Below are 97,830 nucleotides of genomic sequence, written 5' to 3' on the forward strand. Positions count from 1 at the left end.
TTTAATAAGCACATCATATCTCTCGGTTCGTCGCCCTCGCAATAGATCAACTCATTACGTTTGAAATGCTGGATCGTCGAATTATTACGGAGAACATCCCGCTCCTTTTCGGTCAGGACTCTCCAGACTTCTGCCAAACTGGCCGATAGATCGACCTCTTCTTTTTGTTGTTTAACCACGACTGCTATATAACATACTTGTGAAGCACAAATGTACTACTTTTCTTTTAAAAGCTGAATAAGTTTAATACGATAAATGAATAAAAATTCGATTTTATTCGTTACGTTTGTAAAGAAAGAGACGATAATTTGTTGAAAAAGTATTTTTATATAATCACTCTGCTTTTTACCGCAGTAAATGTCTTAGCTAACCCCGACGGTAGTTATGGAAATCTATTATTGCTGGGCCGGTCTCCCAAAACGGTGTCCTCACAGCAAGGGGATTCCATTATGAAGATGGTGATCGAGCAAGCCGACAAATACAAAACAGTCGTTTCCCGCTACGAGGCCGAAATCTATATCAAAGGCAAGACCGAGATCCTCAAACAAAACCTCCTGATGCGTTTCGCCCATCACCTTTTCCCGGTAGACAGGAAGAACAAGGACATGATCTTCGAGATGGTCAGCCACTCCAAGTTCAACGCCCCCAACAACTACCTGCACAGCTTCGAAGCGATAAACGGGAACAGCATCCCCAACGGCACAAAACAGCAGGAAGTCTTGACGTTCCTGAACCTGAACGTCTATTCGCCGACCATCTACAACGAAGGGATCATCATGCCGGTAGCCAACGAAGCATTCAAATACTACAATTTCAACCTGGAAAGCATCGAAATAAACGAGAACCTGAAAATATACAAGATCCGTTTCATGCCCAAGCTATGGAGCCAGAAGCTCATTTGCGGGGACCTGTACATCACCGACAAAGACTGGCACATCGACAAGATCGACGTAAACGGGCGTTTCTCCTTCGCCGAATTCAATCTGGTCATGACATTCGGACGGGATTACCGCCATTTCATCCTGCCGCAAAAGGCAGACCTCTTCCTCCGGTATCACGTATTGGGAAATGCCATTGCCAGTTATTACCACACCTCATTCAAATACGAAGCAGTCGAATGGGTGGAAGAAGACTATGAGAGCAAAAAATACCGTTCCCTCGACCTGACCGGATATTACCGGCTATCGTCCGATACGATCCCGATCATCAACGACAACAGCTACTGGAAAAACAAACGGGACGTCCCGCTGACTCAGGAAGAAGAGGCCAAGTACGAAAAGACAATTGTCAAGACGACTCAGGCCAACGACACGAGCAACATCCAGAAATACCTGAAAATAACAGAGCGCCTGACCAACACCATCAATCTCGATTATAAAACGACCCGTCTGAAATACTCCGGCATCCTCAACCCCTTCCAGTTGGGCTATTCCGGACGGAACGGCATCACCTACAGGCAACAGCTCCGTTTCAGCAAGACATTCAAGAAGGACCGCCAACTGCGTTTCCGGCCTGAAATCGGTTTCGTGTTCAAACGAAAAGAGCTGTTCTTCAAGTTCGGGGGAGACTGGGAATATCTTCCGGAGAAACGGGGCGCCCTGAGCCTCAGCCTTGGAAACACCAACCAGGGATATTCCTCCAAGATCATGAACGAAATCAACGAACAGTTGAAAGACTCCACTTTCAATTTCGAGAACCTGGACCTCGAATACTTCAAGCACTATTATATAGAGCTTAAGAACCAGATCGAACTGTTCAACGGTTTCCAGATGACCACCGGCATCTCCTACCACCGCCGCATCCCCACCCGGAAAAGCGCAAGAGATCCGGGAGACGACGTGACGGAGATCATCAACGAGAACTATCACGATTTCATTCCCACGATCGGTTTTTCCTACACGCCCAGGCAATACTACTGGATGGACGGCTATCGTAAAGAATACCTCTACTCCTACTACCCGACCGTCTCCATCGAGTTCGGGCGAGCCATACCGGGCGTATGGAACAGCAGCGGCAATTACGGACGCATGGAAGCCGATATCCACCAGAGCATCTACCTGGGGCTGTCCCGCCGGTTCAACTACCATGTCAGCGGAGGACTCTATACGGCCCAGAAGTCGACCTACTTCGCCGACTACCGGTATTTCACACGGCACAACTTCCCCGAATCATGGGGAGGAGACGATTTCGGAGGTGTCTTCCACCAGCTAAGGAGCGTATGGTTCAACGCATCCGACAAGTATGTCCAGGCACATGTCATGTACGAAAGCCCGTTCATGCTCTTCCAGCTATTCAAGCCGGAAGCCACCAAGTACATCATCTCCGAACGTTTTTACCTCAGCCAGTTATGGATGCCGGTCAAACCCAGTTACACGGAGATCGGATACGGTTTCGGTAACCATATCTTCAACGTCGCCGCCTTCGTCGGGTTCGACAAATGGAAATATGACGGGATCGGATTCAAGTTCGCGTTCGAACTCTTCCAGTAAGTTCAGAACTGCGGGCGGACAATCATGATACCGCAGTTGCGCTTGACGCCCTGCACATACTCCTGCAAGGGTTCTTCGTTCACGACCACCCGTTTCCGAGAGGTCGAGGCATGGATAAAAGTAAGTTTATCCCCTTCCCGGCAGATAATGCCCACGTGGGAGATATCCAGCCCTCTCACGGTCGTGACAAAACAGACGATATCGCCATTCCTGATTTGGCCGGCATGCGCATCGATTTCATCCTGCGGAATATAAAAGTGCGGGCGGGCGTTAATCTCCTGTTCCTTCGCCGCCATTACCGCGATCCGCTCCGGATTGCCTTTCAACTGCCGATAGCTATCGGGGTGCGTGGACATGAAGGAGAGGTCGAGCGTAAGCGGCTGCCCCCCGATCTCTTTCGTGACATCCTTCAGATACCCTCTCTTTTCGTTCTCATATATCCAGTCGGTCGTATAATGGAGGCGGTCCGTATAATCGGGCGTCACGTTGCCGGGATTCCGGTAACGCATATCTTTCAAGGCAGAAGCATACCCGTCATAGGCGGGACGATGCTTGACAGACCAGGACAAAGCGACCGTATTCTCCACCAAAGTCATGCAATCCAGGCCATGCAGGTTAATGACCAGTCTTTCGGGCACCTCCTCCAATGTCCCGGCCACATAAGGAGTTCCCAGGAAGAAACGGGCGGTCTCCACCATCAGGTCACCAGCCGGCAAAGCCGCTTTCTCCTTCATTGCCGCACAATAGCGTCCGTAAACATCCTTATCCCCCTGCGCCTTTCCGGACAGGGATAGAAAGGCTAAAAAGAACAAATAAAATAGTTCCCGTTTCATCTCCTGATCTGATTTTAATCATTCTTTGTCACTAACAAATCTTCTAACTTCACCAGTTCGTCACGGAACTGCGCGGCTTCGATAAAGTCCAGCTTCTTGGCCGCCTCCATCATCTGCTTCTTCGTCCGTTCGATCGCTTTCTCAAGCTGTTTACGGTTCATATACTGAACTACCGGGTCTGCAACCAGGCTGGGTTCCGGTTCCACGTAAGCATACGGTTCGCCGGTAACCGGCTGTTGTTTCTCCGCTACCAGAGAAACGCTGTTTTTGATGACCTGCTTAGGCGTAATGCCATGTTTCTCGTTATAGGCAAGCTGTTTCTCACGCCTGCGGGCCGTTTCGTCCATCGTCAGGCGCATACTGTCCGTTATCTTGTCGGCATAGAAGATCACCTTCCCGTTCACGTTTCGGGCGGCCCGTCCGGCTGTCTGCGTCAGCGAACGATGCGAGCGCAGGAACCCTTCCTTGTCGGCATCCAAGATAGCGACCAAAGAGACTTCCGGCAAGTCAAGCCCTTCACGCAGCAGGTTGACGCCGATCAGCACGTCGAACAATCCTTTCCGCAAATCATCCATGATCTGGATGCGTTCCAACGTATCGACATCGCTATGGATATAGTTGCAACGGATTCCCATGCGCGTCAGGTAAGCAGTCAGTTCCTCCGCCATACGCTTCGTCAAGGTCGTCACCAAGACCCGCTCGTCCACAGCGGCACGTTGCGTGATCTCCTCCATCAGGTCGTCGATCTGGTTCAGCGTCGGACGCACCTCGATAACCGGGTCGAGCAAGCCTGTCGGACGGATCACCTGGTCCACCACGATCCCTTCGCTCTTCTCCAGCTCGTAGTCGGCAGGCGTCGCACTCACGTAAATCGCCAGCGGGGTCAGCGACTCGAACTCGTCGAACGTCAACGGGCGGTTATCCATCGCTGCCGGCAGGCGGAACCCATATTCCACCAGGTTCTTCTTGCGGGAATAATCGCCTCCGTACATCGCCCGTATCTGCGGGATCGTCACGTGGCTCTCGTCGACCACCAACAGAAAGTCTTTCGGGAAATAATCGAGCAGACAGAAAGGCCGTTCACCCGCCTGGCGACCGTCGAAATAGCGGGAATAGTTCTCGATACCGGAGCAATGCCCCAGCTCGCGTATCATCTCCAAGTCGAACGTGACACGCTCGTACAGACGTTTCGCCTCGTAAGGCTTGCCGATCTCCCGCAGGAAATTCACCTGCGTCCCCAGGTCGACATCGATCTGCCCGATAGCGGTATTGATACGTTCCTGGGTAGTCACGAAGAGGTTGGTCGGATAGATGTTCAGTTCATCCTGCTCGTCTATCTCCTGCCCGGTCTGCGGGTCGAACGAAGAGATACGGTCCACCTCGTCGTCCCAGAACTCGATACGGTAGGCGGCCCCGTCAAAAGTTTCGATAGCCGGAAAGATATCGACCGTATCGCCGTTCACACGAAAGCACCCCCTGTTGAACTCTATCTTATTATTGACATAAAGAGCATCCACGAAGCGGCGCAACAATCTATCCCGGTCTATCCGCATCCCCTTCTCCAGATGCACCACCTTCTCGGCAAAGGCAGTCGGGTCCGCCATGCCATACAGGCAGGAGACAGACGAAACGACGATGACGTCCTTCCGCCCCGACAACAGCGAAGCCGTTGCACGCAGACGAAGTTTATCGATCTCGTCGTTGATCTGCAAATCCTTTTCTATATAGGTGTCCGTCGTCGGAAGATACGCCTCCGGCTGGTAGTAATCGTAATAAGAGACGAAATACTCGACGGCATTGTTCGGGAAAAAGGCCTTGAACTCGCTGTATAGCTGGGCAGCGAGGGTTTTGTTATGGCTAAGGATCAAGGTCGGTTTCCGCACCTCCTTGATCACATTGGCGATAGTGAAAGTCTTTCCGGACCCTGTCACCCCCAACAAGGTCTGGAAAGGCACACCACTCTTTATACCGTCGGACAGGGCCGCAATCGCTTCCGGCTGGTCGCCCGTCGGACTGAATGGGGAAGATAGTTCAAAGTTCATTCTTTACTTTATAAGTTATACAGTTATGTATTCAGGCAAATCCGGTCCTTCGCAAACCGTCCGCTTTACCGGAGCAACTCATCCAACGGGAGATAACCAAACTGCATCTCGTCGTTCATGCTCAACAGCAAACGTTTATTGCGGTCGTCATAGCAGAGCCTGACCACCGGACGACCGACATCGAGCGTCTTCAGATAATTGCCTTCCAAATCGAATACCAGCAACAGAGAAGCCGTAAATCCGTCTTTCTCCTGACGATGTTTCCCGGAATAAGCCGTCACGATCTTGTCACCGCAAAATACGCCGTCGATATGCCGATAGACATCGTTCCACTCGCCATGCCGCCATTCCGGGCCATAAACATTGTATTTCAGATTTCCATCCAAGTCACAGATCGTCAGCAGGTCGTCCCGCGAATAGACATCCACATAGATGCCATGCTCCTTCGAGACGATGCAATCCGCTCGTTTCTTTTTAATCTCCGGATGTTCGTAGGGCATCAGACGGACCTTCCCCGTCTGCATATTCCAACATCCGACAGCCGTCTTGAAGTCATTTGTCCCGATCGGGACGACCGTCCCACCGATGCAAAGCGTGTCGGAAACATAGACGACATCGCTCGGCACGCGGTCTTCCGGGAAGGTACATTTGACCGTAGGCATATAATCAGGATCGGACAGCAGGCTATCCAAGACATAGGTGTACAACTTCATCCGGGCATTATCCGGGAAGTAGAAACACCCCTTCCGTTCATTCATAATCAACACTCCGGGATTGGCTATCTCTCCCGGCCCCTGCCCTTTGTTTACCGCACTCAAAACAGGCTTATACGTAAACCGGTCGAACAGGTGCACGATCTTATCGACCGCCGTCCAGTTATACTCGACGACTATTAAATAATCGCCCAGCACATACAGCAGGTTATTATTGCCGACCAGCACGTCTCCGGTCCCGATCTCCACCACCTTGTCCTGCACATCGACCACCTTGTCCCGGCTTTTCTGGTATTTTTCCTGCACCGACGGTTGCGTACAAGACAAACCCAGCGCCATCAAGCCCAAAATCACCCCGCTCCATCGACTCATTCCGCTTCACCTTTCACTATTTAGGTTGTTTAGGTATAACCATCCAGAGGATCAGGTAAGCGATCACCCCGGAAAAGACCGTAAAGATACTCAATACTATATAACCGATGCGCACTAATGTCGGGTCCCAGCCGAAATAATCGGCAATACCTGCACAAACGCCTGCTATCATACCGTTATTCGAACGGTAAAGTTTTTTAGATTCTTCCATTGTTCTTCTGTTTTTTTATTGTGAATACGTTATTTTCTACTCCAAGTAGCAAACATGGCAACCGTCGCAAAAGTTGCGACAGTCCAAAAGAGGCACTACAGATAGGCGGCCACCTTCTTGCGGTCCGTCTCGACCGTCTCGAATTCGGAGGAAACGCTGCTGCTGCCCATCGGGACATTCTCGTTCCGGTATTCCATCCTGCTGTAGACGATGCCGCGGGCGGATGTATGGAACTCCTTCGCCCCGGTCTCCGCTTCGATGCGGGCGATGTTGCTCTCCCGGACTCCGCACCCCGGCATGATGATGATCCGTCCTGCCGCACGTTTCACCAGCTCGGCAATGAGGGGAATCCCTTTCACGGCATCGGACTGCTGGCCGGAAGTCAGGATGCGGTCGCAGCCCAATTCGATCAGCTGCTCCAAAGCGGCAAAAGGATCGCGGCAAACATCAAAGGCGCGATGGCAGGTGACGGACAGCGGCTGGGCTGCCTCGATCAGCCGGCGCATCAAAGGGAGGTCGATATCCCCGTCTTTCGTCAGGCAGCCGAAGACGACCCCGTGCACCTTCAACTGCTTGCACAGTTCGATATCCAGCAACATCGACCGGATCTCTGCGGGCGTATAGAGGAAGTCGCCTCCACGCGGACGGATAATCACATTTATATCGATAGACGAAGTGAGTGCCTGCGCCGTCCGGATCTCCCCGTAGCTGGGTGTCGTCCCCCCTTCCGGGATTCCGGCACAAAGTTCCACACGTTTGGCTCCTCCGGCTTCTGCTTCCACACAGCTTTGTGCGGAGTTGGCACAAATTTCGATAATACGAGTCGGTTTCATAAGAATCTTACCATTATTGTTTTTTCTATATACAAAGATAAAACTATTATGCGAAACTTCCCTATATTCCCAGGAGAGAGATGCAGGAATTGCATAGGCATCCATCTCTAATCGGATGCCCATCAAAGCGGAAACGGATGCCTGTCGAGGCGAAAACGGATGCCTGTCGAAACGGAAACGGCTACCTGTCTGCCCAAAATCTTCCGCCTCCCAACTGCACAAAACACAAAAGTCTGCCAAATCTGCCAAAACCGCCCTGGCTCCAATTAAAACAGACATTTTACAAAGGGAGAGCGGCAATAGCACACAAACATCTGTATATAAATATATTACAGTATAAATAAAAGAATATAACAGAATTCAAGGTCATAAAACAAAGTACTTTCACGGACATCTATCCGTTACTTTTGGCTTGATCCAAAAGTAACCAAAAGATCAAGGCTTAACCGTCCGGTCTACTCCGGGCAAAGGTTCCGCTGTCGCCTGCGAAACTCGCTTCGCTCAGACAGCGCAGGCTCCGGACGCTCCACCTTTCCCCTCCGTTTGACGCCCGTCCGCTTAGGCCTTTCCAAGAAAGCTCCGCTTTCTCTTGGGATGGCCGATACCGACACCTATATAACAGGCGGAATCGGCAATCCTTAAAGAGCCGTCAGGCTCTATTTCGGCCTAAGCTGGTGAGCGTTAAGCGCAGTGACCGGAGTGAGCGCCCGGAGCGTCTGCTGTTTGAGCGAAGCGAGTTTCAGACGCGACAGCGAACGAAGGGAACGGAGTAGCGAGGCAGGTTCGGCCTTGATCTTTTGGTTACTTTTGGATCAAGCCAAAAGTAACAGACAAATAGTCCGTGAAACGTCTTTTATTTTATCCGAAAACAGAACGGAAGAACGCCAAAAACAAGTATAATACAATAGCTATCAAAGAATTACCGGAATAACATCCAAATATGTCTCTTAAAAAGAGGCCCCGGCAGTTTCGGCAGATTCGGCAGTTTTCCTACTTTTGTGCCCAACAAAAGCAAACAGGTGAAAGTTGTTTGCCCCTTAACTTTCATCTTTCAATTTTCAACTCCATAAGCGCTTTCCAAAGGGAATCGGCAGGCACGGGAGCGACAATGCTGACCGGTTGTTTCGATACGGGATGGATGAATTCGGCACTGCGGGAATGCAGGCTGATGCCGCCGTCCGGATTGGAACGGGGAAAACCGTATTTCAAGTCGCCTTTGATAGGACATCCCATCTTGGCAAGTTGGCAACGGATTTGATGATGGCGGCCTGTTTTCAGGTCTATAGCCAACAGATAATAGTTGTCCGAGCGGGCAATCACCTTATAATGCAGGATTGCTTTCTTGGCATTCGGCCGTTCCGTGTCATAAGCATAGCTCTTGTTCTGCTTCTCGTTGCGGACCAGCCAGTTCACCAGCTCTCCCTCTTCTGCCGGCGGACAGTTCTTCACGATCGCCCAATAGGTCTTCTTCACCTCGCCGACCCGGAACATCTCGTTGAGGCGGGCGAGCGCCTTGCTCGTTTTGGCAAACAACACGACACCGCTGACCGGGCGGTCCAGACGATGCGTAACGCCGACAAAGACATTTCCGGGTTTACAATACTTCTCTTTCAGCCATGCCTTCAGCATGTCCGAAAGAGGAGTATCACCGGTTTTATCTCCTTGTACAATCTCACGGCAAGTCTTGTTCACCGCAATGATATGATTGTCTTCGTAGATAACTTCCATATATTACATGTTCATGCCGCCATCCACCTGGATCACCTGGCCGGATACATAAGAAGACATGTCGGAAGCCAGGAAAGTAGCGATGTTGGCCACATCTTCAGGCGTACCGCCACGGCGCAGAGGGATCTTCTTTGCCCATTCGGCCTTTACTTCTTCCGGCAGTCCGGCGGTCATATCGGTAATGATGAAGCCCGGAGCGATTGCGTTGGCGCGGATGCCGCGTGAACCCAATTCCTGCGCGATAGACTTGGCCAGACCGATCATACCGGCCTTGGATGCCGAATAGTTGCTCTGGCCGGCATTGCCGTGCACACCTACGACGGAAGCCATATTGATGATGCTGCCCGAACGCTGTTTCATCATCACCGGAGTACAAGCGTGGATGAAGTTGAAAGCCGATTTCAGGTTGACGCCGATGACAGCATCCCACTGGCCTTCGCTCATACGCATCATCAGACCGTCTTTCGTGATACCTGCATTGTTCACGAGGATATCCACACGACCGAAATCCTTTACGATTTCAGCTACGACATTGTGCGTTTCTTCGAAATTGGCGGCGTTGGAAGCATAGCCTTTTGCTTGAACGCCCAATGCTTCGATTTCCTTCTGGGTAGCCAGACCGTTTTCGTCGATCACCAAGTCCGTGAATGCGATGTTTGCACCTTCTGAGGCGAACTTCAATGCGATCGCCTTGCCAATACCACGTGCGGCACCGGTAACGATTGCCACTTTTCCTTCTAATAATTTCATATCAATTCCTTTTTAAATTCAACACTTGATCAAGCAAGCACCCGTAGAATAGCCACCGCCGAACACGGTAATGGCAACCAGGTCGCCGTTCTTGAAACTATGATCATTCTGGGCGTACACCAGCGCAGAGCTTACCGAACCGGTATTTCCCAATTCTTCAATATTGTGCAGGAACTTCTCTTCCGGCAGGTTGAGTTGCTTGGCGATGTTGGACATGATGCGCATATTGGCCTGGTGGCCGATGAAATACGTCAGGTTGTCCAGCGTATAGCCATTCTTTTCCAGCAGATAGAGCACGTTCTTCGGCATGTAGGTGCATGCCTGGATAAACACGTCACGGCCTTCCGGCATCATGATGCCGCCGTCGTACGGACGAAGATGCACCGCACCCGGAGCCTTGCCTAAATAACCGAGCCCTTGTGTATATACTTCAACGATTTCCGGATCTTTTTCCGAAACGCGCTCCTTCGAGATGAAGAAGGCCGTTGCCGCATCGCCCCAGAGGTGGCCGGCTTTCGGGTCCGTCTCGTTATAGTAGGCCGAGTTCTTGTCGGCAGACAGAACCAGGGCTTTTGTCGCTTTTCCCATGGCAAAATATCCTTCCACGACTTCCAGCGCATTCAGGAATGAGGAGCAGGCGGAAGAAAGATAGAGCGCTTTTGCATTTTCGATATTGAATTCATGCTGGGCAAGATGAGCCGCAGTCGCCACCGTATCGTACGGAGAGTAAGAAGCGGAAATAATCAGATCCACATCCGTAATATCATACGGCAATTTAGGTAGGGCGTTACGGACAGCTTCCATACTCATCGTATTGATATTTTCCTCGGCTTTTGCCTTAGACCGGGAACGAATCCCCGTGCGCTGTTCAATCCACTCGCTGGTTAGCCCGTTTAACTCTAAAAAATGTTGGTTATCGACCCGTTCTTCAGGTACATAAAACCCTGTTGCATTAATAAACATTCCTCAGTATTGTGTTACTTTATCTTTATACCATTGAATATCAAATTCATTACATTATCTCTCCGTTTAATCCGCTGGCTGATATTATCCCCCATGATTCCACGTATATACGGAACTTCCAACCCCTTCAGGGCATGATGAAGAACGACCGCCGTGATCTCGGTATCGGGCATCGCGAAGATGCCTTCCTTTACTCCGGCTTCCAGAATTCCTTGTATCAATTCCGTCTCGCGGATATCGAAGTTCTTCCTGATCTTCTCCACCCGCCAGATATCGCGAAAGAAGTTCGCACGCAACGTCCCATTACGAAAAACCAACGATTTAATTGCATCCAGTCTGGCATACAGGAATGTGATCAACTTCTCATCTGCAGGCAAGTCTTTCGCGGCTACATCCTGCAGCATCTTGTACAGCTGGTCCAACTCGGATTCGACGACTGCCAGATAAATCTCGTTCTTGCTTTTAAAGTACGTGTAAAGCGTACGCCTTCCTTTCTTGGATGCCTGTGCAATATCGTTCATTGTCGTATTATCCACCCCCATGCGGGCAAACAATTGTCTGGCCACATCCACCAACATCTCACGTGTTTTAGAAACTGTCATCGGCATTTGTATTGCACATTTTGATTAAAACTGTGCGCAAAAGTACCGGAAAAAATAATAACTACCAAAAACATACTTACATTTTATCCAAACGGACCTTTATAATAGAGATATGGACCAATCGTTATCCTAAAAGAGCGGAGCTTATTCCCGGAAAGCCATTCCGAATATTTCTTTTAGCCGAAAGACAAAGAAAACCGTCGAAAAATTTGTTTTATCGGAAAGAAGCAGTATCTTTGCACTCGCAATCACAAAATGATCGCAACCATATCGCGGAGTGGAGCAGTGGTAGCTCGTTGGGCTCATAACCCAAAGGTCGTAAGTTCGAGTCTTGCCTCCGCAACTCAGTAAGCCTTCGGTTCATCAGGACCGGAGGCTTTTCTTTTTCACTTCCCCTAAAATTTATTAGTTCTATTTAAACCCGGCATGAACTCTCCGGCACATTTGTTGTTATTTTATATATGTATTAAAATCAGAAGAAGAAGTAGACTTAATAACATATATAAATATGGCCTATATAGATTATTACAAAATTTTGGGAGTAGACAAAAGCGCTTCGCAGGACGACGTCAAAAAGGCGTACAAGAAGCTTGCGCGGAAATACCATCCCGACTTGAACCCGAATGATCCGGACGCCCACCGCAGGTTTCAGGAAATAAACGAAGCCAACGAGGTGCTCAGCGACCCGGAGAAACGGAAGAAATATGACCAGTATGGAGAAAACTGGAAACACGCCGACGAATTCGAAGCCCAGCGACAACAATATCGCCAATACCAGAACGGACAAGGCGGAGGAACCTACTGGAGCACCTCCGGCGACGGCAGCGAATTTTCCGACTTCTTCGAACAGATGTTCGGAGGCATGGGCGGCAGAGGCGGACGCGGCGGCAGAAGCAGCCACGGTTTCCGCGGACAGGACTACACGACAGAGTTGCAGGTCTCTTTGGCAGACGCCGCCAAGACACACAAGCAGATCATCACCGTAAACGGCAAGAACCTGCGTATCACCATCCCGGCCGGCATCGCCGACGGACAAACCATCAAACTGAGAGGCCAGGGCGGACCGGGCGTGAACGGCGGGCCGGCGGGCGACCTGTACATCACCTTCCATATCCCGGAAGACAGCCGGTTCAAACGGGTGGGCGACGATTTGTACGTCACCGCTCCTTTAAACCTGTACACGGCCATCCTCGGCGGGGAACAGATTGTCGAGACAATGGACAGCAAAGTCAAGCTCAAGATCAAACCGGGAACCCAAAACAACACGAAGGTGCGGTTAAAAGGAAAAGGATTCCCCGTTTATAAGGAAGAAGGGAAGTTCGGAGACATGATAGTGACCTACTCTATCGACATCCCGACCAACCTGACGGACAAACAAAAAGAATTGTTCCGCGAAATACAAAGTCTTAATTAAAAAACGAGATTGTTATGCAAACAGATTTAATCATAGTCAGTGAATACTGCCGGATATGCCATATCGAACCTTCGTTTCTTTACCTGCTGCAAAAAGGCGGCCTGATAGAGATAGATACGGTAGAAGGGGAAAGCTACCTGCCTGCCTCCCAGTTGTATGACGTAGAACGATATACGCGTATGTATTACGACCTGTCCATCAACGTAGAGGGGATCGATGCCATCCATCATCTGCTGGGACGGGTGAAATCCCTGCAACAGGAGGTGCAACGGTTGAGAAATAAACTGAGGTTATACGAAACAGAAAATCATGATTCGATAGAAGATTTATAAACTGTCAAAATGCTGTTTCTTAAGGCCCGGGAAGCGGGGTACAAGAATATTTCGCAAACTATTTGTAGATATATTTGGATTGTAAGAATATTTTTGTACCTTTGCACTCGCAATCAGGAATGATCGCAACTATATCGCGGAGTGGAGCAGTGGTAGCTCGTTGGGCTCATAACCCAAAGGTCGTAAGTTCGAGTCTTGCCTCCGCAACCGGTAAAAGAGAATCAAGCAATTGGTTCTCTTTTTTTTATTCACCTTTGCCGCCCAATAAAAAAGGGATAGATCACCTGTTATGCAGAGCCGGCTCCCCGGCAACCGGCTTTATATCTGAGGATGGACGACGCAGAAGGTACCCGATGATTTGCTGACAAGCTTGTCATCGCAATAAATCTCGCATTCGCAAAAATGGAGATGGCTTCCCGGCTTCACGACATAGCCTTTAGCGATCAATTCCTTTCCCCATGCCGCCCGCAAGAAGGATATTTTAAGCTCGGCGGTCAGTACGTCGCGGTCCAAAGGCAGCATCGTGTAGGCGGCAAAACCGGCAATCGTGTCGGCAAGGGCCGCCAGGACGCCTCCGTGAATAACGCCGCTATACTGCCGCTGTTCATCATGCAAGGGCATGCGGGCTTCCACCCTTCCCTCTTCCACCACCGTAAAGTCAATACCCAAGTGATTGACATACGGGTTTGTATTCACACGGCTTATCAGCCGTTCCTTTACTTCCTGATCCATATTATCGATTCTTTAAAACAGCAAATGTTGCAAATAGACGAACAAGGCTTCCTTAAAAAGAGGACGTCCGTCTATTATAAATTCAATTCTTTTAATGTTTTCCCTTCCGCATTCAGCACACGAAGAGTCATCTCCTTCCCCTTCTTCTGCAAAACCATCACAGTAGCGCCATCCATCCGATAGCCGCCACCCACTACGACAGGATAATTGTTGCCGTCAGAACCTTCGGGGATATAAGCGAAACGATGAGTGTGGGCATTGATGCTGACGGCGAACGGCGCTTTCTCAAGGATCGTCCCCCACTCGTCGCGGCAAGGATTATACGAATCATAGTCCTCTCCTTTCCCAAAGATGGGAACATGATGGATCAATACCCGCTTGGAGGCTTTCCTGAAGGCTTTGGACGCCAGTTCTTCCCTAAGGAAACCGGCCTGCGCCTTACGCAGATCCGAAAAATCGTTCAACCCGTAATAGACCCAATGCGTATCCGGTTTGTCTTCACCGCAATCCAGCATGACGATACGCGTATCCCCCCAGTTGAAGGCGCCGTAAGTCTTATCGCCCACATAGTCGAAAAGACGGCGCAGGCCGATCGAATAAGCGTTGCGTATCTCATGGTTTCCACGGATATAGAATACAGGCACCCGGTCGGCTCCAACCGTTTCGTTCAGTTCGCCAAGGAAGCGAGTCGCCTCGTCATGGTTGGCCGGATCGTCGATGCAGTCGCCATTGAAAACGACAAAATCATATTTCAAATCCTTCACCTGCTTATACAGCGCCTGCAAAGTCTCGGAATGTTTATGCAGGTCGTTGAATATAATGGCCGTAAAATCGGTATCCGTCGCAGCAGGCAAGGTGAAAGTATGGAAATCGGAAACGGCCGTTTCGCCGAATATTTTCTTATAAGCCTGATAAAGCATGATTTCCCGGGAGCACACCCGGTAATAATAGGTTTTTCCCGGTTCCAGGCCTTCCAGTCTGATTTTATTTTGCAGATCGTTGCAGATCACTTGCCCGTCCACGATCGTACGGGCTTTTTGCAGGTGCTCCTTATCGGTCCCGTATTCCACATAGCTGTAAGCCGGGACGGTGGTCTGCCACATGACCGTAATTCCGTTTCCTACGGGATTTTGCAGATAGGGTTCCGTACGGAATATTTTGGCCGCGGGCTGGTTGAAGATAATATCCGTAAGCACCGGGCGATGGTCGGAAGCGGCCGGCTCGTCCCATACACGGGATGAGACACGGGTGAAGGCAGCCGTGTCTTTTGCATAGGCGGCGATGTAATCAATCGTTTCTCTGGGGGTATCAGCCGGGAAAGTCGGCTTTTTCATATCCGTCAGGATCACAAAATCCTTCTGCAACTGCCGGATAAACTCCGAATCGGGATGCGCATTCATATCGCCGGCAATAAAGAAAGGTTTGTTTGCCGAAGCCGCCACCTGCCTGATGACGGGCAGGGAAAGCATCCGGTCTTCCTCCGTCAGCGAAAGATGCGTACAGCAGTAAATATACTTTTCAAATTCCACGACAAGCAACGCACGTGCCTCCTCCCTTCCCGGCAAGGGAAGGTAACGATAGCCGAGAGGCTTCTCCTTGCTCAACATGCCGATACCGTATTTTCCGCCGTCGTAATCGATTGCCGGGGCATACATATGATGCATCAGGGTAAGTCCGGCTATTTCCCGCAAAACGTCTTTTCCTCCGCTACGGCCTGTCACGCTGTCGATCTCCTGCACGGCCACGACATCGGGACAAACTTTAAGAATCACTTCCGCCGTGCGCCGGAAATCGGACACATCGTCCATTCCTCTCCCGTTACGGATGTTATAACTCATAATACGCAACGTATTATTCTCGCGTTCGCTTCTCTCCTTCGAGTAGACTTTCCCCAGTGGCAACAACAACATCAATGCCGTCACCAGCCAAACCGCCTGTTTCATTTTATCGCCGGATTATAGATTAGGGCACAAATGTAACAACTTTCGATGAGTCCGTCAAGATAAAACCTTGTCGGGCATCCCAACTCCGATATTTTATTTTATGATCGTTCCGAGAGGCAACAAGTGGACCGCAAATCATATATATGATATAAAACCATCCCCTTCACATTATTAAATTTGACAATAACCCCCAATTGTGGTATTTTTCTATTTCATCTGAAATTCCAGCTCATTTAAAACTTACGTTTTGTTCGGATAAGGCGTATTCCGGCTGGCAAGAGAGTTCACGAGGCCGGCACCTCATCCCGATACCGGATTCGTTTTGTCGGTCCGGCCGCAAACAATAGAACAATATGCTAATCCCCAACTCCCGGAGAATCGAATATTTGCAAACCGGGACAAGCCTACATCCGCTTACGTCAAAAGTTTTTTCCTGCCTTTCCGCCATGAGGTGCGCAGAACTTTTCCATGACGACCGTCTTCGTTGCCGTAAGTTGCCGGGACCATAGGCAATGACGACCGTCTTCATGGCGGCGAAGTCAATTTTCACGGCCATGAAGACGGTCGTCATCGCGGAAAGCCGGCAAAGAAACGAAAAAAGAACCGTTCTGCCCTCAAAATGCAAGCAACCGGACCGTTCCTGCATCAGGCTCCCTAAATGCCAAATAAACCGTTTTTTACAATAAGGAGGAGGAAGGGGTTTCTTTAAATACGAAATCCAACGTCCGTATCATATCGTCAATATCCTCATCCGTCGTGTCCCATGAAGTGACAAAACGCGCTTCGTTGGCTTCTTCATTCCACATATAAAAGAAATATTTTTCTTGCAGCTTCTTTAGCGGTTCCGTGGGGATGGTAAAGAAAAGCTGGTTGGATTCTATCTTCTGGGTAAACCGTATCTGCGGATATTTTTTCAAGGCTTCCGCCAGGCGATAAGCGCTATTGTTTGCTTTCCGCGCGTTTTCCAACCACAGGTCATTTTCCAGATAAGGGATAAACTGGCAGGAAAGATAACGCAGTTTGGAAGCCAATTGAGCAGATTGCTTTCTGAAATACTGCAAATTCCCGGTTATCTCCGGACGGAAAGAGACGACAGCCTCTCCCATCATCATCCCGTTCTTGGTCCCCCCGAAACTGAGGATATCCACCCCGGCATCGACGGTCACCTCCCGCATCGAACAATTCAGATACGCACAGGCATTCGCCAGGCGTGCCCCGTCCATATGCAAATACATATCATACGAATGCAACAGGTCGGCAATCGCCTTGACCTCTTCGATCGTATAAATCGTCCCTAACTCGGAAACTTGTGAAATATAAACAGCTTTCGGCTGCGAATGATGGCAGACGCCGAAATTATGCAGACGGGGTTTGATCAATTCCGGTGTCAGTTTTCCGTCCGGAGTCGGAATCGTCACGACCGCGCAGCCGGTCATACGGGCAGGAGCGCCGCACTCGTCCACATTGATATGAGCTGTTTCAGCACACAAAATACTATTGAACGGACGTGTCACGGCCTGCAAAGCCACAGAGTTCGCCCCTGTTCCGTTAAAAACAAAAAAAGGCGATGCCATTTCGCCAAACACTTCTTTTATTTTCGCAGTAGCCGCTACGGTCCAGGGATCGTCGCCATATCCTACTGCATGGTTATCATTCGCCTTTATCACGGCATCCATTACCAAAGGATGTACGCCCGAATTGTTATCACTTGCAAAACTTCTCATTCCCATTTAAAATTTTGCGCCAAAAGTAATAAAAATAAACGGGAGCACCTCTCGGATGCCCCCGTTTATTTTTTTACATATTTATTTTAAACTTCACCTTAACTTCGATGAAAGTCTTTCAAGACTTTTTGCAATTCCTGACGGGCGAAGAAGATACGACTCTTAACCGTACCCAAAGGAACACATAATCTTTCGGCTATCTCATTGTACTTATAGCCACTCAAAAACATGGAGAACGGAACTTTTAGCTCATCGTTCAGGCTGTTTATCGCTTTTGTAATTTCTTTAATTTGATAAGCGCCATCCGGGGAATCAAAACCTGAGTCATTCACAACATCTAAATTATATAAGTCCACCCCCTGATCGACGACGGTCTGGGTACGAACGATTTTATGGTAATTATTTATGAAAATATTGCGCATTACGGTCAAGACCCATCCTTTGAAATTGATATTGTCTACAAACTTTTCCTGATTGTCTAAAACCTTCAGCGTTGTATCCTGCATCAAATCCTGGGCGTCATCACGATTAGCAGTGAGCATTAATGCAAAATTCATCATATTTTCTTGCATACTCAATAATTTTTTTTGAAATTGCAACGCGTTCATATTGCTTACTTTTTTATAAGGTTTAATACCGGTTTAGTATTATCCTTCAGCATTGAAGGACATTACAAATGTAGAAATAATATTTTAATTACAATGCGGTTTGATGATTATTAATATTAAAAATCGTAACTTAATACATTTATAACAAATAGCCCTGTAAATGAGCAGGATTTACAAGTTATGAAACAACAAAAATGCAAAATTTACAACATGTATATTACAAATTCGTATGACATGTAAAAGAGATGGAGAATAGTATAAAATGAAGAAAAAATTAGGACTTTTTTTAGCTGTCATATTGGTCCAGATAGCCCCTTTCATATCGGCGGCAGATGCTTCTCACCCGTTAGTCTATAAAATCGATATAAAAAAAGAGATCAGCAACACCACACGCCTGTATCTTAGCAACGGTTTAGCGGAAGCCAACGCTTTGGGTGCAGATGCCGTCCTGATCCACATGAACACATACGGCGGGCAGGTGGATGCGGCCGACTCGATGCGTACGGCTGTTTTATACAGCCCCATCCCTGTCTATGTCTTCATCGACAACAATGCAGCTTCGGCCGGAGCGCTCATTTCGATCGCATGCAAGAAAATTTATATGCGGAAAGGCGCCAACATCGGGGCAGCCACCGTCGTGAACCAGACAGGGGAGGCAATGCCGGACAAATACCAGTCTTATATGCGCTCCATGATGCGTTCGACGGCCGAGGCGCACGGACAGGATACTATTATACAGAAAAACGACACTCTATACAAATGGAAACGGGATCCGCTGATCGCCGAAGCGATGGTAGACGAACGGGTTGTCATTCCGAACCTGATAGACACCGGAAAAGTCCTTACTTTTACAGCGCAAGAAGCTCAAAAGTGGGGGTATTGCGACGGCATAGCGGAAAATGCGGATGAAGTAATCACACAATATTTAGGATATAAAGAATACGAAATGAAAAGTTATACCCCCAGTTGGCAGGATGACTTAAAAGGATTTTTGATGAACCCTATTTTTCAGTCTATCCTGATCATTATTATCATCGGAGGGATTTACTTTGAAATGCAAACACCGGGACTGGGCTTCCCCTCTGCGGCGGCACTACTGGCGGCCATCCTCTACTTTGCACCGCTCTATATAGACGGGCTGGCGGCAAACTGGGAAATTCTGACCTTCATCATCGGCATTCTATTGCTCGCAGTGGAAATCTTTATCATTCCCGGATTCGGGGTTGCCGGAATAAGCGGTATCGTATTGGTGATCGGCGGTCTGGTCATGGGCTTGCTGAATAATGATCATTTCGATTTCGAAGGGGTCAGCGGAAAAGAGATCGGTGAAGCGACATTGACGGTCCTGGTCGGATTAGTGGCCGGCTTCGGCCTGATGATCTGGCTGTCCAATAAGATAGGACACCGGGGAATGTTCCGGAAAGTCGCGCTGAATACGGATTTGAAAGATGCGATATCCTCCCCTGACTTATCTTCGCTGGTCGGGAAAGAGGGAATAGCCGCTACCGTATTGCGTCCTTCCGGAAAAGTATCGGTCGACGGAGAATATTATGACGGGGTTTCCGAATCCGGCTTTATAGAGAAAGGATGCAAGGTCAAGGTTGTCCGCTTCGAGAATGCGCAGGTGTATGTAGAAAACCTCTGACACACGGCCGACCGCAAAGGCCGGCCCTACGCAGGGACGCGCCGATACAAGATATGCTTGTCGATCACGACATATTGCAGGGCGTTCATGGCCAAGAGATCGCTCAGGATATTCTTCGCGGTGTAATAATTGATCCGCCCGATACGGCAAAACTGGCTGATATTGATATGGGGACGATTATCCAGATACGCAAACAAACGTTCTACGGGTTTACTTATCTTCAATAAAGTCCCGTCCGGTTTATGCTTTTTCTGCCAGGCAAGCACCAGTACTTCGTTTGCCAATATATTTTCATCGGCGACCCTTATATAGGCTTTAAACTTATCATCCTTATCGGGAGCAGTGTGCGGTTTATCCGGACTCGGGGCGATGTAGACCTCCAGAACCGTCTTGCCGTTCACCTCCCAACGTGTCGCTTCAAAAGGGACTTCCGGGCGGGTGTACATCCTGGAGGCTGCCTCAATCATATAATATTCTTCTTCGCTTCTGACACCGGAGATATTCCCGTTATCTTTCACACCGATCAAAAGGCGTCCGCCGTCAGTATTGGCGAAAGCACTCAGCGTACGCGCGATCTTCTTGCTGTCGCTCACTTCGAACTTAAAATCGAGTTGTTGGTGTTCCCCCTGCTCTATCAACGCTTCTATCGGATGTATCTTCTTCATTTTGGCAATTTTTTAGAACGGCAAAATTAAAATAAATACATAACTTTGCCAACGGAAAAACAACGAAAGCATGTCTCAAATACCATCTCTTATATCGGATCTTGCTGTCATACTGATTTCAGCGGGATTGGTTACCTTGCTTTTCAAAAGGTTAAAGCAACCGGTCGTACTCGGATATATCGTAGCCGGAATCCTGGCCGGTCCGTCCATCACACAAATACCGACTGTCACGGATATAGAAAGCATCCGTATCTGGGCGGATATAGGCGTGATCTTCCTTCTGTTCGCTTTAGGGCTCGACTTTAGTTTCAAAAAGCTGATGAAAGTCGGCGGGACAGCTGTGATCGGGGCTATTACCATCGTGATAGGCATGATGACACTCGGCTATACAGCCGGATTGTCTTTAGGTTGGGGACATATGAACAGCCTGTTCCTCGGAGGAATGCTTTCCATGTCGTCTACAACGATTATTTTCAAAGCGTTCGATGACATGGGACTTCGCAACCAGCGATTTGCCGGAGTGGTCTTCGGGATCCTTGTGGTCGAAGACCTGTTTGCCGTTTTACTGATGGTTTTGCTGTCGACATTGGCAGTCAGCAAACACGTGGAGGGAATGGAACTGCTCAACAGCGTGGTCAAACTGGGAATCTTTTTGCTGTTCTGCTTCGTCATAGGCATCTATCTGATCCCCTCTTTTCTGAAAAAAGCCAGGACTTTCCTGAATGACGAGACTTTGTTGATCGTCAGCCTGGGACTATGTCTGGGGATGGTTATCATTGCCACAAAAGCCGGTTTTTCTTCCGCTTTAGGAGCTTTCGTCATGGGATCTATCCTGGCTGAAACCATTGATGCGGAACATATAGAACATATCATCAAACCTGTAAAAGACCTTTTCGGAGCCATATTCTTCGTCTCTGTCGGGATGTTAATCGATCCGGCATTGCTGTGGGAATACAAAATTCCGATCCTGATCCTTACATTGGTCGTAATGGTCGGACAAATATTATTTGCCGGCTTCGGGGTATTGCTTTCCGGTCAGCCGGTCAAGATAGCCATACAATCCGGTTTCTCTCTCGCTCAAATAGGCGAATTCGCCTTTATTATCGCATCGCTGGGGCTGACATTAGGGGTAACCGACAATTTTCTCTATCCTATCGTCGTGGCGGTCTCGGTCGTTACGACTTTCTTTACGCCTTACATGATTCGCATGGCAGAGCCAGCATGCCGGGTTGCCGACCGGGTGATACCGAAGTCATGGATGAAATTTCTCGAACGCTATTCTTCCGGTTCCAATACCATACGCCAGAAAAGCGCCTGGAATAAGTTATTGAAGGCACTGGTTCGTATAGTCGGCACCTATACAGCCGTTACCCTTGTCCTGATCTTTATCTGGCTTCAGTTCGTGGCTCCATTTATAATGAAGGAACTCCCCGGCATACGGGGGGCAGGCATCTCACTCGTTTTGATCCTGCTATTAATAGCTCCCATGTTGCGTGCGATCATGATGAAGAAGAACCATTCGGCCGAATTCCAGCAACTATGGCTGGACAACAAGTACAATCGGGGTCCATTGGTTTCACTGATCATTTTGCGCATTATATTATGTATCGGGCTGGTCATGTTGCCCGTCGCCCGTTTACTGAACGCCGCAGTCGGTATCGTCCTGGCGATTGCTGCAACCGTCATAGTTATTGTCATTTTATCCAAACAGCTGAAAAGACAATCGATCCTGATGGAACGGCACTTTTTCAGCAACCTGTCCGCACGCGAATTGGAAAACGAACGGAAAGCTCCGATCAACCAGCGGTTTGCCAACCACCTGTTGGAACGCGACCTCCACTTAGCTGATTTCGAAGTGAAACAAAACTCTCCCAGCATGGGAAAGACCTTGAAGGAACTCAACTTCCGCCAGAAGTGCAATGTCAACATCGTGACAATTATCCGGGGAGAACGGCGGATTAATATTCCCGGAGGAGAGGAACGCCTCTATCCATTTGACAAATTGGTCGTAGTCGGTGCGGATGATGATCTCGAACATTTCCGCCAATATCTGGTCGAACGATATAAAAAGGCCCAAACCAATAAGGAGCAGACAGTGCATGAAGTCAATATGGAGCAATTCATCATTGCCGAAGGTTCGCACCTGATCGGACGTACAATCCTGGAATCCGGCATACGTGACAAGTCTGCCTGCCTGGTCATCGGCATCGAACGAGGCGCTTCTTCCATCAAAAACCCGTCTCCTTCAACCGTTTTCGAAGAGGGAGATATTGTATGGATTGTCGGAGAGCATGAAAAGGTACTCCGGTTGAGCGAAGGAAAAACAGTGGCAATCGATAACTGACAATACACAATTTCATAAATCATAAATTATAATTCAAAGACATGAAGTTTATAGGAATAATCCCCGCGCGTTATGCCTCTACCCGCTTCCCAGGGAAGCCACTTGCCGATATGGCAGGCAAACCGATGATCCAACGGGTTTACGAGCAAGTCCAAAATGTGCTTGATGCCGTCTGCGTAGCTACGGACGACAGCCGTATAGAAGCGGCAGTCCGGGCTTTCGGCGGCAATGTCGTCATGACCTCCGACCAACACAAAAGCGGTACGGACCGTTGCTATGAAGCATATTGTAAAATAGGAGACGGATATGACGTGGTTGTCAACATACAAGGTGACGAACCTTTCATCCAACCGGAACAGATCGAAATACTAAAAGCATGTTTCATCGATGGCAACACCCAAATCGCCACCCTGGTAAAACCATTTCGACCGGATGACGATTTCGAAACGACCTTATTCAACCCCAATTCACCGAAAGTTGTCTTGAACAAGAATAACGAAGCCTTGTATTTCAGCCGCTCAATCATTCCATACATGAGAGGCAGGAAATATACCGAATGGTTGCCGAACCATACCTATTATAAGCATATCGGACTATATGCTTACCGTGCCGACACACTAAAAGAGATCACCCGTTTACCTCAGTCTCCTCTGGAGCTGGCTGAAAGCCTGGAACAACTGCGCTGGCTGGAAAACGGCTACAAGATTAAAGTCGGAATTACCCGGCAGGAAACAATCGGCATCGACACGCCGGAGGATATGGAAAAAGCATTGGCTTTCCTTAGAAATCAGCAATCAGGAAAATAAAAGATCCCAACAATGCCGACAATATACCAACCATAACAATAACAGATAAGGCGCTAATCGGCATATCCCGGAACTTTTTTATCTGCAAAAACAGAAGACTGAAGCAAAACAGAAGAGGCGGAAAAAAAGAGGGCATACCGTGATGCGGATATAAATAAGCCTGCTCTTGTGTCAGCGAATAAAAATGTCCCAGCCAAATCGGCATAAAAATGCCTGTCACTAAGAGCAGACTCCAATACAGCCAGCGCTTGGGCTCTTTCCCTGTCTCATAAAAAAGGACTAACAGCACAAAGAAATTAAGCCGGTTACCCGCAAGAAAATAGATCACAGGCAATGCCAACAATCCCGCCAATATGCTCAACCATTTATTATTGATGTAAGTATATCCTAAAAAGAGGAGAAGAGAAACGACCGTTGCCAAAATAGAAGGCAACAGATAAGTCGGATAGCAATAACCGCCCCATTCCAACATAATCGGAAGAAAAGCATACAACGATGCCATCTCGCCAACATCAAAACGTTTCAAGACCAAAGTCAGAAGCCACCATTCCAAAATTAAAATCAAAGTGATCAAGAATGGAGCGCCGGATGATCCGCCAAAAGACATCAGCACATTTCCACTGTAACAAACCAACCATGCCGGTTTAGCCAGATAAGAGGCAAAAGCCCCCAACATGAATAGACCATCAGTCTGTTCTTTCAGAAAAAAAGCAACCGGACATACAAATTTGAAAAAAGCAAAGCAGGCCACGCCGAATATAACGACAGCAATACTTTGCAAAAGAACTTCTTTCTTTGCCATACGTGAATAATTTATACCCTATAACAATCTAAACACTTCACAATGAAATGATCTATATATAAGTTCTCATCATCAATTGATTCGTCAACTCGCCGCTTACTTTAGATAAGTGCAAATGTACAAACATTCTGTAATAAATAATCCCGTAAATCTGTTTTTTTAAATCCAAGACGGCTAAAATCAAAATTTGCACAAAAAAACAGGCAAGGAAGTTAAACTTGTTCCTTGCCTATTATATTTATGCCGAACTTCTTCGAAAAGCAATATTATCTGTTCTTTCTCTGTTGTTTCTGCTTTTCCAATTGAGCTTGTTGGGCTTTCTGGGCTTCTTCCAGCCGCTTCATAAAGCCTGACTTCTTCATCGGCTTCTTTTTATTTTCTTCCAACTTGGCCAACAGTTTATCTTCGTTAATCGTATAACGGAAGATGACAGTCTGCAAGATCGTGATCAAAGTGGAGATGAAGTAATAGTAAGTCAGACCGGATGCATACTGGTTAAAGAAAACCAACATCATCAGCGGCATCATGTACATCATCGCCTTCATGCCCGGCATCTGCTGCTGCCCGGTGTTGGTCTGCTCCATATTGAACTTCGTGTATATGATGTTCGTTACGGTCATCAACAGACAGAACAAACTGATATGGTTGCCGAAGTACGGTGTAATAATAGGAATATATGTATTCCAGCTTACAATCGCATCATAAGTAGACAAATCGTGTGCCCAAAGGAAACTCTGGTGACGCAATTCGATTGCCGACGGGAAGAACATGAACAGGGCGACCAGGATCGGCATCTGCAACAACATCGGAACACATCCCGACATCGGGCTCGCTCCGGCACGGCTATACAGTTCCATTGTAGCACGCTGACGCTCTACAGCCTTATCCTGTCCCGGATATTTAGCATTGAGCTCTTCCACCTGCGGACGCAATACACGCATCTTGGCCGATGACATATAAGACTTGTACGTCAACGGGAACAGGATCAATTTTACGATAACCGTCAGCAGGAAGATCAACAAACCGTAGCTATGGATAAACTGCCCAAGGAAGTTAAACAACGGAATGACGAAATACTGGTTCACCCAACGGAAAATACCCCATCCCAGCGGTACGATCTTTTCCAGATCCAGTTGGTCAGCCTTTTCCACATTATCGTCAAATGACTTTAACAGTGAAAACTGGTTCGGACCGAAATAAAAACGCAGATCGGTCGACTCGTTTCCTTTCAAATCAAAAGGAACAGAGGTCGTTGTTTTATATTCCTTCAGGAAAGGGCCACCTTCGGGCAACATCTTCGAATCGATAGTCGTCGACTCGAATCCTTCGTTTCCGGCGATCAGGATAGAAGAAAAATACATATCTTTATAAGCGACCCATTTCAACCGGTTAGACAATTGCTTACTATCGTTCTTGGTTTCGCTCAGGTATTCCACGTCGTCAGCCATAAATTTATAATACACCGTTGCATAGCGGTCTTCAAACTTACGCCCTTTTTCTTGCTGGGTTATTTTTTGCTGCCACAACAGGTCCAATGCGGTCGTACCCGGCGACAGTACACCATTCAAACCGGTTCCCTTAATAGAGAACTGCAACATATAATCGTCAGGTTTCAAGGAATACATAAAATCCAGATGGCTGCCTTCGCCTGTATTCAGACGCATGGTGATACTGTTCGGGTCATTCCCTTTTACAGGAGTAAAATACAAATCGCCGGTATTGACCACACGATTATCAGCCGTTACCAAAGTAAAATCGAACTTCGAATCCTTCTCATCAAAAAGCACCAGAGGTTCGCCTTTATAATTATCGTACTTTTTCAGGCGGACATATCCGATACGTCCTCCCTTATTATCCAAACGGACTTCAATCAGCTCGTTTTCCAAAACAGTGGAACCATCCTCTCCTACCATTGCATCAGCAAAAACGCCAAACGTGTTTTGTAAACGGGCAAGCCGTAGGGAATCGGGCAAGCCGGCCAGTTCTTCGTCCGCTTTAGCTTCCTTATTCAATTCTTTCTGCTGTTCCAGCTGCTTTGCATATTCTATCTGGGCGATCGAATCCTGCATCCGGCGCTGTGCTTCCATCTGCTCCGGCGTAGGTTTGTTCAACCACGTAAATACAATTAAGACAACTCCAATAAGCAGGAAACCTATTATCGTGTTTTTATCCATCTATAATTCTTATTTTTTATTTTCAACTGCAGCTTTCACAAAGCTAACGAAAAGCGGGTTAGGATTAACCACCGTACTGTTATATTCCGGATGGAACTGAACCCCCACAAACCATTTCAAGGCTGGGATCTCAACGACTTCAACCAAGTTCGATTCCGGATTTTCGCCGACGCACATCATACCGGCGGCTTCAAACTTATCGCGATATTCGCTGTTGAATTCAAAACGATGACGATGACGTTCCTGGATATGCGTCTGTCCGTATGCTTCATAAGCCTTGGAGCCTTTCTTCAACACACAGTCGTATGCACCCAGGCGCATAGAGCCACCCATATTGGTCACGTTTTTCTGCTCTTCCATCAGGTCGATCACCTTATACGGAGTATTGGGTTCCATTTCGGTCGAGTTCGCTTCCGTCAGTCCCATTACGTCGCGGGCAAATTCGATCACCATGCACTGCATGCCCAAACAGATCCCCAGGCAAGGAACATCGTTTTCACGAGCATACTTCAATGCGGCAAACTTTCCTTCAATACCACGTTGCCCGAATCCCGGAGCAATCAAGATTCCGTCCATATCCTTCAATAATTCGGCAGCATTGCCGTCATTCAGTTTTTCGGAATGGAACAAATGCAAATCGAGCTTACGATCATTATAAATAGCTGCCTGCAACAGAGATTCGTCGATCGACTTATAAGCGTCCTGCAGCTCAACATATTTACCGACCAAGCCGATCTTTACAGTTTCGGTAGCGTCTACCTTACGTTGTAAGAACTGATGCCAAGGCTTCATCTCCGGTGTCGGTCCGACTTCCAGTCCGACTTTACGCAGGATCACTTCGTCCATTTTCTGACGCTGCAATACCAACGGTACTTCGTAGATCGTCGGAACGTCGATCGACTGTATAACCGCATCCTGTGCAACATTACAGAAAAGAGCGACTTTACTTAAAATATTGGCACTCAACTCATGTTCGGTGCGCAACACCAGGACATCCGGCTGGATACCCAACTCTTGCAGCTGTTTTACGGAATGCTGTGTCGGTTTGGTTTTGTATTCTTTTGCAGCCGCGATATAAGGCACATAGGTAAGATGTACGCATATACAATTCTTTCCCAGTTCCCATTTCAGCTGACGTACGCTTTCGATAAACGGAAGAGATTCGATATCGCCTACCGTACCGCCGATCTCAGTGATCACGAAATCAAATTTGTATTTATTTCCCAGCAATTTCACATTGCGCTTGATCTCGTCCGTGATATGAGGCACCACCTGGACAGTCTTTCCCAGGTAATCCCCTTTACGTTCTTTGCTGATAACGCTCTGATAGATGCGTCCTGTAGTGATGTTATTTGCGCGGGTTGTCTGAACATTCAGGAAACGTTCGTAGTGTCCGAGGTCCAAATCCGCTTCATGTCCGTCTACGGTAACATAGCATTCCCCATGTTCATACGGGTTCAATGTACCCGGATCGATATTAATATAGGGGTCAAATTTCTGAATGGTAACCTTGTAACCTCTTGCCTGAAGTAGTTTACCCAATGATGCGGCAATAATTCCCTTACCTAAAGAAGAGACCACGCCGCCCGTAACGAAGATGTACTTTGTATCTGCCACGATAGTAATATTTTAATTATCTTTTAATTGCACACTCGCATTTCAAAATTGCAAAGTTACATATTTTCATCCATATGGCAAGGGGTAAGAATATATTTGACGGAGCGACCGCATCAAAAGATTGTTTATACGCCTAATGTTTCTTATCGCCGTCGATTACAGAATAGTAGGGCAACCGAGATAGAATAACAGGGAAAGAAAATAGGTTAAGAGAGGCATTGCGTCCTTTTTTCTTTCTTTTTCAATAGAAAATAGCGTATCTTCGTTGTTACATAAGAAATGACATTCTAAAATAGAAGAAAGCATGAAAGGTTTAAATGGTTCAGTCCTGCGTTGCATATTCGCAATCGTGCTGGGACTTGTATTGGTTCTTTGGCCGGAAGCGGCTGTAACTTATCTGGTGATAACGATCGGGATCTGTTTCATCATACCCGGATTATTCTCGCTCTTGAATTACTTCACCCGCGAGAAAGTGGAAGGCGAGCCGAGTCCGATGTTTCCGATCGACGGGGCGGGCAGCATCCTGTTCGGGGCATGGCTGGTGATCATGCCGCAATTTTTCGTCAGTATATTAATGTATATTTTAGGGGCTTTGCTGGTTCTTGCCGGAGCACAACAATTGATATCACTGGTTTCCGCCCGCAAATGGCGCACGGTTCCATACGGATTTTACATCCTGCCGTCCCTCATCCTGATAACAGGGGTCATGATCCTTGCCTACCCGTTCGGAGCGGCAGCCAACACATTCGTGATTTTCGGGGTCGCTTGCCTGGTCTACGGCATATCCGAATTGATCAACTGGTATAAGTTCAGTAAAAGATAAGAGAAACCGGAGTACCGCCCGTTTCAGGACTTACGGTACTCCATCGGGGAAATCCCCATGTGTTTCTTAAAGAATTTCCCGAAAGTCGACTGGTCGGAAAAGTGAAGTATATCCGCCACTTGCTGGACAGTTGCCTGCGGGGCTTTCAAGAGGATTTTCGCCTCGACGATCAAAGCATCGTCTATCCACTTATTTGCGGACTTGCCCGTCAGTTCCTTCAAGATCAACGACAGATATTGCGGCGTGATAAACAACTTTTCGGCATAAAAAGTAACCACATGCTGCTCCTTGCAATGTTCAAACAACAATTGCAGGAACTGTTCGAACAGTTCTTCCTTACGGGAAAGGGTCGGCCGGATCAAACGGTCTTTCTTGCCCAACAATATATTTCCCAGTTCCAACAGGAAGCCTATAAAGGCATTCTGCACCAGTTCCTTCTGATAAAAATGAGTACGCTCCCTCATTTTCTCCCGTATGACCTGCATACAACCGGCCAGTTTTACCGCTTCTTCCGTTTCCAGTTCCGTACAAGGATTCTTGCGGACCTCCATATAGTTCGCAATCGCCTGAGTCCTGTTACCTCCACCCGGATTACAATCGTTCAGAAACTCCTTGGCCGCAATCAGCAAGCGGCCTTTAAAATCTTTACTGATCTTGTCAAGCTGGAGCGCATGCGTAGGCATGATCGTTATAAAACTATTCGGCTTGACAGTGTAAGAAACATAATCCAGATGAATTTCAAGCGTTCCTTCGAAAGTCAACACCATTAAAAGCGCATTCAACCGCATCGGAGCAAAACGTTCGGGCGAGTCGGGATCTCCGATATCCATACTACCGTCCAGATCTGCAATCGAAAAAATATCCTGAAAACTATCACGGAAAATAATGCTTTTATTCAGCTCCGCCAATTCTATTAAAGGAAGTTTTTCCATCTTTACCTATTTACTAATCGTGTACTTGCAAAGGTAAACATTTTTTCAATAAACAGAAAGATGTTTCATTTTTTACCAATGAATAACGGTTTTTTAGGAATAAGGAAGGTTTCATTTATTCGTTTTCGACTAATTCCGTAACAGAATAAACCTTTTTAGTTTTCCAAATTAGACAGATCTTTGCAACGTCAGATGGTATAAAAAGTAATCATTAAAATCGATGATCATAAAAGAACAAACAATGTTAACGGCATTCGACTTATTTTCTGAGCACGGGATTAAGAACGTCAGTATGGATGATATCGCTCATAACGCGAGTATATCCAAACGGACCCTTTACGAGCTTTTTGAGGATAAGGAAACGCTGCTGACAGAATGTATCAACCTGAGTTACAACCAAATGAAGCTATCCATGAAGCGACTTGAATCCGAGCCGATAACAGCACTCGAAATCGCGTTGCTTTTCTATGAAGAGCTCATGAAAAGGCCTCGTTGGTTTAACCCGAAATTCTATGATGATCTGAAACGCTATCCGAAAGCATTACAGAAAATGGAAGAAGAGAAATCCCGTTTTCTGAAAAAATGCATAAAACTACTGTCCCGAGGAGTAAAGGAAGGTGTTTTTCAACCGAATATCAACTTCGAGATTGTAGCTTTGCTGGCCAAAGAGCAGGCGAAGATGGTCCGTCCGCCCAAAGCCCTCTCCAAACATTCCGTAGCTGAAGTGTTCAATACGATTCTTTACACTTTCCTTCGGGGAATCTCTACAGAAAAAGGTATTGCCATTTTAGACCGGTATTTATTGAAATATATACAGAAGCAATTAGATTGAACGAACGATTTTATTAAAAAATCAAATTTACTTATTTTAAATGAGACAAATCTTAATTACAAAAAAGATGATGTGGGTAGTGATGATGTTACTGCCCTCCCTGGCCTTCTCCTCCGCTAAAGCCCAGGACACGCTGATCCTCGACATCGGGAAAGCCCTGGAGATTGCGCTAAGCGAAAACCCCACTGTAAAAGTGGCCAATAAGGAAATCCAGAAGAAAAAATATGCACAGAAAGGTTCCTATGCCGCTCTATTTCCCCAAGTAAGTTTTGCAGCCGACTACAACCGGACCTTGAAAAAACAGGTGATGTATATGGACGGTTTCGACATGGGGAGTTCCGAAATACCCGGTATGGAAGACATGCCGAGTATGGATGAAGGGATCGAAGTGGGGCGTGATAATAACTGGAGCCTCGGCTTCAACGCCTCGATGCCGATTGTCAATGCCGCTCTTTGGAAAAGCCTGAGTATCTCGGCTGTAGATGTGGAACTGGCTATCGAGCAGGCGCGTTCCTCTAAAATCGCGATGGTCAACCAAGTGAAGAAAGGGTATTACGGCGTGCTTCTTGCCAACGATTCATATCGCGTATTCAAGGAAAGCTATGACAACGCAATGGAAAATTACCTGGATATCAAGCGTAAGTTCGAACAGGGAACCGTTGCCGAATACGACCTGATACGCGCCGATGTTACCGTCAAGAACAGCGAACCCAATATGTTGCAAGCCGAAAACGCATTGGTCCTTGCCAAATGGCAACTGAAAGCATTGTTGGGCATGGATCTGGACCTGAATATCGAATGTAAAGGACAATTGACCGATTTTGAAAAGGATCTTTTCGGCGATTTCCTTTCGACAGACACGACGCTGGCCGACAATACAGACCTGAAACAGATGGATTTACAGGCAAAGCAGCTGGAAAAGACTCTGACCATGCAAAAATTCGATTATTTGCCGACACTGTCGCTTACCGGTTTGTATCAATGGACAGCCATGAACAACAACTTCAAGTTCAAGGACTATATGTGGAATCCCTACTCGATGGTCGGCGTCTCGCTTTCCATCCCCATCTTCTCCGGCGGCAGTAAGTTCTATAAGATCAAACAGACAAGAAATTCGATCGAACAGTTGAGCCTGCAAAGAGAGGATACGCAACGGAACCTGCAACTGGCGATCAAGCAATATATAGATAACATGAATACCTGCGTCAAGCGGTTCGACGCTTCACAGAAAGGAGTGGAACAAGCCGAACGGGGGTATATGATCTCACAGAAACGCTATGACACAGGTGCCGGGACTCTGCTCGAAATGAACGATTCGGAATTGGCGCTGACACAAGCCAAACTGAATTTCAACCAGGCGATTTACGATTATATGGTAGCGAAGGCCGACCTGGAAAAGGTGTTAGGCCAGCAAGAGTTTTAAAGAACAGAAAATAGACATAGAATAAAAATATCACAAAATGGAAACAAATAGAAAACAACACTTCATATCACTCCTCATTTTACCTTTATTGCTGTCCTGTTCGTCAGAAAAGAAAGATCCGGCACAAACGGAGACCGCCAGCAATAAAGCCATTGTGAGAGTAGAAACCGTTTCAGCACAAGACGTAGAGCAGATCAGTGAATTTACAGCGACGGTCGAAGCCAACATTTCCAACAACATCGCCCCGCAAACCCCGGTGCGTATAGAGAAGTTGTTCGCGGAAGTCGGCGATCACGTAAAAGCAGGTCAACTCCTGGTCAAGATGGATGAGACAAACCTCAAACAGACCAAAATACAATTGGACAACCAGGAACTGGAGTTCAAACGCATCGATGAACTGTACAAAGTAGGCGGCGCCTCCAAATCAGCCTGGGATGCACAGAAAACGCAGTTGGACGTAAGCCGTGCGGCCTACAAGAATTTACAGGAAAACACACAGTTGCTGAGTCCGATCACCGGCATCGTAACCGCCCGCAATTATGATAGCGGCGATATGTATAGCGGAGGCTCGCCGATCTTCACCGTAGAACAGGTCCGTCCGGTCAAACTGCTGGTAAACGTATCCGAAAGCCTCTTCACGAAAGTAAAAAAGGGAAAAGATGTCGACATCCGGTTGGATGTGTACGGAGACGAAGTATTCAAAGGGAAAGTCAGCCTGGTTTACCCGACCATCGACCCGAATACACGCACATTCCCCGTCGAGATCAAAATCGACAATAGCGACGAACGCGTCCGCCCCGGAATGTTTGCCCGCGTGACGATCGGTTTCGGCACGCAAAACCATGTGGTTGCCCCGGACCTCGCGATCGTAAAACAGTCCGGTGCAGGCGATCGATATATATATGTATATAAAGACGGTAAAGTTTCCTACGAAAAAGTAGAACTGGGACGTCGTATGGGAAACAAATATGAAGTCATTTCGGGTGTGAACAATGGCGACCAGGTCGTAGTATCCGGTCAAAGCCGCCTGAACAACGGAATGGAAGTAGAAATCGAAAAGTAAGAGACAAACACTATGAGTTTATATGCAACAGCAGTAAAAAAGCCGGTTACGACAGCCCTTGTCTTTGTGGCGATCGTGATCTTCGGTCTTTTTTCATTAACAAGATTATCTGTGGACTTGCTGCCGGAGATCGAGACAAACACGATCATGGTTATGACCTCCTATGCCGGCGCCAGCGCTGCGGATATCGAAATGAACGTCTCCAAACCATTGGAGAACGTGCTGAACAGTGTCAGCGACCTAAAGCACATCACGTCACAATCGCGTGAAAACATCTCGATCATCACACTCGAATTCGACTATGGCACGGATATCGACGTGGCGACCAATGACGTGCGCGACAAACTGGACGTTGCCGAGCCGATGCTGCCGGATGATGTGGACAATCCCATTATCTTCAAATTCGGAACGAACGATATTCCGATCATCATCCTGTCGGTTACGGCGGAAGAGAGCACGAACGCCTTGTACAAGATTTTGGACGATAAGGTATCGAACCCGCTTGCACGTATCAGCGGTGTGGGAGCGGTTTCTATTTCCGGCACGCCGACACGCGAAATACAGGTCTATTGCGATCCGTACAAACTGGAAGCATACGGCGTTTCGATCGAAGGAATATCCGCTATCATCGCACAGGAGAACCGGAACACTCCGGGAGGCAGCGTGGATATCGGTTCCAATGCCTATGCGCTCCGCGTACAAGGTGAATTTACGGATGCACACCAGATGGACAATCTTGTGATCGGTCATAAGGACAATAAGACTATCTACCTGCGTGATGTCGCCCGTATCGAAGACAGCATCGAGGAACGCGCCCAGGAGACTTACAATAACGGCAAGAAAGGCGGGATGATCGTTATCCAGAAGCAATCGGGAGCCAACTCGGTGAATATCGCCAAGAAAGTTCACCAGAAACTGCCGGAAATCCAGGAAAGCCTTCCTTCGGATGTCAAGTTAGGAGTAATCCTGGATACCTCCACCAACATTCTGAATACGATCGACAGCCTGAAAGAGACCATCTTCATCACCTTCGTTATCGTTATGCTGGTGGTGTTCGTGTTCCTCGGACGATGGAGAGCGACGTTTATCATTATACTGACCATTCCGATCTCGTTGATAGCCTCGTTCGCTTATTTGCTTGCATCCGGTAACACACTGAATATTATCTCGCTGAGTTCACTCTCCATTGCTATCGGTATGGTTGTGGATGATGCGATCGTAGTGTTGGAAAACATTACAACCCATATCGAAAGAGGCAGTGCGCCGAAACAGGCAGCCGTGCATGCGACAAACGAAGTGGCTATTTCCGTAATCGCCTCGACCCTGACCATGCTGGCCGTGTTCCTGCCTCTGACAATGGTAACGGGTATGGCAGGCATTCTGTTCAAACAGTTGGGGTGGATCGTCAGTATCATCATGATCGTTTCGACGGTCGGAGCTTTGACACTGACTCCGATGTTGAGTTCGCAACTACTCAAGCAGAATCCTAAAAAAGGCCGCTTGTACACCTTGTTCTTCACACCGATCGAAAAGGCATTGGATGCGCTGGACCGTGGCTATTCCCGTTTCCTCTACTGGGCGGTACGTCACCGGAAAACGGTCATATTCGGAGCGACTCTGATCTTTGCGGGAAGTATGTTATTGGTTCCGACCATCAAGACAGAATTCTTCCCGACCCAGGATAATGCGCAGATCAGCGTCCACATCGAATTGCCGGTCGGAACCCGCCAGGATATCACCCGTAAACTGGCATTGGAAATCGACGAACTTTTCCGGCAGAAATATCCGGAAATAAAGACCAGCAACTTCACCGAAGGACAGGCCGACTCCGATAATACTTGGGCTCAATTGAGCAATAACGGGACACATATTATCGACTATTACATCAATATGCTGAGCGTCGGCGATCGTGAACGCGGCATGGTTGAAATCTGCGAAGAGATGCGTAAGGACCTGGCTAAATATCCGGAGATCAAGACCTTCAAGGTTATCGAAGGCGGGCAGGAAGAAGGCATGGGCGGACAGAATGCGGTCGACATCGAGATCTATGGCTTCGACTTCGGCCGGACCGATGCCGTAGCGGCCGAACTGGCCGAAAGGATGCGTAAGGTGAAAGGTTGTTCACAGGTCAACATCAGCCGCGAGGACTACATACCCGAATACCAAGTTGATTTCGACCGGGAAAAGCTGGCGATCAACGGATTGAATATCACAACGGCTGCTATGGCTTTGCGCAATCGCATCAACGGCTCTACCGCTTCCAAATACCGTGAAGACGGTGACGAGTATGATATAAAAGTACGCTACGCTCCCGAATTCCGCCAGTCGGTTGAAGATATCGAAAATATCCTGGTCTATAACAGTTCCGGTCAAGGCATCCGTATCCGCGACCTGGGTAAAGTAGTAGAACGGATGACCCCTCCGACCATTGAACGTAAAGACCGCGAACGTGTCATTACCGTATCGGCGGTAGTCGGAAAAGGAGCCGCCATGAGCGATATCGTAACAGCCGCCCGGAACCAGCTGAAGGAAATGGATATACCTTCGGATGTCAGCTGGCAGTTAGGAGGAACGTACGAAGACCAGATGGACACCTTCTTCGACCTGACAATCCTGATGATCCTGATCATCATTTTGGTATTTATCGTAATGGCCGCTCAGTTCGAATCGCTGACAGACCCGTTCGTAATCATGTTCTCCATCCCCTTCGCCTTCACCGGTATAATCCTGGGGCTGGCAGTGACGCAGACTCCATTGGGCGTCATGGCACTGATCGGTCTGATTATGTTGATGGGTATCGTTGTCAAAAACGGTATCGTGCTGATCGACTACACGATCCTCTGCCGGGAAAGAGGAATGGGAATCCTGACCGCAGTAGTGACTGCCGGAAAATCCCGTCTCCGCCCGGTATTGATGACCACCCTGACCACCGTATTGGGTATGATCCCGATGGCAGTCGGAACAGGCGAAGGCTCTGAAATGTGGCGTTCGATGGGTATGACGGTAGCATGGGGACTTTCGGTATCAACGTTGATCACCCTGGTAATCGTACCGGTCGTTTACAGTGTGTTTGCCGGAAACGGAGTCCGGCGCAGACGCCGCAAGATGGCAAGAAATAGCATATCTTCTAAAAAAGAATAAATAATAATTAGGAATAAGTTAATATGAAAGCTATATTTGTATCATTTAATCAAGCATATTACGAAATGATCCTGAATGCGATGGACCGGAACAACATCCGGGGCTTCACATACTGGGATGAAGTACAGGGACGTGGAAGCAAGACCGGCGAGCCGCATTATGGGAGTCACGCCTGGCCGACACTGAACTCGGCAATCCTGGCAATGGTCGATGACGATAAAGTCGACCATTTCCTGGAGATACTTCATCAGATGGATCAGAAGACAGAAGCGCAAGGATTACGCGCTTTTGTCTGGAACATCGAAAAAACAATTTAATAACATAATGAACGATTTTTTTAACATTCTCATTTTCAGCAAAGACTATAATCATGGAGCGATCATCCAGGACTATATAAAAGCTATCGGATACAGTTCACAAGTATTCGACAAGGAAGAGGAGGCATATAAAAGTTTCCTTTCCAACCATTTCACATTCTGTATTATCGACCACGATATGGACGCGAAAGAAACACGGACATTGGCAGCCATGATCAAAAGTTCAGAGAACATCATTCCTGTCATTTTCCTATGTGAACATCCGACCAGAGAAGAGATAGCATTGCTGTTTTCATTCCATGCGGACGATGTGATACGCAAACCTCTCGACGCTGACATCTTACAGGCCCGGATCAAGGCGATACAAAGTCGTTACCAGCCTCTAAACAAGAAAGAGGTCAGGACCTATTTTTTCGGAAAATTCAAATTCGACGTGCACAAACAGCTCTTGTCCATAGAAGACAAAACGACCAAGCTGACGACCAAAGAAGCCGATTTGCTTACGTTGTTGTGCCAACATGCAAACGAAATTGTAGACAGGATGTACACCCTGAAAGTCATATGGAGAAGCGATAACTACTTCAGTGCCCGAAGCATGGATGTTTATATCACCAAATTGCGCAAATTATTGCGAGATGATTCGACCATCAGAATCATAAACATTCACGGGAAAGGTTATAAATTATCAACACGCGAAGATGACAATTGAACATTTCACCTTATTTCTAATCGTAATGGCAGCGATCGCCGCCATTGTCTTCATAGCCCTTTACTTCGTTGAAGCCGGTTATGGTATGTTGTTCGATAAAAAATGGGGATTTCCGATACCGAACAAGATCGCTTGGGTTTGTATGGAAGCGCCGGTTTTTATCGTCATGTTTTTGTTATGGAACGGATCGGAACGACAGTTCGAGACAGTACCGCTCCTGATATTTCTGTTCTTCGAACTGCACTATTTCCAACGGTCTTTTATTTTTCCTTTGCTGATAAAAGGCAAAAGTAAAATGCCGGCAGGCATCATGCTTATGGGAATCACCTTCAATCTACTGAACGGTTATATGCAGGGAGAATGGATTTTCCACCTGGCGCCGCAGGATATGTACACGGAAAGCTGGTTGTACAGCCCTCAATTTATCATCGGGACGATCTTGTTTTTCTCCGGTATGGCAATCAATATCCAGTCGGACCATATTGTCCGCCATCTGAGAAAGCCTGGCGACACGAACCATTATCTGCCTCAAAAAGGCCTGTTCAAATATGTGACATCGGCCAACTACTTCGGGGAGATCGTGGAATGGTGCGGGTTTGCAATCCTGACCTGGAGCGCAAGCGGAGCTGTTTTCGCGTGGTGGACATTTGCAAACCTCGTACCTCGCGCAAACACCATCTACCATAAATACAAAGCGATGTTTGGCAACGAGCTGGGAAACCGGAAACGGGTGATCCCTTTTATATATTGAATGACTAACTCATATAGATATGGAAAAAGAATCTGTACTGTTCACTCCCGGTAAAATCGGGCCGTTGACCCTGAGAAACCGGACGATACGGGCGGCTGCATTTGAAAGCATGTGCCCCGGAAACGCCCCTTCCGACATGTTGTACGACTACCATAAATCGGTGGCCGCCGGCGGGATCGGCATGACGACTCTGGCCTATGCGGCTGTTACGCAAAGCGGACTTTCCTTCGAACGTCAGCTCTGGATGCGCCCGGAGATCATCCCCGGAATAAAACGCATCACCGACGCCATCCACAAAGAAGGGGCGGCCGCCTCCGTACAACTCGGACATTGCGGAAACATGTCCCATAAAAACATCTGCGGATGCAGGCCCATCTCCGCTTCCGGCGGTTTCAATATCTATTCCCCCACCCTTGTCAGGGGAATGAAACCTTCCGAAATCACGGCTATGGCAAAAGCATTCGGGCAAGCGGTTCATCTGGCTCGCGAAGCCGGAATGGATGCAGTGGAAATACATGCCGGCCACGGTTATCTGATCAGCCAGTTTCTTTCTCCCTATACCAACCACAGGAAAGACGAATATGGCGGCAGCTTGCAAAACCGGATGCGCTTTATGAAAATGTGCATGGACGAAGTGATGAAAGCAGCCGGGCAGGATATGGCAGTGCTGGTAAAGATGAATATGCGCGACGGCTTCAAAGGCGGAATGGAGCTGGATGAGACGCTCGAAGTGGCCCGTACCCTGCAGGACGAATGCGGAGCACATGCCTTGATACTTAGCGGCGGCTTCGTCAGCCGCGCCCCGATGTACGTGATGCGGGGTTCCATGCCGATTCATACGATGACGCATTATATGCCTTTCGGCTGGTTACCGCTCGGAGTCAAAATGGCCGGACGGTTCATGATCCCGTCCGAACCGTTCAAAGAGGCTTACTTCCTGGAAGATGCCCTGAAGTTCAGGGCGGCGTTGAAAATGCCGCTTGTCTATGTCGGCGGTCTGATTTCACGCGAGAAGATAGACGAGGTCTTGAACGACGGTTTCGAATTCGTGAGCATGGCACGCGCCTTGCTGAACGACCCGTCATTCGTAAACAAGATGAAGGAAGACGATCATGCCCGTTGCGACTGCGGACATAGCAACTATTGCATCGCCCGCATGTATTCCATCGAAATGGCATGCCACAAACATATTCAGGACTTGCCCAAAAGCATTGTCAAAGAAATAGAGAAATTAGAATATAAGTAATGGAAAAAGGATTAGCCATCATAACCGGTGCCGACGGAGGCATGGGACAAGTAATCACGGCAGCCCTCGCAAAAGAGGGCTATCCGGTGATTATGGCTTGCCTCGATCCGGAAAAAGCCGCCCCCATATGCGCCCGGATCCGGCAAGAGACCGGAAACACGCAGATTGAAGTCCGGAAAATCAATCTCGCCTCCCTCTCATCCGTCAACAATTTCACCGGCCAATTACTAAAAGAAGGACGTCCCGTCAGCCGCCTGATGAACAATGCCGGCATCCTGACGACTCCGGTACGCAAAACCGAAGACGGGTTGGAGACAATCGTAAGCGTCAATTATGTGGCTCCCTACATGCTCACCCGCCAGTTATTGCCCTTGATGCAACCGGGATGCCGCATTGTAAACACAGTGTCCTGCACGTATGCTATCGGCCGGATCCAACCGGACTTCTTTGAAAAAGGGAAGAACGGACGCTTTTTCCGCATCCCGGTCTATAGCAATACCAAACTGGCGCTGTTATTGTTCACCCAAGAGTTTGCCGAACGGCTGCAAGACAAAGACATCACCATAAATGCCTCGGACCCGGGAATCGTCAGTACGAACATGATCACGATGCAAGCTTGGTTCGACCCGCTAACCGACATCCTGTTCCGCCCCTTTATCAAAACACCGGCCCAAGGCGCGGCGACCGCCATCCATCTGGCTCTTTCGGATGAGGCGAAAGATAGAAACGGTTGTTGCTATGCCAATTGCAAAAAGAGGAATGTGTCGGAACGCATCCGGCATCATGCACAGCAAAAACAACTTTGGGACGATACGGAAACCTTGCTCCGACAAAAAGGAATCCGGTTCTGAACCGGCATGCACTTTTAGTTCCATGCCGATGAAACATCTGTTCCATGCCGATCGAATTATAGTTTCATGCCTATGGAACTAAAAATTCATGCAGACAAGATTTTGCAGATATAAATATAAATCGTACCTTTGCATCGCTTTTAACCCCCGTACGTGTGATGGGAAATTAGAAAGCATAAATATCTAATTTTGAGTAACACAAAAATTAAAACAAAATGAAGACATTTCAATTAGAAGGAAAGTCAAGAGAAGTAGCCGCTACTTCTGCAGACCAGAAGAGAGCTTTGAAGGCTATGCGTAAAAACAACGAAATTCCTGCTGTACTGTACGGCGGTGAAAAAGTATCTCATTTCACTATCACGAAAGACAGTGTCCGTAACTTGGTTTACAGCCCTGAAATCTTTGTCGTAGAACTGGCTATCGACGGCAAGAAGACAATGGCTATCGTTAAAGATATCCAGTTCCAGCCTGTAACCGACGCTATCCTGCACATGGACTTCCTGGAAGTATCAGAAAACAAACCGGTAGTAATGGAAGTTCCGGTTGTTCTGGAAGGTCATGCTGAAGGTGTCAAAGCCGGTGGTAAACTGAACTTACAGATGAGAAAGCTGAAAGTAAAAGCCCTTTACACAGCAATTCCTGAGAAATTACATATCAATGTCGACCACCTGGGATTAGGCAAGACTATGCAGGTTGGCGCATTGCACTTCGAAGGCCTTGAACTGATGAACGCTAAGAACGCTGTCGTTTGCGCCGTTCAGTTGACTCGTGCCGCTCGTGGTGCTCAGGCTAAGGCATAATAAGATTATTATTCCTAAATAATGTAAGGGGAGGATATTCAGCAGAGTATTCTTCCCTTTGTCATATACTAAAAACTACATAACAATGAAATATCTGATAACAGGACTTGGAAACATCGGCTCCGAATATTTAGGGACGCGCCATAACATCGGATTCCGCGTTGTAAACGCATTGGCTGAAGATGCCGGAGTTTCTTTCACGGAAGAACGTTATGGTGCAATCGCCCGGATGCGTGTCAAGAACTGTGAGCTGATCGTACTGAAGCCTAACACGTTCATGAACCTGAGCGGCAATGCCGTCCGCTACTGGTTGCAGAAAGAAAACATTCCGGTAGAGAATCTGTTAGTTATAGTGGACGACCTGGCACTTCCGTTCGGTACACTCCGCCTGAAGCCGAAAGGCAGCGATGCCGGACACAACGGATTGAAAAACATCCAACAGTTGTTAGGCACACAAGAATACAGCCGCCTCCGTTTCGGTATCGGTAGCGATTTCCCGCGCGGAGGGCAAATCAACTATGTGCTCGGCAAGTTTCCGCCGGAAGAACTCCAGGAAATGCCGGAAAAGATGAAACGGGCAGTAGAAATCATCAAAAGTTTCTGCCTGGCCGGCATACAGAACACAATGAACTTATACAACAATAAATAGTTAACAAGCGGCAGCCGGCTGTTTCATGCCACAGTCACCAAGCAGTCCCTGCCAACCCATAATAAGATGAACGAAGTCCGTATAGACAAATGGATGTGGGCTACCCGCATATTCAAAACACGTACGATAGCCGCTGAAGCCTGCAAGAAAGGCAGGATCATGATAAACGGCGTTACGATAAAGCCTTCCCGCATGATCAAAGTCGGGGAAGTGATCCAGGTGCGCAAACCGCCTATCACCTTTTCCTTTAAGGTACTGGATTTGACAGAGCGGCGTATGGGAGCCAAGCTGGTCCCTGGCTATCTGGAAAACGTAACGACACCCGACCAATACGAAATCCTGGAAATGAACCGCATATCCGGATTCGTAGACCGGGCACGCGGAATGGGCCGTCCGACTAAGAAAGACCGTCGAGAGCTGGAACAGTTCACCGATCCCGGCTTATCAGACGACGGTTTCGATTTCGAATTTGACTTCGAAGACCCGGACGACGAGGAATAATAGAGCCTAAAGGATAAAAAAATAGCCTTTAGGCTATCCAACTACAGGATATAGGGTAGCGGCAAAAAAGCTATAGCTTTTACTGAAATAGGTAGGCATCTTTTTGACAAAGGATACCTACCTATTTTAAGAAAGATGCCTGTTGCTTTTTGATGAAATCCGGCTACTTCAGCAAAGGTTTCAATTCCTTCTCAAATATATCTTTGCTGACAATACGATAATGAGGCGAATAGGAATCTTCAAACACTTTGCTGTGATGCCCGACAAACTCTCCCCTATCCAACCGCTCTTCTATCTCTTTGCGGTCAGCCTCATATCCGGGCAAAGCCAAATCCATTAGACGAATGATCGCCTCGATCCGAAGCCACTCTTTTTTCCATTCGTCAACCGTAACAGGCCGGATGCCGTTTACACTGCGGACAAAAGCATCAAAAAAAGTGGCATACGGAATCTGTCCATTCTTGATAACCGATAGATTTACCCGCAGGAAATTACCTTCCCAACCGGTCGGCTCGGCAACATCGCCGGTACATTCCGTATAGGAAGCAAGTTCATGACGCAGATAATTACCGGCTGATGTTGTATCGCCGATGATATGCCCCGGACCGAATTTATCCTGAAAGAAATTCTTATAGAGATCCTTCAATGTCGATTTGGGGTACTTCTGCATCTGCCGGGAAACGGCAACATGCACGGCTTTTTCAAAGTCCTTCTTTTCTGTCGCTGAAAGGCAGAGACAGAAAAGAAAGAATAAAGTCAGAAAACCATATCTCCGCATCGTTTATTTTATTACTTCTTCCAATGTCTTGTGCAAATCCTCACCCGTTATATTCTTGGCAATAATCACCCCGTCCGGTCCCAACAGGACATTGGCCGGAATACCACGAACACCGTAAAGGGCCGGTATTTCCGAATCCCAATACTTCAGGTCGGAAAGATGCGTCCAGGCCAGATTGTCGTCGGCAATCGCTTTCAGCCATTTGCTTTTATCATTGTCCAGGGAAATACCTACAATCGTAAAGTTTTTATCCTTATAGTCATTGAAAGCCTTCACCACATTCGGATTCTCGCGGCGGCAGGGAGGACACCAGGAAGCCCAGAAGTCCAGCAACACATATTTGCCTCTGAAATCCGAAAGCGACACAGATACACCTGCCGTATCAGGCAACGAAAATTCAGGAGCCACCTTACCTATCTGCACATTCTCCAATTGCTTGATAATTCCGTCCAAATCTTTCACATAGGGGCAATCAGCCAGTTCGGGGGAAATCTTGGCACGAGTTGCTTTCAGTTCATCCAGCGGCAACTGGTAAGTGAAGTAACGATACAGATAAAAAGCGGCGGCAGGCGAAGCCGGGTACTTGGTGATCAGGCTGTCAATGTCATACCCTTCTTCGAAAACCTTTCCGGCATTCTCCTGAAAGATCGCATTGACAGGAGAGTTCCGGACCGTAATCGTCTCGCCGTCATTACTTATCCGCACATCCATATTTGTATTTTCGACAAAGAACTGAACCGGATAATTCATGTCTTCTGTTGCCAGACCAAACAATAAAGGCTGATCCACTTCTCCTTTAAAAGTAAACTTCCCATCTTTTACCTCTGCCGTATCGACATCAAAAAACATCTTATTCCGGAAGGACTTGAGATAAACCTTCCCATCCGTCCTGCCGGTCACTTCTCCATTTATCACATAACCTTTCGGTGCTTCCTGGCAACTTGCCAACGTCAGGGCCACTAAGGCTGTCACTACTAATCGTTTCATTTTCTAACTGTTTTGTTTATTATTTAATCTCAGGGTGATGATATCGCCCTTTTTTCAGCGTTCCCTTTCCATATTCGATCGCACGGACCGGACAGCGGTGAATGCAAGCGACACACTGCACACAGGTATCCGTCCAAACAGGCTTCCCTGCCTGCATGCTGATCGTTCCGGTCGGACAAATCCGTTCACATAACCCACAGGAAATACAAGCATCCGTCACCCGGAAAGAATTACTTCCGATGGCCAGATGTGTAAAAAGAGGATAAATCCAGTAGCTTTTCAAACCGGGCATACTTCCTGTCTGATACAAAGTGTCCTGCCGATGCTCCCGGATCGCTTCGATAATCCCGGCCACACGCGCCGGGGCATCCTGCAATTTCCGTTCCTCCACCTCTTTGCCGTCGACATTGAAACCGGGCAGCAAGATATAATTGTTCGGCATGATGACAGAGTATGCAGCCGTAAGCGATATCGCTCTTTTTCCCAATGCTTTCCCGATCAGCCGGTCCGTATGCCCGCATTCATCTCCACAGGTAGAAACGGAATAGACCGGCTGTCCGTCGTATCCGTTTAAAGCCAGACGGGAGATAAAACGGGTCACAGGCACCGCCGGTCCCCAGGAATGCACGGGATAGACGAACAAAATCTTTTCATCCGGACGAACCGGATAAGCTAAGTCTTTCTCTTCCTTACGCAGCTCATCCGCAATTGAAATCAACGGTTCTCCAAACGCCTCACTCAGAGCCTTTGCCACCCAAAGAGAGTTTCCTGTTCCGGTAAAGTAAAATATCATATTCCTATTTCTGTTTGAAGTACAAAAATAGGTATAATTCAAGAATATATCTTACCTTTACCTTATTAAGAAACCTAAATAACAACGTTACGACTACAATTCCACATCCCAGATTCCGGCGCTCTTTTCCAATTCCACCAAAGCCGTGCTGTAATTAAACAAAGTTTCGATGTACCGGGCTTGCACTTCATCGTAGGTTCGTTGTGCGTCGAGAACTTCCAACAAAGAGACTTCTCCCCGGTTATAGCTGTAAATCTTGCCATCTATCACTTCACGCGCCTGGCTGAGCATACCGTTTTCATAACGTTCCACCTGCTTGGAGAAAGATCGATAACTGCGGTATGCCTGCATGACTTCTGTCTGAACCTGTAGCAAAGCCTGCTGATATTGTGTCTCGGCCTGCTGTTCACGGAAACGGGCGGCACGGACAGCGCCCTTGTTGAAGTTGGAGAACTTCAAAGGGACGGCAATGCCGGCTGTCACTCCCGTAAAAGGAGGAGCGGGCGCTTCTTCGTTGTACACGCGTGCATTACGGCTGACTGCAATTGACAAGTCCACATCCGTATTCCTTTCACGCCGAGCCACCTTCAAGGCACGGGAAGCGACTTCCTTATTCTTGAGGGCGGCCACCAGGTCGGCACGATTCTCCACGGCATCAGAAAGCAGATCCGCCATTACGAAATTGCGGGACGACATACGCAAGTCGGCTTGCGGCTGAAAAAGAGTGTCATGCGCAAGCGTACCGGTCAGCAAGTTCAGACGGGAAAAAGCATTCTGCAACTCGGCACCGGCCTGCAACAGTTCGTTATGCAGTATTCCGGCTTCCAGACGACTCTGCGTAGCATCGATCTCCATGATTTTACCTAAAGAATGGCGGACACTGTCGCTTTCCGCCAACTGCCGGATATTTTCGTAAGCATTCTCCTTTACCTTATATAACTCGTACTGCTTCAATGCTTCCAGATAGGAAACGGTAGCTTCCGAACGAAGATTACGGAAATAATCGGCAAGCAATGCTTTCGTCAGCTCGTTTTCACTGCGGGCAAGTGCTATGCCGGCACTGCGCTTACCAAAAGTAAACGTCTTGCTTAACTCGACTTCCACTCCTTCCCCCATTTGAAGGCTGTTATTCTCATTATTAAAATAGGAAACGGACAAATTCGGATCATTGAACACCTTGGCTGCCGTCACTTCAGCCTCCGACACATTCACATTCAGACGCTCTGCAGCGTATTCCAAGTTGCCTTCTACAACCTTTTCCATATATTGACGATAAGAAAGAGGAACGATTTGCTGGGCGGAAAGCGACAAGGCGCCACATAAACCGATTATAGACAAGTATAATTTCATTGCGATTCTATCTTATTTGATTATTCAATTTATAACAACGACTCACCGCTCCCGATACTTTTATCCACTTCCCGAAGCGGCTCTCTGTCGAGGTAACGCTTCTCCACCATATAATATAGGGCAGGAAGCACATACAAGGTGATAACGGTTGCGAACAGCAAGCCATATACGATGACGGTTGCCAGCGGCCGCTGCACATCCGACCCGATGCCGGTACTAAGGGATGCCGGCAGCAAACCGAGAACCGCAACCGTGGCAGTCATGAGGATCGGACGGAAACGGTGCTTGGTCCCGGTAATAACCGATTCCTTGAAATCGCGTCCACGCGTACGGAGGTTGTTGATATGCGAAATCATAATGACACCATTCTGGATGGCGACACCGATCAGGGCGATAAAACCGACCGCAGACGACACGTTCAACGTCATCCCCCGCACATTCAACGCCAACATACCACCGAACAGGGCCAACGGAACGACACACATCATCAGGGCCGCCTGCCGGAACTTACCGCAAGCGGCGAACAAAAGCAACAGCATAATCCCCAATGCCAACGGCACGACTGCCGCCAAACGGCTGTAGGCACGATGCTGGTTTTCGAACTGTCCGGCCCATTTAAGATGCACCTGGTCGTGATCGTACTTCACCTCCCGGTCGATAATCTTATCCGCTTTATTCAGAAAGGCAGTCAGGTCGACTCCACGCAAGTTCACACGAACCGTCAGATGGCGCTTGTTCATCTCGCGGGTAATCGTGCTGGCGCCGGTCGTCATCCTGATATCGGCGACCTGCGAAAGCGGTATCTTCGTACCGGCATCTGTCGTCAGCAACAGATTCCCGATCCGTTCGGGCGAGTTACGGCTGGCATCGTCGAAACGGCAGATCACATCATAGCTCTTGCTGCCGACAAAAATCTGGGAGATAGCCTTTCCCCCGATTGCCAACTCGATCAGGTCCGCCACATCCGATACATTCAAACCATATTGTGCGATACGGTCGCGGTTGGCGATAATCTGAAGCTGGGGAAGAGGCGGTTCCTGGTCCACGGCGACATCGGCCGCTCCCGGAATCGTCTTCAAGACATTGGCCACCTTCTCGGCGATATGGCGCGTTTCGATAATATCGTCTCCATAGATTTTCAAGGCCAGGTCGCTATGAGCACCGGCAATCTGGTCCATCACCATGTCGATGATCGGCTGGGAGAAACCGACGGAATAGCCCGGCATGGTAGAGAGCTTCTCCGACATTTCCTCAATCAGATCGGCCTTCGTCTTTCCATATTCCCAAGTGCTGTAGGGCTTAAGGCCGACACCGCATTCGATATGAGACAGAGAAAACGCCTCCGCCCCCTCGTCGTCACGGCCTACCTGCGTCATGACATACGACACCTCATCGAACTGCTTCAACGTCTTGCGCAACTCGGCTCCCATTTCTTTCGACTTCTCGATGGAAATCCCCGGAGGCAGCTGCACCTGTATCCAGATCGCCCCTTCATCCAGAGGCGGCAGGAAATCCTTGCCGACGGTATAACTCAGCACACCCGCACCGACCAAGATAAAAGCCAACGGCATGAGAACCCGCTTCGGCTTTTCCAGCAGATTCGTTATCTGCCTGTTATAGCCTTCCGAAAGTTTTTCGAGCCAACGGTTATGATAGAGTTTACGCGGCTTGCGGTAAGCAAAGAAAGCCAGTCCCGGAATCAGCAACAACGCCACGCACAAAGCCCCGGCCAAAGCATATCCCACCGTATAGGCCATCGGCGTAAACAGTTTCTTCTCGATATGCTCGAAAGCGAAGAGCGGAAGATAAGCCGTAATAATAATCAGGGTGGAAAAGAAGATCGGCCGCGCCACTTCGGTCGTACGGCGCAATATGGACTCTTCCGTCAAGATCTCGTCCGAATGCCGTTCGCGCTTCTTCAACACCGTTTCCATCATCACGATCGCCCCGTCCACCAAGATACCGAAGTCGATCGCCCCCAACGACAGCAGGTTGGCCGGAATATCGGTAATGTGCATCAGGATAAAGGCAATCAACAGGGACAACGGAATCGTCAAAGCCACCAGCAACGCGCCCCGCCAACTTCCCAGAAACAGGATCAGCACCAGCACGACCAGCACCATCCCTTCGAAAAGCGTGTGCGACACCGTATGCAAGGTCGTGTTCACCAAATCGGTTCGGTCCATAAACACATGGATGCGGGTTCCTTCCGGCAAGGTCTCGTTGTTCAGTTCCTCAACGGCTTCATGCACCCCCTTCAGGACCTGCGAAGGATTCTCTCCCCGCAACATCTGCACGATCCCTTCCACACCGTCCGATATATCGCGTACACCGTCCGTAAAGCCCAACACGCCTTTGCGCTCCAGATTTCCGTATTTCAGACGCCCGATGTCGTTCAAGTAGATCGGAACGCCATTCTCCGTCTTGATCACGATCCGTCCCAGGTCTTCCAGATCCTTCACCAGCCCGATCCCGCGGATCACATAGCTCAGGTCGCCCCGGCTCAACATGCTACCTCCGGCGTTCACATTATTCTTTTCGATCTTCTCGGTTATATCGCCCAGCGTCACGTCATACTGATCCAGCTTATGCGGGTCCACCTCGATCTGGTACTGGGTCGTGATCCCGCCATAGTTACTGACGTCGGCAACACCGGTCACCTGTTTCAGGCGCGGAATAACCACCCATTTATGCAGGTCTGTCAGTTCGCGGCGGTCCAGACGGTCGCTTTCCAGCACATAGCGGAAGATTTCCCCGGTCGGCGAAGTCAACGGGTTCAGCCCCGGAACCGCATCATACGGCAGCTCCACATCGACAAGCCGTTCCTGCACACGCTGGCGTGCCCAGTAATCCTCTATGCCATCATCGAAAACGAGTACGACAGTGGAAAGCCCGAACGTGTTCTTACTACGCATCACGTTCAGTCCCGGCATCCCGTTCATCGCCCTTTCGATCGGGATACTGATCTGCTGTTCTATCTCTTCGGCCGCCAGCCCCGGCACCTGGGTAACGATCTGGACGGTCGTATCGGCAATGTCAGGATAAGCATCGATCGCCAGCTTTGTCCACGAATAATAGCCGACAACCGCCAGAAACAGGAACAGGACGAACATCAGTCCTCGCCGATGTATCGCCAGGTAAATAATCCTTTTCATAGCGTTTACCGTACATCAATTAAGTAAAAAGCTCCGGCGACGACGATCTCCTCTCCGGGGACTAAGCCCGACAACACAACGGTTTTCTTCCCATCGCTGACACCTGTCGAGACCTTCTGTTTCCGGTAATTATTATTGCCCAAAGCAACGAGCACATAGCTGTCGTCTTCTTCCTGCAGGATCGCGGATGTCGGGATACGGATCACCTCGGCGGCCTTATCGCTCAACTTTACCGTGCCGTACATGGCAGGTTTCATCAGCCGGTCACGGTTGTCGCATTCGATCAGCACCTCCACCGAGCGCGTATCTTCGTCCAGCATTTCGCCGATATGGTAAATCTTTCCCGTAAACGGCTGTTCCGGCAAGGCGACCAGACGGATCTCCACGTCGTCGAGCGCCTGCACCAGACCCATATCCTTCTCCTTCACATGAGCCGCCACCCAGACCTTGTTCAGGTCGGCAATCACCGCAACCGGATCGGCATCTTCCTTCATATACTGGCCGATCACAATATGATCCTTTACGACCTCTCCCGCTATCGGGGAACGGACGACAAGCGGCTGTCCCAGTACCAGATCGTCCGGGTTGATCTGGAACACCTTCAAGGCCGCCTCGGCATTCTCATAGTCTTTCTTCTTCAATTCATAATTCACCTCGGCCTCTTCCAGTTCCTTCTGAACGCCGACCTTGTTGCGGATCAAGTCTTTCTCGCGCTTCAGGCTCTTCAAGGCCAGCTCCATCTCCTGTTTAGCTTGGTAGTAAGCCTTTCCCGTCTCGAAGAACGAAGGGGAACTGATCTCGAAAACCGGGCTGCCCGGCACCACTCTCTGTCCGAGACGGACGAACGACTTGCTGATACGTCCGGCAAACGGAGAAGCGATCTCCGCATAGTTAGCCGGGATCGCCTTTACGACGCCGGATGTGCTGAACTCCATGCAATAGGGTTCACGTACGACTTTCTCCGTTTTCAGACGGGACAGGATCGGCGAGTCCGCACCGATTTGTATGGTATCTCCTTTTAAAGTGACAGCGGCAGACGCCTCATCGTCCTGCTTGTCGGAATGGCAGGCACTCAATACCATTGCAGGAAGCAACAGTAACAATATTCGTTTCATAATAATAAGAAATTATTGCGTTTGGAAATTTCTCCCTGCCACTTTCGGGAAAGGGACAGGGAGCGATTGTTATATTCCCCGCCTCTCTGTCTTTTTGTAAATATGGTTGACTCTAAAAGAATCATCGAAATGAAAGAAAAGAATTACACTCAAGAACAAGCACGCAATTTGCTTACTCAGGAAATAAATCGTCTTCGCCTGCTTGAAGGCATGGATGTAAAGAGTATTATAGAGAAATTAGGAGTAAGTCGTAGCCGCGTTTACAAAGCATTGACTACCTTTGAGCGAGAAAATCCTCAACAAGTCGAATTAATGAAAAAGTGTGGAAAAGAAGTCACTCCTGAAGACTACAAGAAGTTACAAGAGGAGATCGCGATCCTGAAAAAGGATTTGACCCGTGAACGCTTGCGTGCTGATTTTTATGAGGAAATGGTCGCTTTCGGTAAAGAAGTTTATGGTATCGACCTAAAAAAAGCTGGCACCAAGTAGCAAATAGGCTTCACGATAGGGACAAGAAGCTTTACGGCATTGTCCCTATGTGTCGTCTGCTTGGTGTGAGTAAACAAGCCTACTACCAGCATGTGGATAATCTGATGCTCAAGCTGTCCCAGGAATCTTTTGTGGTTGAGTTCGTTAAAGATGTCCGTAGAAAAGATCGTGGCATAGGTGGCAATAAGCTCTGGCAGATGTACCGGCAGCAGTTCGGAGAGGAGCGGAGCGTGGGATATAACCGTTTTTATGATATCCTGGAACGTTACGGGTTGAAGGTGCGCAAACGCAAACGGCGCGTGTCAACCACGGATTCCAATCATGATCTCCCCCTTTATCCGAACCTGGTGAAAGATCTGCTCCCCAGCCGTGGCTGTGAATTGATAGTGAGTGACATCACTTATATTCCGTTTTGGACAAGCAAGGAGCGCAAGGAATACGACTTTTGCTATCTATCCCTGGTTACGGACTATTATACGAAAGAAATCGTGGGTTATAGCGTGGGAGAAACATTGGAATCAAAATATCCGTTGGAAGCCCTGGAAATGAGCTTGAAGCATTACAAGGGGAAAGACCTGTCAGGATTGATCCACCATTCCGACCGTGGTGTGCAATATGCCAGTTACGCGTATACAGGCCGTTTAAAGGACTGTAAAATAGGCATAAGCATGACCGAGAGCGGAAATCCCAAGGACAATGCCGTGGCCGAGCGTGTGAATAATACCATTAAGAATGAGTTTTTTAAGGATATGGAGTTTTATAGTATCCGGGAAGTGAAAGCGGCCGTGAAAGGTGCCGTAGACTTTTATAACCATGAACGCCCTCACTTGAGCTTGGAGGGCATGACACCCGCCCAGGCAGCCCGGTGTGAAGGCGAGATGAAAAAAAGGTGGAAAAGTTACCGGGAAATAGCCATCAAGAAGAAAAAAGACTTGGCGCAAACCGGATAAAGAGCCGCCGCCGGAGCGAAGAAGCACACGGTAAGGCTCTTTGGAGGCTTCACGCCTCCAGCCGCATGGCAAACCACCGTGGTGGTTTTTTCATGATCTCTTTGGGATAATAACAATATTGATTATTTTTGTCCGGGTTAACCTCGTTCATCAATAAGAAAGAACAGGGTCAACCTATTTTATTACTAAGTTACAAACCGGTCAACCTGCTTTATAAATAAGACGCTAAGTAGTCAACTAAAAACGTTAACATACACTCCTAAATAGTTTCATAAGTATGAAACAAAAGTTTCACTACTATGAAACAAGAGTTCCAATACTATGAAACAAAAGTTCCACTACCATGAAACATCGAGTTCTACCGGTAGAACATTCAGAGACGAGGAGGGACGTCAAGAAACACGTCCGTATATTTTTATCCAATGAATACGGGAGGGGCACGTTGACTCCTGCTGCGGATGACCCGAAGGACAGATACAGACTCAAGTTGCAACAGGAAAGTAGCAAGCAGCACCCAAGCGATCCCCACGACAAAACCCAGAGTCTCTTCCAAGACCAGATCGTTCAGCAGATGGATGGTCTCGAAAGCCTCGGTAGTATGGGTGTGCTGGGGTTGCCCGTCCTGTCCGGGCAGATAGGGATGCGAGTGGATAATCGTGTAGGTCGGAAAATGGTGGACATGGGTAAAGGCAACACCTCCCGCGTAGTAGCTGATAAAGAGCACTACCAACAGAAACTTCAATATGGAATTGCGAAACACGCCCACTTGCCCTGTTTTTTGCCTGCAAAGATATTTATTTCTTCCGTTATCAGGATACGAATCTGTCACGTTTATCAGACATTTACCTGAAATTCATTTGGAACACGAACTTTTTATATCTTAATTTGCATCACCATAAAACACACACAATATGAAAAGAGCTATACTTATCTGGGCGGCGATGGCTTGCATGGCTGCTCAATCGGTCCCGGCACAGGATGCTGCCGTAGACAAAATTATCGAAATCGGTCAAACGGACAACCAGGTGATGGATCATTTGGATGTGCTCACCAACCGCATCGGCGGCCGCGTGATCGGTTCGAATGCCTATGACAATGCGGTCGACTGGGTGTCCTCCAAGTTCAAGGAATGGGGGCTGGATGTCGAATTGCAGGAAGCCGGTACGTTACCGGTCGGCTTCAACCGCGGACCGTGGTTCGGCAAGCTGTTAGGCGAGAACGGGATGGAACTGCACTTCGTCACTCCCTCCTACACTGCCGGAACAAAAGGAGTACAACGTGGACATGTCTTGCAGGAACCGCTTACCCAAAGCGAATTCGACCGTATAAAAGGACAACTGAAAGGGGCTTGGGTGCTGATTAACGGAAAGAATGTCGGCTGGCCGGTCGACCGTTCCGCCAAAGGCGACTCCATCCGTGCCGCCATCATTGCCGAAAACAATGAAACGGCCAAGAAGAATTACCAGATCATGGAGGATAACTGGCGCAACAATACCGACAACCCGCTGTTGCCGTTGAAAGAGGATGTCCCGGCCTTGTTTTACAAACAGATGTGCGAAGCCGGCGTATTGGGCTTTATCCAGTCGGCCAGCGTCCCTCTGCGGGCTCTCTATGACAAGGCGGTCATGCACGATCCGACTTTCACGTTCGACAACCTGCCGGACGTTTGCGACATCAAGTTGGACGAACACCAGTATGCGACCATCAAGCAGATGGTAAAGGAACGCCGCACCTTCTTCCTGGAATTCGATATCCGCAACCATTTCCGGATGGGGCCGGTGAAATACTATAATGTGATCGGCAAGATCAAAGGCTCCAAATACCCGGACGAGTATGTGATGGCGAGCGGTCATCTGGATGCGTTCGACGTGGCGACGGGCGGCGTGGACTGCGGTTCCGGCGTTACTCCGGTGATGGAAGCAGCCCGCATGATCATGAAATCCGGCGCAAAGCCCAAACGGACGATGTTGTTCTGCGCTTTCGCCGGCGAAGAATTCGGATTGTTAGGTTCTACAGCCTGGGTCAAGGCCAACAAGGACAAGTTAGATAAGATCTCCAACCTGTTCAACCGCGACGGCGGCCCGACACCTCCCGTCGGACTCGACGTACCGAAAGCGATGTACCGGGATTTCGTGAAGATATGCGAACCGATCAAGAAAATCCGGCCCGACTACCCGTTCGAAGTGAAAGAAGCCGGCCCGTTCACCAAGCCGTCGCAACCGGGCGGCACAGACGCTTCGGTCTTTGCCGTCGAGGCTGTCCCGGCTATCGACTTCAACGAAAAGGACATCAAAGGCTATAACTTCAGCTACGGCGAAATCTGGCACACCGAACGCGATACTTACAGCAAAAGCATCCCGGAATACCAGGAACATGCCGCTACGGTGATGGCGATCGTGACGTTAGGAGTGGCAAACCTGGATCATTTGCTGTCGAGGGAAGGCTTGTATAAATAGTTACTTTCGGCTTGGTCCGAAAGTAACCGATATTTTTTGTACCTTTGCACACTCAATAGCAAATTAATAGGTATATAAGATATGATAACGGTTAACAATCTGGACGTACAGTTCGGAAAACGTATCCTGTTCCAGGATGTCAATATGAAGTTTACACCGGGCAACTGCTACGGTATCATCGGGGCTAACGGCGCCGGTAAATCAACATTCCTCCGTGTTATCAGCAAGCAGCTGGACCCGACACGCGGAACCGTGTCTTTAGGGCCGGGCGAACGCCTTTCCGTATTGAGCCAGGATCACTTCGCATTCGACGAATATACCGTAATAGACACGGTGTTGATGGGCCACACCACCCTTTGGGAGGTGATGAGCGAGAAAAACGCCCTGTATGCAAAACCCGATTTCAGCGATGCCGACGGTATCCGCGTATCGGAACTGGAAGAGAAATTCGCCGAAATGGAAGGCTGGAATGCCGAAAGCGATGCCGCCGCCCTGCTGAGCGGCCTGGGTATCTCGGAAGAATTCCATTACACACTGATGAAGGACATGAGCGGTAAGCAGAAAGTACGTGTCCTGCTGGCACGCGCCCTTTTCGGACAACCCGATAACCTGTTGCTGGACGAGCCGACCAACGACCTCGACCTCGAAACCGTCATGTGGCTCGAAAACTACCTGGCAAACTTCGAACACACCGTGTTGGTTGTCAGCCACGACCGTCACTTCCTCGACTCCGTTTGCACGCATACGGTAGATATCGACTTCGGCAAGCTGCAGATGTTCGCCGGAAACTACAGTTTCTGGTACGAATCCAGCCAGTTAGCACTCCGCCAGCAGCAGAACCAGAATAAGAAAGCGGAAGAAAAGAAGAAAGAATTGGAAGAGTTCATCCGCCGCTTCAGCGCCAACGTGGCGAAGTCCAAACAGACGACCAGCCGAAAGAAGATGTTGGAGAAACTGAACATCGAAGAGATCAAGCCGTCTTCACGACGTTATCCGGGTATCCTGTTCACACCGAACCGCGAACCCGGCAACCAGATATTGGAAGTAAAGGGGCTGACAAAGTCCATCGACGGAAAAGTCCTGTTCCGGGATCTGAACTTCAATGTAGAGAAAGACGACAAGATCGTATTCATCAGTCACGACCCGCGTGCGATGACCGCCCTTTTCCAGATCATCAACGGAGAAGAAAAGGCAGATGCCGGAACCTATCAGTGGGGACAGACCATCACGACGACCTATCTGCCGCTCGACAACTCCAACTATTTCAACTCGGATTATAACCTGATCGACTGGTTGAGTCAGTTCTCGCCCGACACGAATGAAGTCTTCCTGAAAGGCTTCCTCGGTCGTATGCTGTTTTCCGGCGAAGAGCTGTTGAAGAAAGTGAGCGTACTTTCCGGAGGTGAAAAGATGCGTTGTATGATCTCCCGCATGATGTTGACGGATGCCAACTGCATCATCCTCGACACGCCGACCAACCATCTGGACCTGGAATCCATCCAGGCGTTCAACAACACCTTGCAGTCATTCAAAGGAAACATCCTGTTCTCCAGCCATGACCATGAGTTCATCCAGACGGTTGCCAACCGCATCATCGAGCTGACTCCGAACGGCATTATCGACCGGATGATGGAATACGATGACTATATTACCGATCCGATGGTTGCCGAGCTGAGAGAAAAGCTTTATAAATAAACAAGCATTGATAACTTTCCAGAAGAAGAACCAGGTACGCGTACCTGGTTCTTTCTCCGATACCTTCCCTGTATATGAAGAAAAGAATCCTCTTCCTCCTCGCCCTATTTTTGATCTGGTTACCACTCTTGGCAGTCCAAAAGCCGGTGTTCATGCTGTACCACCATGCCTTAGCGAGCGGATGCCCGCTAATCGATTACCTTAAGGTAATTACACACGGGTTGCTGTTGGACTGCACGATAGCCGGTTATCTGACGGCGTTACCTTTACTGATGACGTTAGTTTCGGTATGGTTGCCGGGGACTTTTTACAGGAGACTGCTGAAAGGATATTTCGGGATCATGGCGGTATTGATCGCAGCGATCTTCTCCGTAGATGTGGCTTTATACAGCTATTGGGGATTCAGGTTGGATGCAACGCTTTTCTTCTATCTCCAATCACCCGGTGACGCGATGGCAAGCGTACCGCCGGGACAATTCGTTGCCCAGTTGCTGATGTTCGCCGTATATGCTTTCGGGATATATTGGGTGTTGAAAAGGTTTATCGTTCCGCTTTTCCCTGCAACACAGGTACGGAAACGGTTGAGCGGAAGCCTTATCATTATCCTGTCGGGAGGAATACTCTTCATTCCGATACGGGGAGGAGTAACGACTTCGACGGCGAACGTGGGGATGGTATATTTCAGCCAAAACCAGTTCCTTAACCATTCGGCAATCAATCCTTGTTTCAGCCTGGTCGCCTCGCTCAGCAAGCAGCAGGATTTTGCGGCACAGTTCAATTTCTTCCCGGAAGAGGAAAGGAAGGAGATAATGAGTACCTTGTCCCAGCGCTCCCGCATCAAGTGCGGGAACGAGGAAGACGCCACGATGCCGCAAGCCCTTCTCAATACCTCTCGGCCGAATATATTGATTATCCTGATGGAAAGTTTCTCGGCGAACGCGATCGGGGCGGTCGGCGGAGATTCGGTCATTACGCCCAACCTAAACCGGTTGAGTAAGGAAGGTGTACTTTTCACCAACATGTATGCCAATTCGTTCCGGACAGACAGAGGTATCGTTTCGGTGCTGAACGGGTATCTGGCACAGCCGACCACTTCCATCATGAAGTATCCGGCAAAAAGCCAAACGCTCCCCTCCATTGCCAAAAGCCTGACTAACGAAGGATATGTCGCCGACATGCTGTATGGCGGAGACATCAACTTCACCAATATGCAGAGTTATTTCTTCAGTTCCGGTTATGGCCGGATCACGGCAGACCGTGATTTCCCGCTCACCAGCCGCCTGAGTAAATGGGGAGCGAACGACGATGTGACGTTCCGGCACCTGTACGAAGACATCAAAAGCAGGGACAGCCAGGCACCCTGGCTCAGCACGTTCCTGACGTTAAGCAGCCATGAGCCTTTTGAAGTACCCTATCACCGATTGGACGAAATGGGACTGTATCCGAACTCGGTTGCTTTCACGGACAGTTGCATCGGCGACTTCATCGATAAACTGAAAGAGCTGCCGGCATGGAAGAACACGCTGGTTATTTTCGTTTCCGACCACGGATATCCTTATCCGAAAGAGGTAACGGGCTATGAACCCCGCCGCTACCATATTCCGATGCTCTGGATCGGCGGTGTGGTGAAAGGACCTGTCGTGATCGACAAATATGCCAACCAGACGGATCTTGCCGCTACCTTGTTGAGCCAATTAGGGATCGATCACGACGCTTTCACTTTCAGCCGGAACATCCTAAGCCCCGATTACCCGGAATATGCTTTCTACACTTATTCCAACGGGTTCGGGTTTATCGACAGTACCGGTATCTCCGTCTATGACAACGAAGGAAACAAGCCTCTGATCGAAACTCCCCGCGAAGGCAGCGACCTGCGACTTCGCAAAGGAAAGGCATTGCTGCAAACTCTTTATGACGATTTAGGAAACAGGTAAACATGCAAGATGGGAAGTGTTTGTTATATTTATCCGTCGGTAGAAGTAAAAGGATCAACCAAATATTTCACTACATTTGTACCCACGAATCATTAATATAGACACGAATTATTTTAATATATGAAGGACATTAAAATCTATCCGAAAGATTGGTTGCAGTTGCACCCTTATAAGCAGTCAGATCCGACAGATCTCTATTATACCAATATCGCAAACCGCATTTACGACATGCTGGAAGAAACACACCTCGCCTATTCTTTTGAGAAGGACGAGGTGAAACAGATCTGCATACGCATGGCTGCCTACTTTGAGGACGTCATTTCCGGTCTGAATATCTGGCGCTCGTTCATCACGGAGCACAAAGCCTTGTACGGTAAATTCCTGCCGTTTTATACACCTGACGATCATTATTATGATGACGAGGTCAACTATGAAGACATCCGGTTCTTGCTCTGGCATTACACACAGCAGTATCACGGGCATCGCAATGGCACATTCGTCAGTCCCGACAATGCGGCAAATGGTGATACAGCCAGCCTGATCTACCAGATGTTTTGCGACGAATGGACGACAGCACCGGAGAACGAACGGCTGCAACAGCTCTTTGCTCCGGAAACCCGCTATGAGGATGTCGACAAATACAATGAATTGCTCCACTGGTTCCACTACCGATGTTACCTGTTTACCGATTCATTACAGGAACTGACGGATACAGTCAAGGAATATTGGAAACAGGTGAAAGATAAAGACGAGCAGTTCATCATAGTCGCCCACAATACATTGGCACATATTTCCAAAAGAATGTTCTTGGCTTACACCTCCCCAAAATGGCTTTCGTTGATTCTTCCGGCAGACCATCCGGATCACAGCCTGTTCGTTGAAGAAGGTGAAAAAGCACAGACATTCAAAGAACCGGAGTCCGAAGAGAGCGAGAAAGAGCTGGCCGAGCACTTCGAGAAATTCACGGCAGCGGCAGAAGGTAAAGCACTCCTTTATTTCCAAAACAAACAGGAATTTCTCGATTTCCTGACGAAGATCGGTATCAAAACGGAAGGAGCGATAGGCGATACAATCCCCCGGAAATTTGCCGTTTATGCCACCCCTTCAGAAGGTCTGCAAATCCTGACTGCCGGTGTTGAGTATATCAAAGACGAAAACAATCCTTTCTACGATCAGAAAAAAGCGGAAGACCAAGGTCTGTCCTTCTTCATGATCCGGAAATGCAGCCCGTATCTGCTGAGAATACTGGAAGAAAAAGACATGTTGTCAGATGCGCAGGCAAAGAGCCTGATCGGTGAGGGACGCAGCAAGGCAATCGTTCACGAGAACTGGGAGTTCCTGATGAGATATTTCCTTCGGGAATATTGATTTATCTGTTACTTTGGGCTTGATCCAAAAGTAACGGATAAATCAGTTTTTATCCGCCGGATACCGAATTCCCAATTGCCTGCGCACTTCATCGATGATTTCCAACGTGATCAGGGAATGTTCGTGGCTGTTGATCACGGATTGTCGTTTACCCGACAAAACCAGATCGATAAACTCCGCCACCTCATAATAATATTCATCCTTATCCGTCACCGCACTTATATCTTGAGGTTGGGCAGAGGGACCTTTACCGGAAGCGGCCGCCAGGCGAGGCGTATATTTCACCTCACCGATTATATTGATCCGGTCGAGCGTTATGTTGCCATCTTCCCCCTGTATCTCTGTAGGCAGGGAAGAATTGGCTATTTTGGAATAGAGAACGGTCGCACTCATTCCTTCGTATTCGAAATTGACGGCTCCCTGTCCATCCGCTCCAGACGAAAGGACAATCCCGGAAGCATCCATCTTTTTCGGGCGTCCGAACAAAACGACCATCGGATAAACGGTATAAATCCCGATATCCATCATCGCCCCATTCGACAGTTCGGGCCTAAATGCATTCAGCACGACTCCTTCCTTGAATTTATCATATCGGGAAGAGTACTGGCAATAGCAGGAAAAATAGCGTCGTATCATTCCCAAGCGTCCCAAGTTTTCCCGTACCGACCGGAAATTCGGGGTAAGAGTCGGCTTCATTGCCTCCATCAGCGTAACGTCATACTCCGCTGAGGCAGCGATCATCTCCCTCACCTCCCGTGCATTCGAAGCGAAAGGTTTCTCACAGAGCACGTGCTTTCCATACTTCATGCACAAGATACTCTGTTCCGCATGAAGGAAATTAGGCGATGCGATATACACTGCATCGATCAACGGACTTTTCGCCATCTCTTCCAGAGAAGTAAAAGTATAAGGTATCTGATGTTTGGCGGCAAAGGCATCCGCCGTCTCCTGTTTGCGGGAATAAACGGCAACCAATTCAAAACGGTCGTCCTGCCGTGCCCCGGCAATCACCCAGTCGGTTATAAAATTAGTCCCTACTACTCCAAAACGTACTTTTCCGGTATGTTTTTCCATATATTCCATTTCTTGTCAGCGTAATATTAATGTATTTTCCTCTATCGAAAGTTCGGGAACCTTGTCCGTACTACTCAATGTCAGGCAATAGGGAACAGCATCTTCGAGACGGTTCGCTTTCAGACGTCCCATATGGTCCGTCGTGTCCAAATAAGCAAGCAGGTCCTCCTTGTTGCTCGTCCACATATCACGGGCAATCACGGCTGCATCGCTGCCCGCTTCATACAGGCCGGTATTCAGCAACGTATCTGTCAAAGCTCCGCCAAAAAGCGTATCTTCTATATTCACCTTATCCTGCCATCCGGAACAGAGCACGACTACATCCCGCTTATGGCGGGCACAGTAATCGGCCACAGCCTGCAGATTGATGAAAGCTCCCGTTATCACCCGGAAAGCAGATTGGGCGATCGTGATCGCACGCGTACCGTTAGTTGTGGTGAACACAATATCTTTTCCGGAAACCTTTTCCGGCGTATAGTCGAACGGGGAATTCCCGAAATCGGCAAACCCACAACGCTTCACATTCCGCTCCGCTCCGACCAGCCAGCCTTTTGCCTTATATGCCTCGGCCTCTTCGACAGTAGCGACCGGACGGATGCTACGAACACCATTACTAAAAGCAGCGGCCATCGTCGTCGTTGCACGGAACACATCCACGACCACCACGATAGCTTCGGGATTATGATAGACCGGATATAATGCCGGTGAAAAACAAACATCTATTTTCATATCAAACGATTATTATCCCTACAAAAATACGGGAGATTTTAAACATTTCCCACATCCGCTTGTTCTTTTAGTACATTTTTGAATAAACGTTTTAAACTAAGTCGTATGAAAAGAATTGTATCTATGATGGTGATCTTCACCCTAATGTTGGGTGGTATGACACATGTGCAGGCTCAGACAAGTAAAGCCGCAGAAAAAGCTGAAAAAAAGCAGGAAAGAAAAGAGAAAAAAGAAGAAAGGTTAGCTAAGGACGCCGTCATGGGCGAAGAAGCATTCAACAATGCCATGCAGGCTATCACAAACCAGTCGTTCGTACTCGAAGCCAACTCCGTACAACCGTTGAACGGACGTGTTTACTATGTCAACTCAAACACAAACTTCGTTTCGTTGAACGACGGACAGGCTATGGTTCAGATTGCATCCAACTCTCCTTACCCCGGTCCTAACGGTTTAGGCGGTATCACCGTACAAGGCTCAGCATCCAACGTACAGGTCAAACAGGAAAACAACGGAAACGTATATCTGACCATGAGCGTACAGGGTATCTTTATCTCTGCAACCGTCAACTTGGTATTATACAGCGGAACCAACAATGCGATGGTTACTGTAGACCCGAACTTCTCAGGAAACGACCTGACAATGAACGGAACATTGCTTCCTTATTCAGACTCTAACGTTTTCCAAGGAACTACTTACTAATTCATATATATATATTAAACAACAATGAGAGGGCGGCCCGATAATCGAGCCGCCCTCATTTTTTTTATGACAGTCCGGTTTACTTATCGACCCGGAACATATTGTACGAATGCTTCCATCGCTTCATAAGAGGCAAGGCCCAACTGATGATAGAGTTCGGCAGTAGCCCGATTGCGGTCTTCGGCACGTTGCCAGAACAAGCGTTCGTCGTCACCAAGGAACGGTGCGCTTTCAGCCTGCGACTGGTGCTTCAGGATTGCATTTCTCTTGTGACGCAACTCTTCGGGAGAGATAGGAACGGCCATTTCCACATGGTCCATTTCCCATTCGGCCCAAGCCCCGCGATACATCCAGATGCGGCAGTTCTTCAACCATTCTTCATCCTTCAGTTCATCGATAGCCGCCAGAACGGCATTCAGGCATACACGATGAGTTCCATGCGGGTCGGCAAGGTCGCCGGCAACGAACATCTCATCGGGTTTCACATCCGTCAGCAACTTCTTCACGATGGCAATATCCGCTTCACTCAGGTCATTCTTCTTCACCAAACCCGTTTCGTAGAAAGGCAAGTCGAGAAAATGGATATGATCGTCATTCTTGATTCCGCTGTAACGGGCACCTGCACGGGCTTCTTCCCGGCGGATCGTGCCTTTCATAAAGAGGACATCGCGTCTTTCAGCTTCACCTTCCACCTTTTCATAACGGAGGAAATGAATGATTTCTTCGGCTTTCTTCTTAACCGTTTCGTCTTTTGTGTACTTATCGCAAACGTCACGCAGATATTCACAGTAACGGATTACCTCTTCATCCCCTACGGCAATATTGCCGGAAGTTTCGTAAGCGACATGCACATCGTGATGCTGTTCACACAAACGATGGAATGTACCACCCATCGAAATCACATCATCATCCGGATGCGGACTGAAGATAATCACCTTCTTCGGATACGGAGTCGCACGTTCGGGACGGTTTGAATCGTCGGCATTCGGCTTGCCGCCCGGCCATCCGGTAATCGTGTGCTGGATATCGTTGAATACCTTGATATTCACATTATAGGCCGAACCGTACAGGGCAAGCAGTTCACCCAGGCCGTTTTCGCTATAATCCTTGTTTGTCAGTTTCAAGATCGGTTTGCCCGTCAACTGGCACAACCAAACGATTGCGCGACGGATCAGTTTGTTGTCCCACTCGCAATTGGTAACCAGCCAGGGATGACTGATACGTGTCAGATCATAAGCAGCCGACAAATCGACTACGACTTTCGCATTCGTATGGTTCTGCAGGTAAGAAGAGGGAACAGCGTCACTCACTTTGCCTTCCACCGTTTTTGCGATGATCTTCGCCTTGTCTTCACCCCATGCCATCAGGATCACATTACGGGCTTTCATCATGGTAGCGATCCCCATCGTGATGACTCCCGCAGGCACATTGTCCAGTGACGGGAACGTACGGGATGCTTCTTTACGAGCAGCCCCTTCCAGCAGAACCAGACGGGTACGCGAACTCAAAGTCGCACCTACGCCGTTGAACATAATATTGCTCGCATGTCCCACTCCCAGCAGGATATAATCCAAACCGCCTACCTTCTGGATGTTTTCTTCGTACATCCGGCAAAAGTCGATGATGGCATCCTTCGGCATACATCCGTCAGGCGCATAAATATTTTCAGGAGCGATATCGATATGGTCCAGCAAAGCCTCTTTCAACTGCGCCACATTGCCGGCGGAAGGAGAGACAAGCGGAAAGAATTCATATTCGACAAAGACAACCACGTTGCGGAAGCTCAGTCGTTCTTCCTTATGCATACGGATCAATTCTTTATATACGCTCAGCGGAGAACGGCCTCCGGGAACAGCCATCACAAAGTTTTCACCGATTTCCTGTTTCTTGCGAATCTGATCCGCTATCTCCTTAGCGATAGCAAACGAACCTTCATCGGCCGATTTATAGATGTTTGTCGGAATCTTTTCCAGACGGGTTAAAACTGAATGCTCGAAAGCATTCTCCGGGCGATAATACCGCTGCGGTATTCGCGTCAGGGTAATCTGCGAACTAAGGTCTGTTTTCATGTTTAATTCTTGATTTAGTATATTATCGTAACTTGAATCACAAATATAACAATTAATAAATGATTATAGCTTTACAGACCATTTAAAAAATCAATACGATTATAGGAAATATAGATATTACGGATTTTGGCAGAGATGAATCAAATGTATCATTTAAGAACCAGGTTCGCGGACGACACGGATCGGACGGGCGAACCTGGTTCTTCATTCTTTATCAGTTCTAATCTTCTTAAAACAACGTATTGGCGGCCGGGACCAAGTTCCCCATCGACCAAACGGCACGGACAGCCAGATTACGGTCCATGATGATGATATCGGCATCTTTTCCGCGCTGCAACGTGCCCGTACGGTCGGATACCCCCATCAGGCGTGCCGGAGTTTCGGAAGCCATGCGAACGGCATCGGCCAACGGGATATTGGCTTTCTGGACCATCGTACGGACCAGCACGTCCATCGTAGCGATACTTCCGGCAAGCGAAGAATGGTCGGCCAACTTGCAAACACCGTCTTCAATGATAATACGTGAACCTTCGGCCGGTTTCACATCGCTCGCGGCATAAGACAACGCATCGGTTACAAGGCACGTTCGTTCCACCCCTTTCAGCTTATACACCAGGCGAAGGATCGTAGAAGGCAAATGTTTACCGTCGGCAATCACTTCCACCGTCATATCGTCCATCAGGAAAACGCTTTCCACCGTTCCTTCATATTTATATTCACGACGTTTGTGGAAACCGGGCATTGCATTGTAGAACTGGGCCGCATGGGTAAAACCCGCTGCATAGGCCCCTTTGATATCCCCGAATTCGGCTTCCGTATGCGTAATGGCAGCCAGGATACCTTTCGATCTGAGATAACGAGCGAAATCATGCGCACCCGGCAATTCAGGACTGGCATCCCAACGCTTAATACAGTTCGTGCTTTCCAGGATAGACATATATTCTTCCTTATCCGGATCTTTCACATCGTATAAGCTACCGGCCATCTTGGCATTCAGGTACGGCCCCTCCACATGAAGTCCCAACACAGGCCCGTCTTTTTCCGCCATAAGCTTCTCACAAACAGAGACAGCTTTGCATATAGATTCTTTCGAAGAAGACGACAACGTGGGGAAAAGAGTCGTCGCACCATGTTTCATATGCGCGGCAATCGCGCTATGAAAGGCTTCTTCCGTACATTCCTTAAAGTCGTGGCCGCCACCACCGTGCACGTTCATGGCTACGAAACCGGGAATGATATACATACCCTTGGCATCTACCACTTTGGCGCCGATAACAGCCAGGTCACTGTTTGTCACCTCCAAAATCTTCCCGTCGCTAATCAATACGGAGCCATCCTTCAACCATCCCTGCGGGGTGAGGATCTGGCCATTTATTATTTGTGTCAGCATAAATCAAAACAATTTATTCGTTCCTTCCACTAATTTACCCATCGCCCAAACAGCACGGACGTTCAAGTCCTTATCCAGAATCTGGATATCCGCATCCTTGCCTCGTTGCAAAGAACCTTTACGGTCGTAAACGCCCATGATGCGTGCCGGAGTTTCGGAAGCCATGCGAACGGCATCTTCCAACGGAATCTCGGCTTTCTGGACGACCGTACGGATCAGACGGTCCATAGTCGCAACACTACCGGCAAGCGCAGAGCGGTCCGCCAACTTGCAAACGCCGTCTTCGATGATCACACGCGGATCGAAAGCCGTCTGGCTGTCACTTGCGGCACAAGCCAGCGCATCGGTAATCAGGCAAGTGCGTTCCACGCCTTTGATCTTATAAACCAAGCGGAGGATTGTCGGAGGCACATGGATACCATCGGCAACCACTTCGACCGTCATGTCGTCGATCAGATAAATACTCTCGACCGTACCTTCATATTTATATTCACGGCGTTTGTGGAAACCGGGCATTGCGTTGTAGAAATGCGTGGCATGAGTATATCCGGCTTCGTAGGCAGTCTGAATATCCTCGTACTCGGCTTGCGTATGGCCGACAGAAGCCAGTACGCCTTTCGACGTGATGTATTTGCCGAACTGCATGGCTCCCGGCAATTCGGGAGCGGCATCCCAACGTTTGATGCAATGTGTCTCTTCCAACAGGGGAATGTATTCTTCCGGATCCGGATTCTTGATATTTTCCGGCAACTGGCCGCCGGCCATCTTCATGTTGAAGTAATGTCCTTCCAGATGAAGCCCCAGGACAGGACTGTCTTTTTCCGCCATCAACTTTTCAGTCGTTGCGGCCGCCTCACGGATCATCGGGATGGTCGAAGAAGACAATGTAGGAAAAATACTGGTCGTACCATGTTGCATATGAGCGGCTACTGCTGCCCGGAATGCATCTTCGGTACCTTCCATAAAGTCACGGCCTCCACCGCCGTGAACATGGATTTCTACTCCGCCCGGCACGATATACATGCCTTTAGCGTCTATCAAAGTGGCTCCTACCACTGCCAGATCGCAGTTAGTCACTTCCAGAATCTTGTTATCACTTATCAGAACAGAACCGTCTTTCAACCAGCCCTGTGGGGTAAGGATCTTGCCATTTATAATCTGAGTTAACATAGCGCAAGAATTAAGTTTGTGTTTTTTAGTTTTAAGTAGACAAAGGTAGAAAGATTTTCTAAAGAGAGTTAAAGACCAAGCGTTAATATTTACTTTTTCAAAACAGAGAGAGTAAGTCGGTCCAGGAAGGTTTTATTTAAGTGACAATAGCCATGCTTCTATTGTCAAACAGCCCAATCATTGACCTTTGGCCTTTGGCCGAAGATCTTTCCGCCCTTGGTCAAAAACCCTTTCGACACATGTCAAAAACCTTTTCGACAGTTGTCAAAAGTCTTTTCGACCTAACTATTGGCCGCATTCAGTTCTTCCAGTTCGAGGGTCTGTTCCGTCCAGAGATCCATCGTGTCGGAAAGTTTCTTCTTCAATTCGGAATATTCGGTATATAAGGAAACATCCGCCGCCCCTTCGGGAGTGGCGAGCTTGACCTCGATAGCAGCAATGGAGTTTTCGAGTTCCGTTATTTTCTTTTCGGATTCGGCTATCGCTTTTTCAACTTTCTTGATTGCCTTGCTTTGTTCCTTGCGGGCTTCATAAGAGAGCTTGTTTCGGGTCGGCTCCGAAGCGGTTCCATCCATAGAGGTTGTCGCTTGGGTGGAACGTTCCAATTCGCGCAAGCTATCCATCTTCTTATGTTCCAGGAAATCATAAATACCTCCCAAATGTTCGATCACCCGTTTATTTCCGAATTCATAAACCTTGTCTACCAGTCCATCCAGGAATTCACGGTCGTGCGAGACGACGATAACCGTACCGTCGAACTCTTTCAAAGCATCTTTCAGCACATCTTTCGAACGCATGTCCAAATGATTGGTCGGTTCGTCGAGGATCAACAGGTTCACCGGTTCCAACAACAGCCGGATCATGGCCAGACGGGTCTTTTCTCCACCGGACAGTACCTTCACTTTCTTGTCCGATGCTTCTCCACCGAACATGAAAGCCCCCAGTATGTCCCGTATCTTCAGGCGGATATCCCCCTGCGCAACATAATCGATCGTATCGAAAACGGTCATATTCTCGTCCAACAGCTGTGCCTGGTTCTGTGCAAAATAGCCGATCTTCACATTATGCCCCAACTGAAGCTTTCCGGTAAAGTCGATCTCTCCCATTATACATTTAACCAACGTGGACTTGCCTTCGCCGTTCTTGCCGACAAAAGCGACTTTGTCTCCGCGGTTAATGGTAAAAGTAGCATGCTCGAAAATCAGATGGTCGCCATAGCGCTTGGCTACATCTTCCGCAATCACCGGATAGGAACCGGAACGGGGAGCCGGAGGGAATTTCAGGCTCAACATAGCCGTATCCACTTCGTCCACTTCGATGCGTTCAACTTTTTCCAATTGTTTGATACGGGATTGCACCTGCACGGACTTGGTCGCTTTATAACGGAAACGCTCGATGAAAGCCTCCGTATCGGCCAATTTCTTCTGCTGGTTTTCAAAGGCACGAAGCTGTTGTTCGCGGCGCTCCTTACGCAATTCCACATATTCGGAATATTTTACCTTATAATCATAGATCTTACCAAGTTCTATCTCTATCGTCCGGAAAGTCGTGTTATCGATAAACGCCCGGTCATGTGAAACCAGGATAACCGCATTGGCACGTGTCGCGATGAAGTTTTCAAGCCATTGGATGGACTCGATGTCCAAATGGTTGGTCGGCTCGTCCAGCAACAAGATATCCGGCTTGCGGAGCAGGAGCTTGGCAAGTTCGATACGCATGCGCCATCCCCCGCTGAACTCGGAGGTCGGCCGGTCGAAATCCTCACGACTGAATCCCAGACCGATCAACGTCCGTTCCAACTCGGCATGATAATTATTTCCGCCCATCATCTGAAAATGTTCCGTCAGATGCGTGACACGGTCTATGAGGTTCTGATACGATTCCGTTTCATAATCGGTCCGCTCGGCCAGTTGCTGATTCAGCCGTTCTATCTCCTTTTCCATCTCATGGATATGCTCGAAGGCCTGTTCCGCCTCTTCGCGCACCGTCTGTGTATCCGCCAGCTTCATCTGCTGGGGAAGATAACCTATCGTCGTCTCCTTCGGTACGCTGACCGATCCGGATGTGGGTGATTGCAATCCGGCAAATATTTTCAGCATCGTCGATTTTCCCGCACCGTTCTTTCCCACCAGTGCGATACGATCCTTCTTATTTACCACGAACGAGACATCATCAAAAAGCGTAAACCCGCCAAACTCAACTGTAAGTCCTTCAACAGAAATCATATTTTTTCTCTTTTAGCAGATGCAAAGGTATATAAAATTTTTATTGGAGCGCCGTCCTTTAATTCTTCTTCCGCTCGATAGGTGACGGAACTTTCTTTGCATATTTATCCCGGTCGCAGACAATCTTCCCATCCACATATTCCAACTCAGCAATCTGGATGGAGGCACGGTGATAGTTCCAACTGTTTTCTTCCACTTCGATACCGTCCATTTTGTACGTTCGTCCCGGATGGGTAAAATAGAAAATAAAAGCACGGTCACCAATCACGACGACATCGCAATGCCTTCCCTGGTCAAAATCGTCCGGACGGAGGCCCGGCTTGTTCAGGATCGTCGAATTATAGGTCCAGTTTGTCGCATCGTCCGATTCGTAACAATGCAAGCCGACATATCCCAGACTGCATTCATCGATGATGTTCCAGTATTTATTCTTCCAATAAAAGACAATCGGTCCTTCATGCGGGACATCGTCGATCTCGCATTTGCCAGTTATCTTCCAGGTCGTCAGATCCTTGCTCACACCCGTATTTGTTTTGGAGTCGGGAGTCTTGTACCACATCTTCCACGTCCCGTCCGGCATCTGAAACGCCGAAGCGTCGATACAACCATGCGTACCCTCTATTTCCTCCACCAGATCCCAGTTCAGCATATCTTTGCTTTTGTAAAAGACAAGCCGGGCGTCACCTCCCCAGAAAGGATGAATGCCGGGGATAAAGGTCACGATCATGTAATAAGCGTCCTTATGCTTGAACACATCGGGAGCCCAGAAAGTACTCTGTCCCTGCATAGGTTCCGGCAGGTTGGCCGTCCCGACATAATACCAGTTTTTACCGTTGTCCTTGGTGGCCGCGATCCCGACCTTACTGCCATAGACACAGGCCACTTCCTGCAAGTTAGGGACATTGGCGCGGCGTTGGGTGTAGAACATCCACCATTCCTGCCGTCCCTCATTCCATTCGAGCGTCGGGTCGGTCGGACCGTCATGGATTGGACAACGGAACAAAGGGGCCGGCGCATGTTCGATGTCGAACGGCTTGTCTTGTGCAAAAAGGCTTGCCCCGTAGAACAGGACTGCCAACATAAATAAGATTTTCTTCATGCTATTCAGATTAAACGTATTATACATCATATATTAATAGAGTGAGATTTCCCCCAGGCCGGCACGTCCTTCGGAGACATTCTCGATTGTCAAGCGGACATATTTCACTTCCCGGTCAACCGTCATCGGCTTAAACTCCCACCCCGTACATTCGCGTTCATAGAGGAGTTCCCACCGTTCACCATCCTCGGAAGTCTCCACCTTATGCTTATAGGAAGAGCTGTCTTTCTGGAAAAGGATACGGCTGGCAACCACATATGTCGGACGGTCCAGCACCAAAGTAACCACTTGCGGCAACCGATCTTCCCCGGCGATCCACCAGGTATGATCGTCATCGTCGATTATATTGGAGGCCGGATACCCGTTTTGGCTGCTTCCGACCTGGACCGACGCTATTTTCAGGCGAGGTCTTTCCAAGACGCGCTTCTGCCAGGAAGAAGGTTTTACCACAACATTGTCTTCTTCTTTCCCGGTAAACAGGGCATGTTTCCCATCAGGCAGAGACTTTCCTTCAAACGGTTTCGTATTGATTTCAGCTTCACCGGAGGACAAACCCTCGGCTGTCGCTTTCACCGTAATCTTACCGGCCTTCTTCGTCGTGCGGACAAATGCGAACCCAACACCTCCTTCCACCTTCTGAGGATTGATGCCGATACGGCTGATCGTGTCTCCGACCAGCATCCCTTCACCGGAGACCTGAATACGGATTTCCTGTCCGGAGTTGTAGACCAAGGAACCATTCTTGTCACAGACCTTAATGTAGACGGGAATCATATCCGAGCCGTCAGCAACAGGAACAATGCCATCCGTCTTGATATCCACAACCAGACGATCGGCTTTTTCCGGAGTGCTCACACTATGGGTCGCCACAACCTTTCCGCCAGCCAGCGCTTCCGCCTTTAAAGTCCCGGCTTCATATCCTCCGGCATTAAAGACGAATACCGGACTCCCCCCCTTCTCGACAACCGCGCGATACAGCGGAGTCCGTTCTTCCCTCGTCTGAGTCCCGACCAGCTTCTCATTACGATAAAGACGGACTTCGTCACAGTTGGAAAAAACCGTTATATCCGTCGTCGACGAGGCGAAATCTCCCGAAGCATTATAAGAAGCGATAAAGACCATCGGTCCTTCATACAGACCTGGTTGTGAAACCGTCTTGTCCCGCATACTCTGCAACATGAAGTAGCTGAATTTCGGATACCGGTTGATATCCACCACACCGCTATACATCGTTTCATCCTGGCTACCTCGCGCATAGTCATTGTAGCTCCAAACGAAATGCCCGCCCATATGAGGATTGGCATCCAGCATGCACCAGTCAAAATAGCCTTTGCCGTTCAACTGTTCGATACGGCTACGGCACTGGCGCATCTGTTCTTCCTCGCTTTCTTTCAAGCTGACACGCGGTTTTTCGCCCACGCCATCTCCCCATTCACGGGTAAACAACGGCTTGACCGCTATAAAATCTTCCGGATAATTACTCATCACATCCCCGTCTTTCGGGAACTTGGAAACCTGCTTATAAAAGACATCATAATAAGGTTCCATTTCCGCATGTCCGAAGTAATCGCCTGCAGTGTACATCTGATCGCCCGGATATTCGGCATGAGACAGTTCGAAAATCTCCTTTGCCAAAGAGACCGGATAACGGGATTCGTTCAAAGCCGTTTCCCAAAGAACGACGGAAGGATGGTTCCGGTCACGGCGGATCATCTGGCGTCCGATCTCATACAAACGTTTGATGAAAGTGGAATCCGGATTATAGAACTGCCAACCGGGAATACACTCCACCACTAACAGCCCATATCGGTCACATGCCTCCAGGAAAGCCGGATCGTTCGGATAATGAGCGGCGCGAACCGCATTATAGCCACCTCGTTTCAGGTCGATCACCTCCCTCACCTGCATGGAGTTAGAGGCTGCATCCCCGACGTTGGCAAACGCCTGGTGGCGGTTGGCTCCACGCATATACAGCTTTTCCCCATTGATAAAGAACCCGTCCTCAGCCGTGTAGCGGATCGTACGGATACCGATTTTCCGGATGGTTTCATCGAGGACTTTATCATCCGACAGCAACTGTGTACGCAAGGTATAAAGGTGAGGCGTATAAGGATGCCATAAGGCAGGTTGATCGACAATGAGGTTCTGCTCCACCGTCCCGTCCGATTGCTTTTGCAAGGTCACCGATGTTTCTGCCTCTGCAACGATACGGCCTGCCGAATCGACCAATTGCGAGAAAACGGAAAGGGCTTCATCAATGTCTGTCAAATTCCGGACATGTGTGGCAATATGCGTTCTTGCTTTCTCCTTTGTCACTTCGGGGAAAGTCACGAACTGGCCACCGCCGGCAACTTTGTTTTCCTGTAAAGGATCTGTTATATAAATCTTGTCCGTAATCATCATCCGGACATCCCGATAAATCCCACTATAATAGTAGAAGTCCATTTTATCCTGCGGCTTTCCCGGAGGTGTAAGCGGGTCCTGTTCGGCAGACACACGGACAGCCAACACATTATTGCCATCCCAATCGATACGGTCCGTAAGGTCTGCAACAAATCCCATATAACCACCGTGATGATCCGTAATCTCTTGACCGTTCAGATAAACATCGCAATTCACCATCACACCTTCAAAAGATACAACGATCCGTTTATCCTTATATTTTGCAGGTAGTTTGAAATAACGGCGATACCAACCGATCCCGTCATAAATGGAGTTTCCACCGCAATGTTTCGTTTCCAATTGCATGATATGAGGCAGGGCGACAGGCATCCATCCGGAATCATCCAGATCCGTCCGACTCCCTTCCGTCACATCCCCCCGGTAAAAAGCCCAGTCGGTATTCATATCCAGCACTTCCCGACCGGAAGAAGAAGGAGCGTTGCAACCATATCCAAATGCAATACAAACGAATAACAAGAGAAAAGAGAAAATTCGATAATGCTTCATACTATTTTAGTGTTTTTCTGTACAAAGGAAAGGGATATATTGGAAATGATCCAATATATCCCTCTTAAAACATGATAAAAATATCAGTTCTTATTAATAACCGTCATTCTGTTTCAATTGATCATTCTTTCGTATATAGTCCTGCTTGATCGGCAGATAACGGTGGAATGGTTTGAACACACGCTCTTCAACCAGCTCGCTACCTGTAATGACAGCACGCTTGGTCGGCTCTTTTTCTTTATAGTCGATTGTACCGGTGATCACTCTCAATTCGCCGTTCAGCACCGTTTCAGCCACCATCTTTCCACTGGCGTCTTTCCAACGGATAATGTCCTGACGGCGAAGACCTTCACCGGCTAATTCAACAGCACGTTCACGACGAATCAATTCGCGTAACTTATCTTTCGAACCATATTTGTTCCGGTCTACCTTCGGCATACCAACACGTTCACGGATCTGGTCCAACATACCGTAAATTTCAGCAGACGGCCCGTTCAACTCATTTTCCGCTTCCGCATAGCTCAACAAGACTTCCGCATAACGGAAAATAATCGGCTGGCAATTGGTAGCCCAAACATCATTGTACTGATCCATCGGAGCTAAATATTTCGCCCAAGTCAGACGAGTCTTGGAACAGTTGTTAGAACCATCATTGTTCGGATTTCCAGGTTTTTCAAGTGTTGGATCGATTTTATCCAATGTGTTCAAAACCTTTCCATTCCAATCCATACCCGGATAAAGAACAGTCATTGCCATACGCGGGTCACGGTTGGCAAACGGATGTTTTGCATCGTAACTACTACCAGCCTCTTCTTTTGTCAAACCGTTGCTCATTTCATACGTATCAATCAGATTCTGTGTCGGAACCATAGAAGACCAACCACCATCGCCATTGTTATACATCGTTGCAATCATCCAGTTTGAATACAAATTCTCATCGTGCTGGACAGCCGCAATGATTTCCTTCGAATTTTGTCCGGACACCATAAAAAGGTTCTCAAAACTTGGATCCAATTCATATTGTCCCAAATCTATAATAGCCTTGGCAGCATCTTTTGCCAACTGAAAATCCGAATAGAACAGGGCTGTACGCATTTTCAGTGCCAATGCCGTACCTTTGGCAATATATCCGCTGGCTTTCGGTGCATCGTTCAGCATCGGGATAGCAGCATCCAGTTCGTCATAGATGAATTTCTTCACCTCTTCTTCTGTATTACGTGGAACCTTAGCCTCTTCGGCTGTTTCATACGAATCGATGATGGGCACACCACCATACAACCAGTTCATTGTGAAATATTGGTAAGCCCGGATGGTCTTGACTTGTCCGATCATATCGTTTTTCTTGTTCGTATCCGCAAACTCGACACTCTCGATATTCTTGATGAAATCATTACAACGGCGGATCATTCCAAATGAATAGTAATTGGCAACATTACCAGTCGATGTCATTGTGCCTGCACCTATCTCTCTCCATCCTTCATGCGCATGGAAATTGAATCCGAAATCGGAAGCACAGTCCCAATACAAAATACCGGTTTCATCGGCCCAACCGTCATAACATCCGATCAGAAACTTTTCGGCATCTGTTTCCGTTTTCCAAGTCGTTGCCGGAGACAGAGCATCCAACGGAGCCGTATCCAAAAAATCGGAACAGGAAGTAGCCCAAATTGCCATTCCTGACAACATATATACTAATAATCGTTTCATATTTATATCTTTCTTTTAAATCTTAATTTTTCACATTTATCAGAATGTCACATTCACACCAAAGGCATGTGTCTGCGTCAACGGGAAACTGGAACCACGTTCATCTCCGATTTCAGGATCAACGCTTACAAGCATATTATGGATCGTAAACAAATTTTCTACTGAATAGTAGAAACGAACATTCTCAATTCCGACAGACTTCAACACATTTTTCGGAAGTGAATATCCGAATTGCAGATTCTTCATACGTAAGTAGCTGGAATTCTGTACCCAGAATGTAGAAGTCGTATAGTTGTTAGAACTTTCATCATAAGCGACACGCGGCATCGTGGCATCTTTGTTGTCCTGTGTCCAGGCATCCAACCAAACAGTTGCCGGGTGAGAGTCGTCACCAGCGAAATAACCGGTCACTTCCTTGTTGATCAAACGGCTTACACCAGCTGCCCCTGTAAAAGTCATTGACAAATCGAAATTCTTATAAGCTGCATTCAAATTCAAACCAAAAGTAAATTTCGGGTCGGTCGATCCAGCTAAAACACGGTCAGAGTCATCGATTTTTCCATCATTATTTGTATCCTTGTAAATCAGGTCACCGGCTTTGAACTTTTTGGAGAACGGATATCCGTCCTTTCCAGCATATTTATCCATATAAGCCTGTGCCGCTTCGTCTGATTCGAAGAAACCGTCTGATTCATAAACCAAGTAGGTATTCAATGCTTCACCGATCCGACGGATCTTATTGCCGTTGTTCGGATCTTGCATCTCCTTAGAACTGCCAGACAATCCCAAGTCCTGCAAAATATTCTTATTGTACGCGAAGTTGCCGGTTGCACCGAACGACCAGTCACCCCACTTGTTATTATAGCTCAAGATTACTTCGACACCTCGGTTGGACATTTCACCCACATTGTCCTTGTATGCACCCAAACCGAACTCCTGCGGAACAGGTACGTCCATAATGATACCCGTCGTCTTGCGGTCATAGTAATCGAACGTCACGTTGATCTTGTTGTTTAGTGTCGCATCAAAACCAAGTCCCCATGTACGGGATTTTTCCCATGAGATGGAAGCCAACTTGTAACTATCCTGATAATAACCAGACTGCAAAGCGCCACCCAATGGGTAACTTGCACCTAAAGCATACGTGTTCATCCAGGGATAGTAATCACTCAATGCATCCTGATTACCCAATAATCCCCATGAACCACGAATCTTCAAATTGTTCAACCAGTCCTTCGTATTTTCCATAAAGCCTTCTTCGCTGATACGCCATGCAGCAGAGAAAGAGGGGAAATAGCCCCAACGATTACCATCGGCAAAACGTGAAGATGCATCCGCACGGATATTGCCTTCCAGCAGATACTTGCCGGCATAATCATAATTGATACGTCCGAACCATGAAATCATTGCCAATTCACGAGTAAATCCATAACTTTTCTGAGATGCAGGATCACCCGCATTCATATCGGTCAAATCGTTAGTCGGGAAGTTCTTACGGAACTGATGGTTAAAAGAATAGTCATACTTTTCCGTATGCCAACCCGCCATCGCTTTCAAGCCATGTTCACCGAATTGCTTGTCGTAGTTCAACAAAGCATCGAATGTAGCACGATGCCAACCGATAAAACGCTCTTCCGCACGATTCTGCTCCGTTTCTTTATTCGGGTTATACTTAATATACTTCTGAAAAGCAATATAATGCTGCTGATTATTGACATAAGAACCTGTTACTGTCGCAACCAACCCATCAATAATCTTATAATCAGCTGCCAGCGTACCCGAAAAGTTCTGGTTTTTACGTTTAACCGTCTGATCTACATCCAACCAAGCAAGCGGATTTCCATCGGAAATCGTACCATAGGTACCATCTTCTGCACGACCGACAATCCACGGTGAAATACGATTCAACTGACGGATAATCTGGTCGGAACTGGCAGCATAACGAGAATCTCCATCCTCCCTTATACCGGAGTAATAAGAAGAAATCGGGTCTGCATAATCATTTTTAATATAAGCCAAATTCAAACGTACTGTCAATTTAGAATTCAACTTCAAATCCAAGTTAGTACGTGCGTTGAACTGCTGTCTTTCTGCATTCGGAAGAATACCTGTCTGTCCCAAATAACCGACAGATCCCATATATTTTGCATTTTCCGTACCACCGCTCACACTGACATTGTGTGAATGCTGCACACCGGTTTGGTAAGCCTCGTCATACCAATCCGTATTCGGGTGCGTATCAGGAGAAGAACCATCTTTGAATTTCTGAAGATCCGTTTCATTAAAACGAGGATTCAAACCTTCCGCCACCATAGACTGGCTATACAATCGCGCATAGTCATATGAACTGATACGGTCGATCATTTCCGTCGGTTTCTGAAAACCGACATATCCATTATAGGAAATACGCGGTTTACCTGTCTTACCTCGTTTTGTCGTAATCAAGATTACACCGTTGGAAGCCTTCGAACCGTAGATAGCAGCAGAAGCGGCATCTTTCAATACGGAAATGCTTTCGATATCGTTAGGGTCGACCGAGTTCATCGTACCGGTTTCGATACCGTCCACCAAAATATAAGGGTCAGCCGTGTTCAACGTACCGACACCACGTACGCGGATCGTACCACCATCCTGTCCGGGACGTCCACCGCCAGAAGTTACCTGAACACCGGGCATCGTACCTTGTAACGCTGTAGAAATGTTCTGTACAGGACGGTTTTCCAACGCTTTGCTATCGATCTGTGCAACAGCACCGGTCATATTCACTTTCTTCTGCGTACCGTAACCTACGACAACGACTTCTTCCAACTTCTGAGTGTCTTCCACCAGATTCACAGCCAAAGTAGCTTGTCCGGTGTACTTGATTTCCTGTGTTACATAACCGATGAAAGAGATTTGAAGGACATCACCGTTATTCACTTCCAGAACAAAGTTACCGTCCATGTCGGTAACTGTACCGTTTGTCGTACCTTTTACGACTACTGAAGCACCGGCTACGGGGCCCAGTACATCATTAACTGTTCCTTTCAAACTTTTCTGTTGCTGAGAAATACCAACTTTGGTAGTTGCTGTCTCATTAGCCGCAAGCACTGTTCCTGAGGAACATAAAGCAGCAGACAACAGCAAAAAGCTGACTGGTCTTACGATTTTCAACATACTAATTGTTTTTTGTTTAATAATAATAGTCACTATATGAATAAGATCCAAGGAGGTGGTAAACACCTTACTTATAGACTCTTTACATTCATGGTATGATTTCTAACATATATCATAAATTTGTCATATAAATGAAGACTTAGTTCTTGTAGGACTACGACTTGTTTTAAGAAATATAAAAGAGAATGTACTAATAGGAAGGCTTGCTGTATGGAGTTCTTGTAGGACTAAGATTAAGTTTTGCGAGTTTATGACGAAAGATCTAATATCATCCCTGTCTATATAAAACATCATGGAATCATAATAGTCTGGTTATATGATATTTATCTATGCAATAAGAGGTGTTTTGTTAGAAACATGGAGGCAAGTGAATTTCGATATGCTTAATTGTTAATTAACATTTCGAGATGTATGCTTGGTTAAAATACTTCAGAAATAGGGGACATGTATGAAACAAGACACTGATTCATGTATTTCACGTAAAGCTACAATATTGTCGGATTTTCAAAAGATTTAGAGCTATAGATAGCACTTATAAGAAAAAATAACAATTAATATTGTTTGTGTTAGTAAAATATTTTAATATATTTGTCCCGTTATATAAAACGGTATTAAAAATACATTCCAGAACGTTCATGCTAATTTTTTCTAAAAAAACATGCATGATAATAAATAAATGTGTTACATTTGCCGCGTCAAAGGACGTAGTCCTACAAGAACTACGCATGTGAAAGCATAAACTTTGGCCCTAATTACTAAAAAATAAGCAAATAAGTGTGAGCTGTAGAAGAAACAGGTCCTCTTAAAGCCTATTATATCTAACTATTATTAAACAAAAAACAATTAGTATGTTGAAAATCGCAAGACCAGTCAGCCTAATGTTGATGTCTGCTGCATTGTTCACAACAGGAACAGTGTTCGCATCTAATGAGACAGCGACTCCTAAAGTTGGCATCTCTCAGCAACAAACGAGTTTGAAAGGTGTCGTTGAAGACGAATTCGGCCCTGTAGCGGGAGCCTCCGTAGTTGTAAAAGGTACAACAAACGGTACTGTTACCGACATGAACGGAAATTTCGTTCTGGAAGTAAAAAAAGGGGATGTAATCGTGATATCCTTTATCGGTTATTTAACCCAAGAAATCAAGTACAATGGAGAACAATCCATCCATGTAGACCTGAAGGAAGACACTCAAAAACTGGATGAAGTTGTCGTGGTCGGTTATGGCGTACAGAAAAAAGTAAACTTAACAGGATCCGTATCTTCTATCAAAGCAGAGACTCTGGAATCAAGGCCAGTATCAAGTGTATCCGCAGCATTAGCCGGACAGATGCCGGGTGTTACGGCTATTCAAAGTTCCGGACGTCCGGGTAGCCAGACAGGTACAATTACTGTTCGTGGTAAAAACTCCGTCAACGCGGCAAGTCCGTTAGTTATCGTAGACGGTGTTCCGGGTAGTATGAACACAATCGACCCTGCCGATATCGAAAGTCTTACAGTATTGAAAGACGCATCTTCTGCTGCCATCTACGGTGTTCAGGCTGCTAACGGAGTTATTTTGATCACAACCAAGAAAGGTAAAAAAGGAGACCGTGCACGTGTTAACTATTCAGGTAATGTAGGTTGGTCAACCCCGACTATGCGTCCTAAATTCTTAGGAGCTGCAGATTATGCGATATTGTATAATGAAGCAACTCTTAATGACAACCCGAACAATCCACTTCGTTTTACAGACGAAGACATTGAATTATATCGTAATGGCACGGATCCTTATGGTCATCCCAATACCGATTGGTATAAAGAGACCATGAACCAAAACGCGATTGAAACAATGCACCACCTTTCCATCAGCGGTGGTTCAGAAAAAACAAGTTATAGCGCATCAGTCGGTTATACGCAACAAAACGGTTTGATCGATGCCAATAACTACAAACGTTTTAATGCACGTACCAGCGTTGATTCACAAATCAATAAATGGTTCTCTGCCGGTTTGAATGTTTCAGGCTACAGAGGAACCTTAATGGACGGATGGAATAGCGTTGCCGGTATGACTCAATTCACGAACCGTGCAACCCCTGTTGAAGGCGTACGAAATGAAGATGGTAAATTCATCTATAACGGTAAAGACAATCCTGTCGCTCTATTAGGACGTGACGGTTTCAGAAGAACAATGGACCAACAGGTAAACGGGACATTATATGGACAAGTAAACATTCTGCCCAATTTGACTGCTAAAGCTTTATTTTCAGTACGTAATGATGAAAAAAGCGAAGATGGTTTCAAAACACAGATTGTCTACGGCGCTAAAGACGAAGCGACGACCGGCCTTCGAGAAGGGTATGAAAAACAGACTTGGTGGAACTGGTACACCACCCAGGTATTGATCAACTATAACGAAACATGGGGTAAACACGATTTAGGTTTATTGGGCGGTTTTGAACAGATCGATTACCGCTACAAACATTTAGAGGCGACCCGTAAAGGCGGAGGCAACAATGAACTGCAAGAATCTTTGAGCACATTGGATGCATCTTCACAAACGAACAAAGAGTCAAGATACGAAGTCGCTCATCGTTCATATTTCGGACGTGCCCAATATAGTTTTGCTGACAAATATCTGTTAGAAGCAAATGTCCGTATAGACGGATCATCCCGTTTTGCCTCCGGCAACCGTTGGGGTACTTTCCCTGCCTTCTCTGCAGGTTGGAGAATCACCGAAGAAGAATTCATGAAAAATGCGGGGCTTGATTGGCTTAGTAATTTGAAATTACGTGCAGGCTGGGGACAAACAGGTAACGAAGAGTTGAAGGACGAAGAAGCTTATCTGACCGTTCCTTCATACGCGTACGATAAATATATGTTTGGAAATACGCTTTATTCAACCATCAAAGAAAGCCGTTACGCAAACCTGGAACTCAAATGGGCTACCGTAACAAGTATCGAAGGTGCGATCGAAGCATCTTTCCTCAACAATAAAATAGGATTTGAATTAGCCGGATACAAGAAAACAACCAACGACATGTTGTTGCTCCTTCCCGTACAGGGCATATTCGGTATGGACGCACCCAGACAAAATGCAGGCCAGGTACAGAACACCGGGTTCGATTTAAGTATTTTCCACAACAACTCTATCAGCAAAGATTTCCGTTATGACATAAACTTCAATATCGCTTATGTTCACAATGAATTAACAGATTTGAAAGGGACAGAAGGAAAAGAGCCCGGAGACGGACGTGGCAATTTCTGGTTCCTGGAAGGTTATCCTATCGGTTCATATTACGGATATGAAGCAGACGGTTTATTTAATTCAGCAGAAGAAGTCGCAAAAGGACCGACGCGCACCGGGACGGAACAACCGGGTGATATCCGTTACAAAGACTTGAACGGCGATGGAAAAATCGATGCCGCCAACGATCGCAAAGTGATCGGAAAAGAGTTTCCAAGTTGGACTGCCGGTTTAGGAGCCAATCTATATTATAAAGATTTTGATTTGTCATTCTTCTTCCAAGGTGCATTCGATGTAGATGCATACGTTAATGGTGAAGCAGCCTATGCATTCTTCAACGGCGGTAAGGTCCTGGAACGCCATTTGGACCGTTGGACACCAACCAACCACGATGCGTCATATCCGCGTATCACAATGGCTGACCAAATCAACTATCAGTTCTCATCTTATTGGTTGCAAGACGCTTCTTATGTCCGGTTAAAAAACCTGACGATCGGTTACAACATTCCGAAAGCATTACTAAGCAAAATCAATTTGGATCGCGTAAAAATATTCCTGACCGGTGAAAACCTGTTTACGATAACCGGTATGGATTCACTTGACCCGGAATCAGCTCCATCCAATGCCCGTGGAGGTTTATACTCGAACGTAAGAAAAATATCAATCGGTCTTAAAGTAGGTTTTTAAACAACTAATTATAATTTAGAAATATGAAAAAGAATTATATATATATAGCCCTTCTGGCTATCACACTATTCGGTTTCAGTTCATGTAGCGATTTTTTGGATCGCATACCGGATGACGAACTATCAGACGGTAGCTTCTGGAAAACTCCCAATGACGCAAAAATGTTTATTGCAGACGTATATCGCCAGGTATTACCCGGAGGTGATAACGGAGATATCGACTCGGATATCGATTCGGATAATGCAGTACATGGTATCAAATGGGCTGCCGGAGATGTATCCAGAGGTATCTATGATCCCGCCGCGATGAGTTGGAGCGGAGACTATAAAGCAATCCGCGCTTGTAACATCTTGCTGTCTAAAATAGACAATATATCTGATTACAGCCAAGCTGATAAAGAAGCAGTGATGGGAGAAGCCCGTTTTTTACGAGGTTATACCTATTTCGGACTTATCCAAACATTTGGCGGAGTTCCCTATGTCGACCAACCGGTAGACTTGAGAGAAATGGGAAATATTACACGTACGCCGGTCGAAGAAGTCTACGCAAAAGTAATGGAAGACTTTGATTATGCAATAGCCCATTTACCCGCCCAATGGGGAAGTAGCGATTATGGTCGTGCAACAAAAGGCGCAGCCAATGCCATGAAAGCGCGTGCAGCACTATATTTCAAGAACTACGACACAGCAGCCGATGCCGCGAAAGCCGTTATCGAATCAGGAGAATATGAGTTGTTCGACGCAAATAATACAGGCAAGTATGCCCATTTATTCTGGGAAGAACAAGAAGCTTGCAAAGAGGCTATTTTAGTAAGGCAGTTCAATGCGCCGGAATTGACAAATTACATCATCGGTTGGGGATGTTTTCCAACAAAAGGCTGGGGAGGCATCAATCCGACTCAGAGCTTAGTCGATGCTTTCGAATGTATTGACGGATCTCCGATTGATAAATCCACAACTTACGATCCCGCAAATCCATTTAAAGATCGCGACCCGCGTTTAGAAGTTTGTGTATTGCACGACGGAGAAGAAATGTATGGCGTAACCATCAAAACAGCCCCACTGAAATCAAGCGGTTCTACCGGCGTTGCCCAACATAACGATGCTACAGCTACAGGATATTACGATCAAAAATGGCTGGACCCGTCAATCGACCCACAATCAACAGGTTGGGACATGGGTAAAGACTGGCATGTTATTCGGTATGCAGAAGTATTGCTGACCTACGCAGAAGCTAAAAATGAGATTTCACCATTAGATGCTTCAGCTTTTGATGCTGTCAACCAGGTACGTCGTCGTGTAGGCATGCCGGAGTTACAAAATACGGATGCAAGCAAACCGACCTATTGCGGCACACAAGATGCCCTTCGTCAACGTATCCGCAACGAATGGCGAGTGGAATTTGCAATGGAAGGCAGCAAGCGCAAATGGGACATCCGCCGTTGGGGCATAGCTAAAGATGTGTTGAACGCTCCGTTCCTGGGAATGAAATACAAGATGGTTGATGATCCTAACGCTCCGGAAGGAGACAACGGAAAGAAATGTATCCTGTATCAGGGTGAAAACATCAAACTGACAGGTAGCAAATATGAAGATCATAACTACCTGTTCCCAATTCCGCAGGAAGAAATTGACCTGAATCCGGCTTTGACCCAGAACCCGGGATACTCGAAAAAATAAGCGATATCAATATTTACAGCAAACACGGGAGGACAGATGTTCTCTCGTGTTTCATTATTTTATGAAGCATATTCACTGGTTACTTTTTGCCCTTCTCTTCGGTTTGCTCCTGTTCATGTTTATGGACAGCCTGGCTTATCTTTTCCCTTACCATGAACAACAGCAACTTTTCCTGTTTACCAATTCCTATCTGGAGAGTTATTTATCAGAGCCGGGAAAGACTGGTGAATATTTTGCAAACTTTGTCATCCAATTCTTCTATCTGCCTTATACGGGAAAAATAGTATTGGCATTTATCTTATCCTGCCTATATCTGCTACCGACATTAACCATTCGGAGGCTAACCGGGAAACACGATCCGTTACAGATAGCATTACTTCCATCCCTTTATTTATTCATACAATTCGAATCGTCTGATTTCGAGATCAGCAGGATTACAAACCTTTTCTGTATTTTCCTTATAACATGCTTACTGTCCTTACTTCACAGAAAAACTTTTTGTTATGCCTCGATTCCCTGTTTCCTGCTGACTGGATTCGCATTGGGCTGGATCTATCCAGTGGTTGTCTTCATAATCCTTTTGCTAACCGCACTTTCAGCCTGCATACTGCCCCGTCTCATAAGCAACCCCAAAACACAGAAAAGTTGTACAATCCTATGCCTGATTGTGTATGCCTCATGCACATTCTATTCGTTTGTCCGTACTTACAATATGCGCGAACGGTTACTGATCGAAACAGAGCTTCATGTAAAGAAACAAGAATGGGACCAGGTTCTTACCCTTGCAAAAAAATATAGAGGAGAAAGCCAGCTAATGGATTATTTCTGCAATATGGCTCTTTACCATACCGGACGTATGCCTTACGACCTGTTGAATTACCCGCAGAGCTATGGAATCAATTCTCTTTTCCTGCCCTGGGTCAGCGATCCACGACAAAGCAGATATGGACATTATTTGTATGAACAATTGGGCTATATCAACGAAGCTCAACGCTGGGCGTCCGAAGCGTTGGTAGTCTACGGAGAAACAGCTCCTACTCTCCTGAACCTGGTTCGTTACAACATTGTAAACGGACGCCAGGAAGTCGCCATGCGTTTTATCAGGCTCTTAAAGCAATCCTTGTTTTACAGCAAGCAAGCTGAAAAATATGAAAGGCTGGTCCCTACCGGTGAAGTTCCGGGCTTAACGCCTGTTCCCCAACAAAAAGAGAAGAAAGCACGCTTTGCCAATATTCAGAATTTAGGCCCGGAGCTTATATTTATCTGTGAGCAGGATTCTACCAATCGTATGGCGTTCGAATACCTGATGAGTTACCTCATACTTAGCAAAAAGACCCTACTATTCGTGGAGTACCTGCCACGAATAAAACAATTCTCTTATCCGGGAATGCCGCCTCTTTACCAAAATATACTCGACAACTATAAACAGACACAACAATAACAGCTTATGAAACCGTTTATCATCCTTCTATATATAATATTGATGACTGCCTGTAGCCAGGAAAAGATCACACCGGATGCTTACATAGATAAACCTCCCACCCTGTTCCCCGACTACACAGCAGTCACATTTCCGGTCAACATCGCACCTCCCAACTTTCAGATAGAAGAGGATGGCGAGGAATTTTATGTAGAAATAGGATTCGAAGACAAAGTTGTCTTTACCCGGAAAAATAAAAAGGGAGAAATAATTATTCCTTTGAAGCAGTGGCACAAACTGGCCTCGGCAGCAGCCGGAAATGAGTTTTATATCCGTATTTCCATCCGGCAAAAAGGGAAATGGACACAATACAAAGAGATCCGAAACTCCATTTCCGCAGAGCCGATAGATCCATACTTGGCATACCGCCTTTTATATCCGGGCTACGAGCTATGGAATCAAATGGGTATTTACCAGCGTGACCTCACCTCCTACGAAGAAATCCCCATTATCGAAAACAGATCGGACAGATCGACCTGCATGAATTGCCACACCTTCTGCCAAAACAATCCGGAGACGATGATGATCCATATACGGGGGAATAACGGGGGAACCATTATCTCCCGTAACGGGAATGTCGGGAAAGTCGACGTTAAAAAACCGGGAATGAGCAATGGAGGGACATACGCAGCCTGGCATCCGGGCGGGAGATATATTGCTTACTCCGTCAATGAGATACAGCAGTTTTTCCATTCTACCGGTAAAAAGCCGATAGAGGTATCGGACCGGGAATCCGACCTGATCGTATGGGATTGCGAAACAAACCGGCTTATCACCGACTCGCTTATTTATGGGCCGGAATGGATGGAGACATTTCCTACCTGGAGCCCGGACGGAAAAACATTGTATTTCTGCCGAAGCAAGGCCATCACTCCCCGAACCTCTTTGGACAGCATCTATTATGATTTGTACAAAATACCATTCGATGCCCGAAGACAAACATTCGGTAAACCCGAATGCGTATACGAAGCATCGGCTTTCCATAAAAGCATTTCCTTTCCGAGAATCTCTCCGGACGGAAACTACCTGATGTTCACTTGCTCCGATTATGGCAACTTTTCCATATGGCATCCTGAAAGCGAACTTTATCTTTTAAATCTGCAAAATGGAAATATCCGAAATATGCAGGAAGTAAACAGCGATAATGTAGAGAGTTTTCACACTTGGTCTTCTTCAGGGAAATGGTTTGTTTTCAGTAGTAAACGTGTAGACGGACTATGGGCGCATCCGTTCATTGCTTATTTTAATCCGGAAACAGGGCTCGCCGGCAAGCCGTTTATGGTTCCTCAGAAAAATCCCGAATACTATAAAACCTTTATCAAGACATTTAATTTGCCGGAACTCATAACCGTCCCGGTAACAGAAAACAAACAGGGTCTTAAGCAAATCCGAAATAAATTGTTATCTTCGCCCCCAAATTAACTACAAATATTAAATATTCATGAAGAAAAAAAGTGTAACTTTATTGGTAGCGGCAACGCTTGCCAGCAGTGTATTATTCTCATCATGTATTGGATCATTTGGGTTATCCAATAAGCTGTTGGATTGGAACAGAAACATTGACAGCAAGTTTGTAAACGAACTGGTTTTCATCGCCTTCTGGATTGTTCCGGTTTATGAAATCTCAGCATTAGCCGATGTATTAGTATTAAACTCTATCGAGTTCTGGAGCGGAAACAACCCTGTTGCAGATGCCGGTACGGTAAAAACAATCGAAACAAAAGACGGCACGTATGCCATCGAAACCAAGAAAGACGGCTACCACATCCAGAAAGAAGGAGAAGAGAAAGCGGTCGACCTGGTCTTCAATGAAGCAGACAAGAGTTGGAGCGTAGAAGCAGACGGCGAAGCTACCAAGTTATTGAAGTTCAATGGTAACGACGAAGTTGTCATGTACCTTCCCGACGGCAAAGAAATGAATGTGGAACTGAACCAGGCCGGCGTACTTGCTTTCAGACAAGTTGCCGAAGGTTATTCCTTCTACGCAGCAAGATAATTGAGAATTGAGAATTGAAAATTGAGAAATGTTTGTTTACTCATGATTTTCAATTCTCAATTTCTAAAGTGCTAATCTAAATTAAAAATGCATATGAAACACAAGATCAAACAAACGATGCTCACAGGAGCATTGAGTTGCTTCCTTCTGGGCACCGCATTGGCTGACAATACGACGAACCGGCCTGCGAAGCCTTACTGGCAGGACATCCAGGTCGTTGCCGTAAACAAAGAGGCACCCCGCTCCTCTTTCATGAGTTATGGAGACCGTGCCACAGCTCTCTCTTCCCGATATGAAAAAAGTCCTTTCTATTCGTTGCTGAACGGCACATGGAAATTCTATTTCGTAGATTCGTACAAAGACCTTCCCGCCAACATCACAGATCCTTCTGCCAGCACTTCCGATTGGGACGACATCACCGTTCCGGGAAACTGGGAAGTCCAAGGACATGGTACCGCCATCTATACGAACCACGGATATGAGTTCAAGCCGCGTAACCCTCAACCTCCGCTTTTGCCGGAAGCGAATCCGGTAGGTGTTTACCGCCGCGACTTCGAGATTCCCGCCGGTTGGGACGGACGTGACGTATATCTGCACATCGCCGGAGCCAAATCGGGCTTATATGTGTATGTAAACGGCAAGGAAGTCGGCTATAGCGAAGATTCCAAGAATCCGGCCGAATTCCTGATCAACAAATACCTGCAACCGGGCAAGAACGTACTGACGCTGAAAATCTTCCGCTGGAGTACAGGCTCCTATCTGGAATGCCAGGACTTCTGGCGTCTGAGCGGTATCGAACGCGACGTCTATCTATGGTCACAGCCCAAGATCGCCGTCAATGATTACCGTATTGTCTCCACGCTCGACGACACCTACAAGAACGGTATCTTCAGTCTGGCAATGGATATCAAGAACCATTCCGACAAGGTCAAGAACATCGACGTCACATACGAATTATTAGACACAAAAGGCAATGTGGCTGCAACGGCCGAAAACAAGCTGTGGGTAAGCCCGAACACAATTACAACGACTTCGTTCGAAAAGACATTGGACAACGTGGAAAGCTGGAACGCAGAACATCCGAACCTCTACAAGCTGTTGATGACGATCAAGGAAGACGGCAAGGTGACGGAGGTGATCCCGCAGAACGTCGGTTTCCGCCGCATCGAAATCAAAGAGATCGACCGGATCGCCGGGAACGGCAAACCATACACCGTCTTGCTGTTCAACGGACAGCCGATCAAGTTCAAAGGCGTAAACATCCACGAACATAATCCGCTGACCGGACATTACGTGCCGGAAGAACTGATGCGCAAGGATTTCGAACTGATGAAACAGAACAACCTGAACTCCGTCCGTCTGTGCCATTATCCGCAAGACCGCAAGTTCTACGAGCTTTGCGACGAATACGGATTGTATGTTTACGACGAAGCCAACATCGAATCGCACGGCATGTACTACAACCTGCGTAAAGGCGGTACGTTAGGCAACAACCCGGAATGGTTGAAACCGCACATGGACCGCACGGTCAACATGTACGAACGCAACAAGAACCATCCGTCCGTCACGATCTGGTCATTAGGTAACGAAGCCGGAAACGGTTACAACTTCTACCAGACTTATTTATACCTGAAAGATAAGGAAAAGACCATGATGGGCCGTCCGGTCAACTACGAACGTGCCCTTTGGGAATGGAATAGCGATATGTATGTACCGCAATATCCAAGCGCCGGATGGCTGGAAGAGATCGGCGCACAAGGCAGCGACCGTCCCGTTGCACCGTCCGAATATGCCCACGCGATGGGTAACTCGACCGGTAACCTGTGGGGACAATGGCAAGCCATCTACAAATATCCGAACCTGCAAGGCGGTTGGATCTGGGACTGGGTAGACCAAGGTATCCTTACCAAAGATGAAAACGGAAAAGAGTTTTACGCTTACGGCGGTGACTTCGGCAAAGATATGCCGAGCGACGGTAACTTCCTTTGCAACGGTCTGGTCAATCCGGATCGCACACCACATCCGGGAATGGCAGAAGTGAAGTTCGCACATCAGAACGTCGGCTTCGAAGCAGTAGATGCGGCAAACGGCGTGTTCAAGATCACCAACCGCTTCTACTTCACGAACCTGAAAGACTATATGTTTACTTATACCATAAAAGCGAACAACAAGATCATCAAAAGCAACAAGATGTCACTCGATCTGGCTCCGCAGGCCTCACAGGAAATCACGGTCCCCGTAGCCGGCCTGAAACCGCAGGCAGGTGTGGACTATTTAGTTGACTTCGCCGTTACGACCGTAAAGGAAGAAGGTCTTGTTCCTGCCGGCCATGATATCGCACGGGGCCAGTTCCGTCTGCCTGTCGAAGCCGACAAGATGGCTTATAAGGCCGGTGGTCCTAAACTGACTGTATCGGAAGAAGGAGACAACGTGAAGGTGACTTCCTCGAAAGTAAACTTCGTATTCGATAAGAAAGCCGGCGTCGTCACCTCTTACAAGGTGGGCAACACGGAATACTTCAACGAAGGTTTCGGTATCCGCCCTAATTTCTGGCGTGCCCCGAACGACAACGACTACGGAAGCGGCGACCCGCAACGTCTGGAAATCTGGGAAATCGCAAGTCGTAACTTCAACGTGACAAACGCTTCCGCTGAAATCGCAGATGGTAATGCAATCGTGAAAGTCGACTACAAATTGCCGGCCGGCAACCAGTTCGTCATCACTTATAAAATCTATCCCGACGGCACCATGAACGTGGCTACACTTTTCACTCCGGCTCATTTGGATGGAAAGAAGATCGAGATATCGGAAGCGACTGCAACCGCCACATTCTCTCCGGGCCGCGAGAACATGAGCGAACGCGACAAGATGGTCGTTCCGCGTATCGGCATACGTTTCCGCCTGCCGGCAACGATGGATCAACTGGAATACTTCGGTCGCGGTCCGCTGGAAAACTATTGGGACCGCAAGGCAGGTTACATGATCGGACAGTACAAGAGCACCGCAGGAGAACAGTATTTCCCTTATGTCCGCCCGCAGGAAAACGGCCACCATTGCGATACACGCTGGATTTCATTAGGCGGTAAAGGCAAGAACCTGTTGATCGTTGCTGACGACGAGATGGAATTCAACGCACTGCGTAACTCCGTCGAAGATTTCGATGCCGGCAAGGCGACCGACCGTCCGTACCAGTGGAACAATTTCACACCGGAAGACATCGCCAACCGTCCGGAAATCGGACCGTACGACAAACCTCGCCAGACGCATATCAACGACATCGCACCGCGTAACTTCGTCGAAGTATGCGTAGACCTGAAACAGCAGGGATTGGCCGGCTACGACAGTTGGTATTCACGTCCGGAACCGGAATACACTTTACCGGCAGACCGGGAATACAAGTGGGGCTTCACATTGATCCCCGGAGCCAATGCCAATAGCGCACAGAAGAAAACGGGTTACAGCTACAAATAAATAATCCGGTTTTACATAACAATTAAAAAAGCGGTTGCCCCATTCCGGGCAGCCGCTTTTTTGCATCGGTAATATTCTTACCCGCGCTATTCGCTTCCTGAAAAGGTAGGCATCGGCTGTCGAATAGGTGCCTACCTTTTTACTGCTACCCTATAGGCTTTTCACGAAAAGGATATAGGCTGTATTTTTTAGCCTATACCCTATATTTTATGAGACAGGACCCCCTCCGATCCCCCTCCATATGATAAAACTAAAAACAGGGTTCACAGGCAGCAAACACCTAATGATCAATAATTTGTTGTGAAACCTGTGAAACAAGTTTACGATCCGCCCATCCTATCGATTCATCCTGCCTCTTTTATCCTGCATTCACAGGGTTCACAGCAACATACTGATCTACAAAAGCTTCCAAGCTGTGTGAACCCTAATACATAAAACAACCGATGGGCATTTAGAGGATAATCCAAGAATATTTGAACCATTAAATGAAGGTTTTATAAAAAACAGAGGCTGTGTCGTAATTAGGTGTTACGACACAGCCTCCTCCATAAATTTATTCAGTGATTATCGATTCTACTTGGCGTAGCTTACCGCACGAGTCTCACGGATTACCGTGATCTTCACCTGACCCGGATAAGTCATTTCATCCTGGATCTTCTTTGCGATTTCGTTTGACAGGTTTTCAGTATCCTTATCGTCGATCTTGTCGGCCCCGACAATTACGCGGAGTTCACGACCGGCCTGGATAGCATACGTCTTCACTACCCCCGGATAAGAAAGAGCCAACTGTTCCAAATCATTCAGACGCTTGATATAAGCCTCGACGATCTCACGACGGGCTCCCGGACGTGCACCCGAAATAGCATCACAAACCTGTACGATCGGAGCAAGCAGCGTCTGCATTTCCACTTCGTCGTGGTGAGCGCCTACAGCGTTGCAGATATCCGGTTTCTCTTTATATTTCTCACAAAGCTTCATGCCTAAGATTGCGTGCGGCAATTCCGGCTCGTCATCGGGCACCTTACCTATATCGTGCAACAGTCCGGCACGTTTCGCCTTTTTCGGGTTCAAGCCCAACTCGGATGCCATCACAGCACATAAGTTTGCTGTTTCTCGTGCGTGCTGCAACAGGTTCTGGCCGTATGAAGAACGATATTTCATCTTACCGATCATACGGATCAGTTCAGGATGCAAGCCATGAACACCGAGGTCGATAACGGTACGTTTACCTGTTTCCACCACTTCGTCTTCCACCTGTTTTTTCACTTTCGTCACCACCTCCTCGATACGTGCCGGATGGATACGTCCGTCCTGTACCAACTGGTGCAAAGCCAGACGAGCTATTTCACGACGGACCGGATCAAAGCCGGACAGCACGATTGCTTCGGGCGTATCGTCTACCACGATCTCGATACCGGTTGCGGCTTCCAACGCCCGGATGTTACGGCCTTCGCGACCGATGATGCGGCCTTTGATTTCGTCAGATTCGATATGGAAGACAGTAATCGAATTCTCGATTGCCGTTTCGGTAGCCACACGTTGGATAGACTGGATAACGATTTTCTTCGCCTCCTTGTTGGCCGTCATCTTCGCTTCTTCCATGATTTCGTTGATATAGGAAGTGGCTTCGGACTTAGCCTCGTCTTTCAGAGATTCGATCAAACGCTCTTTCGCTTCTTCGGCAGAAAGCCCGGAAAGGGTTTCCAGATGTTCGACTTCACGCTGGTGAAGTTTATCCAGATCCTGCTTCTTCTTTTCTACCATTTCCAGTTGGGCAGCCAGGTTCTCCTTTACGGCATCCACTTCGCTATTCTTGCGTTGCAGATCTTCCTGACGTTGGTTCAAACTCAACTCACGTTGTTTCAACTTAGCCTCTACAGACTGTATCTTCGAATTACGGGCGGACACCTGTTTCTCCAAGTCCGCTTTCAAATGAAGGAACTTCTCTTTTACTTCGAGCAGCTTCTTCTGCTTCATTACTTCCGACTCCTTTTCAGCCTCGCGTATCACGGCGTCATACCTTGACTTCATAAGGACTCTCATCACAAACCACACGAGCAAACCTCCGACAATGAAGGTCACAAGTGCTATGATTATAGTCATACCCATTTTACTTATAGTTTAAATTCAGTTATATTATTATACAAAAAAAGCACTGCCTTACACGGATACACCCATGCAAAGTAGTGCGGAAACGCATCTTCTTTATTCTTACAACTATTTATCCTTCAGGTAACTTTCCAGTTTATCGGTCAGTTCCTGTATCTTTTCAGTAAAGGGACTTGTGTCATTCTTATCCTCCAACTTCAAGTTTTCCACCGATAGCTGAAAGGTCACCATGGCTAACAAATCTTTTACATCCACTTCGGAATATTTCTTCCGGTACTGGTCCATTTTCTTCCTGATTTGCCTGACAGCCTCACGGGCTACCTGCTCCTCGCTCCGGTCGATCCTGACACCATAACTTTTACCGGCTATCTCTACATGTATAAGAAATTTATCGTCCATCGCCTCTATTCGTTTAATAGTGCAATGCACTTGTCTACTTCCCGCACTAACTTGGATAACCTCATCCTGGCACTTTTCATTTCTCCTTCGTTGACAGAAACGACCCGTGCAGTCAGCATGTTATCACATTTGGCATTCAACTCTTCGATCGTCTTCATTGCTTGTCGAAGTTCTCCTTCTTTCTGTACCAAAAAACCTTCAAGCTCGTTGATTTTCTGTCTCTGCCTATCGCAAAGTTCCATCAGATCACGAACCCTAACATCAAATACAGCTAACAATCTTTTATGATCTTCGGTCATTTCACACCAAATTCTACACAAAAGTAAAGGATAGAATTGAATAAAACAACGAATCGGTTTGTTTTTTTGACAGAAAACGTCCGGACACACAAAAGGCCGTTCAAACTAAAATCCGAACAGCCCTCCTTTTAATAGATTCAGCTACGCTATATTTATACTAACGCAACGTACAATTCACCCTCAACGTCTTCGAAAGCCAATTTGCCTTCTTTCGCTAACCAACCAAAAGCAGCATACATATCTTTTTCCGCTTTAATCTTAGTAGCTTTCTTTACTGCCTTAACACTCATCTTACCGCCTTCATTTAATGCGTTCCAAACAAGGCCGGCGTTTGTTCCAATCAATTCGATCATGTTTCTTTTTGTTTTGTTAATTCGTTAACGGGGGCAAATTTATAGATTAATCGATTAAAACAAAAGGATATACATGTTTTTTAGCATAAAAATAGGCGCTTTTTATACTTTGAAAGCATAATTAACACTATTACAACACAATTATAGTACTATTTTCGTCCTGTCCTTAGCAGTAATAAGTTCCGCCTCCATGTTTGTAGCTGAAACATATTTGCTTAATAATCCTACCGCATACTTTCCCGCCGCCTCCAAACCGTCTGATCCGGAATAGCCATTTATAATCATTAACAGGCGGGTGGTATCCAGTCCGATTTTTGTCCGTTCCTCGTCGCTCGTCGGAGTCCCGACCCCACCGACCGCATCCCGGTAGACAGGCAAACCTGCGATATTCAGTTCACCGCGCCCGATTCCATGATAAATTTCACCTTCTTTGCCGACTCCCAGCACCAGGCTGCCACCGGCAATCTTGTCCGCATCGAAGCCGCCGATGGAATATCCGCTACGAATAGAGAGCAAATTGATGAGATCGACCAGCGTATCGACCTTATAAAGGGGTAATTCACGAAGAATACGCCTCCGCAGCGCTTCAGAAGAGGGACGATAACGATTCGGATCTTTTCCCAGACGCTTATAAGCCTGGCGGGTGGCCTGGATAGGGAGCCATTTATTGATTTGTTCCAGTTTAACTGTTTCCCGGACCGCCTTTTCTTCGTCCGCTATCTCTTGCCAAAGCCGTTCGTCCGGTTCCGAATTACAAACATCACAAGACAGGACCAAAACATGCAAGTCCGGACAGGCAGTAGCTATTTCTTCTGAAATTGAAATGTGTAACATAGGAGAAATTTATGATTTATAAAACTATAGATTGTTATTTGTCGACTGCTTGCTGTTTAACAACTATACCGGAAAAGATACGCCCGCTCTTGATTCCTAAGCGGCGGGCGGAGAAGAACTCGTCGGGATGGGTGTAGGTGCAGATGCCGGCGAGTTCGATATTTCCGGCAGAGAGGCCCGCGGCTAATAGTTGCAGGCGGTTGGCCTCCCATAAATCGATATGGGCTTTTCCGGTATCGGCATTACGCTTCAGGATACGCGACATTTCAAAACCGGCCTCCCGAAAGGCATCGACCACCTCCTCGCCGACTTCGAAGGCATCGGGACCGATGGAAGGAGCAATACCGGCTTTCATGAGGCAAGGATCGGCTCCATATTCATCCATGAGGAAACGGACGGTTTTTGCAGCGATACTCTGTACGGTCCCCCGCCAACCGGCATGAACGGCAGCTACCGCCTTCACATCGGGAGCGTACAGCAGGACAGGGACACAATCGGCTGTCGAGACGGCGATGCAAACGCCCGGCACATCCGTCACCAACGCATCTACACCGTGCAGATAAACCCGCTGTTCATCCAAAGGAAGGGAAAGGAAAAAAGGTTCGATCGAACGGATCTCCGTCCCGTGGACCTGAAAAGGCGAGAAAATACGTTCGGATGGTATCCCGATTGCATCCGAAAGAAGTTTCCGGTTCGCCCGGACGGCTTCCGGATTGTCCCCGCTGTATTCACCGGGGTTAAAGGAGGCATACGCACCTTCGCTCGCACCTCCCTGACGGGTCGTCACAAAATGAGAGATGTTGCAATCCTCGCTCAATACGGGAAATTGCAACATCTTCACCTTATCATTTGGAAGTATCTTCATCTTCTTCGTCGTCCCAATCTTCATATTCTTCATACTCTTCATCGTCGTCGGGATCCTCTTCCTCAAGAGGAATGACAAAATCGTCATCGTCAAGCGAAAGTGCGCTTACATCGATGTTCTTATGGACGATACGCTCTACTTCATGGAACGTTTCCTTATTCAGCTCCTTCCACAACAGGTCTTTCAGTTCGGTGATCCCCATTCCGGTAACGGAAGAGATAAAGACATGCGGAACGCCTTCCGGAAGATCTTCGGACAACGCCTCGATCAACTCCTCATCCAGCATATCGCTCTTGGTGATAGCCAGAACACGGCTTTTACCCTGCAAATCCGGGTTATACTTGACCAGTTCGCCCAAAAGGATTTCATATTCTTTCTTGATATCATCCGCATCGGCAGGCACCATAAACAGGAGCAACGAATTGCGTTCGATATGGCGCAAGAACCGCAATCCCAAACCTTTACCTTCGCTGGCGCCCTCGATAATACCGGGAATATCGGCCATAACGAACGAACGGTTGTCGCGATAGCTCACGATACCCAAGTTCGGTTCGAGCGTCGTAAACGGATAATTGGCGATCTTCGGTTTGGCAGCCGAAACAACCGACAGCAACGTCGACTTTCCGGCATTCGGGAAACCGACCAGGCCGACATCGGCCAACAGTTTCAATTGCAGGATCACCATGCGTTCCTGTGCCGGTTCGCCGGGTTGCGCATAACGGGGCGCCTGGTTGGTCGACGTCTTGAAGTGACAGTTGCCCAATCCTCCGCGTCCGCCTTTCAACAGCATTACCTGCTGACCGTCTTCGGTCACGTCACAGATAAACTCTCCCGTATCGGCATCGTACACGACTGTTCCGCAAGGAACCTCTATCACACGATCCTCACCGTCTTTTCCGAAACTGCGCTTGGCACCGCCGCCTTCGCCATTCGTCGCCATGATATGACGCTCATACTTCAGGTGGAGAAGTGTCCAGTAATTCCTGTTTCCACGAAGATACACATGGCCTCCTCGCCCTCCATCGCCTCCGTCGGGACCTCCTTTCGGAATGTATTTCTCGCGGCGAAAGTGAGAAGACCCTCTCCCGCCCTTACCAGAGCGGCAATAGATCTTTACATAATCTACAAAGTTCGATTCAGCCACTTTTACTTTTTAATTTATGATTTACAAACTATTTACCGCATCCTTGATACGGCCGAAAATTTCTTCGATTGTACCCATACCTTTGATGGCGACATGTTTGCCTTCACCGATATAGTAATCAGCCAGAGGAGCAGTCTGTTTGTGATAAACATCCAGTCTTGACTTGATTGTTTCCAGATTATCATCCGAACGGCCTGAGACCTTCCCGCGTTCCAACAGGCGGTTGATCAGTTCTTCTTCTTCTACCTGAAGGTTCAACATAACTGAAACATCGGTTCCGCGCTTGTTCAACATTTCTTTCAGTGCTTTTGCCTGCGGGATCGTGCGGGGAAAACCATCGAAGATAACGCCCTTGGAGTTCACTTTGCTGTCCAAAACCTTAGCCAGCATGTCAACGATCAGTTCATCCGGGACCAGTTGTCCTTTTTCGATGTAATCTTTAGCAATCTTACCCAGCTCTGTCTCGTTCTTCATTTCAGAACGCAAAACATCACCTGTAGAAATATGGTCCAAACCATATTCTTTAATAATCAATTCGCTCTGTGTTCCCTTTCCTGAACCGGGAGCACCAAAAATAACAATGTTCAACATAAAAAGTTTACCTTTTAATTGACAATTGGCAATAGACAATCACATCAACGCCCAATCACCGATCATCGCTTATTATACATTAATCTAATAAATTCCCCCTCTTTAACCGGCCAGCGACCATTTATCAGCTCTCGACTATTTTATAGATGTTTCTGTAAGCTCGTCCCATCTCATCATAATCCAATCCGTAACCGACAATAAAGTCACTCGGAATCCGGATACCGATATAATCAGGTTTCAGACTGCACTTCAACGAATCGGGCTTGAACAACATAGTCGCCAGTTTGACATCGGCCGCCCCGTCCTTGCGAAGTTTATCCATCACATACTGCATCGTAAAGCCGGTATCGATAATATCCTCGATCAAGATCAAAGTCCTCCCTTTCACATCGGCCTGTACCGGCATAATCTCACGGACCACACCGGTTGTACTGGTCCCTTTATAGGATGAATAGCGGGCAAAAGTGATTTCATACGGTTCGTTCAACTGCCGCATCAACTCCGCCGTGAACATAAAAGCCCCGTTCAGAATTCCCACGAACAACGGATGCGTGCCTTTCACATCGGCGCGAATACGTTCCGCCACTTTCGCAATCGCTTCTTTTATCTCCTCTTCCGGGATAAAGAGTTCAAATTCTTTGTCTTTTAATCGGATCCTATCCATATTCCGTTCGATTTTCGAGGGGACAAAGGTACAACTTTTTCGGGTAAGCGCAAACTTATCCGTAACCGTTTCCATCCGATAGGCAATACAGACAAATCAGGAGAAAGGCAGATTTGACACATTGCCACTTTTATACCGGTAAGACAGTCCACTTTGTTATGTTAAAAAATATTACCCGCCAGTGTAATTCCAAAGGGTCTTGTTCACTTTTGCTGCCTTATACACAAATCATCATTCTTTTGAGTAGTTCTATGCTTCCTCGTCCATAACACATTCTTTTAATCATCTTTAATTTGTTGACAAATCCTTCTGTAGTAC

The 97,830-nt window shown here is 47.6% G+C and carries 76 protein-coding genes, 2 tRNA genes and 1 pseudogene (1 of these 79 cut by a window edge); 34 read left to right on the top strand and 45 right to left on the bottom strand.

The annotated features are described in order from the left end of the window. Nucleotides 1–179 carry the 5' end (the start) of a Crp/Fnr family transcriptional regulator gene (locus ACW6QF_RS04780; RefSeq protein ID WP_298546918.1) on the bottom strand. The gene continues 523 nt to the left of window position 1, outside the view, so the window shows 179 of its 702 coding nt (coding positions 1–179); its start codon is at nucleotides 177–179; its stop codon lies beyond the left edge, outside the window. 129 nt (nucleotides 180–308) lie between these two features. Between ACW6QF_RS04780 and ACW6QF_RS04785 the strand changes: the two genes are divergently transcribed. Continuing rightward, complete coding sequence (locus tag ACW6QF_RS04785) at nucleotides 309–2,489, top strand: DUF5686 family protein (protein ID WP_456087003.1); 2,181 nt, start codon at nucleotides 309–311, stop codon at nucleotides 2,487–2,489. A gap of 2 nt (nucleotides 2,490–2,491) precedes the next feature. On the opposite strand, the gene ACW6QF_RS04790 is transcribed toward ACW6QF_RS04785, so the two are convergent. The 9 genes from ACW6QF_RS04790 to ACW6QF_RS04830 all read right to left on the bottom strand — a co-directional run bounded on the left by ACW6QF_RS04790 (nucleotide 2,492) and on the right by ACW6QF_RS04830 (nucleotide 11,536). Then, on the bottom strand, nucleotides 2,492–3,322 hold the full coding sequence (locus ACW6QF_RS04790) for an N-acetylmuramoyl-L-alanine amidase-like domain-containing protein (protein WP_456087004.1): 831 nt from the start codon (nucleotides 3,320–3,322) through the stop codon (nucleotides 2,492–2,494). 14 nt (nucleotides 3,323–3,336) lie between these two features. Next, complete coding sequence (gene uvrB / locus ACW6QF_RS04795) at nucleotides 3,337–5,364, bottom strand: excinuclease ABC subunit UvrB (protein WP_456087005.1); 2,028 nt, start codon at nucleotides 5,362–5,364, stop codon at nucleotides 3,337–3,339. A gap of 65 nt (nucleotides 5,365–5,429) precedes the next feature. Next, the gene (locus ACW6QF_RS04800; RefSeq protein ID WP_456087006.1) at nucleotides 5,430–6,449 is read right to left on the bottom strand and encodes a hypothetical protein; all 1,020 of its coding nucleotides are present in this window, start codon (nucleotides 6,447–6,449) and stop codon (nucleotides 5,430–5,432) included. 16 nt (nucleotides 6,450–6,465) lie between these two features. Continuing rightward, nucleotides 6,466–6,660, bottom strand: coding sequence for a PspC domain-containing protein (locus tag ACW6QF_RS04805; protein ID WP_298546928.1), 195 nt, complete (start codon nucleotides 6,658–6,660; stop codon nucleotides 6,466–6,468). A gap of 95 nt (nucleotides 6,661–6,755) precedes the next feature. Further along, complete coding sequence (locus ACW6QF_RS04810; RefSeq protein ID WP_456087046.1) at nucleotides 6,756–7,493, bottom strand: copper homeostasis protein CutC; 738 nt, start codon at nucleotides 7,491–7,493, stop codon at nucleotides 6,756–6,758. Nucleotides 7,494–8,537: 1,044 nt separating this feature from the next. Beyond that, on the bottom strand, nucleotides 8,538–9,221 hold the full coding sequence (locus tag ACW6QF_RS04815; protein ID WP_456087007.1) for an RluA family pseudouridine synthase: 684 nt from the start codon (nucleotides 9,219–9,221) through the stop codon (nucleotides 8,538–8,540). A gap of 3 nt (nucleotides 9,222–9,224) precedes the next feature. After that, nucleotides 9,225–9,971 (bottom strand): 3-oxoacyl-[acyl-carrier-protein] reductase, encoded by a 747-nt coding sequence (fabG, locus tag ACW6QF_RS04820; RefSeq protein WP_298546937.1) that lies wholly within the window; start codon nucleotides 9,969–9,971, stop codon nucleotides 9,225–9,227. Between the two features lie 18 nt (nucleotides 9,972–9,989). Further along, on the bottom strand, nucleotides 9,990–10,934 hold the full coding sequence (locus ACW6QF_RS04825; RefSeq protein ID WP_456087008.1) for a 3-oxoacyl-ACP synthase III family protein: 945 nt from the start codon (nucleotides 10,932–10,934) through the stop codon (nucleotides 9,990–9,992). A gap of 14 nt (nucleotides 10,935–10,948) precedes the next feature. Next, nucleotides 10,949–11,536: a TetR/AcrR family transcriptional regulator gene (locus ACW6QF_RS04830; RefSeq protein ID WP_308573220.1), complete on the bottom strand. Its 588-nt coding sequence runs from the start codon at nucleotides 11,534–11,536 to the stop codon at nucleotides 10,949–10,951. Between the two features lie 271 nt (nucleotides 11,537–11,807). On the opposite strand from ACW6QF_RS04830, the gene ACW6QF_RS04835 reads away from it, so the two are divergent. From ACW6QF_RS04835 to ACW6QF_RS04850, 4 genes are all read left to right on the top strand, one after another. After that, nucleotides 11,808–11,879: transfer RNA gene (locus ACW6QF_RS04835), tRNA-Met, on the top strand. Nucleotides 11,880–12,044: 165 nt separating this feature from the next. Beyond that, on the top strand, nucleotides 12,045–12,950 hold the full coding sequence (locus ACW6QF_RS04840; protein ID WP_298546944.1) for a J domain-containing protein: 906 nt from the start codon (nucleotides 12,045–12,047) through the stop codon (nucleotides 12,948–12,950). Between the two features lie 14 nt (nucleotides 12,951–12,964). Beyond that, a complete protein-coding gene (locus tag ACW6QF_RS04845; protein WP_298546946.1) occupies nucleotides 12,965–13,282 on the top strand; it encodes a chaperone modulator CbpM in 318 nt (105 codons plus the stop codon). A 135-nt stretch (nucleotides 13,283–13,417) separates the two neighbouring features. Then, nucleotides 13,418–13,489: transfer RNA gene (locus ACW6QF_RS04850), tRNA-Met, on the top strand. Between the two features lie 111 nt (nucleotides 13,490–13,600). On the opposite strand, the gene ACW6QF_RS04855 is transcribed toward ACW6QF_RS04850, so the two are convergent. From ACW6QF_RS04855 to ACW6QF_RS04870, 4 genes are all read right to left on the bottom strand, one after another. Further along, nucleotides 13,601–14,014 carry a PaaI family thioesterase gene (locus ACW6QF_RS04855; RefSeq protein WP_008150565.1) on the bottom strand — a complete coding sequence of 138 codons (414 nt, stop codon included), beginning with the start codon at nucleotides 14,012–14,014 and terminating at the stop codon, nucleotides 13,601–13,603. 74 nt (nucleotides 14,015–14,088) lie between these two features. Further along, on the bottom strand, nucleotides 14,089–15,957 hold the full coding sequence (locus ACW6QF_RS04860; RefSeq protein WP_456087009.1) for an endonuclease/exonuclease/phosphatase family protein: 1,869 nt from the start codon (nucleotides 15,955–15,957) through the stop codon (nucleotides 14,089–14,091). A gap of 677 nt (nucleotides 15,958–16,634) precedes the next feature. Next, nucleotides 16,635–17,681: a threonine aldolase family protein gene (locus tag ACW6QF_RS04865; protein ID WP_298546952.1), complete on the bottom strand. Its 1,047-nt coding sequence runs from the start codon at nucleotides 17,679–17,681 to the stop codon at nucleotides 16,635–16,637. Between the two features lie 98 nt (nucleotides 17,682–17,779). Continuing rightward, nucleotides 17,780–18,289, bottom strand: coding sequence for an RNA polymerase sigma factor (locus tag ACW6QF_RS04870; protein ID WP_298546954.1), 510 nt, complete (start codon nucleotides 18,287–18,289; stop codon nucleotides 17,780–17,782). A gap of 262 nt (nucleotides 18,290–18,551) precedes the next feature. Between ACW6QF_RS04870 and ACW6QF_RS04875 the strand changes: the two genes are divergently transcribed. Next, complete coding sequence (locus ACW6QF_RS04875) at nucleotides 18,552–19,934, top strand: NfeD family protein (protein WP_298546956.1); 1,383 nt, start codon at nucleotides 18,552–18,554, stop codon at nucleotides 19,932–19,934. A gap of 26 nt (nucleotides 19,935–19,960) precedes the next feature. Here ACW6QF_RS04875 and ACW6QF_RS04880 read toward each other — a convergent pair whose 3' ends face one another. After that, on the bottom strand, nucleotides 19,961–20,599 hold the full coding sequence (locus ACW6QF_RS04880) for an AlbA family DNA-binding domain-containing protein (protein ID WP_298546958.1): 639 nt from the start codon (nucleotides 20,597–20,599) through the stop codon (nucleotides 19,961–19,963). A 70-nt stretch (nucleotides 20,600–20,669) separates the two neighbouring features. Here ACW6QF_RS04880 and ACW6QF_RS04885 point away from each other — a divergent pair, with 70 nt between their 5' ends. Further along, entirely contained in the window at nucleotides 20,670–22,943 is a 2,274-nt protein-coding gene (locus ACW6QF_RS04885; RefSeq protein WP_456087010.1) for a cation:proton antiporter domain-containing protein, read from the top strand. A gap of 41 nt (nucleotides 22,944–22,984) precedes the next feature. Further along, nucleotides 22,985–23,749, top strand: coding sequence for a 3-deoxy-manno-octulosonate cytidylyltransferase (gene kdsB / locus ACW6QF_RS04890; RefSeq protein ID WP_298546962.1), 765 nt, complete (start codon nucleotides 22,985–22,987; stop codon nucleotides 23,747–23,749). Here kdsB and ACW6QF_RS04895 read toward each other — a convergent pair. The 3 genes from ACW6QF_RS04895 to ACW6QF_RS04905 form a co-directional block, all read right to left on the bottom strand. Beyond that, a complete protein-coding gene (locus tag ACW6QF_RS04895; RefSeq protein WP_456087011.1) occupies nucleotides 23,724–24,551 on the bottom strand; it encodes a DUF6057 family protein in 828 nt (275 codons plus the stop codon). The two genes, kdsB and ACW6QF_RS04895, sit on opposite strands and share 26 nt — an antisense overlap. 266 nt (nucleotides 24,552–24,817) lie before the next feature. After that, nucleotides 24,818–26,725 (bottom strand): membrane protein insertase YidC, encoded by a 1,908-nt coding sequence (gene yidC / locus ACW6QF_RS04900; RefSeq protein ID WP_456087012.1) that lies wholly within the window; start codon nucleotides 26,723–26,725, stop codon nucleotides 24,818–24,820. 9 nt (nucleotides 26,726–26,734) lie between these two features. Continuing rightward, nucleotides 26,735–28,342: a CTP synthase gene (locus ACW6QF_RS04905; protein WP_298546968.1), complete on the bottom strand. Its 1,608-nt coding sequence runs from the start codon at nucleotides 28,340–28,342 to the stop codon at nucleotides 26,735–26,737. A 304-nt stretch (nucleotides 28,343–28,646) separates the two neighbouring features. Between ACW6QF_RS04905 and ACW6QF_RS04910 the strand changes: the two genes are divergently transcribed. After that, nucleotides 28,647–29,165 carry an HdeD family acid-resistance protein gene (locus ACW6QF_RS04910; protein WP_298546970.1) on the top strand — a complete coding sequence of 173 codons (519 nt, stop codon included), beginning with the start codon at nucleotides 28,647–28,649 and terminating at the stop codon, nucleotides 29,163–29,165. A 23-nt stretch (nucleotides 29,166–29,188) separates the two neighbouring features. On the opposite strand, the gene ACW6QF_RS04915 is transcribed toward ACW6QF_RS04910, so the two are convergent. Beyond that, complete coding sequence (locus tag ACW6QF_RS04915) at nucleotides 29,189–30,097, bottom strand: helix-turn-helix domain-containing protein (protein ID WP_456087013.1); 909 nt, start codon at nucleotides 30,095–30,097, stop codon at nucleotides 29,189–29,191. 220 nt (nucleotides 30,098–30,317) lie between these two features. Here ACW6QF_RS04915 and ACW6QF_RS04920 point away from each other — a divergent pair, with 220 nt between their 5' ends. The 12 genes from ACW6QF_RS04920 (at nucleotide 30,318) to ACW6QF_RS04975 (ending at nucleotide 42,380) form a co-directional block, all read left to right on the top strand. After that, nucleotides 30,318–30,929 (top strand): TetR/AcrR family transcriptional regulator, encoded by a 612-nt coding sequence (locus ACW6QF_RS04920; RefSeq protein ID WP_456087014.1) that lies wholly within the window; start codon nucleotides 30,318–30,320, stop codon nucleotides 30,927–30,929. 67 nt (nucleotides 30,930–30,996) lie between these two features. Next, nucleotides 30,997–32,352: a TolC family protein gene (locus ACW6QF_RS04925; protein WP_374044510.1), complete on the top strand. Its 1,356-nt coding sequence runs from the start codon at nucleotides 30,997–30,999 to the stop codon at nucleotides 32,350–32,352. Between the two features lie 37 nt (nucleotides 32,353–32,389). Further along, entirely contained in the window at nucleotides 32,390–33,415 is a 1,026-nt protein-coding gene (locus ACW6QF_RS04930) for an efflux RND transporter periplasmic adaptor subunit (protein ID WP_298546978.1), read from the top strand. A gap of 12 nt (nucleotides 33,416–33,427) precedes the next feature. Next, entirely contained in the window at nucleotides 33,428–36,556 is a 3,129-nt protein-coding gene (locus ACW6QF_RS04935; RefSeq protein WP_456087015.1) for an efflux RND transporter permease subunit, read from the top strand. A 23-nt stretch (nucleotides 36,557–36,579) separates the two neighbouring features. Next, on the top strand, nucleotides 36,580–36,873 hold the full coding sequence (locus ACW6QF_RS04940; RefSeq protein ID WP_298546982.1) for a PG0541 family transporter-associated protein: 294 nt from the start codon (nucleotides 36,580–36,582) through the stop codon (nucleotides 36,871–36,873). Between the two features lie 7 nt (nucleotides 36,874–36,880). Further along, on the top strand, nucleotides 36,881–37,582 hold the full coding sequence (locus tag ACW6QF_RS04945; RefSeq protein ID WP_456087016.1) for a response regulator transcription factor: 702 nt from the start codon (nucleotides 36,881–36,883) through the stop codon (nucleotides 37,580–37,582). Beyond that, entirely contained in the window at nucleotides 37,572–38,333 is a 762-nt protein-coding gene (locus tag ACW6QF_RS04950) for a DUF1295 domain-containing protein (protein ID WP_298546986.1), read from the top strand. The genes ACW6QF_RS04945 and ACW6QF_RS04950 overlap by 11 nt, the downstream gene beginning before the upstream one ends. A gap of 19 nt (nucleotides 38,334–38,352) precedes the next feature. Next, nucleotides 38,353–39,579 (top strand): NADH:flavin oxidoreductase, encoded by a 1,227-nt coding sequence (locus ACW6QF_RS04955; protein ID WP_456087017.1) that lies wholly within the window; start codon nucleotides 38,353–38,355, stop codon nucleotides 39,577–39,579. Next, on the top strand, nucleotides 39,579–40,430 hold the full coding sequence (locus ACW6QF_RS04960) for an SDR family oxidoreductase (RefSeq protein ID WP_298546989.1): 852 nt from the start codon (nucleotides 39,579–39,581) through the stop codon (nucleotides 40,428–40,430). Before ACW6QF_RS04955 ends, ACW6QF_RS04960 begins: the two co-directional genes overlap by 1 nt. Before the next feature lie 215 nt (nucleotides 40,431–40,645). Beyond that, a complete protein-coding gene (locus ACW6QF_RS04965) occupies nucleotides 40,646–41,230 on the top strand; it encodes a 50S ribosomal protein L25/general stress protein Ctc (protein WP_298546991.1) in 585 nt (194 codons plus the stop codon). 85 nt (nucleotides 41,231–41,315) lie between these two features. Next, on the top strand, nucleotides 41,316–41,879 hold the full coding sequence (gene pth, locus ACW6QF_RS04970; protein WP_298546993.1) for an aminoacyl-tRNA hydrolase: 564 nt from the start codon (nucleotides 41,316–41,318) through the stop codon (nucleotides 41,877–41,879). 66 nt (nucleotides 41,880–41,945) lie between these two features. Then, a complete protein-coding gene (locus tag ACW6QF_RS04975; RefSeq protein ID WP_298546995.1) occupies nucleotides 41,946–42,380 on the top strand; it encodes an RNA-binding S4 domain-containing protein in 435 nt (144 codons plus the stop codon). A gap of 163 nt (nucleotides 42,381–42,543) precedes the next feature. On the opposite strand, the gene ACW6QF_RS04980 is transcribed toward ACW6QF_RS04975, so the two are convergent. The 6 genes from ACW6QF_RS04980 to ACW6QF_RS05005 form a co-directional block, all read right to left on the bottom strand. Next, a complete protein-coding gene (locus tag ACW6QF_RS04980) occupies nucleotides 42,544–43,158 on the bottom strand; it encodes a hypothetical protein (protein ID WP_298546998.1) in 615 nt (204 codons plus the stop codon). A gap of 3 nt (nucleotides 43,159–43,161) precedes the next feature. After that, nucleotides 43,162–44,145: a redoxin domain-containing protein gene (locus tag ACW6QF_RS04985; RefSeq protein WP_456087018.1), complete on the bottom strand. Its 984-nt coding sequence runs from the start codon at nucleotides 44,143–44,145 to the stop codon at nucleotides 43,162–43,164. A gap of 19 nt (nucleotides 44,146–44,164) precedes the next feature. Then, nucleotides 44,165–44,938 carry an EFR1 family ferrodoxin gene (locus ACW6QF_RS04990; protein WP_456087019.1) on the bottom strand — a complete coding sequence of 258 codons (774 nt, stop codon included), beginning with the start codon at nucleotides 44,936–44,938 and terminating at the stop codon, nucleotides 44,165–44,167. Nucleotides 44,939–45,031: 93 nt separating this feature from the next. Beyond that, on the bottom strand, nucleotides 45,032–46,288 hold the full coding sequence (locus ACW6QF_RS04995; RefSeq protein ID WP_456087020.1) for a TolC family protein: 1,257 nt from the start codon (nucleotides 46,286–46,288) through the stop codon (nucleotides 45,032–45,034). A 29-nt stretch (nucleotides 46,289–46,317) separates the two neighbouring features. Beyond that, a complete protein-coding gene (locus tag ACW6QF_RS05000) occupies nucleotides 46,318–49,443 on the bottom strand; it encodes an efflux RND transporter permease subunit (RefSeq protein WP_456087021.1) in 3,126 nt (1,041 codons plus the stop codon). Between the two features lie 5 nt (nucleotides 49,444–49,448). Further along, a complete protein-coding gene (locus ACW6QF_RS05005) occupies nucleotides 49,449–50,558 on the bottom strand; it encodes an efflux RND transporter periplasmic adaptor subunit (RefSeq protein WP_456087022.1) in 1,110 nt (369 codons plus the stop codon). A gap of 129 nt (nucleotides 50,559–50,687) precedes the next feature. Between ACW6QF_RS05005 and ACW6QF_RS05010 the strand changes: the two genes are divergently transcribed. Together ACW6QF_RS05010 and ACW6QF_RS05015 are read left to right on the top strand one after the other, a co-directional pair. Continuing rightward, complete coding sequence (locus tag ACW6QF_RS05010; RefSeq protein ID WP_456087023.1) at nucleotides 50,688–51,047, top strand: hypothetical protein; 360 nt, start codon at nucleotides 50,688–50,690, stop codon at nucleotides 51,045–51,047. A gap of 17 nt (nucleotides 51,048–51,064) precedes the next feature. Then, nucleotides 51,065–51,997 (top strand): annotated as a pseudogene (locus tag ACW6QF_RS05015) (IS3 family transposase); the annotation flags it as partial. A 415-nt stretch (nucleotides 51,998–52,412) separates the two neighbouring features. Here ACW6QF_RS05015 and ACW6QF_RS05020 read toward each other — a convergent pair. Continuing rightward, complete coding sequence (locus tag ACW6QF_RS05020; RefSeq protein WP_456087024.1) at nucleotides 52,413–52,826, bottom strand: hypothetical protein; 414 nt, start codon at nucleotides 52,824–52,826, stop codon at nucleotides 52,413–52,415. Nucleotides 52,827–52,908: 82 nt separating this feature from the next. On the opposite strand from ACW6QF_RS05020, the gene ACW6QF_RS05025 reads away from it, so the two are divergent. The 4 genes from ACW6QF_RS05025 (at nucleotide 52,909) to ACW6QF_RS05040 (ending at nucleotide 59,450) form a co-directional block, all read left to right on the top strand. Further along, nucleotides 52,909–54,453, top strand: a complete 1,545-nt coding sequence (locus tag ACW6QF_RS05025) for a M28 family metallopeptidase (protein ID WP_456087025.1) — start codon at nucleotides 52,909–52,911, stop codon at nucleotides 54,451–54,453. A gap of 81 nt (nucleotides 54,454–54,534) precedes the next feature. Continuing rightward, nucleotides 54,535–56,148, top strand: a complete 1,614-nt coding sequence (locus tag ACW6QF_RS05030; protein WP_298547013.1) for an ABC-F family ATP-binding cassette domain-containing protein — start codon at nucleotides 54,535–54,537, stop codon at nucleotides 56,146–56,148. Nucleotides 56,149–56,222: 74 nt separating this feature from the next. Next, nucleotides 56,223–58,082 (top strand): LTA synthase family protein, encoded by a 1,860-nt coding sequence (locus ACW6QF_RS05035; protein ID WP_456087026.1) that lies wholly within the window; start codon nucleotides 56,223–56,225, stop codon nucleotides 58,080–58,082. Nucleotides 58,083–58,202: 120 nt separating this feature from the next. Continuing rightward, nucleotides 58,203–59,450, top strand: a complete 1,248-nt coding sequence (locus ACW6QF_RS05040; protein WP_456087027.1) for a DUF3843 family protein — start codon at nucleotides 58,203–58,205, stop codon at nucleotides 59,448–59,450. Nucleotides 59,451–59,492: 42 nt separating this feature from the next. On the opposite strand, the gene ACW6QF_RS05045 is transcribed toward ACW6QF_RS05040, so the two are convergent. Next, nucleotides 59,493–60,533 (bottom strand): Gfo/Idh/MocA family protein, encoded by a 1,041-nt coding sequence (locus tag ACW6QF_RS05045; protein ID WP_456087028.1) that lies wholly within the window; start codon nucleotides 60,531–60,533, stop codon nucleotides 59,493–59,495. 6 nt (nucleotides 60,534–60,539) lie between these two features. After that, nucleotides 60,540–61,253, bottom strand: a complete 714-nt coding sequence (locus ACW6QF_RS05050) for a 2-phosphosulfolactate phosphatase (RefSeq protein WP_298547020.1) — start codon at nucleotides 61,251–61,253, stop codon at nucleotides 60,540–60,542. Between the two features lie 105 nt (nucleotides 61,254–61,358). On the opposite strand from ACW6QF_RS05050, the gene ACW6QF_RS05055 reads away from it, so the two are divergent. Then, complete coding sequence (locus ACW6QF_RS05055) at nucleotides 61,359–61,952, top strand: DUF4251 domain-containing protein (protein ID WP_298547022.1); 594 nt, start codon at nucleotides 61,359–61,361, stop codon at nucleotides 61,950–61,952. 83 nt (nucleotides 61,953–62,035) lie between these two features. Here ACW6QF_RS05055 and ACW6QF_RS05060 read toward each other — a convergent pair whose 3' ends face one another. From ACW6QF_RS05060 to ACW6QF_RS05095, 8 genes are all read right to left on the bottom strand, one after another. Further along, entirely contained in the window at nucleotides 62,036–64,021 is a 1,986-nt protein-coding gene (locus ACW6QF_RS05060) for a glucosamine-6-phosphate deaminase (RefSeq protein ID WP_456087029.1), read from the bottom strand. Between the two features lie 229 nt (nucleotides 64,022–64,250). Next, nucleotides 64,251–65,411, bottom strand: coding sequence for an N-acetylglucosamine-6-phosphate deacetylase (nagA, locus tag ACW6QF_RS05065; RefSeq protein WP_456087030.1), 1,161 nt, complete (start codon nucleotides 65,409–65,411; stop codon nucleotides 64,251–64,253). A 3-nt stretch (nucleotides 65,412–65,414) separates the two neighbouring features. Further along, nucleotides 65,415–66,581: an N-acetylglucosamine-6-phosphate deacetylase gene (nagA, locus tag ACW6QF_RS05070; protein WP_186928131.1), complete on the bottom strand. Its 1,167-nt coding sequence runs from the start codon at nucleotides 66,579–66,581 to the stop codon at nucleotides 65,415–65,417. 281 nt (nucleotides 66,582–66,862) lie between these two features. Then, the gene (locus tag ACW6QF_RS05075) at nucleotides 66,863–68,806 is read right to left on the bottom strand and encodes an ABC-F family ATP-binding cassette domain-containing protein (protein WP_298547028.1); all 1,944 of its coding nucleotides are present in this window, start codon (nucleotides 68,804–68,806) and stop codon (nucleotides 66,863–66,865) included. Nucleotides 68,807–68,864: 58 nt separating this feature from the next. Next, complete coding sequence (locus tag ACW6QF_RS05080; protein WP_456087031.1) at nucleotides 68,865–69,905, bottom strand: hypothetical protein; 1,041 nt, start codon at nucleotides 69,903–69,905, stop codon at nucleotides 68,865–68,867. Nucleotides 69,906–69,938: 33 nt separating this feature from the next. After that, nucleotides 69,939–72,854, bottom strand: coding sequence for a glycoside hydrolase family 2 TIM barrel-domain containing protein (locus tag ACW6QF_RS05085; protein WP_456087032.1), 2,916 nt, complete (start codon nucleotides 72,852–72,854; stop codon nucleotides 69,939–69,941). A 93-nt stretch (nucleotides 72,855–72,947) separates the two neighbouring features. Beyond that, nucleotides 72,948–74,561, bottom strand: coding sequence for a RagB/SusD family nutrient uptake outer membrane protein (locus ACW6QF_RS05090; RefSeq protein WP_456087033.1), 1,614 nt, complete (start codon nucleotides 74,559–74,561; stop codon nucleotides 72,948–72,950). Nucleotides 74,562–74,600: 39 nt separating this feature from the next. Then, nucleotides 74,601–77,717, bottom strand: coding sequence for a SusC/RagA family TonB-linked outer membrane protein (locus ACW6QF_RS05095; RefSeq protein WP_456087034.1), 3,117 nt, complete (start codon nucleotides 77,715–77,717; stop codon nucleotides 74,601–74,603). 848 nt (nucleotides 77,718–78,565) lie between these two features. On the opposite strand from ACW6QF_RS05095, the gene ACW6QF_RS05100 reads away from it, so the two are divergent. From ACW6QF_RS05100 to ACW6QF_RS05125, 6 genes are all read left to right on the top strand, one after another. Continuing rightward, the gene (locus ACW6QF_RS05100) at nucleotides 78,566–81,628 is read left to right on the top strand and encodes a SusC/RagA family TonB-linked outer membrane protein (protein ID WP_456087035.1); all 3,063 of its coding nucleotides are present in this window, start codon (nucleotides 78,566–78,568) and stop codon (nucleotides 81,626–81,628) included. A 23-nt stretch (nucleotides 81,629–81,651) separates the two neighbouring features. After that, nucleotides 81,652–83,307, top strand: a complete 1,656-nt coding sequence (locus tag ACW6QF_RS05105) for a RagB/SusD family nutrient uptake outer membrane protein (protein WP_298547040.1) — start codon at nucleotides 81,652–81,654, stop codon at nucleotides 83,305–83,307. A gap of 61 nt (nucleotides 83,308–83,368) precedes the next feature. Beyond that, nucleotides 83,369–84,748: a DUF6057 family protein gene (locus ACW6QF_RS05110; RefSeq protein ID WP_456087036.1), complete on the top strand. Its 1,380-nt coding sequence runs from the start codon at nucleotides 83,369–83,371 to the stop codon at nucleotides 84,746–84,748. 6 nt (nucleotides 84,749–84,754) lie between these two features. Beyond that, entirely contained in the window at nucleotides 84,755–86,209 is a 1,455-nt protein-coding gene (locus ACW6QF_RS05115) for a TolB family protein (protein WP_456087037.1), read from the top strand. A gap of 19 nt (nucleotides 86,210–86,228) precedes the next feature. Further along, on the top strand, nucleotides 86,229–86,783 hold the full coding sequence (locus ACW6QF_RS05120) for a DUF3332 domain-containing protein (RefSeq protein ID WP_456087038.1): 555 nt from the start codon (nucleotides 86,229–86,231) through the stop codon (nucleotides 86,781–86,783). 93 nt (nucleotides 86,784–86,876) lie between these two features. Next, entirely contained in the window at nucleotides 86,877–90,254 is a 3,378-nt protein-coding gene (locus ACW6QF_RS05125; protein ID WP_456087039.1) for a glycoside hydrolase family 2 TIM barrel-domain containing protein, read from the top strand. Nucleotides 90,255–90,827: 573 nt separating this feature from the next. Here ACW6QF_RS05125 and rny read toward each other — a convergent pair. The 9 genes from rny to hpt form a co-directional block, all read right to left on the bottom strand. Next, entirely contained in the window at nucleotides 90,828–92,363 is a 1,536-nt protein-coding gene (gene rny, locus ACW6QF_RS05130; protein WP_456087040.1) for a ribonuclease Y, read from the bottom strand. A 108-nt stretch (nucleotides 92,364–92,471) separates the two neighbouring features. Further along, nucleotides 92,472–92,762: a cell division protein ZapA gene (locus ACW6QF_RS05135; protein WP_298547052.1), complete on the bottom strand. Its 291-nt coding sequence runs from the start codon at nucleotides 92,760–92,762 to the stop codon at nucleotides 92,472–92,474. A gap of 5 nt (nucleotides 92,763–92,767) precedes the next feature. Next, complete coding sequence (locus tag ACW6QF_RS05140) at nucleotides 92,768–93,061, bottom strand: hypothetical protein (protein WP_456087041.1); 294 nt, start codon at nucleotides 93,059–93,061, stop codon at nucleotides 92,768–92,770. 152 nt (nucleotides 93,062–93,213) lie between these two features. After that, a complete protein-coding gene (locus ACW6QF_RS05145; RefSeq protein WP_456087042.1) occupies nucleotides 93,214–93,414 on the bottom strand; it encodes a winged helix-turn-helix domain-containing protein in 201 nt (66 codons plus the stop codon). 141 nt (nucleotides 93,415–93,555) lie between these two features. Then, nucleotides 93,556–94,248, bottom strand: a complete 693-nt coding sequence (locus tag ACW6QF_RS05150; RefSeq protein ID WP_456087043.1) for a B3/B4 domain-containing protein — start codon at nucleotides 94,246–94,248, stop codon at nucleotides 93,556–93,558. Nucleotides 94,249–94,282: 34 nt separating this feature from the next. Continuing rightward, on the bottom strand, nucleotides 94,283–95,146 hold the full coding sequence (pgeF, locus tag ACW6QF_RS05155; protein ID WP_456087044.1) for a peptidoglycan editing factor PgeF: 864 nt from the start codon (nucleotides 95,144–95,146) through the stop codon (nucleotides 94,283–94,285). Next, entirely contained in the window at nucleotides 95,094–96,257 is a 1,164-nt protein-coding gene (gene obgE / locus ACW6QF_RS05160; protein WP_456087045.1) for a GTPase ObgE, read from the bottom strand. The genes pgeF and obgE overlap by 53 nt, the downstream gene beginning before the upstream one ends. A gap of 21 nt (nucleotides 96,258–96,278) precedes the next feature. Further along, nucleotides 96,279–96,848: an adenylate kinase gene (locus ACW6QF_RS05165; protein WP_298555084.1), complete on the bottom strand. Its 570-nt coding sequence runs from the start codon at nucleotides 96,846–96,848 to the stop codon at nucleotides 96,279–96,281. Nucleotides 96,849–96,972: 124 nt separating this feature from the next. Continuing rightward, a complete protein-coding gene (gene hpt, locus ACW6QF_RS05170) occupies nucleotides 96,973–97,512 on the bottom strand; it encodes a hypoxanthine phosphoribosyltransferase (RefSeq protein ID WP_298555087.1) in 540 nt (179 codons plus the stop codon). Nucleotides 97,513–97,830 lie beyond the last annotated feature (318 nt).

It is taken from the genome of Parabacteroides sp. (assembly GCF_977054455.1).

Bases quoted from the DNA above. Each gene is read 5' to 3' on its own strand.
- ACW6QF_RS04975 (WP_298546995.1), top strand. From the start codon at position 41,946: ATGAACGAAGTCCGTATAGACAAATGGATGTGGGCTACCCGCATATTC.
- ACW6QF_RS04840 (WP_298546944.1), top strand. From the start codon at position 12,045: ATGGCCTATATAGATTATTACAAAATTTTGGGAGTAGACAAAAGCGCT.
- ACW6QF_RS04830 (WP_308573220.1), bottom strand. From the start codon at position 11,536: ATGACAGTTTCTAAAACACGTGAGATGTTGGTGGATGTGGCCAGACAA.
- ACW6QF_RS04790 (WP_456087004.1), bottom strand. From the start codon at position 3,322: ATGAAACGGGAACTATTTTATTTGTTCTTTTTAGCCTTTCTATCCCTG.
- ACW6QF_RS04860 (WP_456087009.1), bottom strand. From the start codon at position 15,957: ATGAAACAGGCGGTTTGGCTGGTGACGGCATTGATGTTGTTGTTGCCA.
- ACW6QF_RS04885 (WP_456087010.1), top strand. From the start codon at position 20,670: ATGTCTCAAATACCATCTCTTATATCGGATCTTGCTGTCATACTGATT.
- ACW6QF_RS05140 (WP_456087041.1), bottom strand. From the start codon at position 93,061: ATGACCGAAGATCATAAAAGATTGTTAGCTGTATTTGATGTTAGGGTT.
- ACW6QF_RS04880 (WP_298546958.1), bottom strand. From the start codon at position 20,599: ATGAAGAAGATACATCCGATAGAAGCGTTGATAGAGCAGGGGGAACAC.
- ACW6QF_RS05060 (WP_456087029.1), bottom strand. From the start codon at position 64,021: ATGAAAACAGACCTTAGTTCGCAGATTACCCTGACGCGAATACCGCAG.
- ACW6QF_RS04895 (WP_456087011.1), bottom strand. From the start codon at position 24,551: ATGGCAAAGAAAGAAGTTCTTTTGCAAAGTATTGCTGTCGTTATATTC.
- ACW6QF_RS04815 (WP_456087007.1), bottom strand. From the start codon at position 9,221: ATGGAAGTTATCTACGAAGACAATCATATCATTGCGGTGAACAAGACT.
- ACW6QF_RS05145 (WP_456087042.1), bottom strand. From the start codon at position 93,414: ATGATCGAATTGATTGGAACAAACGCCGGCCTTGTTTGGAACGCATTA.
- ACW6QF_RS05055 (WP_298547022.1), top strand. From the start codon at position 61,359: ATGAAAAGAATTGTATCTATGATGGTGATCTTCACCCTAATGTTGGGT.
- uvrB (WP_456087005.1), bottom strand. From the start codon at position 5,364: ATGAACTTTGAACTATCTTCCCCATTCAGTCCGACGGGCGACCAGCCG.
- ACW6QF_RS04980 (WP_298546998.1), bottom strand. From the start codon at position 43,158: ATGCGGAGATATGGTTTTCTGACTTTATTCTTTCTTTTCTGTCTCTGC.
- yidC (WP_456087012.1), bottom strand. From the start codon at position 26,725: ATGGATAAAAACACGATAATAGGTTTCCTGCTTATTGGAGTTGTCTTA.
- ACW6QF_RS05125 (WP_456087039.1), top strand. From the start codon at position 86,877: ATGAAACACAAGATCAAACAAACGATGCTCACAGGAGCATTGAGTTGC.
- ACW6QF_RS04945 (WP_456087016.1), top strand. From the start codon at position 36,881: ATGAACGATTTTTTTAACATTCTCATTTTCAGCAAAGACTATAATCAT.
- ACW6QF_RS05110 (WP_456087036.1), top strand. From the start codon at position 83,369: ATGAAGCATATTCACTGGTTACTTTTTGCCCTTCTCTTCGGTTTGCTC.
- ACW6QF_RS04940 (WP_298546982.1), top strand. From the start codon at position 36,580: ATGAAAGCTATATTTGTATCATTTAATCAAGCATATTACGAAATGATC.
- fabG (WP_298546937.1), bottom strand. From the start codon at position 9,971: ATGAAATTATTAGAAGGAAAAGTGGCAATCGTTACCGGTGCCGCACGT.
- pgeF (WP_456087044.1), bottom strand. From the start codon at position 95,146: ATGAAGAATATGAAGATTGGGACGACGAAGAAGATGAAGATACTTCCA.
- ACW6QF_RS05135 (WP_298547052.1), bottom strand. From the start codon at position 92,762: ATGGACGATAAATTTCTTATACATGTAGAGATAGCCGGTAAAAGTTAT.
- ACW6QF_RS04930 (WP_298546978.1), top strand. From the start codon at position 32,390: ATGGAAACAAATAGAAAACAACACTTCATATCACTCCTCATTTTACCT.
- ACW6QF_RS05080 (WP_456087031.1), bottom strand. From the start codon at position 69,905: ATGAAGAAAATCTTATTTATGTTGGCAGTCCTGTTCTACGGGGCAAGC.
- ACW6QF_RS05010 (WP_456087023.1), top strand. From the start codon at position 50,688: ATGAAAGAAAAGAATTACACTCAAGAACAAGCACGCAATTTGCTTACT.
- ACW6QF_RS05120 (WP_456087038.1), top strand. From the start codon at position 86,229: ATGAAGAAAAAAAGTGTAACTTTATTGGTAGCGGCAACGCTTGCCAGC.
- ACW6QF_RS05030 (WP_298547013.1), top strand. From the start codon at position 54,535: ATGATAACGGTTAACAATCTGGACGTACAGTTCGGAAAACGTATCCTG.
- rny (WP_456087040.1), bottom strand. From the start codon at position 92,363: ATGGGTATGACTATAATCATAGCACTTGTGACCTTCATTGTCGGAGGT.
- ACW6QF_RS05085 (WP_456087032.1), bottom strand. From the start codon at position 72,854: ATGAAGCATTATCGAATTTTCTCTTTTCTCTTGTTATTCGTTTGTATT.
- ACW6QF_RS05105 (WP_298547040.1), top strand. From the start codon at position 81,652: ATGAAAAAGAATTATATATATATAGCCCTTCTGGCTATCACACTATTC.
- ACW6QF_RS05050 (WP_298547020.1), bottom strand. From the start codon at position 61,253: ATGAAAATAGATGTTTGTTTTTCACCGGCATTATATCCGGTCTATCAT.
- ACW6QF_RS05095 (WP_456087034.1), bottom strand. From the start codon at position 77,717: ATGTTGAAAATCGTAAGACCAGTCAGCTTTTTGCTGTTGTCTGCTGCT.
- ACW6QF_RS04985 (WP_456087018.1), bottom strand. From the start codon at position 44,145: ATGAAACGATTAGTAGTGACAGCCTTAGTGGCCCTGACGTTGGCAAGT.
- ACW6QF_RS04845 (WP_298546946.1), top strand. From the start codon at position 12,965: ATGCAAACAGATTTAATCATAGTCAGTGAATACTGCCGGATATGCCAT.
- ACW6QF_RS05035 (WP_456087026.1), top strand. From the start codon at position 56,223: ATGAAGAAAAGAATCCTCTTCCTCCTCGCCCTATTTTTGATCTGGTTA.
- pth (WP_298546993.1), top strand. From the start codon at position 41,316: ATGAAATATCTGATAACAGGACTTGGAAACATCGGCTCCGAATATTTA.
- ACW6QF_RS05025 (WP_456087025.1), top strand. From the start codon at position 52,909: ATGAAAAGAGCTATACTTATCTGGGCGGCGATGGCTTGCATGGCTGCT.
- ACW6QF_RS04865 (WP_298546952.1), bottom strand. From the start codon at position 17,681: ATGAGAAGTTTTGCAAGTGATAACAATTCGGGCGTACATCCTTTGGTA.
- ACW6QF_RS04825 (WP_456087008.1), bottom strand. From the start codon at position 10,934: ATGTTTATTAATGCAACAGGGTTTTATGTACCTGAAGAACGGGTCGAT.
- ACW6QF_RS04810 (WP_456087046.1), bottom strand. From the start codon at position 7,493: ATGAAACCGACTCGTATTATCGAAATTTGTGCCAACTCCGCACAAAGC.
- ACW6QF_RS05075 (WP_298547028.1), bottom strand. From the start codon at position 68,806: ATGATTTCTGTTGAAGGACTTACAGTTGAGTTTGGCGGGTTTACGCTT.
- ACW6QF_RS05150 (WP_456087043.1), bottom strand. From the start codon at position 94,248: ATGTTACACATTTCAATTTCAGAAGAAATAGCTACTGCCTGTCCGGAC.
- ACW6QF_RS04995 (WP_456087020.1), bottom strand. From the start codon at position 46,288: ATGAAATTATACTTGTCTATAATCGGTTTATGTGGCGCCTTGTCGCTT.
- hpt (WP_298555087.1), bottom strand. From the start codon at position 97,512: ATGGATAGGATCCGATTAAAAGACAAAGAATTTGAACTCTTTATCCCG.
- ACW6QF_RS04925 (WP_374044510.1), top strand. From the start codon at position 30,997: ATGATGTGGGTAGTGATGATGTTACTGCCCTCCCTGGCCTTCTCCTCC.
- ACW6QF_RS04870 (WP_298546954.1), bottom strand. From the start codon at position 18,289: ATGAACGCGTTGCAATTTCAAAAAAAATTATTGAGTATGCAAGAAAAT.
- ACW6QF_RS04920 (WP_456087014.1), top strand. From the start codon at position 30,318: ATGATCATAAAAGAACAAACAATGTTAACGGCATTCGACTTATTTTCT.
- ACW6QF_RS05100 (WP_456087035.1), top strand. From the start codon at position 78,566: ATGTTGAAAATCGCAAGACCAGTCAGCCTAATGTTGATGTCTGCTGCA.
- ACW6QF_RS05005 (WP_456087022.1), bottom strand. From the start codon at position 50,558: ATGAAACGAATATTGTTACTGTTGCTTCCTGCAATGGTATTGAGTGCC.
- ACW6QF_RS04800 (WP_456087006.1), bottom strand. From the start codon at position 6,449: ATGAGTCGATGGAGCGGGGTGATTTTGGGCTTGATGGCGCTGGGTTTG.
- ACW6QF_RS05090 (WP_456087033.1), bottom strand. From the start codon at position 74,561: ATGAAACGATTATTAGTATATATGTTGTCAGGAATGGCAATTTGGGCT.
- ACW6QF_RS04915 (WP_456087013.1), bottom strand. From the start codon at position 30,097: ATGGAAAAACTTCCTTTAATAGAATTGGCGGAGCTGAATAAAAGCATT.
- ACW6QF_RS04935 (WP_456087015.1), top strand. From the start codon at position 33,428: ATGAGTTTATATGCAACAGCAGTAAAAAAGCCGGTTACGACAGCCCTT.
- ACW6QF_RS04990 (WP_456087019.1), bottom strand. From the start codon at position 44,938: ATGATATTTTACTTTACCGGAACAGGAAACTCTCTTTGGGTGGCAAAG.
- ACW6QF_RS04965 (WP_298546991.1), top strand. From the start codon at position 40,646: ATGAAGACATTTCAATTAGAAGGAAAGTCAAGAGAAGTAGCCGCTACT.
- ACW6QF_RS04805 (WP_298546928.1), bottom strand. From the start codon at position 6,660: ATGGAAGAATCTAAAAAACTTTACCGTTCGAATAACGGTATGATAGCA.
- ACW6QF_RS05165 (WP_298555084.1), bottom strand. From the start codon at position 96,848: ATGTTGAACATTGTTATTTTTGGTGCTCCCGGTTCAGGAAAGGGAACA.
- ACW6QF_RS04955 (WP_456087017.1), top strand. From the start codon at position 38,353: ATGGAAAAAGAATCTGTACTGTTCACTCCCGGTAAAATCGGGCCGTTG.
- nagA (WP_456087030.1), bottom strand. From the start codon at position 65,411: ATGCTGACACAAATAATAAATGGCCAGATCCTCACCCCGCAGGGATGG.
- ACW6QF_RS04855 (WP_008150565.1), bottom strand. From the start codon at position 14,014: ATGGATCAGGAAGTAAAGGAACGGCTGATAAGCCGTGTGAATACAAAC.
- ACW6QF_RS04910 (WP_298546970.1), top strand. From the start codon at position 28,647: ATGAAAGGTTTAAATGGTTCAGTCCTGCGTTGCATATTCGCAATCGTG.
- nagA (WP_186928131.1), bottom strand. From the start codon at position 66,581: ATGTTAACTCAGATTATAAATGGCAAGATCCTTACCCCACAGGGCTGG.
- ACW6QF_RS04950 (WP_298546986.1), top strand. From the start codon at position 37,572: ATGACAATTGAACATTTCACCTTATTTCTAATCGTAATGGCAGCGATC.
- ACW6QF_RS04960 (WP_298546989.1), top strand. From the start codon at position 39,579: ATGGAAAAAGGATTAGCCATCATAACCGGTGCCGACGGAGGCATGGGA.
- ACW6QF_RS04875 (WP_298546956.1), top strand. From the start codon at position 18,552: ATGAAGAAAAAATTAGGACTTTTTTTAGCTGTCATATTGGTCCAGATA.
- ACW6QF_RS05040 (WP_456087027.1), top strand. From the start codon at position 58,203: ATGAAGGACATTAAAATCTATCCGAAAGATTGGTTGCAGTTGCACCCT.
- ACW6QF_RS05115 (WP_456087037.1), top strand. From the start codon at position 84,755: ATGAAACCGTTTATCATCCTTCTATATATAATATTGATGACTGCCTGT.
- kdsB (WP_298546962.1), top strand. From the start codon at position 22,985: ATGAAGTTTATAGGAATAATCCCCGCGCGTTATGCCTCTACCCGCTTC.
- ACW6QF_RS05045 (WP_456087028.1), bottom strand. From the start codon at position 60,533: ATGGAATATATGGAAAAACATACCGGAAAAGTACGTTTTGGAGTAGTA.
- ACW6QF_RS05000 (WP_456087021.1), bottom strand. From the start codon at position 49,443: ATGAAAAGGATTATTTACCTGGCGATACATCGGCGAGGACTGATGTTC.